Source organism: Variovorax sp. LG9.2, assembly GCF_035018885.1.
GTDB lineage: Bacteria > Pseudomonadota > Gammaproteobacteria > Burkholderiales > Burkholderiaceae_C > Variovorax.
Genome location: NZ_JASJXB010000012.1, coordinates 1 through 115,343 on the forward strand (window position 1 = coordinate 1; position 115,343 = coordinate 115,343).

A 115,343-nucleotide genomic window follows, 5' to 3' on the forward strand; every position below is an offset into this window, starting at 1 on the left:
TTGCCGTGGTCGACGTGACCGATGGTGCCCACGTTCACGTGGGGCTTGGTACGGGCGAATTTTCCTTTTGCCATTTTTCAATCCTTGAAAGAGCAGGCCCGTGTGAGGTTTAACGTCTGCACCATGTTGCTGAATCTCTCGCCACGGGCAACGAGAGGCACACAGTCGCAGACAAATCTATGAATTACCTGGAGATCACTTGGCGCGGGCAGCGACGATTGCTTCGGCCACATTGCGCGGAGCTTCAGCGTAGTGCTTGAACTCCATCGTGTACGTGGCTCGGCCTTGCGACATCGAACGCAGCGTCGTCGAGTAGCCGAACATTTCCGACAAAGGCACTTCAGCCTTGATCGTCTTCCCGCCACCCATCATGTCTTCCATGCCTTGAACCATACCGCGACGCGATGACAGATCACCCATCACGTTGCCGGCGTAGTCTTCAGGCGTTTCGACTTCCACGGCCATCATCGGCTCGAGGATGACCGGCTGGGCCTTGCGGGCGCCTTCCTTGAAACCGAAGATCGCAGCCATCTTGAATGCCATTTCGTTCGAGTCCACATCATGGTAGGAGCCGAAGTGCAGCGTGACCTTGACGTCGACGACCGGATAGCCGGCCAGCACGCCTTGGGTCAGCGCTTCGACAACACCCTTTTCCACTGCTGGAATGTATTCGCGCGGCACGACACCGCCCTTGATCGCATCGACGAATTCGAAGCCCTTGCCCGCTTCTTGCGGCTCGATCTTGAGCACGACATGGCCGTATTGACCCTTGCCGCCGGACTGGCGCACGAACTTGCCTTCGGCATCTTCGACGGTCTTGCGGATCGTCTCGCGGTAAGCAACTTGCGGCTTGCCGACGTTAGCTTCCACGCCGAATTCGCGACGCATGCGGTCAACGATGATTTCCAGGTGCAACTCGCCCATGCCGGCAATGATCGTCTGACCCGATTCTTCGTCCGTCTTCACACGGAACGAAGGGTCTTCCTGAGCGAGGCGCTGCAAGGCGATACCCATCTTTTCCTGGTCCACTTTGGTCTTCGGCTCGACAGCCTGCGAGATCACGGATTCCGGAAAGATCATGCGCTCGAGCGTCAGGATCGCATTCGGATCGCACAGGGTTTCGCCCGTGGTCACTTCCTTCAGGCCGATGCACGCCGCAATGTCGCCGGCGCGAATTTCGCTCACTTCGACGCGGTTGTTGGCGTGCATCTGCACGATCCGGCCAATGCGCTCCTTCTTGCCCCGAATCGGGTTGTAAACGCTGTCACCCTTGGTCAGTACGCCCGAATAAACGCGCACGAAGGTCAGCTGGCCCACGAATGGATCCGTCATCAGCTTGAATGCGAGCGCTGAGAACTTTTCGCTGTCGTCGGCTTTGCGCGTTGTCGGCACTTCGTCTTCGTCCATGCCCTTGACCGGGGGAATGTCGGTCGGCGCAGGCATGTATTCGACGACGGCGTCGAGCATGGCTTGGACGCCCTTGTTCTTGAACGCGGAGCCGCACAACATCGGCTGGATCTCGCCCGCGATCGTGCGCTGGCGAATGCCGGCCTTGATTTCGACTTCGGTCAATTCCTCGCCTTCGAGGTACTTGTTCATCAGCTCTTCGCTCGACTCGGCGGCCGCTTCGACGAGCTTTTCGCGGTATTCCTTACAGACTTCAGCGAGGTTTTCAGGAATCTCGCTGTACGTGAACGTCACGCCCTTGTCGTCATCCCAGATGATGGCCTTCATTTTGACGAGGTCGACGATGCCCTGAAAGCGCTCTTCGGCACCGATGGGGATCTGGATCACGACCGGGTTGGCCTTCAGTCGGTCGACCATCATCTGGCGCACGCGGAGAAAGTCGGCGCCGGTGCGGTCCATCTTGTTGACGAACGCAAGACGCGGAACCTTGTACTTGTTGGCTTGACGCCAGACAGTTTCCGACTGGGGTTGCACGCCGCCGACCGCGTCGTACACCATGACAGCACCGTCTAGCACGCGCATCGAGCGCTCGACTTCGATCGTGAAGTCGACGTGACCGGGGGTGTCGATGATGTTGATGCGGTGTTCTTCGAAAGTACCCGCCATGCCCTTCCAGAAGCAGGTGGTGGCAGCCGAGGTGATCGTGATGCCGCGCTCTTGCTCCTGCTCCATCCAGTCCATCGTCGCAGCGCCGTCGTGCACTTCGCCGATCTTGTGGTTGACGCCCGTGTAGAACAGGATGCGCTCGGTCGTCGTGGTTTTGCCAGCGTCGATGTGCGCAGAGATACCGATATTGCGGTAGCGCTCGATGGGGGTCTTGCGTGCCATGAAAAATTACTCCGTTAACGGATGAAAGCCCGCCCACCAAGCGGTGGGTCGGGCTTCCAGCCAGTCTGATTTGAGGGGACCGTTTAGAAGCGGAAGTGGCTGAAAGCCTTGTTGGCTTCGGCCATGCGGTGCACTTCGTCGCGCTTCTTCATCGCGCCGCCACGGCCTTCCGTGGCTTCCATGAGTTCGTTGGCCAAACGAAGGGCCATCGACTTTTCGCCGCGCTTGCGTGCGGCTTCCTTGATCCAGCGCATCGACAGCGCCAGACGACGGACCGGGCGAACTTCGACCGGCACCTGATAGTTCGCACCGCCCACGCGGCGCGACTTCACTTCAACCATCGGCTTCACGTTGTTGATGGCCATGGTGAAAGCTTCGACCGGATCTTTGCCCGGGTTCTTCTTTTCAATTTGCTCGAGGGCGCCATAAATGATGCGCTCGGCGATCGCTTTTTTGCCGCCTTCCATGATCACGTTCATGAATTTGGACAGCTCGACGTTGCCGAACTTTGGGTCCGGAAGGATTTCACGTTTGGGGACTTCGCGACGACGTGGCATGTTACTAACCTCTTTGCTTCAGTTGGCACCGTTTCCAGCGCCGCGAGAGCCAACAATAACTCTCACTTACTCGGCCCAGAATCGGGCCACTTCGTTCGATGCACCCGCCAAGGCACGTCGAACACCGTTTTTTAACGCAGAAGGCTTAAGCCTTCTTGGGGCGCTTAGCGCCGTACTTGGAACGCGACTGCTTGCGGTCTTTCACGCCTTGCAAGTCGAGCGAACCGCGCACGATGTGATAACGCACGCCCGGCAAGTCTTTGACACGACCGCCGCGAACCAGCACGACACTGTGTTCCTGCAAGTTGTGGCCTTCGCCGCCGATGTACGAGATGACCTCGAAGCCATTCGTCAGGCGCACTTTGGCAACCTTACGCAATGCCGAGTTCGGCTTTTTGGGGGTCGTGGTGTAGACCCGGGTGCAGACACCGCGACGTTGCGGCGAGTTCTGCATGGCAGGGCTTTTCGAATTGATCTTTTCGACCGTTCGACCCTGACGCACCAGTTGATTGATGGTTGGCATGAATGAGTTAGTCCCAAAACGGCATCCCCGGCGAATTCCTCGTCGTGACGCGAGGGACCTGAGATGCAAAAACGTGAAACCCTTCGAAATAGCGCCGAGCGCCGTCGAAGGCACCTCGGGAATTTCCGAAAAGCCCACGAGTATAGCAGCCCAGCCGCCGCCAACCAACTCTCTCGCTTACTTGATCCAGAGCCGTACAGCGTCCCAGGCGCGGCCGAGGATGCCGGCTTGCTCCACCGGCTCCAGTGCAACCAGTGGAATGTCGGCCACCGACTGGTCGCCGAGCGTGACCTTCAGCGATCCGACCGCCTGGAACTTGGTAATCGGCGCCACCAGCGGGTCAGGCCGGGCGAGTTGCGTCTTGATTTTACCGGCCGAGCCCGATGGCACAGCCACCACGATGGCTTCAGGCCGGCCAAGCTTGAGTGTGTTGACCCTGCCCTTCCAGATGGCGGGCGTGGCAACCGGCTGATCCGCATCGAAAAGCAGCACGTCGTCATAGGCGGTGTAGCCCCAGTTCAGCAGCTTTTGCGATTCGTTGGCGCGCGCGGTTTCGCTCGACGCACCGAGGATGATCGACAGCAGCCTGCGACCGCCCGGCAGGTTCGGAAAGTCGCGGTTGGCGGTGGCGATCATGCAAAACCCCGCGGTGTCGGTATGCCCGGTTTTCAGGCCGTCGATCGTCGGATCGCGAAACAACAGCACGTTGCGATTGGTGTCGTTGGTCGATGGAGTGCCAGGGTAGCGGTACTTCTTGATCGCGTAGTACTTTGTTTCTTCGGGAAAGTCGTGGATCAATCGCGTGGCCAGAATGCTCAAGTCGCGCGCCGTCGTGATGTGACCCGGTGCCGGCAATCCTTCGGGATTCTTGTACGTCGTGTTTTTCATGCCGAGCACCTTGGCCTGCTCGTTCATCAATTCAACGAAATGCTCGAGCGTGCCGCCGACGCCTTCAGCAAGCACGTTGGTCGCGTCATTGGCCGACTGAACAATCATTCCTTTGATCAGGTCGTCGACCGGCACCTGCATTTTCGGGTCGATAAACATCCTCGAACCCGGCATTTTCGAGGCACGGAGCGACACCGGCATGGTCTGCGCAAGCGTGATCTTCTTTGCGCGCAACGCGTCGAACACCAGATACGCCGACATCAACTTGGTAAGCGAAGCGGGCTCGACCGGCATGTCGATGTCTTTTTGGGCTAGCAACTGATTTGCCGTGACATCGAGCAGCAAATAACTGCGCGCGGCGACTTCCGGCGGCGCCGGAACCTGCGCGGTCGCGATCAGGCTGAACGATGCGACAGCCGCCAGCATCAGCGCGCGAAACGCGATGAAGAAACGATTCATTGGGGGGTTGGAAAAAGACGAGAAACTAATCCACGCGTAGGTGGCGGGCGACAAGCTGCTTGAGCAACGGCAATTGTCCGTGAAAGAAATGACCGCCCCCGGGAACTACCGTGACAGGAAGTGACTGCGGGCGCGCCCAGTCCAGCACGGCTGCCAGCGGAACGGTGTCGTCCTGTTCTCCGTGCACGACCAGCGTGCGTTCGTGCGCCGCCTCTGGCAACGGTCCCGGTGGCACCCGTGCAACGCTGGCACCAACCAGTGCCACGCGCTGAATATCGCGCACCGCCCACAGCGCACTCAGCGCATTCATCGCCACAAAGGCGCCGAACGAAAAGCCCGCGATGGCCAGCGCCCCATGCGGTGCGACTTGCTCGATCACGGCACGCATATCGTCTGCCTCGCCACGTCCTTCGTCATGCACGCCTTCGCTGGCGCCGACGCCGCGAAAATTGAATCGGACTGCCGTCCAGCCCGACGCGATGAAGGCGCGGGCCAGTGTCTGCACGACCTTGTTGTCCATAGTGCCGCCGAAGAGCGGATGCGGATGCGCAATGACCACTACACCGCGCGCCTGCGTGCCCGCCGCGGCGGCGTCGCGCTCCGCCTCAATCGCGCCCGCGCCGCCGTGCAAGCTGAGCTTTTCGGTTTGCGAATTCACGGCTCAACGGCCCACGTCAGGCGGGAGCAACAGGCGATCGACGACCCGGCCATTCTTGAGATGCGAATCGACGATCTCGTCGATGTCTTCGTTGTCGACAAATGTGTACCAGACCGCCTCGGGATACACGACCGCCACCGGGCCGCCGGCACAACGGTCGAGGCAGCCCGACTTGTTCACGCGCACTTTGCCAACACCGGACAACCCGGCCTCCTTGACCTTCGCCTTGCAGCGATCAAAGCCTTGTTGGGCATCGTGCATGGCGCATGAATCCTCTCCGTTCTTGCGTTCGTTGAGGCAGAAGAAGATGTGGCGCTCGTAGTAGCCGCCAACAGCGGGTGGCGTAGATGAAAAACTGGACATCTGCAGATTCTAGGATTGCCGCGGCCGTCGAGACAGCACCAGCAGCACGTAACCCAGCGTCACGAAAGGCCAGAGCCAACCGAGCCACTGCGACAGTCCGTGAAAGCGGATGAAGCGCCCCTGCTCCCACGTTGCCAGCGTCTGCGCGAAGTACGCGCTCTCCGGCGCCTGGTTCAGCAAGCTCAAGTGCAGCACCAGCGCAATCAGGAGCAGCGCGGCCAGAAAGCGACGCGGCGCCGCGAGCAGCAGGGCACCGGCGAAAACCGCCGCGGCAATGCCGATTTGCACCGGCAAACTCAACCAGGCCCACGCGTGCTCAGGGCCATAGCTCAGCGCCGCCGACAACGCGGTAGTCGCCATCCCCATGCCGAGAGTCAATGGCAGCAACATGGCGCGTCGCACCACCGAGCGCGTCACCACGAAGGCCAGCAGGCACGGCACCAATGCGCCGAGCATCACGCACAGCAGCTCGACGCCGGGCACCAGCGGTTCGAGTTCGAACTGGCGAACCGGCATCCAGTCGATGAACGGCGTGTCTTGCAGCCAATCGGCAATGCCCGTCTCCATGCGCTCGAACACCTGGCCCAACCCGAACGTCACAGCTGCCGGGAACAGCAGCGCAGCCGGCCACAACGCAAGCAACACCAGTGCGCCACGCGAGTCTTCGACAAACCAAGCGGAGCGGGCACGGCTCCAGTGCGCCACCGCGCCGAAGCGCTCCAGCCCTGCGGCCAAGGTTGCGCCCACGAGCGCGCCTATGGTGTTGAGTCCGAAGTCGACGTTCGAAGGGATGCGCGCAGGCAGGTAGCTCTGCAATGTTTCCATGGCGAAAGAGATCGCGCCACCCGCCAGCGTGGCGCGCAGCACGGCATTGAAACCGCCGATGTCGGAGCGCGCACGCATCACGGCCACCGCCATCAGGAAGCCAAGCGGCGCGTAGCCAATCACGTTGATGCCCAAATCGAAGCCGGTCCAGTACTTCGGCCACGGCGCCGTCAGGTACGCCCACGGCGCGATGCCCTGGTCTCGCCAATCTGCGAACGGATAAAGACTGGCGTAGACGATCAGCGCCGCGTAGGCCAGGGAAAGCGGTAGCGCGGCGGTCTTGTGCGAAGCCGCCACGTTCAAAAGGGTTTGACGACGACGAGGATCACGATGGCCGTCAGCAGCAAAACCGGTGCTTCGTTGAACCAGCGGTACCACTTGTGGGTATGCCGCGCTGTGCCCGCATCGATGCGACGCAGCAGTACGCCGCAAGCATAGTGATAGCCGATGGTGGCGAGCACCAGCACCAGCTTGGCATGCATCCATCCGTTGCCTGGTCCGAGACCGATACCGTAGCCCAGCCAAAGCCAGAGTCCGAAGGCGAGCGCCGGAACAGCGAGAAGCGTTGTGAAACGCAATAACTTGCGGGCCATCAGCAACAACCGGGCTCGTTCTGCGACCGATTCCGGCGGAACCATCGCCAGGTTCACGAAAATCCGCGGGAGATAGAACAAGCCGGCGAACCAGCTGGCGATGAACACGATGTGCAGCGATTTGACCCAGAGCATCGCAGCAGTTTAGTGGCGCAAGCCGGGCAATTGACTGACCGAGGATTTGCCCGACACCGCAGGCAAAAAAAAAGCCCGGCGTCAAAACGCCGGGCTGGGAAGCCTTTTTGCTGTCACACATCGAGGCACCCGCTCAGGGAGGAAAAGCGGGGAGCGGCAAGCCGCCCGACACGGAATTTAACAAAGCGCAAACAACCTATCAAGCTTTGAGTTAACTATTTTTTGACGTTTGGTGCGGGAAAGCCAATACGAAAGCCCTCAAATCTGCGGTTTTACAGACCGAATAGTCGCCCAAACGACAATCGTTGCAATCTTTCAGATCGGGCAAAATTTCCCGCATGACTTCTCACGCTTCTTCATTTGCCGCATTTCCCGCCGGTCGGCCACGCAGGTTGCGCCGCGACGGCTTCTCGAGGAATCTAGTTCGTGAGCATGCGCTCACATCCCACGATCTGATCTATCCCGTCTTTGTGCAGGAAGGAACGCAGCGCCGGGATGCAGTGGCTTCGATGCCGGGCGTCGAACGCCTGAGCCTCGATCTGTTGCTCCCGGTGGCCGAGCAGTGCATCGCCCTAGGCATTCCGGTGATGGCGCTGTTCCCGGTCATCGACGCCAAGCTCAAAACGCCCACCGGTGACGAAGCTTTCAATCCAGACGGACTTATCCCGCGCGTGGTGTCGGCGCTGAAAGCACGCTTTCCGGAACTGGGTGTAATGACCGATGTGGCGCTCGACCCCTACACCAGCCACGGCCAGGATGGCTTGCTCGACGATACCGGCTACATCCTCAACGATTCCACCGTCGCAGTGCTGGTCAAGCAGGCCCTCACGCAATCGCAAGCCGGCGTCGATATCGTTGCACCTAGCGACATGATGGACGGTCGCATCGGTGCCATCCGCTCCGCACTGGAAGCGCGAGGCGATATTCACACGCGAATCATGGCCTACAGCGCCAAGTACGCCAGCGCCTTCTACGGGCCGTTCCGCGACGCCGTCGGCTCCGCGGCAAACTTGGGCAAGAGCAACAAGAAGGTCTATCAGATGGACCCCGGCAACAGTGACGAAGCGCTGCGCGAAGTGGCCATCGACATCGCCGAAGGCGCCGACATGGTGATGGTCAAGCCGGGCATGCCGTATCTGGACATCGTGCGCCGCGTGAAGGAAGAGTTCCGCGTGCCGACCTTCGCCTACCAAGTGAGTGGCGAATACGCGATGCTGAAGGCAGCGGCGCAAAACGGCTGGCTCGACCACGACGCTGTCGTGCTCGAAAGCTTGCTCGCGTTCAAACGCGCCGGCGCCGATGGCGTGCTGACGTATTTCGCGCTAGACGCTGCCCGCTTATTGCAAAAAAAATAGCGCGATGCGCATCTTCAAGATCACCGGCTCGCGGGTCGACGAGCACGACGCACTGGCGCCACTGGCCGCGCCTGGCGCCTGTGGGGACGACAGCTATTTGTGGCTATCGCTTACGCGCGATGAATTCCGTGCGGCGCTCGTCGCGGTACAGGGCATCCTGCAGACGGTGTGCGGCACTCAGCTGGTCGATCTGCATGTCGCGGATCTGCTGAACGATCAGTTGCCCTCGCACTACGACTACACCTCGCTGTACGACGTGCTCGTGTTTCGTCGGCTGGCCGCACGCGACGGCGCGATGCCCGGCGCAGCGAACCAGGCTGACGTAGAACGCGCGCGCGCATCCGCGCCCGCAACGCGCGGCGGACCTCCGGTGCTGCGGCGCATCGACACGCGACCGGTCGGGTTCGCGGTGTTCGACCGCGTCCTGCTGTCGGTGCATCCGTTCGATGCAGCTATGCGCGACGCCTATGCGGCCAAGCTGCTGGCCGCTGCATCCGACGGCATCAATGGGTCGACCGCACAGCACAACGCCGACCCCGCGCTCGATGCCCGCGCCGTCAGTGCACGCATGCCGACCAGCCCCGCTGACCTGATGCTGCGCGTCGTCAACCAGATCGTCGACGGCTATCTCGATCTGCGGCGCGACCTGACCACGCAGCTCGACCATTGGCAAGCCGAACTGATCGAGCCGAAGAGTCGCTTCACCAACTGGGGCGCGCTGATGGAGGCGCGTCAGTCGCTGCGTCACCTCGGCAATATTTGCGAAGACCAGCGCTCGGCGGTTCAAGACTGGATCGACTCGCAAGAGACGCTGCCTGAGCCGGAAACAAAGCCGGCACAACGCGAGCGAGACCTGCTGATGGTGCGCAGCCGGGATGCGCTGGAACACATCGAGCGCGTGGTCAACCATGTGCGGCGGCTCGAGCAGAACATAGAGACGGCGGTCCAGATGCACTTCAGCATCCAGAGCCATCGCACCAACGACATCATGCGAGTGCTGACGGTGCTGACCGCGATATTCCTGCCGCTCAACCTGATCGCCGGCATCTTCGGCATGAACTTCGAATTCATCCCGCTGGTGCACAAGTCAGATGGCTTCTGGCTCGCGATGGGCTCGATGCTGGTCGTGGCGGTGGTGCTCGTGCTCGTGTTCTGGCGGAAACGCTATCTGACGCGCAGCGCCCGCTGATCGTTCGACGCGCGTCTTCTCAGCCCATAAAAAAACGGACCCGAAGGTCCGCTTTTTCAGTCGGTCATGCTGCCGAACCGTCTTGATTACAGCCCGGCTTGACGGGTGAAAGACACCGCAGGCTTGCGGTATTGGGCCGGCACCTGATCGCGATAGAACGCACGGCGGTCGAGGCTCTGCAGCGGGTTATGCGCAGTGGCGACTGCTTCCGAACGAACGACCGAGCGCTCGGCAGTCGAAGCGATCACTTGCACGCCGGAGTTGGCACCTTCCGCATACGGGTTGTCGCTGTGCGCAGCAACGACAGCTTGCGATTGCACTTCGGCGCGGCTGGCGATCGACGTCGGCGCATGCACGCCTTCATAAGTTTCAGCTTGAGCGGCAGCAGCAGCGAACAAAGTGAGCGCGGCAGCGGCGATGATTTTCGAGGTCTTCATTTCAATTTCCTTCAACTGTTTGGATGATTTCGAACCGGTCTTGGGTGGGTGCCGCTTCCTGGTTCGGATGCGACCTCCTCGCTCGGGGCCCTGTTCACCCAGATCAACTTGTGGGCTGGTCTGTGAGATGAAGTTTGAACCGAGAATGGCAGGGAAAACCCGCAGAAAAAGAACCTCGGCGTTCACGCCGTGGAAACAATCACCTCTTTATCGGACCGCCTCGATGGACAGCTTCGACCTCATCAAAACCTTCCATGAAGTGGCTGCGCGCGGCAGCTTTTCCCGCGCCGCAACAGCGCTCGACATGTCGAAAGCGACGGTGAGCAAATACGTGGCCGAGCTCGAAACGCGCTTCGGCGTGCGCTTGCTCAATCGATCGACGCGATCCGTCAGTCTCACCGATGCCGGCCAGCTGCTGCTCGAACGCAGCAAGCCGGTGATGGAGATGGTTGCGCTGACGACTGCCGAGCTGCAGGAGCACGCCAGCAAGCCGCGCGGCAGGCTGCGCGTGTCGGCCCCGCACGGCATGGGCCAGGGCGACCTGCCCAAGCTCATCGGGCAGTTCATGGGCTACTACCCCGATGTGAGCATCAGCCTGCACCTGAGCAATCGGATGGTCGACATGGCGGAGGAAGCCATCGACGTGGCGCTGCGCTTCGGCCCCATCGAAGACGACAACCTGATCGTGCGGCGACTCATGCTGATGAAGCTCGTGCTGTGCGCCTCGCCGCGCTACTGGAAAAAGCACGGCAAGCCGACGCATCCGTCGGAGTTGACGCAGCACGACGCGCTGACGCACTCACGCCTCGGGCTGCATCCGCACTGGCGTTTTCAGGTCGACGGCAAGCCGCTCGATGTGCCGCTCAAGACGCGCATGGACGCGACCGAGGCTGGCCCGCTCATCGAGGTGGCGATGCAGGGCTTCGGCGTGACTTATCTGCCGGCGCTGATCATCCAGCCGCACCTCGACCATGGCGAGCTGGTGCCGGCACTCGAAGAATTCGTTCGGGACGACATGTGGCTGTCAGCCGCCTACCTGCAGCGGCGCCACAACAGCGCGGCGCTGCGGGCGTTTCTGGACTTTCTGGAGACGCGCATCGGCACGCGCAGCACGACCAGAAAGCATTGAGTGCGGCCTTCGCCTCGACTCAGGCCAGGTGCTTGGCAAAGAACGCCAGCGTGCGGTCCTTCGCAAGCTCGGCGGCTTCGGCGTTGTACGACCCGCGCTGCTCGCAGTTGAAGCCATGGCCGCACGCGTAAACGTGCACTTCGACATCGGGATGCGCCTTCTTGAAGGCGTCGACGGTGTCCAGCGGAATCCAATGGTCGTTGTCGCCGAAGTGCGCGAGTACCGGCACCTGCGGCTCCAGCGCACTTTCTTCCGGCGTCGTCATGCCGCCGCCGTAGTAAGGCGCAGCAGCCGAAAGGCCCGACACTTCGGCGGCAGCACGCCAGGTCAGCAAGCCGCCCCAGCAATAACCGACGATGCCGACCTTTCCGGCACGCGCTGCGTAATCGACCGCCGCTTGAATGTCCTGCAACACGCCCGGCTTGGGGAGTGCTTCGGCCGCGGCCTTCAAGGCTGAGCCCGCCTTCATGTCTTCATCCGAGTAGCCCAGCTCGACGCCCGGCTTCGTGCGCTGAAAGGTCGATGGAGCCACGGCCAGATAGCCCTCGGCCGCATAGCCGTCGGCCACCGAACGAATGTGCGAGTTGACGCCGAAAATTTCCTGCAACACCACGACTGCGCCCTTCGGCGTGCCCTTGGGTTCTGCCACGTAGGCGGGAAAGGTAAAACCGTCTTTGGCGGTGAGATCGATGAATTGACCCATGGTCATGCTCCTTGGTTGGATGGATTTTTCAGGCTCAGTGCCCGCTCGACGAAGTCGAGCCGGTCCTGGCCCCAGAAGATTTCGCCGTCGACCACGTAGCTCGGCGCACCGAAGATCCCGATGTCGATCGCCTCCTGCGTGTAGGCCTCGTAGCGTTCCTGCACGGCTTGGCTTTGCGATTGGTCGTTGCGTTGTTCCGCCAGGTCGCATTCAGCGACCAGCTCGGCAAGCACCTTGGGGTCGGCGATGTTGCGCTCTTGCGCCCACACCGCGGCGAACACGGCAGCGCACAGACGCATGGCCGCCTCGGTGCCGTCCTTGATATCGACCGCGATGATGACTTTGGCCGCGTCGTCGCTGGCCACCGGAAAGAACTTGGGCTTGGGATGCAGCGGCACATCGAGATGGTTCGAGTAGCGCGCGAGTTCGAGCAGTCGATAAGTCTGGCGTTGCGGTGCCCGTTTGCCGAGCGGCAAGCCGCCCGACACGGGGTAGACGCTGCCCAGGTCGACCGGCCGCACACGCACCGTGGCGCCGGCTGATTTGGCGATAGCGGCGAAGCGCGCGTGACCGAGATAGGTCCACGGGCTCTGCGGCGCAAAGTAGTAATCGATCGTGCGTGTCAAGGGTGTCTCCTCGTGATGTCGCGGTGATGTAATCAGTTTTTAACTGACGCGCAACTTTTGTGCAGGAGGCAGGATTTGGAACAAGTGCTCTTGATCACCGGTGGCAGTCGCGGCATCGGCGCCGCCACCGCCCTGCTCGCGGCGCGCCGCGGCTATGCCGTCGCCGTCAACTACGCCAGCCAGCCGCTCGCTGCCGACGAGGTGGTGCGCGCCATTCGCGCCGAGGGCGGCACGGCAATCACCGTGCAGGCCGATGTCGGCGACGAAGCGCAGGTCGTGGCAATGTTCGCGAAGGTCGATGCCGAGCTCGGTCGGCTCACCGCGCTGGTCAACAACGCAGGCGTGGTCGACGTGCAGGCGCGCGTCGACCAGATGTCGGTCGCGCGGCTCGAACGCATGCTGCGCATCAACGTGATCGGCAGCTTCGTCTGCGCGCGCGAGGCGGTGCGACGCATGAGCACCCGGCACGGTGGCGCAGGCGGCGTGATCGTCAATTTGTCGAGCGCTGCAGCGCGGCTCGGTGGCCCGGGCCAGTACGTCGACTACGCCGCGAGCAAAGGCGCCATCGACACCTTCACCCTCGGCTTGGCGAAAGAGGTGGCCGACGAAGGCATTCGCGTCAACGCAGTGCGACCGGGCTTGATCGACACAGACATCCACGCCTCCGGTGGGCAGCCCGGCCGCGCCGCAGAACTGGCGCCCGGCGTGCCGATGAAGCGCGTCGGCAGCGCGCAGGAAGTTGCCGAAGCGATCGTGTGGTTGCTGTCGCCCGAGTCGAGCTACACCACCGCGACGGTACTGGACGTCGCGGGAGGACGCTGATGGCCAGCCCGACGATGGATCTCATCAAGCCGATGATCACGCTGCTGGCCATCGTCAACCCGCTCGCCATCGTTCCATTCTTCATTCACTACACGCAGGAGTTCAACGAGGCGCAAAAGCGACGCACGGTCATCGTGGCTTCGTTCAGCGCGTTCGTGGTGATCGCGGTCAGCGCACTGCTCGGGTTGCAACTGCTCGGTTTCTTCGGCATTTCGATCGCCAGCTTTCAAGTCGGCGGCGGTCTGCTGCTGATGATGAGTTCGCTGTCGATGCTCAACGCCAAACCGGCGGAAGACAAGACGACCAACGAGGAAATCCGGGCGACAGAGGTGAAGGCGTCGCTCGGTGCATCGATCGCGGTCGTGCCTTTGACGATCCCGCTGCTGACCGGTCCGGCGACCATGTCGACGGTGGTGATCTATGCCGAGAAGGCGAAGCACCTCTGGGAGCTTTTCGTGCTGGTCGGTTATGGCGCGGTCATCGCACTGGCGACCGCTGCTGCGTTCTCGTTGGCGGAGCCGATTGCCAAGGTGCTGGGCCGCACCGGCATCAACATCATGACGCGGCTGATGGGACTGATCCTCGCGGCTTTGGCTGTCGAAGTGATGGCCGACGGCCTGGGCAAGTTGTTCCCCGTGCTGTTGTCGCGCGGCGCCTAAGGCCGTCGTTCGGCTCTCGGCGGCGGGCTTAACGCGGCAGCTGATCGACCCACGCGACCATCTCTGCAATCGCCGCATCGCTCGCTGCTGCCAGCGCCTTCACGCCGCCTGCGGCATCGCCGGTCGGTGCCGGGCGCTGCGCGTTGAAGCTGCGCTGCCCGAGCACCCTGTCGCCGCCCGCCGTGCTCTGAACCAGCGTCGCGCGGAGCCGCACCAACCCTACGCTCGACGCTTGCGATTCGAAGTACTGGCTGAATTCGTCGAGCGAGATCCGCAGCGTGTCCGGCACCTTGCCGTCGCGACGCGCGATGGTCGCGCTTTCTTCCGGCCCGAGCACAGTGCGACGTGCCGACAGCGCTTCACGCAAACGCTGCCGCAGCAACTGCGTCGGCGCGACGCTCCAGCGCGACTGACCGTACGGCTTGAGTTCATTGGCATCGGCATAGCCCAATCGATAGTTCAGCTGGGTGCCGTCGAGCCTGGTGTTGGCATCGATCTCCGGCAAAGAGATGGGCGGCATCGCGGTGCTCGTCGTGGCCGATGGCGTACCGAGCCCCGGCCCGAAGTCGTAGAGCGCCGCGCGCTGTGGCTTGTCGGGCAATGCGCCGCAACCTGCGATCAAAAGCGCGAGCAGAGCCGGCCCGAAGGCAGACGGCAGTACGAGCCGAGCGACTGAATCGATTGGTTTCATGTGTTCCCCTTCAAGGGCGCGCTGCGCTGTTGGCGGCCGGCAGTGCGGAAGCCGGAGGCAGTGCGAAGCCGGGCTCACCCGGTCCGGCTGCAGCACCGCCGTTGCCGAACAAGAGCGATTGCGGGTTGTCGTTGATGCCGTCGGCCGCGCGGCCGAGCCGGCGTACCGCGCGCGAGGTGTCGTCGGCCACGCGATTGACGCGCGGCAGCGTCGCGGTATTGAAAGAATCCACTGCCTGACCCAGCGCCTGCGTGCCGCTCGCCAATCGGTCGAGCGCACCGTCTTTCTCGTTGACGCGGCTCACCGTCGAATTGAGGTTGTTCGCCACCCGCGAAACATCGGTGGCGGCGGCCTTCACGCGCGTCAACGCATCGGGCATGGCCTTGAGCGCCGGGTCGAGCGACGTCTTGACGGTGTTGTCGAGTCGCTTGGTCAGATCGTTCGCGCTGCCAGCCGCCTGCGCGATGTTTTCGAGCGCGTCGGCAAAGTGCTTTTGATTGGCATCGCTGAGCAAGGTATTGGCACGCTTCGTCACTTCCTCGACTTGGTTGATGATGGCTTCGCCGCGGTCCTGCAACTGCGCGAGGGCCGATTGCTTGAGCGGAAGGCGCGGCGGATCGTCGTTGTTGGGGACCAGCGCCACGGTCGATCCGCCTTTGTCGTCCAGCGCGATAAACGCCAGGCCGGTCACGCCTTGGTAGCTCAGCGTCGCGTAGCTCGATTGCGTGAGCGGCACGCGCTCGTCGACACTGATGCGCACCCGCACGTTGCCCTTGCGCTTGGGGTCGAAGTCGATGAGCGTGACCTTGCCGACCGCGATGCCGCGGTAGCGCACCATGGCCTGCGGCTGCAGACCGCTCACCGCATCGCTGGTCGACAATTCGTAGATATTGCGCACGGTGTTGTCGCGCGTGAACCAGACCACCAGCCCGACGAGCAAGGCGATAAGTCCGAGCACGAAAGCACCGGCGGCAATGGCATGGGCTTTGTTTTCCATGGGCAGTGTTCCCTTTCTTTCTAGCCCGCGTTGGCGGGCCGTTCAATCGGCGGGGCCGCACGTTTTTCGTGCAACGCCTCCATGGCGCGCTGGCCGCGTCCGCCGAGAAAATATTGGTGGATGAAGGGGTGCGGATAGGCGATCACATCGCGCGCTTCGCCAGTCACGATCACCTTATGGTCGGCCAGCACCGCGATGCGCGTGCTGAGGTCGAACAGCGTGTCCAGATCGTGCGTGACCATGACCACGGTGAGGCCGAGTTCGCGGTGCAGGCCCCGCAGCAGATCACAAAGCTCATCTGCGCTCTCCGGGTCCAGGCCGGCCGTCGGTTCGTCCAGCAACAGCAGCGGCGGATCCATGATGAGCGCACGCGCGAGCGCCACCCGCTTGATCATGCCGCCCGACAACTCCGACGGACTGCGGCCTGCGTTCTCGGGCCCCAGGCCGACCATCTGCAACTTGACCATTGCGGCGTCGCGGATGAGTTCGTCGGGCAGCAACTTCAATTCGCGCAACGGAAACGCGATGTTCTCCAGCACGCTGAATGCAGAGAACAGCGCGCCGTGCTGAAACAGCATGCCGACGTTGGCTGCACCCGTCGCGCTGAGCTTGCCGGGTGCCTCGCCCAGCACCTTGACATCGCCCTTCGTCGGTTGCTCGAGCCCGAGCATTTGCCGGAGCAGCACGGTCTTGCCGGTGCCCGACCCGCCGACCAGCGACAGGACCTCGCCCCGCTGGATGACGAGGTCGAGGTCGCGGTGCACCACCTGGTCGCCTTCCGGGCTCTTGAACACCGTCCAGAGCTTGCGGATTTCGACCACGGGCACGCTCGGATCGACGAAGCCTGTCACGACGAAAACCCCACGCCGCGGAACAGTACCGCGAACAATGCATCGACCAGAATCACGATGGTGATGGACGTCACCACCGACGACGTCGTGCCCTTTCCCAGACTTTCGGTGTTGGGCTTGACCTTCATACCGAAGTAGCAGCCGACCAGAGCGATCAGGATGCCGAACACCGCCGATTTGGCGAGCGCGAGGTACAGGTTACCGATGGGCACCGCGCGCGGCAGCGCCGACAAAAAGAAGGCGGGCGAAATATCGAGCGCAGCCTCGGCGGCCAGCATGCCACCCGCCAATGCTGCCATCGACGTCCAGAGGCTGATGAGCGGCATGGCAATGGCCAGTGCCAGCACGCGCGGCATGACAAGCCTGAAGCCATGCGGGATGCCCATCACGCGCATTGCGTCGAGTTCTTCGGTCACCCGCATCACGCCGATCTGCGCGGTGATCGCCGAACCGGAACGCCCCGCGATCAGCACCGCGGCAAGAACAGGCCCGAGTTCACGCACCAGAGAGAGTCCGAGGATGTTGACGATGAAAGTTTCAGCGCCGTACTGCCGAAGTTGCTGCGACGTGAGGTAAGCCAGCACCACGCCGATGAGCAAGCCGACCAGCGCGGTGATCGGCAAAGCAGTAGCGCCGAACTGGTACAGATGCCCGGAAAAGTCGCGCCACGGCCCCCGGTGCGGCGCACGAATGAGCTTGCCGATATCGAGCGCAAGCTGTCCGATCATCCGGGTGAACTCGCCCGCTACGATCATCAGGCGCGGGCCGTTGAGCGCGAAAGCCTTGAGGCGATCGGCCAGCGTCTTGGGCGGCTCGTCGGGTGTGCCGCAGGTGTACCGCGCCACCTGATCGAGCACGGCCTTCTGCTGATCTGACATTTCCAGCGATGCGGGCCACGCGTTGTGCCAGTGGCCCCACAGGAGCTGCGCGCCGATGTGGTCGAGTTGCTCGATCGGGCGCAGATCCCAAGCGGTTTCGTCGCTCGCCGGCGCAGCTCCGAGGCTCTTCGACAGCGCCTCCCAAGTCGACGTTCGCGACATGGCCAGCGCCGTCCAGCGTCCACTCGCGACGTTCAGCCGGTGCCCTTGCTCATCGTGCCGCACGACACGCGGCAAAACGCTTTCGGCGTCGGGCGCAGGGATCGGTGCAGCGGCTGGCGGCATGGGTTCGGTCGGTGCCTGAGGCGGCTCGTTTGAAGGCGGGATTCATCCTAACCGCAGGGTGCGTCAGGGCTGCACGGAAAAGCCCGGCGCAAGCGCGCCACGCAGCCATTCGACGAATGCCGCAACTGCCCGGGGCACATGCGTCGCGTAGGGCCGGATCGCGTAGAGCTGCTCGCCGAACGCACCCACTGGCCGCCACTGCGCCAGCACCTCGACCAGCTTGCCCGACTGCAATGCCGACTGCGCGCTGAAGTCGGGCATGAGCGCGATGCCCAATCCCGAGAGTGCGGCATCGCGCAACGCCTCGCTGTTGTTTGCCGCAAACGGGCCCGACACGGGCACGGTCAGGCGCTGGCCGGCGAGCTTCCCCATCGTCGACACCGTGGCCTTCGCCTCGAAGTGCCACGCCGGTGTGTCCTTCACACGGGGATAGTGCAAGCAGTCGTGCGAGGCGAGGTCATACGGTTCTCGGGGCACGCCACGGCGCCGCAGATAGGCGCGGCTCGCCACAAGCACCGATCGTGTGGCGCAGAGCGTCCAGGCCACGTGTGTGTCGGGTGGCGCAGCGGTGTGGCGGATCGCCAGATCGAAGCCTTCCATCGCCAGCGAACTGAGCCGATCCGACAGGTCGAGCTCGATGCGCACGTCAGGATGCGCCCGCAGAAACTCAGCGATGCGCGGTACCAGTTGCTGCCGCGCAAAGGCGACCGGCGCGGTTACGCGCAGCAGACCGGTCGGTACACCGGCCAGGTCGCGCACGCTGGCGAAGCTGTGCGCGATCTGCTCGAACGGCGTGCGCATGTCGTCGACCAGCCGCTGCCCCGCTTCGGTCAGTCGCACGCTGCGGGTGGTGCGCTGGACCAGTTGCACATTGGCAGCGCGCTCCAGCTCGGCGATGCGCTGGCTCATCGCGGCCTTGCTCACACCGAGCCGTTGCGCCGCCGCCGTGTAGCTGCCCTGCTGCGCCAGCACGGTGAGCCAGTGCAGATGCATCCAGAGCGCTTCGATCTTTTGGGGTTCCATGGATGCATTGTTCACCATAGCGAACAATGCGTTCAGCGTTTACGCCTTGGCGGCCGAGCTTGCGCTGCCTAAACTCCATCATCCCTGTGTGCTCCGCGCACGCTGTCCATCAACCTTTTCCGCCCCAAGCGAGACACCCGATGCAAATCACCAAGACACCGATCGATCACTTCATCAACGGCCGCATGGTCGCCAACGCGTCCGGCCGCAGTCAGGATGTGACCAACCCGGCCACCGGCATGGTGACGGGCGCCACCGGCCTGGCCAGCGCGGTAGAAGTGAATGCCGCCGTGGCCGCGGCGCAAGCCGCGTTCCCCGCCTGGGCCGACACGCCGCCCATTCGCCGCGCTCGCGTGCTCTTCAAGTTCCTGGACCTGCTCAATCAGAACAAGGACGAGCTCGCCCACCTCATCACCGCCGAGCACGGCAAGGTGTTCACCGATGCGCAGGGCGAGGTCTCGCGCGGCATCGACGTCGTCGAGTTCGCCTGCGGCATCCCGCAATTGCTCAAAGGCGACTTCACCGACCAGGTGAGTACCGGCATCGACAACTGGACGCTGCGCCAGCCGCTTGGCGTGGTCGCCGGCATCACGCCTTTCAACTTCCCGGTGATGGTGCCGATGTGGATGTTCCCGGTCGCCATCGCCGCTGGCAACACCTTCATCTTGAAGCCGAGCCCGACCGACCCGAGCGCCTCGCTTCGCATGGCCGAGTTGCTGAAACAAGCCGGCCTGCCCGACGGCGTCTTCAACGTGGTGCAGGGCGACAAGGTCGCGGTCGATGCGCTGCTGGAACATCCGGACGTCAAGGCGATCAGCTTCGTCGGCTCGACCCCCATCGCCAACTACATCTACGAAACCGGCGCCCATCACGGCAAGCGCGTGCAGGCATTGGGCGGTGCCAAGAACCACATGGTCGTGATGCCTGATGCTGACATCGACCAGGCGGTCGACGCGCTCATCGGCGCCGGCTTCGGCTCGGCCGGCGAGCGCTGCATGGCGATCAGCGTGGCGGTGCTGGTGGGCAACGTGGCCGACAAGCTGATGCCCAAGCTGATCGAACGGACCAAGACGCTCAAGGTGCTCGACGGCGAGAACCTCGAAGCCGAGATGGGCCCGATCGTCACGCGCGCCGCGCACGAACGCATCACCGGCTACATCGATCTGGGCGAAAAAGAAGGTGCCAAGCTCGTGATTGACGGCCGCCAATTCGACGGCGCCAAGGCCGGCAAGGGTTGCGACGACGGCTTCTGGATGGGCGGCACGTTGTTCGACCACGTCACGCCCGAGATGCGCATCTACAAGGAAGAGATCTTCGGTCCGGTGCTCTCATGCGTCCGTGTCGGCGATTTGAAAGAAGCGGTAGACCTCATCAACGCGCATGAGTTCGGCAACGGCGTGAGCTGCTTCACCCGCGACGGCAACGTGGCGCGCGAGTTTTCGCGGCGCATCCAGGTCGGCATGGTCGGCATCAACGTGCCGATTCCGGTGCCGATGGCATGGCACGGCTTCGGCGGCTGGAAGAAAAGCCTGTTCGGCGACATGCACGCCTACGGCGAAGAAGGCGTGCGCTTCTATACGAAGCAAAAGAGCATCATGCAGCGCTGGCCGGAGAGCATCGGCAAAGGCGCCGAGTTCGTCATGCCCACGGCAAAGTAAGCTCCGACCACAGCCCGAGGCACGGCACACCGTCCCGGGCTTTTTTGTTTGATCTGGAGACAACGGCTTGAGCAACGACACCACTTTCGACTACATCGTCATCGGCGGCGGCACCGCCGGCGCATTGATGTGCAACCGGCTCACGCGGCAGTCGCAAAAGCGCACCCTGCTGATCGAGGCGGGGCGCAAGGACGATTACCACTGGATTCACATCCCGGTGGGCTATCTGTATTGCATCGGCAATCCGCGCACCGACTGGCTCTACAACACAGAGCCGGATGCCGGCCTCAACGGCCGCACGCTGCGCTATCCGCGCGGCAAGACGCTCGGTGGTTCATCGTCCATCAACGGGATGATCTATATGCGCGGGCAATCACGCGACTACGACCAGTGGGCCACGCTCACCGGCGACGACGCCTGGCGCTGGGAGAACGTGCTGCCCGCTTTCAAACAGCACGAGGACCACTACCTCGGTGCCGACGAGATGCACGGTGCCGGCGGCGAGTGGCGCATCGAAAAGCAGCGGCTGCGGTGGGACATCCTCGATGCTTTTGCACTGGCGGCGCAAGAGGCCGGCATTCCGCACAGCAGCGACTTCAATCGCGGCAGCAACGAAGGCGTCGGCTACTTCCAGGTCAACCAGAAGGACGGCTGGCGCTGGAATACGGCCAAGGCCTTCTTGCGGCCGGTTTGCTACGGGCGGCCCAACTTCGAGATGTGGGTCAGCGCGCAGGTGACCAAGCTCATCGTCGAGAAGCAGCCCGACGGAAGCCAGCGCTGCACCGGCGTGCAGGTGTGGGACGGGCACGAGATGGTGATCGCCCACGCCACGCAAGAAGTGGTGCTGTGCGGCGGCGCCATCGGCTCGCCGCAGATCCTGCAGCTCTCGGGCATCGGACCCGCGGCGCTATCGCAGGAACATGGGATTCCGGTCGTGGCCGACCTGCCCGGCGTCGGCGGCAACTTGCAAGACCACTTGCAGATTCGCGCGGTGTTCAAGATCGAAGGCGCACCGACACTCAACGTGCTGGCCTCGTCGCTCTTCGGCAAAGCGAAGATCGGCCTCGAATACGTGATGAAGCGCAGCGGCCCGATGAGCATGGCGCCGTCGCAGCTCGGCGCCTTCACGCGCAGTTCGCCCGAGCACGAATGGCCGAATCTCGAGTACCACGTGCAGCCATTGTCGCTCGATGCTTTCGGCGAGCCGCTGCACAGCTTCCCGGCCTTCACCGCGAGCGTGTGCAACCTGAACCCGACCAGTCGGGGCACCGTGCGCATCAAGAGCCCGCGCTACCAGGACGCGCCGGCGATTTCGCCCAACTACCTGAGCACCGACGAAGACCGCAAGGTCGCGGCCGATTCGCTGCGCGTCACGCGTCGCATCGCGGCCCAACCGGCGCTGGCAAAGTACAAGCCCGAAGAGTGGAAGCCCGGCGTGCAGTACCAGACCGACGACGAGCTCGCACGGCTGGCGGGCGACATCGCAACCACCATTTTCCATCCGGTCGGCACCGCCAAGATGGGCGCCGACAGCGATTCGATGGCCGTGCTCGACTCCCGCATGCGCGTGCGCGATGGGCGCGGCAATTTGATCCATGGCCTGCGGGTGGTCGACGCCAGTGCCATGCCCACGATCACCAGCGGCAACACCAATAGCCCGACGCTGATGATGGCGGAGAAGGCCGCAGGCTGGATGCACGAAGAGGCCGTGGCCGGCGCCAAGTCGAGGAGCGCCGCAATTTAGCTGGGGCTCACCGCAATCCACCCACATAGCGCGGGGCGCCTTTCGAGATCACCGGCGCCAGCGGCGCCATCGCAAATTCGAGCCCCGTGGCGATGGCCGCCAGATCGAGATCGCTCGTCGCCGTGGCGTGCGCCCGCGCAATGCGCACTATCGCTGTCGCGTACTCGACGTTGACGGACATCCACTCCGTGTCGGTCACGCGGCCGGTCTTCCGGCGCAGCGCCACGTGCAGTCGAGCCGCTGCGGCTATGCGATCCTCTTCGGTCATGTCGTTGTGATCCTTCAGGTGCCGATGCGCTCGCGCTGCTGGCCGAGGTCGAGGCCCACCGCTTCGGTCTCGTCGCTGACGCGCAGGCCGACCACGATGTGGACCACCAGAAGCACCAGCCCCGTGCCGATGGCGCTGTACAGCGCGACCGCGCCGATGGCAAGCGCCTGTACGCCCAGGTGGCCGGTTCCGCCGGAGATGCGGCTGTCTGCGAAGACCCCCGTCAACAGCGCGCCGACGATGCCACCGATGCCATGCACGCCGAAGACGTCGAGCGAATCGTCGGCCTGCAGCACGCGCTTGAGCGCGGTTGCACCCCAGTAGCAGGCCAGCCCGGCGATCAGACCGATGGCCACTGCTGCGGGCGGCGTCACGAAGCCCGCAGCCGGCGTGATCGCCACCAGGCCTGCCACCAGGCCAGAACACAAGCCTAGTAACGACGGGCTGCGCCGTGTCGTCCACTCGCCGATCATCCAGCTCAGCGCGCCCGCCGCCGCGGCAAGGTGCGTCACCAGCATCGCAAGCCCGGCTCGGCCATCGGCCGCCACGGCAGATCCAGCGTTGAATCCGAACCAGCCCACCCACAACAGGCCGGCACCGACCATCGTCAACGCCAGGCTGTAGGGCTCGAAAGACTCGCGCCCGTAGCCGCGGCGCGGGCCGACCGCATAGGCACACACCAGGCCCGCCACGCCCGCGTTCACGTGCACCACCGAGCCGCCGGCGAAGTCGAGCACCCCCATTTGGGCGAGCCAGCCACCCGGCTCCCAGACCCAGTGCGCGATCGGCGCATAGACGAGGACGCTCCAGAGCAGGGCGAACCAGAGCACCGCCGACAGCCGCATGCGCTCCACGAATGAGCCAACGACGAGCGCACAGGTGATGATGGCAAAGGTCAGCTGGAACATCGCATACACCGACTCGGGGACATTCGGCGCGACATGGCTCACCGCAACGGTGCCCGCTTCTTTCAGATAGTCGAAGCCGGCAAACCAGAAGCGGCTCGTGCCGCCGAGCCATGACGAGCCCGCAGTAAACGCCAGCGAGTAGCCCATCGCAAACCAGGTGATCGACACGACGGCAGCGACGACCAGCACACTGGCCATCGTGTTCAGCACGCTCTTGCGCCGCACCATGCCCGCATAGAAAAGCGCGATGCCGGGCAGCGTCATGAGCAGGACCAGCGCGGTCGATGTCATAAGCCAGGCGGTGTCGGCGCCATTGAGGGACGCTTGGGGAACCAGTGCCATCGGAAAGAGCCAATCGGGAATTTGGGACGCTCTTTGCCTGCACGAGTCGTGCCATTTGTTAACTTCCAGAAACAAACTCACGTCGCCAACGTGACGCCGCGCACGCTTTAGAGCGGGTTACTCCTAATGCACTACCTCGGTGCGACAACCTAAAGTCTCGCCACTCGCAAGCGGGCACGTCCCGGCTGTCGAGGGTCTGAGGAGACAAAGCTTCCGACTGTTGAACAATAAATATTCAAGGCATCCATTCGAGATGCCTGAATACCTTTTCGAAGCGCCGCTGGTCGGCGCTTTTTTTTGCGCGCTTCACAGACGCTTGCATGGCGGCATATAGCTACCGCAGGTCCTGGCCAGATGGTCAGCACTCACCAACAAACGGCCTTCTAACTTTCCGACGGTGCTAGACCATCTGCCGCCGAGGCCGCGGCGATGGTTCCACCATCCGGCGGATGTGGACGGCAAGACGGCTTCCTAGACTGAAATCCCCCACTCACAGGAGATTTCGTCATGCCGATTCATCTGACCAAACCGCTCGCCTGGAAAAAGGCCGACTCGGACGAGCTCAAGTTGCTGCAGGCCCTGCAGGGCAACATCCTCAAGGGCCACGGGCGAGAGTCGACTGCCGATATCTTCTTCAAGTTCGGCCCGGCAGCAAAAGACTCGAAACGCATGCTGCGCGACCTCGCGAACTTTCATGTCGTCAGCGCCCATCGGCAATTGCTCGACGCGGAAAAATTCAAGGCGAGCAAGAAGTGCGACGGCGGCGGTCCGTTCGTGCACCTGGCGCTGAGCTTTACCGGCTACCAGGCACTCGGCCTTGCCGCGAGCGCCCCAACCGACACAGATTTCCGCGGCGGCATGAAGGCTGCCGACAGCATTTCAGCGCTTGCCGACCCGGCCGTCACCGCTTGGGAAACGCCGTTCCAGAGCGATATCCATGGCATGGTGCTCGCAGCCGACGAAACGGAGGGCAAGACGGCCGCACTGGCCGCAAAGGTCAAAGAGCTCATCGAAGACGCGGGCGGCACCATCGTCCACGTCCAGCATGGTCGGGCCTTGAAGAACGCGCGCGGCGACGGCATTGAAAACTTCGGCTACGTCGACGGCCGCAGCCAGCCCCTGATGCTGCAGGAAGACATCGACGCCGAGACCTCCGCCACAGGCTCGTCGCGCTGGGACCCGGGCTTTCCGCTCAAGCTGGCGCTGGTCGACGACCCCGGCGTGACCGACACGTTCTCCTTCGGCAGCTTCTTCGTGTTCCGCAAACTCGAACAGGACGTGCGCGGATTCAAGACGCGAGAGCAGGAGATTGCGGACGTGCTTGAGCTCGAAGGCGAGGACCGCGAACTCGCCGGCGCGATGATCGTCGGCCGCTTCGAAGACGGCACGCCAGTGACGCTCTCCAAAGACGCACGGGACGACGATCCACCGAATAACTTCAACTACGACGGCGATGCCGGCACGCGTTGCCCGTTTCATGGCCACATCCGCAAGACCAACCCGCGCGGCAGCGGCAACGCCGAGACGCCGGCGCTCGAACGCATGCACCTGATGGCGCGACGCGGCATTCCGTACGAAGACGTCAAACGCGATGTGCATCCGTCGGAGCTGCCCGACTCCGGCAGCCTGGCCGAGTTCACCGCCGACGTGGCGCCCTCGTTGCCGACAGGTGGCGTGGGCCTCCTTTTCATGGCCTACAACCACAAGATTGGCGACCAGTTCAAATTCACCCAGCAAACCTGGGTCAACCTCACGCAGTTTCCGCTGCAGCCCGGCAGCCCGCACGGCATCGATCCGGTCATCGGCCAAGGGCCCAACAATCCGGGCGACCAAAAGCTGCCCAAGACCTGGGACGACACAGCGGAAGGCTTTGCCAACAATGCGCCGTTCGCAGGTTTCGTGAAGATGAAAGGCGGCGAGTACTTCTTTTCGCCCAGCCTGACCTTCCTGAAGAATCTCTAGGCGGTCGTCTGGGTGCGTGTCAGGGAGCCGTGGATCAAGGCGCAGTCGCCGGCGTCGCGGCCACCGTCGGCCAGGCGACTTCGCTGGCGACGCGTGGCTTGCCCATAGGCGCCGCTGCCTTGCCGGTCTTGATGGCTTCCATGTCGGCTTCGCTCGGGTACTGGTCCATCAACCAGTAGTCGAACACCCGGCGCGCGATGGGGGCTGCGGCACCGGCGCCCCAACCTGCGTTTTCGACCACCACCGCCACCGCGATTTTCGGGTCATTGGCCGGCGCGAACGCCATGAACAAAGCGTGGTCGCGCTGGTGCTCTTCGAGGGACTTGGCGTTGTACTTCGTGTTTTGTGCCTGCGTCACGGCCTGCGCGGTGCCGGTCTTGCCTGCTGCAATGTAGCCTGCGCCGGCGAACACACTGCGCGCCGTGCCGGCCGAGATCACTGCCATCAATCCGTCGCGCACCACCGACACGTTGGCAGCGCTGAAGCCGAGGTTGATGGCCGGCGGCTGCACCACCGACGTCATCTGGCCGGTGACCGTGTCACGCGTACCCAGCACGAGATGCGGCTGGTGCTTGATACCGCCTTCGGCAACGATCGAGGTGGCCTGCGCCAGCTGCAGCATCGTGAAGCTGTTGTAGCCCTGGCCGATACCGAGCGAAATCGTTTCACCGGCGTACCACTTCTTGGCCTCGGGCCGCTTGTAGGCGTTGCGCTTCCACTCCTGACTCGGCAGCACGCCGCGCAATTCGCCACTCAGATCGATGCCGGTGATCTGCCCGAAGCCGAGCGGCTTCATGAAGTCGTGAATCAGGTCGACGCCCATCTCGTTGGCGAGCGAATAGAAATAGATGTTGCTCGACAGCTGGATGGCGCGCCGCATGTCGACGCCGCCCAGGTTGCCTTCGGGGCTGCCGAAGCGGTGCCCGGCAAAGTTGTAGTAGCCGGGGTCGTTCACGATCACGTTCGGCCCGCGCTTGCCGGTCTGCAGGGCGGCCAGTGCCATGAAGGGCTTGTAGGTCGAGCCGGGCGGGTAGGTGCCGCGCAGCGCACGGTTCAGCAGCGGCTTGTCGAGCGACTCGCTCAGTTCTTTCCAGCTCTCGGTGTCGATGCCTTCGACGAACAGGTTGGGGTCGAAGGTCGGCTTGCTGACGAAGGCCAGAACTTCGCCGGTCTTGGGGTCGATCGCCACCAGCGCGCCGCGCCGGTCACCGAACATGTCTTCGACCATCTTCTGCAGCTTGATGTCGAGCGCCAGCATGACGGTGTTGCCTGGCGTCGCCGGATGGCCCGCCAGTCGCCGCACAGCGCGACCACCAGCCGAGGTTTCCATTTGCTCGACGCCCGTCAGGCCGTGCAACTCTTTCTCGTAGCTTTGCTCGACGCCGAGCTTGCCGATGTATTCGGTGCCTTTGTAGTTGGCGAAGTCCTCATCTTCCCAATCTTCCATCGCCGCTTTTTCGGTCTGGTTGATGCGGCCGATATAGCCGAGCACATGGCTCGCGATCTCGCCGTTGGGGTAGTTTCGAAAGAGCCGTGCCTTGATCTCGACACCCGGAAAGCGATAGCGCTGTGCCGCGAATCGCGCCACTTCTTCGTCGCTCAGGCGTGTGCGAATCGGCACCGAATCGAAGCTGCGCGAGTCTTCGCGCAGGCGCTTGAAGCGGCGTCGGTCGCGCGGCGTGACATCGACCACGTCGGCCAGGCCATCGATCGTCGCGTCGACATCGACAGCCTTCGACGGCGTGATCTCCAGGGTGTAGGCCGAGTAGTTCGACGCCAGGATGATGCCGTTGCGGTCGAGGATGAGGCCCCGGTTGGGCACCACCGGCACAACGGCCGTGCGGTTATTTTCAGCCTGTTCGGCCAGGTCTTCGTGCCGCACGACTTGCAGGTACACGAGCCGCATGCACAGCAGGCCGAAGGCCACCAGCACCGCGAGCCCGGTGACGATGACGCGGCGCTTGAAGCGCGCGACCTCGGCAGCGACGTTGCGTATTTCAGTCATGGGGCGATTAAGCTTAGGTGGGATGCCACGTCAGGGCAAATCGAAGGCAGATCGAACAGGCTCGAGCGTTGCTCACAGCGGACGGTTGGCGTCGGGCTCGGGCGTGCGACGCTGGGGTGCCAGCAACAGCAGGCTCGCCAACGGCCAGAGGATGGTTTCGATGACCGGCGACACCATCAGGTTCCACCCGGGGAACACGCCGCCACCGATCATGCGAATGGCCAGTTCGATGACGTGTGACAGCGCGAAGAGCGGCAGCACTTGCAGCGCCTGCGAGGCCACCGGATACCAGAGCAGCCGCCGATGAATCGCGATCGCGAAGTAGCCCAGCGTGGTGTACGACAACGCATGCTGGCCGAGCATCGCCGATTGATGCACGTCCATCACCAGGCCGAAAGCGAACGCGACGCCGATGCCGATGCGGGTCGGCTGGTGCACGCTCCAGAAGACGATGGCCAGCGCCAGCAGGTCGGGCGTCCACGCCGCGCGCCCGATCGGGATCATGTTGAGCAGCAGCGCCACGAACAGGCTGGTCCACATGAAAAGCGGACTGAGGGGGAGCAGCAACTGCTGCTGGCCGGGTCGCATGATCATGGTTGGCGCTCCTTGGGTTTCGGCTTGGCGGTGGGCTTCTTCTCAGCTGCTTTTTCCGCTGCCTTGTCGGCCTTTTTCTTTGCGGCCGCCGCAGCCGCTGGCGCGGCGGACGGTGCCGGCTTCGGCGGCGTGTTGGCACCGGTCGGCGCCAGCACCAGCACATAGCGCGCCGAGCTCACATGGGCCAGTGGCAGGCAATGGATGCGCGCGAAAGCGGAGTCGGCGCGGCGCTCGATACGGTCGATCTTCGCGACCGGCAAGCCCGCCGGATAGACGCCGTCGACGCCGCTGGTCGACAGCAGATCGCCCTCTTGCAAGTCCGAGTTCGCGGCCATGAAGCGCAGTTCGAGCCCGCCGCCGTGCGCATTGGCATCGCCAAACGCCACGCTGCGCGCGCCGGTGCGGGTGTTTTGTACCGGAATCGCTAGGTCGCGATCGATCACCAGCGTGATCTCGCTGGTGAAGGGCTGCACCTGCGTGACCTGACCCAGCACCCCGTGCTCGTCGATGACCGGCGAGCCCGCGGCAATGCCATGCGTCATGCCCTGGTCGATCACGACTTTGCGGGTGTAAGGGTCGGCTGCGTCATAGAGAACCTCGGCCGCACGCGATGGCGTCGGCGTGCTCGCGCGCAGTTCGAGCAACGACCGCAGCCGCGAGTTTTCTTGCAACAGGGTGTCGGACTGGCTGGCGCGCTCGGACTGCACCGCCAGCGCCTTGCGCGCATCGGATTCGCCGCTCTGCGCCGTTTGCAGATCTTCGAGGTAACGACCGCCGCCGACCATCGCCTGCACCGGTTTCAGTGCCAGCCACTGCACCGGATACAGCACGGCACCGATGGCCGCGCGCAGCGGTTGCACGATGTGGAACCGGGCATCGGCCACCATAAGGAACAGCGCTAGCGCGCTGAAAAAGACCAGCTTGCTGAGTGCCGACGGCCCCTGGTTGAAGAGGGGCGGGGCGGTGCGGTCAAGGGTACCGAGCGGCATGGCGCTTTATGCCACACGAGTGGCTTGTTTCAGGGCTGCCGTGGAGCCGGCTTTGCCGGGACGCTGGCAGCGTCCCCGGCCGGGGGTGGGAGCGCGACACGATCTGCGCGCGACCTGGGCGCGAGCGACCTCACTCCGACGTGAAGATGCTTCCAAGACGGTCCATGCGCTCCAGGGCGATGCCGCAACCGCGCACCACGCAAGTCAACGGGTCTTCGGCCACGAGCACAGGCAGACCGGTTTCCTCGGCGAGCAGGCGATCAAGATCGCGCAGCAGCGCACCACCACCGGTCAACATCATGCCGCGCTCGGCGATGTCAGCGCCCAGTTCGGGCGGGGTCTGTTCCAGCGCGTTCTTCACGGCCGAAACGATGTTGTTGAGCGGATCGGTCAGCGCTTCCAGCACTTCGTTGCTGCTGATGGTGAAGCTGCGCGGCACGCCTTCGGACAGGTTGCGGCCCTTGACTTCCATCTCCTTGACTTCGGAGCCCGGGAAGGCCGACCCGATGGTCTTCTTGATGACTTCGGCCGTCGGCTCGCCGATCAGCATGCCGTAGTTGCGGCGGATGTAATTGATGATGGCCTCGTCGAAGCGGTCGCCACCGACGCGCACGCTGCCCTTGTAGACCATGCCACCCAGCGAAATCACACCGACTTCGGTGGTGCCGCCGCCGATGTCGACGACCATCGAGCCCGACGCTTCCGACACCGGAAGGCCGGCACCGATCGCCGCGGCCATCGGCTCTTCGATCAGGTAGACCGACGTGGCGCCGGCCGCTTCAGCCGCGTCCTTGATGGCGCGGCGCTCGACCTGGGTCGAACCGCAGGGCACGCAGATGATGATGCGCGGACTCGGCGTGAACAGCGTGCGCGGATGCACCATCTTGATGAACTGCTTGATCATCTGTTCGGTGATCACGAAGTCTGCGATGACGCCGTCTTTCATCGGGCGGATCGCCTCGATGTTGCCCGGCACCTTGCCAAGCATGGCCTTGGCCTCTCGCCCGACCGCTTGGATGACCTTCTTGCCATGCGGGCCGCCTTCGTGGCGGATGGCGACTACCGATGGCTCGTCGAGCACGATGCCCTTGCCGCGCGCGAAGATCAGGGTGTTGGCCGTCCCGAGGTCAATTGCGAGATCGGTAGAAAAATACCGACGGAAAGTACCGAACATGAAGGGGTCCTCTGCGGGCACGGCATGCGCTTCGGCATGGCATCGCCCTTGTTTTGACAGGTGAAATTGAGGGCTTTTGCGGCAAATGCCGGCGCGTTCGCGGGGGTTGCGGCAAAGGCGGGATAATAACCGAATCCCCTGTCTTTTTCACGTTTGCACGCCCCCGAAGGGTGCAATGCCACCGGTGCTTTCACCGGACCAAGCCACTCTCCCGATGTCACTTTCCGCTTCCGATATTGCGCGCATCGCTTCGCTGGCGCGCCTGCAACTCGCCCCCGACGAGAGCGAGCGCTTGCAAGGCCAGATCAACGGCTTTTTCGAACTGGTCGAGCGGATGCGCGCCGTCGACACCGCCGGAATCGAGCCCTTGGCGCATCCGGTGGCCGCCATCGAAGACATCACGCTGCGCCTGCGCGACGACGTGGTGAGCGAGCCGAACAACCGCGAAGCCAATCAAAGAAGTGCACCCGCCGTCGAGGCAGGCCTGTTTCTGGTGCCGAAGGTGATCGAATGAGCGGCACGCAGATTCACGAAAAAGGCGTGGCCGAACTAGCCCGTGCATTCGCGTCCCGCGAAGTCTCGGCCGTCGAAGCCGCGCAACACTTTCTCGGCCGCATGAAGGCGCACGAATCGCTCGGCGCCTTCGTCGCGGTCGACCCGGAGGTCACGTTGGCTCAGGCCCGTGCAGCCGATGCATCGATGGCGGCCGGCAACGCACCGGCCCTCGCCGGCGTGCCGATCGCGCACAAAGACATCTTCGTGACGCTCGACTTCCCGACCACCGCGGGCTCACGCATCCTGGCCGGCTACCGATCCCCTTTCGATGCGACCGTGGTGCGAAAGCTGGCCGAGGCCGGCACCGTGACGCTCGGCAAGCTCAGCTGCGACGAGTTCGCCATGGGCTCGGCCAACGAGAACGTCGCCGTGCCTGCGGTCGGCCACGACAAGGCCGTGCCGGTGCAAAACCCGTGGGATCGGGCGCGCATTCCGGGTGGCTCGTCCGGCGGCAGTGCAGCAGCAGTGGCCGCGCGACTGGCACCGGCCGCCACCGGCACCGACACCGGCGGCTCGATCCGCCAACCCGCGTCGTTCTGCGGCGTGACCGGCATCAAGCCGACCTACGGCCGCGCCTCGCGCTACGGCATGGTGGCCTTTGCGTCGAGCCTGGATCAGGCCGGCCCGATGGCCCGCTCGGCTGAAGACTGCGCCTTGCTGCTGTCGGCCCTGTGCGGACCCGATCTCGACCGCGACTCGACATCGATCGACCGCCCAGCCGAGAACTATTCGCGCTCGCTCGATGCTTCGCTCGATGGCCTGCGCATCGGCGTGCCCAAGGAGTTTCTGGGCAATGGCGTGGCGCCCGGCGTGCGCGCTGCGGTCGATGCAGCGCTTGTCGAATACGAGAAGCTGGGTGCCCGCCGCGTCGAGGTGAGCTTGCCGCGCACCGAACTGTCGATTCCGGTCTACTACATCATTGCTGCGGCCGAAGCCTCGAGCAACCTGAGCCGCTTCGACGGCGTCAAGTTCGGCCATCGCGCCAAGCAGTACAGAGACCTGGCCGACATGTACGGCAAGACGCGCGAAGAAGGCTTCGGCGACGAGGTCAAGCGCCGGATCATGATCGGCACCTACGTACTGAGCCACGGCTATTACGATGCTTACTACCTGCAGGCGCAAAAGGTGCGCCGCATGATCGCCGACGACTTCCAGCAGGCCTTTGCGCAATGCGACGTCATCGCCGGCCCGGTGGCACCCACGGTCGCGTGGAAGTTCGGCGAGCATGGCAACGACCCCGTCGCCGACTACCTGGCCGACATCTTCACCCTCCCCGCCTCGCTCGCCGGCCTGCCGGGCATGAGCCTGCCGGCCGGTTTCGATGGGCACATGCCCGTTGGCCTGCAATTGATCGGCAACTATTTCGGCGAAGGGAAATTGCTGAATGCAGCGCATCGTTTTCAACAAGCGACCGATTGGCACATACGTACGCCGGAGGGCTTTTGAGATGAGCCAACCCGTGATGAACTCTTTCGAACAGATGCAGGAAGGCCGACCGACCGGCCCGCTGGTGCGTGGCTACGAAGTCATCATCGGCTTCGAGACGCATGCGCAGTTGTCGACTGCCAGCAAGATCTTCAGCCGTGCCTCGACCGCCTTCGGTGCCGAGCCCAACACGCAGGCCTGCGCGGTCGATCTGGCGCTGCCCGGCACGCTGCCGGTCATGAACCGGGGCGCAGTCGAACGCGCCATCAAGCTCGGCTTGGCGCTCGGCGCGACCATCGCGCCGCGCAGCGTGTTCGCGCGCAAGAACTACTTCTATCCCGACCTGCCCAAGGGCTACCAGATCAGCCAGTTCGAGATCCCGGTGGTGCAAGGCGGCGAGGTGACTTTCTTCGTGGGCGACGAATCGAAAACCGTGCGCCTGGTGCGCGCGCACCTCGAGGAAGACGCGGGCAAGTCGCTGCACGAGAACTTCATCGGCCAGTCGGGCATCGACCTGAACCGTGCCGGTACGCCGCTGCTCGAAATCGTGAGCGAACCCGACATGCGCTCGACCGCCGAGGCCGTGGCGTATGCGAAAGAGCTGCACAAGATCGTGACGTGGATCGGCATCTGCGACGGCAACATGCAGGAAGGCAGCTTCCGTTGCGACGCCAACGTGTCGGTGCGCAAGCCCGGCCAGCCGTTGGGCACGCGACGCGAGATCAAGAACCTGAATAGCTTCAAGTTCATGCAGCAGGCGATCGACTACGAGATTCGCTGGCAGATCGAAGAGATCGAAGATGGCCGCAAGGTACAGCAGGCAACCATTCTTTTCGACCCCGACTCGGGCGAGACGCGCGCCATGCGGACCAAGGAAGACGCGGCCGACTACCGCTACTTTCCCGATCCGGACTTGCCCCCGCTGGCAATTGCGCAAGACTGGATCGACCGCGTCAAGGCTGAGATGCCGGAACTGCCGCGTGCGATGGCGGCCCGTTATGTGAGCACGCATGGCCTGTCCGGGTACGACGCGGCGCAACTTACGCAGAGCACGGCACTGGCGCGCTACTTCGACGACACGGTCGCGGCAGGTGCTGCGCCAAAGCTCGCAAGCAACTGGATCACCGGCGAGATGGCGAGGCGACTCAATTCCCAAGATATCAGCATCGACGCCGCACCTATCTCTGCACAGGTGCTGGCAGCAATTGTTCAACGCATCGCAGACAACAAGATCTCCAACAATGCAGGAAAGCAGGTGATGGATCTGCTGTGGGCCGCCGGCTGCATCGCCGAAGCTCCTGTCGCCGCGACCTACGTCGATCGAGCCATCGACGACTTGGGCCTGAAGCAGATGAGCGATACAGGTGCCCTCGAAGCCATCGTCGACGGCGTGTTGGCGACCAACCAGAAGAACATCGACGAGTACCGCGCCGGCAAAGAGAAAGCCTTCAACGCGCTCGTCGGTCAGGTGATGAAGGCCAGCCAGGGCAAGGCCAACCCGGCGCAGGTCAACGCGCTCTTGAAGTCGAAGTTGAGCTAGCGCAGCAGAGCCGGCGCCCGCGGGAGCGTCGGCTATTTCGCCGTGCCGCCAGCGTCTGATGTCCAGAGTTGGCGCAGCTTGATTCGCTCGTCATCGAAGCGCGAATTCACCCGCTTCTTCTCGTCTTCCTGGTCGCTGACAAAGCGGTTCTGCACCGCCATGCTCTGCACGTTGTCGTCGAGTTTGCGGCGCACGGCACCCGGGGCACGGCCGATGTCGCTTTTGTAGAACTCGAGCTCTTCGTCGATTTTCTTGCGCTCGTCGGACAACTCGGCCAGGCGCTTCTTTGCTGCCTGGGTCACAGCGTCGATCTGCACGAGTGCCTCGGCGCGCTCCCGGTTGTGCGCCGCGGCGTTGGGGTATCGGACCAGCAGCGCGCGTTCCCGTCGCCGCTCTTCGAGCTGGCGCGCCTGAAGCAGCGACTGCTGCCTCGCGCGTTCCTCGCGCACGGCAGATTCTCGTGCGGTGTAAGTCGGCTCGACCGTGCGGCGCGTGGTGCCGCTCGGGTTGAGTTCGCGCTGCTCGCGGTCGATGCAATCGGCGATGGGGCGATCGGCCGTGATGATGCGGCCGCGCGAATCGGTGCAGCTGTAGATGCCGCCGCTCGGACCGCCCGTGTTGGCAGTCGTCTGCGCTTTTGCAGTCCCTCCAACGAGCAACAGGACTGAAGACAAGATCGCGAAAAAATTATGTGTGCGCACCAGAAATCCTGTCTTTCAGCCGGCCGAAAAAGCTCAGGCGCCGTAGCGCTGTCGGTAAGCCATAACTCCCTCGCGATGAATGCCCAGCGAGGGGTCTGTGCGTTCCGAGAGGTACTGTAGCAAGTCGTCCAGCGTGGCGATCGCCACCACCTGCATACCTAGCCGATTACGCACATATTGCACAGCGCTGTGGTCGACATCGATGCCGTTCTCCGTCGCTTTTTCTTGTCGGTCGAGGGCGATCACCACGGCCTGCGGCGTAGCCCCGGCGGCGCGGATCGCTTCGATCGATTCGCGCACAGCGGTGCCCGCCGACATCACGTCGTCGACGATCAGCACACGGCCCTGCAGCGGCGCACCGACCAGTACACCTCCTTCGCCGTGGTCCTTGGCTTCCTTGCGGTTGTAAGCAAACGGCACGTTGCGGCCACGCCGGGCCAGCTCCGCCGCCACCGTCGCCCCCAATGGAATGCCCTTGTAGGCCGGGCCGAAGATCATGTCGAACTCGATGCCGCTTTCAATCAATCGGTCTGCATAGAATTCAGCCAGCCGCATCAGCTTGGCGCCATCGTCGAACAGGCCCGCGTTGAAAAAGTAGGGACTCATGCGACCGGCCTTGGTCTTGAATTCGCCGAAGCGCAGCACCCCGGAATCGATCGCGAACTGCACGAAGTCCAGCGCGACCGAACGGCCAGCCTCATTCAATTCAGTCAACTCAGCCATCGGGAATTCCTTTGTTCAAACTCACAAGCCTCAACCTCAACGGCCTTCGTTCGGCAACGACCAAGGGCGTGGCCAACTGGGTGGCCGAACTGGCGCCGGATTGTATTTGCATGCAGGAAATCCGCGTCCAGGCAAGCGATGTCGAAGGCCGATTCGAAGAAATGGCCAACCTGAAAGGCCACTTCCATTTCGCCGAGAAAAAGGGTTACGCCGGCACCGCCATCTACACGCGCCATGCGCCGAGCGACGTCGTCATCGGCTGGGGCGACGCCGAGTTCGATGCCGAAGGCCGTTACCTCGAGCTGCGCTTCGACACCCCTGCGCGCAAGCTGTCGATCATCAGCTGCTACTTCCCCAGCGGCAGCTCGGGCGAGGAACGGCAGGCCGCCAAGTTCCGTTTCCTCAAGGGCTTCTTTCCGCATCTGACCGCGTTGAAGAAAGAACGGGAGTTCATCCTGTGCGGCGACATCAACATCGCGCACCAGCAGATCGATTTAAAGAACTGGCGCGGCAACCAGAAGAACAGCGGCTTCTTGCCTGAAGAGCGCGCCTGGATGACGCGACTGCTCGATGCCGGCACCGAGGGCGCCGGACTGGTCGACGTCTATCGCATGCTGCAACCCGAGACCACTGACGCGGCCTACACGTGGTGGAGCAACCGTGGTCAGGCCTATGCCAACAACGTGGGTTGGCGTCTCGACTACCACTTGGCGACGCCAGCGCTCGCTCACTTGGCACAGCACGAGTCGATCTTCAAGACCGTCAAGTTCAGCGACCACGCGCCGATCACCGTCGACTACGATTTTTCGCTTTGAAGATGTAAAAAGCCCCGGATTCAGGGGAAAGGTAAGCCGTTTGCATTAACTGCTGGCCGCAATTTTTCTCCCGAAATATTCCGTTGCATTTAGAGTTGGTCGCATGGCCCACCGCTATCACGCCGTTCAGGATCCAGCGCATTTTTGGCGCCAGTTTGGCGTTCAGGCGCCGGCCGTGGCGCCTGAAGTTCGCGTCCACGATCAAGGCGTGTTCGTCTGCCGACCGCGCACCGACGCGGCCCGCGGCGGCAAGCTACCTCGCTTTGAAGCCGCGACCGGCCGCTGGGGTTTGATCCCGCTGTTTTCACCGGACGGTCGTGACCGCCTTACGCATGAAGCAGCCAGCGAAACCGCCGCGACCGAACGCAACTTCTATCAGCCATGGAAACGCTCGCACCGCTGCGTGGTGGTTGCCGATGCGCTGTTCGAAACGACCCACACCGGCAGCGAAATTCGCATCGAGCGATTCGACGGCGCACCGTTTTGCATCGCCGGACTGTGGAACGGCTGGCGCTCGCCACAAGGCGCGTGTGTTGAGAGCTTTGCGCTGCTAACGATCGACGCCACCGAAGACGCGCTCATGCAGCAACTCAGGGGCGAACGTCCGCGGCGCCGCCCTGTGATCCTGCCCGACGGCTGGGTCGACGAGTGGCTCTATGCGCCCATCGAAGAAACATCGGCATTCCTTCGGCCGTATCCGCTGCAGATGTGGGTGACCGAAGTACCGATCGCACTGCCGAAGCAGACAACGTCGGTCGAGGCCGCCAGCTTCGGTTGAGCTTGGGCTCAGGCCAGTTCGAACAGAACGTCCTGGGCACCTTCCCACAGCACTTTGCGGCCGAGCGCCTGAAGTTGATCCTGCCCTTCGACGATCGTCAGGAAGTGATTGCCCGCCAGCGGCCCCATGCGGCTCGCGAAGCTGCACGGTCCATACGCCCAGATGATCTCGGTCTCGCTGTAGCCGCCCGGGTAGAACAGGATGTCGCCGCGTGACGGATGGGCGGTGTGATTCTCGAAGCCGACGCCCAACTGAAAGTCGCCGAGCGGAACCCAGCAGCCCTCGCCGCTCCATCGCACATGAATCAGCTTCTGCCGATACGGCAGCAGCTTGGCAAAAGCAGCCACGGTGAGCGGTGCGTCCGGATGGGTTTCGGCGACGAAGTGAAGGCCGCCGGCGGTGATGTCGAGTCGTGTCATGCGAGATTCAAAGATTGAGATATTGAAAGTGGGTCAGTCGCAGCAGCCGCCGAAGTGCCCGCTGCGATAGAACGGCGCGAGGTCCTCGGACAGCGCCTGTACCGTGCCGCGCCATGAAGCGCTGGCCGCATCGCTGGACACATCGCTGGACAGAGCCGCGCGCATTCGCGCCAACAACTCGGCACGCAAGGCCGTCTCGTCGATGCCGGTCACACGGCCGCCTTCGACCACGCTGCGGCCGCCGATCAACACCTGCGCGATGTGGCTGCCATTGCCGCGCGCCAACAACAGATCGAGCGGATCGATGTCGGAGAACAGCGCATCGTCGTCGAGCGCATCCCAGTCGAGCAGCACGATGTCGGCCGGCGCGCCGGGCTCGATGCGTCCACCACTACGCAAGGCGCCCCCCACGCTGCGCGGACCGTGTCGCGCCGCAAAGCCCCATAGCTGATCGCGCGTCATCGTCGTGTCGAAGCCCCAGCCGCGGTGCAGCGAATAGGCGAGCCGCATCTCGCGCAGCGCATCGTCGTCTTCATCGAACGCCATACCGTCGAGGCCCATCGCCACGCGACAGCCTTGCTTCAGCATCTCGGGCAGTGGCGCTATGCCCGACTTGAGGCCGAGGTTGGAGCTGGTGTTGACTGCGATGGTCACGCCGCGCTCGGCCAGCAGCGCCAGCTCGTCGGCGCGCGCCCAGGTGCAATGCGCCAGCGTGAGACGCGGACTCAACAAGCCGATGCTGTCGAGAAATTGAACGATGCCGCCGGGATGCGCCGCATCGGCCCATGCGCGCTGGTACTTGGTTTCCAGCAGGTGCATGTGCACGGGGCGGCCGGTGTCAGCGGATGCTTGTGCAATCGCTTCGAGCAACGGCGTGCTGCACCACTGCACGGCAGCCGGGCCGTACTGCACGGTGACGTGATCGCCATAACCACCTTCGCTCACCATCGCAGCGACCTCGTCCACCAACGCGAGTTGCTGGGCCGGCGCCATCGGCTTGACCGACAGCCGCTGCGCGACCGCGTTGCGAATGCCCGGCCGCAGTGCCTTCAACACCGTCGCGTCGTCGCAGTAGGCGATGCCGTTGCGGTCGCGCATCGCGATCGCGAAGCCGATGCGCACGCCGACATCACTCGCCGCCCGTGCCACCGCGCGGGCCTCGTCGACATACGGCATGCCGCCCTGCACCCGCGTGTAGTGAACCATCAAATTGGCGACGCCGTGACGCACCGAGCGCGCAAAGGATGTGACGGCGCACAGGTAGGGGTCGACGCCGGGCGCGAGGCCGAGGTAGGGGAGCCAGCTTTCGAGCGGCTGGTTGAAGGCGCCGAGAGTGGCGCTGCGGACGGTGCGGGCGTGGTCGTGGGCGTTGGACAGCGCCGGCAAGGCCAGCAGGCGACGCGCCGTGACTGCGGCGCCCAGTGCCTCCAGCGCATTGATCGATGCCACGCGACCGCCCGAAACTGCCACTCGCACATCGGCCTGCGCAGGCGCAGCGCCGGGGTCGGTCAACAGCCAGGTGCAATCAAAGCTTTGTCGGGTCGGCGTAGCGCCAGGCATCTGGGGTGTCGTCATTTCAGTGCGAATTGTGCGGGTCGAATCGCATGCCACGCCCGGGTTGGCGTTGCGCATCACGGCTTTCAGCCAGCGACCGCGAAGATCGCGGCGACCGGACCAAAGCCCGCTGGCCCCTGGTGCTCGGCACCGCCCGAGACGTAGAGGGCGGTCTGGCCGACCACCGAGGCCAGCACGGCGCCGACCGCCGCGCGGGCATGCCGCGTGGCGTTGATGTCGGAGTCGTTCAGCATGGTGTGACGGGCGCCGCGCACCAGCCCACTTGGGCTGGCCTCGGCCTTGGCCAGCAGGTTGACCAGCCGTGCCGCGATGGCATCGGCATCGCGCTCGGGGTCGAGCCCGAAGGCTTCGCGCAGCAGGCGGCGCACGCTGCTGGCATCGACCGCGTCCTGCATCACCGTGTGCGCGATGCGGTAAGCCGATGCGCTGCCGATGGCCTCGCCCAGCACGATGACGACGTTGCCTTCGAGCTCGATGCCGGCCGAACACGAGGCCCGTGCCGAATACAGCGCGCTGTCTTGCAGGATCGCCGCCTCATCGACTGCGGGCAATTCGCCGAGTGCCAGCCCGACGCCGAGCGCCGAGGCGCCACGCGACCATCCCATCGACTCATAGCTGTCACGCGTGACGGTCACTTCGCCGCGCAGTTGTGCCGCCAGCACCTTGGCGGATGTGAGCAACGGGCACTTGACCTGCACGAAGTGCACGTCGGCCGCATCGTCGATGCCCGCATCGCGCATCGCGGCCTGCACCGCTTCTGCCGTGGCCGCTACCTGCGCCATGCGGCCGATCTCTTCGGGTGCGAAGGCGCGCGTGTGCGCCGTGCCGATCACCAGGCGCTTCTCGCCCGACACGCTCGCGGCATCGCTGACATCGATGAAGCCACGCGTGAACACCGTGAAGTGCGGCGACAGCACGCCCTCGGTGCCGCCCGACATCACGAGCGCCACGCGGTCGTGCACCTGCGCCACCGTGCAGCGGAGATGCGGCGCGAGGAAGTGGCACCAGGCCGTGGCGGCGAAGTCGCGCGTGTGGTCGTTGACGCAGCCGTTGCCTTCGGTCTTGCCCATCACCGCGACGATGTGTGCCGGGTCGAGCCGCCCCGCGTCGATCAGCGCCTGTACGCCCGAAAGGTCCGCCGGACCACTGCATGACACGCGAAATACATCGACCTTCTGCGCCTTGCCAGATGATGTTGACGTGCTCACAGCGTGTACTCCGGCGCGGCCACCAGCGGCAGAGGGTTGAGCGGAATGCTGGGCGGCGTGGCGCCGATGGTGCTGACGAAACTGACATGGTCGGCATGGAGTTGCCATGCGTTGTGCGCGACGGGGCCGAACGACGCCGCTTCGGGCAGCGTCGGCGCCAAATTGGGGCGTGGGGAGCGCGCGGAGGCTTTCATGCTCATCGCCTTGCAGCCGCCGTGCCAATCAGCGCTTCGCCTTGTCGCTTTATCGCAATCTCTGAATCACGCCGTCCCGCAGTTGCCCGGCCATGCGTCGTTCAAGCCATCCTCAGTGCGTGTCGTGGCCGACGCGATCCAACTAAAAAGCCCGCACTTCGCCGCGCGGCACGAAGCGGCCCATACCGGCGCGCCCCAGCCACTGCGGCCCATCGACGATCAGCTGGCCGCGGAGAAATACCTTTTCGACGCGACCGCGCAGCGTGCGTCCCTCCAGCAAGGTGTAGTCGCAATGGCTGTGCAAGTGCTCCGCGTGGATGGTCTGGCTGGCGTTGGGGTCGAACAGCACCACGTCGGCATCGCTGCCGACGGCGATCGTGCCCTTTTTCGGAAACAGGCCGAACAGCTTGGCCGGCGTGGTCGCGGTCAACTCGACGAAGCGATTCAGCGACAGCTTGCCCTGCATCACGCCGATGTCGAACAGGCTGACCAGGCGCGTTTCAATGCCGGGGGCACCGTTCGGAATTTGCGAGAAATCATCCTTGCCGCGCATCTTCTGCAGGCGGTAGCCGAGGTGGCCCTCTTTCATGCAGAAAGGGCAATGGTCGGTGGCGATCACCTGCAAGTCGTCGTAGCGCAACGCCCGCCACAAATGCTTCTGGTTGTCGGCGCTGCGCAGCGGCGGCGTCATCACGTACTTGGCGATTTCCAGGTCGTCGCTTTGGTACACCGAATCATCGAACAACAGGTAGTGCGGACAGGTTTCGGCGAACACCGGGATGCCCTCGGCGCGCGCGGTGACGATGTGCTTGAGCGCCTCGTTGCTCGACACATGGACAAAGTAAATCGGCGCCTGGGCCAGCTCGGCCAGCCGGATGCCGCGGTGCGTCGCCTCGCCTTCCAGAATGGCCGGACGGGTCAGTGCGTGATAGCGCGGCGAGGTGTGGCCCGCCTCCAGCGCCTCCTGGATCAGCAGGTCGATCACCGTGCCGTTTTCCGCGTGCAACGCCACCATGCCGCCGTCCGCACCGACCTGGCGCAGCATCCGAAAGATGGACGCATCGTCGGCCATCATCACGCCGGGGTAGGCCATGAACATCTTGAAGCTGGTCACCCCCTCGTGGTGCATGGCGTGCCGCACGTCTTGCAGCACCTGGGCGTCGACCCGCGTGACGATCACATGCAAGCTGTAGTCGACCGCGACTTGCGACTCGGCACTGCGCTGGGTGCGGGCGATCGCCCCGAGCGGCGAATCGGTCGCGGTTTGCAGGGCGAAGTCGACGACGGTGGTGGTGCCGCCAAATGCCGCGGCCTTGGTGCCGCTGGCAAAGGTGTCGCAGGTCACCGTCGGGCCGATCACGTTTTCCAGATGCACATGGGTGTCGACGCCGCCGGGCAGCACATACAGGCCGGTGGCGTCGATCACCAGCACATCGCCGCCGACTTCCAGCGCGTGACCGATGGTGTGGATCAAGCCGTCTCGCATCAGCACGTCGGCCACGTAGTCGTCGCTGGCGGTGATGACGCGACCATTGCGAATCAGGGTGGCAGAGGAGGTGCTGGGCATAGTGAAGGTGGGTGGTTAAGGGCCCGCTTCAGTTTGCAAAATCCGTACCCGACCTGGTGCCGCAGCACTGGCGTCACCGACAACGCAGAGCGCGATCTAGCGACACTCGCTCAGGTAACGGGTCAGCGAATCCTGCACACGTTGCGGCTCCAGACCGCGCACGATGACGACCAGCCGCGACTGGTGGTCGTCGCTCGGCCAGCGCGCCAGATGCGTCGGCGGATGCACCAACTGCTGCACGCCATGCACCACCACCGGGGCCTCGGCCCCTTCCACATTGAGCAGGCCTTTGACGCGCAGCACCTGGGTGCCGTGGGCATGCAACAGCAGCGACAGCCAGACGCTGAAGACGGTCCAGTCGACGGCCTCGGGCAAGTCCAGGGCAAAGGCCACGATGTCGCGATGCACGTTGGCGTCCGCGGCGGCAGGCCCTCCGGGCGCAGCCAGCGCCAGGTAGTTGCGTTGGCGGCCGGCTTGCAACCAGCTGGCGACTTCTTCGGTCTTGCCCGCAACATCGAAGACGTCAGCGCCCAGGATGGCGCGCGCGTCCAGCTGCGTGGGGTCGAGCGCCAGACACGGCGCGCTCGGGTTGACCTGGGCCAGCTGCAGCTGCAACGCCGGTAGCAACGCGGGGTCAACGATGTCGAGCTTGGTGAGCACCAGGCGGTCGGCCAGCGCCACCTGCTTTTGGCACTCGGGGTACTGCGCCAGATTGCCCGCGCCGTGGACCGCATCCACCGTGGTGATCACATTGCCGACACGGAAGTGGTGCTGCAGCACCCGGTCGTACATCACGGTGGCGAGTACCGGTACCGGATCGGCCAGGCCGGTGGTCTCGATGATGAGCCGCACAAAAGCCGGTATCTCGCCGCGCTCGCGGCGCTCGTACAGGTCCCGCATGGCGCTCGCCAGGTCGCCGCGGATGGTGCAGCAAATGCAGCCCGACTGCAGCAAGACGATGTCGCCCTCGATGCGGTCGACCAGATGGTGGTCGATGCCGATGTCGCCGAACTCGTTGATCAACACGGCGCAGTTATTGAACAACGCGTCGCGCAGCAGTCGGTTCAGCAGGCTGGTCTTGCCTGAGCCCAAAAACCCGGTCAGCACATTGACGGGAATCCGTTCGCTCATCGGCCGAAGCCCATCGTGTCGGGCTGCGCCAGCGGGTCCACGCTGCGCCCGGTGATCTCCTGCACGGCCTGCCAGACATGGGGCAGGCTATCGACCACCTGTTGCTTGCCCGTGGGACCGGCCACCAGATAGAAGCGCCCTTGCCAGTCGCTGACCGTGACGCGGGCAGCGGCCAGCACCTGGTTGATGACCCGGATGCGCTTGGCCCGCTCGGCCCGGCGCGTCGGCGCCGATGCGCCTTGAATGCGGCCCGCGCCGCTGCTCCAGTGTTCCTCGCCGCCGAGCGAGCCGCAGACGCCGCACATGCTGTCAGGGACTCAGGCTTTGACGCGAGGATGGCGCGTCGCAAAGTCGTTGGCCATCTCGTCCATCGTGACAAAGCGCACCCCCGGATGCGACTTGATGTACGCAAACAGACGCTCGAGCATCAGCAGCACCTGGGGCCGCCCGGCCACATCGGGGTGGATGGTGATGGGGAACACCGCGTAGTCCATTTCGCGGTAGACCCAGTCGAACTGGTCGCGCCACATTTGCTCGATGTCGCGCGGGTTAACGAAGCCATGGCTGTTCGGCGACTTCTTGATGAACATCATCGGCGGCAGGTCGTCGAGGTACCAGTTGGCCGGGATTTCAATCAGGTCGCTCTCGACGCCGCGCTGCAGCGGCACCATCCACTCGTCAGGCTTTTTGCCGTAGTCGATCGGCGTCCAGCTGTCGCCCACCCGCACGTAGTAGGGAGAAAAGTCGTTATGCATCAGCGAGTGGTCGTACTTGATGCCCTTTTTCACCAGCAACTCGTTGGTGACTTTGGAGAACTCCCACCACGGCGCCACATAGCCGGTCGGGCGCCGGCCCGACAGCTGCTCGACCAGCGCGATGCACTTGTCCAGCACGGCTTCTTCCTGCCCTGGCGTCATGGCGATCGGATTCTCGTGCGAATAGCCGTGAATACCGATCTCGTGGCCAGCCTCGGCCACCGCCTTCATTTGCGCCGGAAAGGTTTCAATCGAGTGGCCCGGAATGAACCAGGTGGTCTTGATGTCCATGCGCTCAAACAGCTTGAGCAAGCGCGGCGCCCCGACCTCGCCGGCAAACAGGCCGCGAGAAATATCGTCCGGCGAATCTTCCCCACCGTACGACCCGAGCCAACCGGCCACGGCGTCCACGTCGACCCCGAAGCCACACAAAATCTCTTTCGCCATCGTCTTTGCTCCTGAAAAAATCAATCTGAAAGCAGCGCTTGCATCGCGGGACGCCATGCGCCTGTATGGGAATTCAACCGGCTGCGTGCCGCGCCATGTGCACCTGGTGCAGCGTGATCTTTCGCACCTCCGCCTGGCTCGTCTCGATGTGCGCGCGCAACAGCATCGCTGCCTGGTCGCCGCGGTTCGCACGCACGGCTTTCAGGATCTTCGCGTGCTCGTCGTACGTCGCGTCGATGCGCGGCTGCTTGGTGAAGTCGAGGCGCCGGATGATGCGGATGCGGTCGGTTACATCGCGGTGCACGCGGGCCATCTCGGTATTGCCTGCGGCGGCGACCAGCGCGCAATGAAACGCCTCGTCCCACTGCGCGACCTGCGTCGCATCCGTGCTGCGTTGCGCGGCGGGTACCAGCCAGATGGCGACCAGCGTGTCGAGCACGGCGCGGTCGATGTGGCGGTCGGTTTCGCAAAGGCGATGTGCGGCCGTGGTCTCCAGCACCATGCGCAGGTCGTAGAGCTGTTCGAACTGGTCGAAGTCGAAAGGCAGCACGCGCCAGCCGCTCCTGAACAGCACCTCGACGTAGCCTTCCTGCTGCATGCGAAACAGCGCCTGGCGCACAGGCGTCCGCGAGACGCCAAGCCGCTCGCTGATCTCGTTTTCAGTGAAGCGGTCGCCGGGCACCAAACGGAACTCGGCGACGTCGCGCTTCAGCTGCGCGTAGACCTCGTCGGCGCGGGTGCGAAACGGCACCGGAACAGGAACGACGATGGGGTCCGGCGTCGATGCAGCGGCAGCCGCAGCGACCGCAGCAGCGGAGCCGATAGGACGAGCGGCGCGCGTGGCAGGAGTACGGACGGTAGACACCTCGGAATGTTAGTCGCTGGCCGTGCCGCTTAAGGCGGTCAACACCGCGTCGCTCGGTGCGGTCCAGCCCACGATCGCGCCCTGCGCGCGAATCATGTCGATGGTCGCGGTCTTGAATGCGGGGAAGTAGCTCTCGGTGCAGTCTTCGAGCAGCAGCCCGTCGTAGCCGCGGTCGTTGGCTTCGCGCATGCTGGTCTGCACGCACACCTCGGTCGTCACGCCACCGAAGAGCAGGTGCGTGATGCCGCGCGCCTGCAGCGTTTCATGCAGCCCGGTCGCATAGAACATGCCCTTGCCCGGCTTGTCGATGACCAGCTCGCCTTCGACCGGCGCCAGCGCGTCGATGATCTGGTTGCCGGGCTCGCCCTTGACGAGGATGCGGCCCATAGGCCCTGGGTCGCCGATGCGCAGAGTCGGGTTGCCACGGCTCAACTTGGCGGGGGGGCAGTCCGACAGGTCGGCCTCGTGCGACTCGCGTGTATGCACTACAAGACCGCCCGCTTCACGCCAGGCTTTCAACATCGTCTGCGTCGCGGGCACGATGGCTTCGAGCAGCGCAACGTCGTTGCCGAGCGTCTCGCCGAAGCCGCCGGGCTCGATGAAGTCGCGCTGCATGTCGATCAGCACCAGGGCCGTGGTGTCGATGTCGAAGTCGTAGGCAAAGGGGTTGGCTTCCACGCGCATGGTGTGCTTCTCGGTTGGTTAGTGGTGCCCGCCGCCCATGTGCGCGCCGAGCACGTGCCGCTCGGCCGTGGCCGCAGGCGTCTCGAACACGACGCGGCCTTCGCTCATGACCACGATGCGATCGGCCAGCTCCAGCAACTCGTCGAGGTCTTCGCTGATGAGCAGCACCGCGCCGCCCTTCTCGCGCACCTGCACGATGCGCGCGTGGATCTCGGCCACGGCAGCGAAGTCGAGCCCGAACACCGGGTTGGCCGCGATGAGCACGTTGATGTCGCCGGCCAGCTCACGGGCCAGCACGGCGCGTTGCACGTTGCCGCCGGACAGGCTGCGAATAGGAGCGCCCTCGCCTTGCGTCTTGACGCCGTACTCGCCGATCCACTCACGCGCGCGGCTGCGCCACACGGGAAAGTTCAGGATGCCGCCGCGCGCTAACGGAGATTGATCAAAGTCGCGCAGTGCCATGTTCTCGGCCACGCTCAAGTCGGCGACGCAGGCATTGCGCAACGGTTCTTCGGGCAGGCTGCGTACCTTCAGTTCGCGGTTCTCGTCACGCTTGGCGCTGTAGGGCTGGCCCATCACCGTGACCTTGCCCGACAGCCGTGCACGCTGGCCGACCAATGCCTCGACCAGCTCGCGCTGACCGTTGCCCGACACGCCAGCGACACCGAGGATTTCGCCGGCGCGCACCGACAAACTCAGGTCGTGCAACGCCAGCGTGCCGCGGTTGCCCATGGCTTGCAGGTTCTCGACATTCAAGGCGATCGGCGCGTCGCTCGCCAGCACCTTCATCGTGTGGAGTGCGCGGCCGGTCGGCGCGACCGCTTCCAGCTCGGCCGGCGCATCGCCTTCGGGCGGTGGCGCCACGCCTTCGCCCGCCTCGCCCATCATGGCCGCAGCCAATTGCGTCGGGCTGGTTTCGTCGACGCGGCAGTGGTGCACCGCCTTGCCGCGGCGCAGCACCGTCACGCTGTCGGCATAGGCCATCACTTCGCGAAACTTGTGCGTGATGATGAGCACGGTGCACATGCCGCTCCGCGCAAAGTCGCGCACGTGGCCCAGCACTTCATCGGCTTCCTGCGGCGTCAGTACCGAGGTCGGCTCGTCGAGGATCAACAGACGCGGCCGCAAGTACAACTGCTTCAACAGTTCGAGCTTCTGCTTTTCTCCGGCCGCCAACGACGAAGGCGTGACGTCGAGGTCGAGGCTGAAGGGCGTGGTCGCGAGAAATGCCTTGAGGTCGGCGCGCTTGGCTTTCCAGTCGATCAGCGCCGGCGTCTTGCCGCCGGCCAGCAACAGGTTCTCCGCCACCGTCATGCCCGGTGCCAGCGTGAAGTGCTGATACACCATGCCGATGCCCAAAGCGCGCGCGACGATCGGGTTGGCGATGTCTTGTTCCCGGCCGTCGATGAGGATGCCGCCTTCTTCAGCCCGCTGGAAGCCCGCCACGCACTTCACCAGCGTGCTCTTGCCCGCGCCGTTTTCTCCGAGCAGCGCGTGCACCGTGCCGGGCTCCACGTGCATCGTCACCGAGTCCATGGCGGTGAAGGCGCCGAAGCGCTTGGTGAGCCGGTAGGTGTCGAGCATCAGCGCGCCGGTGCCTGCGGGCAATGCGCCGATAGGGTGCGAGCGCGCTGCGATATCGGCGGGTGCACTGAGCTTTGCGGCCATGCGGTCTTTCAGTTGTCGAGCGCGCCGACCGCGTCGATCAACGCCGTCGACGTGGCATGCGCACCGAACACGCCGCCCTGCATCGTGATCATCTTCAAGGCCGCCAGGTGGTTGCCGTGGTCCGTGGCGGCCGTGCAGTCGGACAGCAGCAGGCACTCGAAGCCGCGGTCGTTGGCATCGCGCAGGGTCGTGTGCACGCACACGTCGGTCGTGATGCCGGCGAGGATCAGGTTCTCGATGCCGCGCGTGCGCAGGATCAGTTCCAGGTCGGTCGCATAGAACGAGCCCTTGCCCGGCTTGTCGATGACCACTTCGCCCGGCAGCGGCGCCAGCTCGGGGATCAGCTGCCAACCCGGCTCGCCGCGAATCAATATGCGGCCGCACGGTCCGTCGTCGCCGATGCCGACGCCGTTGGCGCCGATCTGCCGCGAGCGCCAGCGCTTGTTGGCAGGCAGGTCGGCGAGGTCGGGCCGATGCCCTTCGCGCGTGTGAATGATGTGAAAGCCGAGCGGCCGCAACACGGCCAGCAAGCGCGCGATCGGCGCGATGGGTGCCTGCACAAGCGCGAGGTCATAGCCCATCACATCGACATAGCCGCCCTTGCCGCAGAAGTCGGTCTGCATGTCGATGACGATGAGCGCCGTGTTGGCCGGCCGCAGGTCGCCGTTGCAGGGCCATGCGTAAGGCTCGGCCTCAATGTGCAGCGCTGGCAAAGTGGCGCTGTCGGTCATGAATCGAGAGCCCTCCGGTGTGCCGAGTCGGGGTCTTGCGGAATGTCGGGCAGCTCGGCGGGCAGTTGCGGCACGAGCGGATGCGTCTCGTGGCCTTTGTAGGCACGCAGCGGCGCCGCAAAGCCGCACGAGGTGCCGTCGACCACCTGCACCTGATCGCTCCAGGGCAGCTTGTAGTTACCGGCCGCCATGTCCTGCATGTAGGTGTAGGGGCAGTCTTGCGCCCCGCCCTTCACCGCCACGTAGCCACGGTGGTAGAGCTGGTAGATGTTGTTCTCGACGCCCCAGCCGGTGCGGGCTTCGCGCACGAGATCGGGCCGCAGTTCGCAAGTGATGATCTCGTCGACGCGGCTGCCGCCTTCGACCATCACCGTGCCGTCGAAGCTGCAGAACATGCCCTCGCCCATCGAGTCGAAGGAGCCGTCGCTACCGCACAGGCACACGCTCGCGGTGTAGGCCAGGTTGCAGAAGGCGTTGGCCTGGTTCGTGATCTTCCAGGCATGGCGGATCGGTGCGGTGTAGCCCGCAGTGCGCAGGATGATTTCAGCGCCCTTGTACGTGGCCTCGCGCGCCATCTCGGGGAACATGCCGTCGTGGCAGATGATGAGCGCGAGCTTGCTGCCGTTGGGGCCGTCGCACACCGGCACGCCGACGTTGCCGGGCTCCCACGGTTCGACCGGCACCCACGGATGGAGCTTGCGGTAGTAGAGCCGTATCGCACCCATGTCGTCGACGATGAGCCCCGTGTTGTACGGGTTACCGCCGGGGTTGGCTTCCATGATGGAGAAGCAGGCCCAGATGGTGTTGTCGACGCACGCTTGCCGCAGCGCCTTCACCTCGGGGCCATCGAGCTCGCACATGATCTCGGGCGAGGTGTCCATCGACAGCCCGTGCAGCGAATACTCCGGGAATACGACGAGATCCATCGTGCCCTGGTTGCGCCGCGCCTTGCCGACCATGTCGCAGACACGCTGCGTCTGCGCCGTGAGGTCGGCCTTGGTTTTGACCGTTGGCAACTGCAGTTGCACCAGACCGATGACGACGCCGTTCGCCGACTTGTTGAGACCACCGAAGCCGCTCATTTCAATGATTCCTATAAGGGTTGGCGCGCCGAACGATCAGCGCGTCGAAGACAACTCGCCCGGGCTGCCGATCGCGACACTGCCAGGCTTGCAGGTAAACACCAGTATCACCAGCGTGAGTACGTAGGGCACCGTGTTGAAGAGGTGGTAGCCCCAGCCCACGCCGACCGATTGCAGCGCCGGCCCGATGGCTCCCGCACCGCCGAAGAGGAAGGCTGCGCCGACACACCGCAGCGGGCTCCAGCGCGCGAAGATGACCAGTGCCACTGCGATCAAGCCCTGCCCGCTGGAGATGCCTTCGTTCCAGCTGCCCGGATAGAACAGCGTGAGCGACGCACCGCCGAGCCCGGCGATGAAGCCGCCCGCCGTGGTGGCCGCGATGCGAATGCCCGACACCGAGTAGCCGAGCGCCCGCGTGGCGTTGGCCGAATCGCCCGCCATGCGCACCAGCAGGCCGGCGCGTGTGCGTGCGAAGCCCCACCAGAGGAACAACGCGAGCAAGAGGCCGATCGGCACCAGCGCGTTCAGCTGCAGCGCCGAGCGAACGACCGGGTTGTCGCTCCAGTCGCCGAGCGGGATCGCCGGGATCTGCGGCGCTTGCGGCTGGATCAGCGGCTTGCCGAGATAGAACGCGAGGCCGGTGCCGAAGAGCATCAACGCGATGCCGGTCGCGACGTCGTTGACGCCGTCAAGCGAGCACAACAAGCCGTGCAGCAAGGCGAGCGCCGCGCCGGCGCAGGCGCCGATCAACACGCCGAGCCAGGGTGAGCCGGTGAGATACGCACCGCCGAAAGCCGCCATCGCCGACAGCACCAGCACGCCCTCGAGGCCCAGGTTGATACGGCCCGATTTCTCGGTCAGGCATTCACCCAAACTGACGAAAAGGAATGGTGCGCCAACGCGCAAAGCTCCGCCGACGATGCCTGCGACAAGCGCCACCCACTGGTCGGCGGTCATGTTGAACGGGCAGCGGTCATGCAGCCTCCACGGTGTTGGTCTTCTTCGCCGAGGCCGCACCGAGCGTCTTCGCGCTCAGCTTCTTCCAGTCGATCATCCGGAGCCCTTCGCTCGCCAGGATCAGGACGAAAGCGATGCCCTGCAGCACCAGCACCGACGCATCGGGCAAGCCGAGCCGCCGTTGCAGCAGGCTGCCGGCCGCGCCGAAGCCGCCGAACAGGATGGCGACCGGAATGACCGCGATCGGGTTGTGCCGCGCGATGAACGACACCAGGATGCCGGCATAGCCATAGCCCGCGATGAGCGACGCGTTGGCGTTGGTGTGCACCGCAGCGACTTCGACCGCACCGGCCACGCCGGCACACGCACCGCCGACCCCGCACGCAGCGAGGATCAGCTTCGTCGCAGGCAGCCCGACCAGCTGCGCGGTGCGCGGGTTGCCGCCGACCACGCGAATCGCAAAACCCGACGCGGTGATGCGCAGCCAGAGCCCGAGCCCGATGCAGGCCACGATGCCGATGACCAGACCCCAGTGAATGTCCGAGCCGCCGATGCCGCCGATGCGCAAGGCTTCGGGCAGCGGATAGGTCGACGGCTTGTTCAGGCTGGCCGGGTCGCGCAGCACGCCTTCGACCAGGTGCTTGAAGATGCCGATGGCGATGTAGGCCAGCAGCAGGCTGCTGATGGTTTCGTTGATGCCGCGGTACTGTCGCAACCAGCCCGCCAGCATGATCCACAGCCCCCCGGCGATGGCGCCGGCGATGCACACCAGCACGGTGCCGATGACGTTGGCAGGCAACGGGACGGCATGGGCCAATGCCGCGCAGGCGAGTCCGCCCAGCACCAACGCCCCTTCGCCGCCGATGATGACTAGCCCGGCCCGCGCCGGGATGGCCACGCACAGCGCGGTGAGCATGAGCGGCGCCGCCCGCTGCAACGTGTTCTGCCATGAGAACCAGTCGCCGAACGCGCCCTTGAAGAGCACGACCCACACCTCCACCGGATCGACCCCGGCAAAGGCGACCAGCAGGCCGAAGAGCAACAGCGCCGCCACGATGGCGAACACCGGCAGGGCGATCTCGCGGAGGGCGTTGCGCATCGTCGAGCCTTTAGAAGCTGCCGTTCACGCCCTCGACCAGGTAGTTCATCTTTTCGAGTTCGATGTCGGTCTGCTTTTGCGTCTTGCCAGCCGCCAGCACTTCCTTGCCCTTGTTGTCCTTGAGCGGGCCTTTGAAGATGTCGAAGGTACCGGCGATCATCTTGGCCTTGACGTCGTCGGCCTGCTTCTTGGCGGCGTCGGTCACGGCCGGGCCGTAAGCCGACATCTTCACGTAGCCGTCCTTCAGGCCGCCACGCAAAAAGTTGGGGTGCGGCTTGCCGGTTTGCGCGGCTTCGATGATGGTCTTGTAGGCGGTGAGCCAGTTCCATTCGGCGCCGGTGAGGTAGGCCTGCGGTGCCAGCTTGGCCTGGCTTGCGTGGTAGCCGCAAACCATCTTGCCGCGCTTGGCGGCGGTCTCGACCACCACCTTGGGGCCATCGACGTGCATCGTGAACACGTCGCAGCCCTGGTCGGCCAGGCTGTTGGTGGCTTCGGCTTCTTTCACCGGCATCGACCATTCACCCGTGAAGATGACACTGCAGGTGATGCCGGGCTTGACCGAGCGCGCACCCAGCGTGAAGGCGTTGATGTTGCGCAACACCTGCGGGATCGGCTTGGCCGCCACGAAGCCGATCTTGCCGCTCTTGCTCATGTGGCCGGCAATCACGCCGTTCAGGAACTGGCACTCGTCGATGTAGCCGAAGAAACTGCCGACATTCTTGGGCATGCTCTCGGTCCACAGGCCGCCGCAATGCGAAAAGCGTACATCGGGGTCCTTGGGGGCGAGCGCCAGGATGTGCGGGTCGAAGTAGCCGTAAGAAGTCGGGAACAGCAGCTTGGCGCCGTCCTGCGAAATCATGCCGGTCATGGTCTTTTGCACCGCTGCGGTCTCAGGCACGTTCTCTTCTTCGACCACCTTGATGCCAGGCATTTTCTTGATCTCGGCCGCGGCCTGGGCGTGTGCCTGGTTGTAGCCGTAGTCGTCGCGCGGGCCGACGTAGATGACGCCGACGGTGAGTGGCTTTTGTGCGTTGGCGAATGCGCTGAATCCTCCGAGGGTGCCTGCTGCGCCCAGCGCGGCGAGTGACTTAAGGGAATCGCGACGGTTGAATTGACTCTTCATGGCTCTCTCCGGTTTTGGGACGGCTTGCGGGTTGATCCTCCAATGCATCCTGGACTGGCGCATCTTGGATACAAGAAGGTATGCACGAAGTGTGCCGAGATGAAGCGCACCGAAACCAGCGTCGATTTCAGAGCAGGCTCACATGCGCCGACACCACGCGCCAGCCCTCTGGTGTGCGCATCCAGGTCTGGCTCTGGCGGCCGGTGCGCTCGCTGCCGGCACGGCGAAATTCGCAGTTGGCGGTCGCGAAGTCGTGCCCATAAGTGGTGATGACGGTGCGCAGCAATTCGCGCGCGAGCCCCACGGCGGGGCGCCCGGCCCGGAACGCCTGGATCGCTTCATGGCCATAGAGGTTTTCGCCGGCGCCGTAGCGCAGCGTGAGCGGGCTGTCCCAGAACAGTTCGTCGAGCACCCCGACGTTGTTGGTGACAAGCGCGTCTTCGTAGCGCTCGAACGCAGCAACGACTTCGGCGACGACGTCGGGCAGGTTGATAGCAGGTTGCAGGGACATGAGGATGCTTCTTCGGTTCAACTCAAAGAGGCCACCGGCGCGTGCACCACGTCGGCGGCTTCGAGTGCCGCGGCCACACGCAGCACCAGGTCTTCGCGCCAGGGTGCGCCGATCACCTGCACGCCGATCGGCAAGGTCGCGTGGGCGCCCCACACCGGCACTGCGCACACCGGCAGCCCCACGCATGAAATGGGTTGCGTGAGCAGCCCCATGTTCGGCCGCACCGGCAGGCGTTGTCCGTTGATCTCGAACCACTCCGCGCCGATGGGCGTGGCAGCCGAAGGCGTTGCCGCGGCCAGCAGGATGTCGTAGCGCTCGAACACGCGCGCCACCGCCTCGGCGTAGGCGCGGCGCACGCGCTGGGCGCGCGCAACCCACGCGGCCGGCAGCAACGCACCGGCTAAAAATCGGTCGCGCGACAGCGGCTCGAAGTCATGCGGCCGCTTGCGCAAATCGTTCAGGTGCAATGCCGCACCTTCGGAGTTGGTGATGAGAAACGCCGCCGCGCGGCCTGCATCGACCATCGGCAACATCACCGTGCTGACCGCGCCCAGCGCGTCGGCCACGCGGTCGACCGCGACCAGCGCTTCCGGCCCTGCGTGCTCTCGAAAGTAGCCGCCGAGCACGCCGATGCGCAGCCCTTGCGCGCCGAGGTCGAGATCTTTGACGACGGCCTCGACATCGCGCTGCGCACAACCGGGATCGCGATGGCCGAAGCCCTCCGGCCCCTGCATCGCGTCGTAGGCCAGCGCCAGGTCACGGGTCGACCGCGCGAACGGGCCGAGGTGGTCGAGGCTCGAAATGAAGGGATAGCTGCCGGTGCGCGGCAGGCGGCCGAAGGTCGGCTTGAGCCCGAACACACCGCACAGCGATGCCGGCACGCGGATCGATCCGTTGGTGTCCGAGCCGAGCGTCAGCGGCACCTGCCCCGCCGCCACCGCAGCACCCGAACCGCCCGACGAGCCGCCCGCGATGCGGGTGCGATCGTGCGGGTTGCGCACCGGGCCGGCGTGGCTGTTCTCGGTGGTGAAGCCGTAGGCGTACTCATCCATGTTGAGCGCACCGACCAGCACCGCGCCAGCGCTCTCGAGGCGCCGCACCAGTGCCGCATCGCTGCGGGCGGGCGCACTCTCGCGCTCGATCTTCGAGCCGGCCAACGTGGCGATGCCGGCGATATCGAACAGGTTCTTGACGGCGAACGGCACGCCCAGCAGCGGCAGCTCGCGCGTGCGATCGCCGTTGGCCGAAGCCAGCGATGCATCGACCTGCGACGCGCGCCGCAGCGCCCGCGCCTGCAGCACTTCGGTGAACGCGTTGATGCGGCTGTCGGTCGCGGCGATGCGCTCCAGGCTGGCCTGCACCAGCGCCACCGCGCTGACCTCGTTGGCCCGCACCGCATCGGCCATCGACGACGCATCGCTGGCCAGAAACGCTTCGGGGTTCATCGCTCTTGCTCCGTCGGGCTCACGGGCACGAACGTCACCGCGGGCTCGTGCGAAGGCGCCAACGGCACCGCCTCGACGATGTCGGCAAAGCCTGCTGCCAGCGTGAAGTAGCCGAGGACGCCCGCCCGGTGCTCCGGCCAAAGCCGCAGCCCCAGCGCGGCCGCTGCCGCATCCACATAGGTTTCGATCTGCACAGGCGTCATGGCAACCTCATCGTCTGACTTCGCGCTGGAAGATTTCGAGGCTTAGCTTTTTCATGGCTACGAAGCTCGGCTCGCTCAGCGTCTCGAGGGTGCGGGGCCGTGCATCGCCGTAACGCAAGATTTCGGCCACCCTGGTCGGGCGCTTGGTCAGGAGCAGCACCTGGTCGGCCAGGTACACCGCTTCTTCGAGGTCGTGCGACACCAGCAACATGGTGGTGCCGGTCTTCATGAAGACCTCTTGCAGCTTCTCGCGGATGAACAGTGTCATCTCGAAGTCGAGCGCCGAGAACGGCTCGTCGAGGAACAGCACCTCCGGGTTGGGCGCCAGCGCCCGCATGATCGACGCCGTTTGTTGCTGCCCGCCAGAGAGCTCGTAGGGGTAGCGCTTCAGGTCGAACTTGACGTCGAACGACGCCACCAGCTCGGCCATGCGGCGGTCGACTTCCGCTTTGCTCTTGCCTTCCAGCTTGAGCGGATAGGCGATGTTGTCGATGGTGCGCATCCACGGAAACATCGCCTCGCGGTAGTTCTGGAACACGTAGCCGATCTTGGTGTCCTTGCGCTGCTTGCCGTCGAACAGGATCTCGCCGGCATCGATCGGGACCAACCCGGCGATCATGTTGATGAGGGTCGACTTGCCGCAGCCGTTGGGCCCGAACACCGAGACGATCGCGTGCTTGGGAATGTCGAGGTTGAAGTTCTCGTACAGCGGCCAGCCGGCGAAGTACTTGGTCAGGCCGCGGATCGTGATGTGCGTGCCGGCCGGGCCGGGCTGGAACTTGGGTTGCGGCACGTCGGCAAAAACAGGGCCGTTCAAGACTGCGCTCATGGTGATTTACCTCCCCGACCAATGGACGATGCGGCGCTCGGCCACCAGGAAAAGAATGTTGAGCGCATAGCCCAGCGCGCCGGCCGCCAGGATGGCCGCGTACATGCTCTTGACGTTGAGCACCTGCTGCGCATCGATGATGCGGTGGCCGAGGCCGCTGTCGGAGCCGATGAACATCTCGGCCACGATCACGATCACCAGCGCCATCGATACGGCGGAACGCAAGCCGACGAATGAGGGTTGCAGGCTCTCCCAGATCAGCACATCCTTGAACACCTGCCAGCGCGATGCGCCCATCACTTTGGCTGCCATCACGCGTTGCTTGCGCGCATTGATGACGCCGTAGGCACTGTTGAAGATCACGATGAGGAAGGCTCCGAAGGCGGCGATCGCCACCTTGTTGACGTCTGACACGCCGAAGATCAGCAGGAACAACGGGATCAGTGCTGACGAGGGCGTCGAGCGAAAGAAGTCGATCAGGAACTCGACGCTGCGGTAGGCCTTCTCGTTGCTGCCGAGCAGCACGCCGAGCGGCACGCCGACGACGGCCGCGATCACGAAAGCCTGCAACGTGCGCCATACCGTGACCGCGAAGTCGAGCAGCAGCGGGCCGCCAGCCAGGCCGGTCGCGAGCGCATGCAGCGTGTCGATGGGGGTCGGCAACAGGATCTGCTTGATGAAGCCGAAACGCACCACCAGGTCCCACAGGATGAACAGCGCGATCGGCCCAATGAAGGGCAGGAAGCGGTCCCAGGCGGGTGCCGTGGAAACCGAGACGGCGGCAGCGCCGGCCGGCGGCGTCCACGGTACGCCCGTGGTTGTGGTCGTGGTGGCATCGGCCATGGTCATGCCTTGTAGATGAGCGGCTCGACCGGCACCTTCTTCTCGAAGATGCCTTTGTCGCTGAACAGGTCGTAGAACTTCTGGAAGTACGCGATGTCGCTCGGCTTGAATTCGTTGTAGAGCATGTAGGAGGCCAGCGGCACCTCGGCGGTGAGCGGCCCCTCGATGGCCGTGTAGCCCTTCATGAACTGGCGCGCTTCATCGGGTTTGGTGCGCACGAGTTCGACGCCGCGTGCATAGGCCGCGATGAACTTCTTCGAGACTTCGGGGTTCTTCTTGATGAACTCGGTCGTGAGGCTGCCCGCGCCGCCGTGCCATGGCGCCATCGGATCGCCCAGGATGTACTTGGCGACGACACCCGCTTCGATGACGCGGGTGGTGCCGTTCATGCGGCCGATGGTGCCGGTCGGCTCCAGCGTGTAGCAGGCGTCGACCTGGCCCGCCACCAGCGAGGCGACGTGCTGGCCGATGGGCAGCTCCGTCACCGTGGCGCCGGTTGCGCCGGCGCGCTCCAGCATGGTCTTGCACAGCGTCGTATTCTGGATGCCGGGCCCGGAGGCGACCCGCTTGCCCTTCAGGTCGGCCATCGTCTTGATGGCGCTGTCCTTGCCCGTGATGAACTCGTCGAGCACGTACTTCACGTTGCTCGGGTTGGTGCAGAAGATCTTGAACAGGCCGGGCTGCGCGATCTCGCCGATGGCGAGGTTGGCCGTACCGGTGCCGTTGGCACTGCCATCTCCGCGGCCCGAGAGCATGGCTTCCATCACCTGCTGCGCGCCCGCGAACTTGAGCGGTTCGACATCGAGGCCGGCTTCTTTGAAGTAGCCTTTTTCAAGGGCGGCAAAAAACGGCAGACCGGCCGCAACGGGCCAGAAGCCGATGCGGATTTTCGGACCTGTCTGGGCGCGCACGATGGCCGGTGCTGCCAGCACGGCGACCCCCGCGGCGCCCGCCTGCAAAAGCTGCCGGCGCGATGCGCGATGAAACTGTTCGGGGTTGCTCATGGACTCGGGCTCCTCGTTGAATGGGACGGTAGAGAAAAGGACAAGGGAAAAGGCGGGAGAAGAAGGCGAAGGCGAAGAAGGGCAGGCGTCATGAGCGCGAAGCGATGTACCTGCGCCAGCCACCGTGATGCGAGATGTCTTCGGCACCGTCGAGCGCCAGCGCTTCGCAGACGAAGCCCTGCACGCTGCTGCCATTGGCCAGTGCCAGCGTGCCGATGCCGAGGGGCGCAGGAATGAGCGCAACGAAGCTGCCGTATTGCGCCATCGGCATCTCCCACACTTCGAGTTCGAGCGCGACGCCTTCGCCCGGCGCGACGCGGACCATGCCGGGCTTGGGCGGCACGGTGCCGGGCAAGGCGTAGAGGCGGTAGCTCGGTGCGCTTTGCGTCTTGGCGACCAGCGTCGCGCCGCGGTCGGCAAGTTGGCTGTTGAGCGGCATGCCCGACAGATGAGCGCCGACGACGGCGACGCGCGCCATGGCAGGCGCTGATGTTGCCGGGGCCGTCGATGCGTTCGCGAACACGTCGACGGGCGCGGGCAGCGGCTCGCCAGTCGCGCCTTGCGTGAGCCCGCTTGCGTGGTGATAGCGCTGGCCCAGCTCCGCCAGTTGCAAGTCGCTGCCGCACAGGCCGATCAACGTGATACCGAACGGCATGCCGTCGGGCCGCAAGCTGCTCGGCACAGAGATCGCGGCGTAGTCGAGCAGGTTGACGAAGTTGGTATAGGCGCCGAGGTTGCGGTTGAGCACGACCGGGTCGGCCTGCATCGCTTCGATCGTGTAGTGCGTCGGCGCGGTCGGCACCAGCAGCAGGTCGATGTCGTTCCACATTGGGGCGACGCGCTGGGCCAGTGTGCGCAGCTTGATTTGTGCCTCGACCAGATCGGCCGCGCTGTAACCACGACCGGCAGCGAGGATGCCGCGCACCGGCTCGATCACCTCGGCCTCGTGCGCGTCGAAGAACTCGCGCACCGCGGCGTAGCGCTCGGCGACCAGTGCGCTGTCGTAGAGCAGCGCGGCGATCTCCGCGAGAGGTGCGTAGTCGATGGCGACCTGGATGCCTCCCATGTTCTCCAGCTGCGCGACGGCATCTGCGAACGCGGCCTCCGAGGCGTGGTCACCGAAGAAGGCCAGCGTCGACGGCACACCGAATCTAAAGCGCTTCGGGTACGGTACGTTCGTCAGTTCGAGTGCTCGCGCGTACGGGTCCGCCGCGTCGAAGCCCTTTGCCGCGTGCAGCACCTTGAGCGCCAGCCCCACGGTGCGCGCGAAGATCGAAACGCAATCGACACTCTGCGCCGCCGGCACCACGCCGCGTGCGCTGATGAGCCCGCGCGACGGCTTGATGCCGACGATGTTGTTGAGCCCGGCCGGCACGCGGCCGGAGCCTGCGGTGTCGGTGCCGAGCGAGAAGTCGACTTGCCCGGTCGCGACAACGTAAGCAGAGCCTGAGCTCGATCCGCCCGAGACATAGCGCGCATCGAAGCTGTTGGGGACCGCTCCGTAGGGCGAACGCGTGCCGTTGAGGCCGCAGGCAAACTGGTCGAGATTGGTTTTTCCGACGCAACTCGCACCGGCATCGAGCAGGCGCTGCACCACACGCGCATGCGAAGTTGGCGTTGCGCGGAAGTCAGCGAACGCGGCGCAGCCTGCGCTGCTGGCGATGCTGGCCACGTCGATGTTGTCTTTGGCGGCGAAGCGCAGGCCGGCCAGTGCGCCCGTCGTGCCCGACCCGGCGCTTGCGCTTGCGCTTGCGCTTGCAACCGGAGTGTCGAACCGCTTGATCCAGGCGGTCGCGGTCGCGTCGATTTTCGTATGCACCATCGTCAGGCATCCCGTCTTGTGTACAAGATGACACGCAAGCGACGTGCCAGCGCATTTTCACGGCGGGCGGAAGGCGGCGCGAGCGAACGATCAGTCGAGCTTGACGGAAAACAGCACCGTTCCGCTGACGCCCGGATCGAGCGGCCCGGTCAAGCTCCAGCGCAGGGGTCCGGTGCCGCCGGTCGACTGCACGGTGGCGCACGGCACGGTCGGCTGTGGCGCAGGGTTGCCCGGCGTGCGCTTGGCGCAGGCGGTCATTGCCGCTGGCGTGGAGCCTGCGGTCGCCGCGACAAAGGTGGTGTAGCTGGGCGTCACGTCGTTGACGTCGAGCCCCGTGATGGGCGCCGGCCCATTGTTGGTGTAGGTGATGCGGTACTCCAGCGTTTCACCCGACTTGGCCAGGTTGTCGAAGCCGAAGACGCCGTTCTGCGTCAGGTTGCGAACTTCCTTTTTTAGGTCGAGCGCGCCGCCCGAAACGGTAGTGAGGTCGTTCAGCGTGTAAGTGGCCGTCAATGCGGACATCGCGCCGGTGTAGCTGAAGCTCGCCTGGACCAAAGCGTTGTCGGTGTAGCCGGCGGGCGCGGTCGCCGGCACGAAGACCTGCACCAGGATGCACACCGGCTGGCCCGCCGTGACAACCATCGATACCGAGGGCGGATAGAGCATGGCGGCGCCGGCTTGCAGCGTACCGGTGCAGCCCGGGTCGGCAATGATCTTCTCGTTCCAGCCGCTCAGCGGCGGCGACCTGACCGACGAGGCAATCGCAAACCCGACCGAGCCGCCGCTGCGTGCAGAGAAGCTGTGCGGATAGCTCACGGTGTTGCCTGCGATGCCGCTCTTGACCTCCCCCGTCGCGAAGGTGTTGGGCGGTACGTCGCCGAAGTTCAAGTCGGCGTGACCGCTGCCGTTCCATGCGAAAGCGATGACATCCAGCGGCACCGCGCGGGTGTAGGTGTAGCCGGTACCTCCTGTCGTGACGAGCGAGCCCGCGGGCAACGCGACGGAGCCGACCGACGCACCGGTCGAGAGCCAAGTGCCGGGCGTCGTCTCTTGCACGCACAGGTTGTTGCCGGCCGCGGTGGCGAACGGCACCGCCAGCGAGTAACGGCCCGCGCCGTCGGTGACGGCCGTGGCGATCAGGCTCGAACTGCCGCAATCGAGCAGCTTCAGCGTCACGCCCGACACGCCGGCTTCGGCGCCGTTCAGCACGCCGTCGTTGGCGATGCCTGCGCCGGCACCGCTGTCGGTGAAGACACGGCCGGTCACGCTGAAGGCGTAGGCGTTCACGAAGGTGCAGGTAAAGGCTGCGCCATTGACCATGTTGGCTGCCGGAATGGTCAGCAACGCGCCCGACAGCGTTCCGATGGCGCCGGCAGGGTTGCCGCTGACGCCGGCGTTGCCGTCGACGCAACTCGCGCTTTGCGGGTTGGCTGGCCAACCGGCGGGCGCCGTCTCGCGAAGCGTCGCCACGACGCCGCTGGTGCCGGTGAGGTTGGCAGCGCCATTGCCCGACGCCGCGCCCACCACCGTCACGCTGTCGGTCGGCGCGGAGAGGCCGCTCAACGCAAAGCCGAACAGGTTGCTGCCCGACCCGCTGGCAACCGTCTTGACGATCTGCACTGTCGGGTTGCTGGCGACCACCGCAATCGCCGCGGTCTTGGCATCGCACGCCTCGCCTGCCGCCGAGGTGCAAGACGGGTCGCCACCGCCACTCAGGTTGACGGTGTTGGTGCCACCCCCAGCGCCGACGGCAGTGCCAGCGACGTTGATCGGTATGCGGATCGAGAACGTCCCCGGCGCCACGCCACTGGCAACGCTGCAGCCGGTGAGGTTGTTGCCGCTGGTGGGGCAGCCGCTCAGGACACCCGTGGTGGTGCCCGCGACCAAGGTGGGCGTGCCGCTGAGCGTGATGCCGTTCGGCAACGTGTCGGCTGCCGTGATGGCGGCCGTCGTGGTCAAGGCGCCGACGGTGACGTTCACCGAGTAATAGAGACCTGTCGCGCCGACCAGGAACGGGCTCGTACTGGCCGTCTTGGTCGCGCTGATCGACGGTGCCTTGTTGTTGGTAAAGGTGCACACGTACCTGGCCCCTGCCGGCATGTTGTTGACCGGGATCGTGAGGGTGTTGGAAGAAGCGGTAAGCGCAGTTGAGTTGCCGGTCGTCGCAGCATTGGTATCGGCGCAACTGACGGAGGTGGTGTAGCCGGCTGCGGCGGTCTGCGTGACCGTTGCAGACGTGCTGACCGATCCGCGGTGCACGGTGGCAGAGGTGACCGTTGTGCCCGATGTGGCGGTGGTAACGCTATCGGTCGTGTTCGTGACGCCGCTCAGCGTGAATCCGAAAGTCCCGGTGCCGCCAACTGACCGCGTGGCCACGGTCAAGGTGGGAAGCACCGTGTTGGTTATCGTGCAGGTCAGCTTTTCGGTGCCGCCGCTGCTGCTTGCTGGCGGGGCAGTCACCGTAAAGTTGCCGCCGTAGCCGCCGGACGGATAAATCGAGAAGTGATCGTCCCGGCAGGCGAACGTTGAAAGGTAATTGGCAAAAACGGTGCCACTGGCGACGGTCTCCCCGATGGTGAGGGCACCGCCCGCGTTTACGCCGATGTTGGAGATGGTGGCACCGTCGCCTGCGGCGAGCAGCGGGTTTGCCGTTCCATCGACGCCCAACGCGACGCCGCCGACCGTCAGGTTGAACAGCCCGTTGTCTGGCGGCGTGCCCAGGATCTGATTGATAACCTTGATGGTAGGCCTGAGGTTGTTAAACGTGCAGGTGATGTTGGCATTGCCCCGCATCACGGCAGCTGGCAGCGTGATCGTGGTGCCAGCCAGCGTGGCCAGATTGCTGGTCGAGTTCAAGTTGCCATCAGCCGGTGCATTCGAATCCAAACAGACGACCGTGTCTAACGATGTGCGCCAGCCCGCGGGGATGCTCGACTCGTTAATAGTTGCTGCCACACCAGCCGTGCCGGTCAGCGTCAGCGCCGAACGCACCAATGCGTTACCCGTTACAACGATGCTGTCAGCAGAAGCAGACAAGCCGGTCATGGTGAAGCCGAAGGTCGATGCACCCGCGCTGGCGGTCGCGGTGTTGGTGAAGAGATTGATGGTCGGCAGTCCAGCAATCGGCGTGTTGTCAGTGGTGCTGTCGCAAAAATCCGCAGCCGTCGTACAGCTTGCATCGCCACCGCCGGCAATGTTGACCGTGTTGGTACCGCTTGTTGCCGTCGCTGCGACGTTTATCGGTATCTTGATGCTCAAGTAACCGGCGGCCATTCCGGTCGCGATGGTGCAACCGGTGGTGCTGTTCCCGCTAGTCGGACAACCCGACAACGTGCCGGTGCTTGAGCCTGGTATCAGTGTCGGCACACCGCCAAGCGTGATGCCCGTCGGCAAGTTGTCGTTCACCAATATGGGGCCCGTCGTGGTTGCATTGGTGAAAATGTTGACCGTGTACGACTGTCCGCTGGCACCGACGATGAGCGGGTTGGCGCTCGGTGTTTTCGTTGACGACAGGTTCGGCGGCGGGTAGAGCGTGTTGTAGAAAGTGCAGTTGAAAGCGGCGCCGCTTTTCATGGCGGGCGCTGCGATGCTTGCCACGTTGGCTGCCAACGTCGCATAGTTGGCGCCCACGACGTTGCCTGATACCGACGCGTTGTTGTCTACGCAGAAAACAGAGGCCGGGTTGCTCGGCCAGAAGGCCGGCACAGAGCTCTCCTTCACCGTCGTAAGCGTGTTGGCCAACGAGACGGTTTGATCCGGCCCCGATGCCGCAACGTTGGGGCTAGTGGTCGTGATGCTGCCACCGGTAATGCCGTTGGTTCCTGTAAAACTGAAAGTGCCGACACCGCTGCTTCCGCCGCCATTGCTGACCTTGGTGATCTTGACCGTCGGCACCTTGTTATTGGTGAAGGTGCAAACGTACGACGCGCTCAACTTCACGTTCGCGGCGGGAATCGTGATGCTGTTGGTGCTTGACACGAACGGCGTGGTGTTGCCCGTGATCGAGCTGTTCCCATCGGCGCAACTGGCGCTTGTGGTGTAGCCGGGTGCGGCCGTCTGGGAGACCGTGATCGCAGTGCCGACAGTGCCAACATGCTGAACGCCCGACACGATCGTGGCCGACGGATTTACCGTGGTCACGCTGTCGCTGGTGTTGCTTGCGCCGCTCAACGTGAAGTTGAAAGTACCGGTACTGCCTACACTTTGTGCGCCCACCAACACTCCAGGGGCTGGCGTATTGGTGATGGTGCAGTTCACGCCCTTGAGACCAGCGCCGTTGGCTGAAGCCGGCGGCGCAGTCACCGTGAAACTGCCACCGGAGCCGCCGACACCGGTCGTATAGGTCGCCCCAGCGTAATTAACGCATGCGATGCTGGAGAAATAGCGCGCCAGATTGGTTCCGGTGCCTGCGGATTCGACCAAAGTCAACGCACTGCCGACATCGACGCCAACAACTGCGGTAGTCCCGTAGTTGCCAACGTCGTACACGGGGTTACCGGCCGATAGCAGGTTCGCACCGCCGACAGTCAAATTGAACAAAGCCGAATCGGGTGCGATACCCGCGATCTGCTTCTTTAGAACAACGGTCGGGCGCGCGTTGACCAGGGTGCAGGTGAACAAGGCCCCGGCTCGCATTGCCGAGCCCGGCAGCGTGACGGTATTGCCGACTAGAGTAGCAAAATTAGTGCTGCTCGAGCCATTGCCATCGGCAGCAGCATTGGCGTCTTTACAGGTCACGCTGTCCAGATTTGTCGGCCAACCCGCTGGAATGCCGGATGCCACGATCGTGACAGTGGTTCCCGCTGTGCCGTAGATGCCTGCGGCGTTTTGCGACGACGCCGTCTGGCCCACACCGACCGTCGCGATCGAATCGCTGCTGATTGACAGGCCGGTGAGGGAGTAGCCGAAAGTCGAGGAGATTGGCGCGGCGTTATTTGTCTGCGCCGTCAGCTGCATCAGCGGCGGGTTGTAGACGGATGTGGCCGGCGTCGTGGCGTCGCACGCATCTGGCAGGACCGCGGTGCAGTTGGGATCTCCGCCGCCCGAAAGGTTCGCAGAGTTGGTGCCGGTGGTCGCCGTGGTTGCGACGCTCACCGGAAAACGGATGGAAAAGCTGCCGACCGCTGCGCCGGCAGCGACCGTGCAACCTCCCGTCGCGCCGCCGGAGGAGGGACAACCGGACAGCACGGCAGTGCCCGCCACGATCGTCGGTGTGCCGCTCAGCACGATGTTGGCGGGCAACGTGTCGGCGATGCTGATCGGCGCCGTGGTCGGTGCGGTGCCCACGTTCACCACCAGCGTGTAGTACTGCCCCGATACGCCGCCGAGCAGCGGGTTGGCACTCGCTGTCATGCTCGATGTGACGACTGACGGCAAGTTGTACTGGATCACCACCAAGCCGTTGCCGCCCGCGGATGCTTGTGCACCGCCCGCACCCACGCCGGCCGAGTAGACGCTGTCGCCCGTGTTGCCGGCCACGCTGCCGGCCCCTGCCGTGGTCGAAGCCCCTGTCAGGACACCCGTGTAGCTGGAGCCGCCGCCGCCCGCGGTCTGCGAGCCACAGTTGAAATTAGAGTCGCCGTTGCCGCCACCACCGCCGTAGTAGCCGCCACCGCCACCGCCACCTCCGCTGTTTCCGGTGGAGGACGCAAAAGGTACGCCGTTGCCGCCTGCGCCGCCCTGTCTCGCGGTGCCGGCCAAGCCGTTTCGAGCCGTTTCGACGCTGACGCCTCCAGCCCCGCCAGAGCCCGAGCTTCCGCCCTGCCCACCGGAGCCGCCTGCAGCCCCGCAGCCGGCAGGTGCGTAGTTGCTGCCCGCCAGTCCGGTCGTCCCGCCACCCGCTCCCGCGACTGGAAACGTGTCGTACGCCTGATCGACCACGGCGCCGCCACCGCCACCCGCAGTCAGCCTCTCGGTGCCACTCAGCACCATCGCGCTGCGACCACCACCGCCGCCGCCGACGTGCGGTGTGCCGCCGGTGGCGCTGCCGCCCGCGCCGCCACCGCCGTAGGCTGAATTGCCGGCAACCGCCGAAAGTGCGGCAGCCGATCCGCCGCCACCGACCACCACCGTCAGGCTGCTGCCAGCCGCAACGGCGAGGTTGCCGGTCGCATAGCCGCCGCCGGCCGAACCGTTGCCGTACGTGTTGGAGATGGAGCCTCCGCCGCCCGCACCCCAGGCCTTGAAGTTCAGCGTCGTGATGCCGGCAGGCACGGTGAACGTCTGATCGACACCGCTGTAGCTGAATTGGGTGCACGCGGTAAAGCCAGCTTGGGGGGTGCAAGCGGTCTGGGCACCCTGCGCGCCGAAGCTCGCCAGCACAGCCAGGCATGCAAGCACTGCGCCGCGCCACGGCACCGGCTGCCACTCGGCCTTGGCGAATGACCGCGCAAAACCGATCAGCAAGAACACATATGAATCCTGACCCCCGTGCAGAAGTTCCGGGATTGGAGCGACTCTAGTGGCGGCCGCGCCCCTCAACCGAAAAATCTCGACTACCGCCTCGTCACGCCGCTTCACCGATTGCAATACTGTTTTGTCGAAAGTGCAACTCGCGCCCACGATCTGTTCCGCATGAAGCCGGCCCGGACATGGCTGTGCGGCACCTTACGACTTGATTCAAAGACACGGGTTTTGCCTCTGGCACGCGTCCGCTCGACGCAGGAACCTGTCGCCGGGATCCCCCGTGCACGGAGACATCCGATGACTGACCTGTCGACTCATCCGACCCAGGCTGCCAGCGCCTGGTTCGCGGACTTTTCGTCCGCCCTGGAACGCGAAGACATCGACGCCGCGGTCGAGCTCTTCGAGCCGGACTGCTACTGGCGCGACCTCGTCTCTTTCACCTGGAATATCTGCACGCAGGAAGGCCCGGCAGCCATCCGCGCGATGCTGCAGGCGCGCCTCGCCGACACCAAGCCGAGCGGCTTTGCCGTCGAAGGCCAGGCCACCGAGGCCGATGGCGTGGTCGATGCGTGGTTCACCTTCGAGACGACAGTGGCGCGTGGCCGCGGCCACCTGCGCTTGCGCCATGGCAAGGCCTGGACGCTGCTGACCACCATGACCGAGCTGAAAGGCTTCGAGGAGAAGACCGGCGCGCGGCGCGTCAAGGGTGCGGAGCACGGTGCGCGACGCGGGCGCCAGAGCTGGCTGGAACGGCGACAGGAAGAAGAGGCCGCGCTCGGCTACGACGAGCAGCCTTATGTGCTGATCGTCGGCGGCGGCCAGGGCGGTATCGCACTGGGAGCGCGGCTGCGGCGACTCGGCGTGCCGGCCATCGTCGTCGACCGCAACGCGCGGGCTGGCGACGCCTGGCGCAATCGCTACAAGTCGCTCTGTCTGCACGACCCGGTGTGGTACGACCACCTGCCGTACATGCCGTTCCCGGACGACTGGCCGGTGTTCGCGCCGAAGGACAAGATCGGCGATTGGCTCGAGATGTACACCCGCGTGATGGAGCTCAACTACTGGCACTCGACCGTCGCAAAAAAGGCGCACTTCGACGCAGCCACCCAGGCGTGGGAAGTGGTGGTCGAACGCGAAGGCAAGGAGGTCGTGCTCAGGCCGCAGCAGCTGGTGTTCGCGATGGGCGTTTCGGGCTACCCGAATACGCCGGAGATCGCCGGTGCCGCCGACTTTCAGGGTGAGCAACATCATTCGAGCAAGCATTCCGGACCGGAGGCTTACGAGGGCAAGAAATGCGTGGTGCTGGGCTCCAACAATTCAGCCCACGACATCTGCGCGGCACTGTGGGAACACGGCGCCGACGTCACCATGGTGCAGCGCAGCTCGACCCACATCGCGCCATCCGATTCACTGATGGAGCTGGCGCTGGGCGGGTTGTATTCCGATGCCGCGGTGAAGGCGGGCATGACCACCGACAAGGCCGACCTGACCTTCGCCTCGGTGCCCTACAAGATCATGGCGCCGATGCAGGTGCCGATCTACGACGCCATGAAGGTGCGCGACGCCGATCTGTATGCGCGCTTGGAGAAGGCCGGCTTCATGCTCGACTTCGGCGTCGACGGATCGGGCCTGTTCATGAAATACCTGCGCCGCGGCTCGGGCTACTACATCGACGTCGGCGCATCGGAGCTGGTGGCCAACGGCAGTGTCAAGCTCAGGAGCGGCGTCGGCATCGAGCGCATCAACCCTCGTTCGGTCACCCTGAGCGACGGCACCGAGTTGCCGGCCGATCTGTTGGTCTACGCGACCGGCTACGGTTCGATGAATGGCTGGCTGGCCGACATGATTTCACCGGAGGTCGCTGACCAGGTCGGCAAGTGCTGGGGCCTGGGCTCCGCGACGCCCAAAGACCCCGGCCCGTGGGAAGGCGAGTTGCGCAACATGTGGAAGCCGACGCAGGTCGCCCAGCTGTGGATTCACGGCGGTAACCTGCACCAATCGCGCCACTACTCGCAGTTTCTGGCGCTGCAGCTCAAGGCGCGCATGGAAGGCATTCCGACGCCGGTGTACCAACTGGCGCCCACGTACCACCGGCGCTGACGGCGCCCCGCGGGCAAGGCCGGGGCGACCGCAGGCATAAGGGAATAATAGGAGAGCCCCACCCTATTGCCCTCATGTCCGCACCCTCGGCTGCCGAAGCCACCCCCGCCCTGCCCTGGCGCGACGCGCTCAAGGTCTACCTCGAACCTGCCACGCTGCGCATGCTGGCCCTCGGCTTCTCTGCGGGGTTGCCGCTGCTGCTGGTGCTGGGCACGCTGAGCTTTCGGCTGCGCGAAGCCGGAATCGACCGCGCGACCATCGGCTTCCTGAGCTGGGTCGGCCTGGCCTACGGCTTCAAGTGGGTGTGGGCACCGCTGGTCGACCGGCTGCCGTTACCGCCACTCACCACGCTGCTCGGACGACGGCGCGGCTGGCTGCTGCTGGCGCAAATGGTCGTGATCGTCGGGCTGGTCGGCATGGCGGTGAACGACCCGAGCGCCGGCTTGCGTCCGATGATCTGGTGCGCGTTGCTGGTTGCCTTCGGTTCGGCCACGCAAGACATCGCGCTGGACGCCTTTCGCATCGAGTCGGCCGAAACCCGCAAGCAAGCTGCGCTGGCGGCCGCCTACCAGACGGGCTACCGCCTGGCGATGATCTGGGCCGGCGCTGGCGTGTTGTGGGTGGCCGCATGGGCCGAGGTGAGTGGTGCGTCGGGCTACCAGAACGGCGCCTGGAAAACGGCGTACCTGGTGATGGCCGGTTCGATGGCGGTCGGCGTGCTGACGGTGCTGCTGTCGCCCGAGCCCATCCGTCGCGTGTTGCCACAGCCCAAGAATGCGGCCGAGTGGCTGCAGAGCGTGCTGGTCGAACCCTTCGCCGATTTCATCCGCCGCTACAAATGGCAGGCGGCGCTCATCCTGTCGCTGATCGCGATCTATCGCATCAGCGACGTGGTGATGGGCATCATGGCGAATCCGTTCTACGTCGACATGGGCTTCACCAAGGAAGAGGTGGCCAACGTCAGCAAGGTGTTCGGCGTCATCATGACGCTGGTCGGCGCCTTCGTCGGCGGCGTGCTGTCGATGCGCGTCGGCGTCATGCGGGTGCTGATGCTGGGCGCGGTGCTGAGCGCAGCCAGCAATCTGCTCTTTGCCTGGCTGGCCGGTCGCGGCCACGACCTGCACGCGCTGATCGCGGTGGTGTCGGCCGACAACCTGGCCGGCGGCATCGCGTCGGCGGCGTTCATCGCCTACTTGTCCAGCCTGACCAACGTCAGCTATTCGGCGACGCAGTACGCGCTGTTCAGTTCGCTCATGCTCTTGCTGCCGAAGTTCATCGCCGGTTACTCGGGCGTGTTCGTCGATGCCTACGGCTACAGCACCTTCTTCATCGCTACGGCGGTGCTGGGCGTGCCGGTGCTGGTGCTGGTCGCGTTGGCGTCGCGTGCCGCCAGGGCCCAGCACGCTTCGACCGCTTCGACAGACCCGAACCGCTAGCCCCGCTACGGCTCTGGACTATCGGATTGCGCCGACGTGGCATAGAGCGTGCTGCTGGTAGGCTGTAACGGTTTTCGAGCGGGCCCGCCCGAGAGCTTGCACCTCACCGTGCGCCCGACCCCTGTATTTTTTCTCTCTCCATCACCGTGCCCTCCCGAATTCCCCCTCTGAAGATCAGCGCCTACACCGCGACCTCGGCCGTCGGTACCGGCAAGGAGTCGCTTGCCACCGCGCTCGAATCGTCCCGCAGTGGCCTGCGTCCCAACGACTTCGGCGATGCACCGCTCGACACCTGGATCGGCCGCGTCGAGGGCGTCGAAGAAGTGCGTCTCCCGGAAGCCTTGGCGCACTGGGATTGCCGCAACAACCGCCTCGCCTGGCTCGGCCTGCAGGCCGATGGCTTCGAGCAGGCCGTGGCCGCAGCGCGAGAAAAGTACGGCGCGTCGCGCATTGCGCTGATCCTCGGCACTTCCACGTCGAGCATCGGCGAAACCGAGCTCGCATACACGCAGCTCGATGCCGAAGGCCAATTCCCCGCCGACCAGCGGAGGCCCGAAGTGCACACGCCGCATTCGCTCACGATGTTCGTGCAGGAAGTGCTCGGCCTCGAAGGTCCGTGCGAGACCATTTCGACGGCCTGTTCGTCGAGCGCCAAAGTATTCGCCTCCGCCGAGCGGTTGATCCGCCTCGGCCTTGTCGATGCGGCCGTGGTCGGCGGTGTCGACACGCTGTGCGGCAGCGTGCTGTTCGGCTTCAACTCGCTCGAGCTGGTGTCGAACCAGCCGTGCCGACCGTTCGATGCGGCGCGGGGCGGCATCAGCCTGGGCGAGGCGGCCGGCTTCGCATTGCTCGAACGCGGCGCCGGTGCGCTCGAACTGCTCGGCTACGGTGAAGCCAGCGATGCGCACCACATGTCGACGCCGCACCCCGAAGGCCTCGGCGCTGAAAGGGCGCTGAACGATGCACTGGCCCGCGCGGGCCTCGGCACCGACGCCATCGACTACATCAACATGCACGGCACCGCCAGCATGAAGAACGACGAAGTCGAAGGCGCGCTGGTCGGACGCCGCTTTCCGGAGACCACGCACGCGAGCTCGACCAAGGGGTTCACCGGGCACACGCTCGGGGCAGCGGGCATCGTGGAAGCCGTCGTCAGCCTGCTCGCCATCGAGCGCGGGCTGAAGCCGGGCACTGTGAACACCACTGACATCGATCCGGACTTCGGACCGCAGATCCGGCTGAAACCGGCGCACGGCGAGGTGCGCTACGTGCTGTCCAACTCTTTTGGCTTCGGCGGCAACAACTGCTCGCTGGTGTTCGGCAAGGGAGCCGCGGCATGAGCACCAACCACATTCCGAAGCCACCGACGCTCTACATCGAAGGCCCGGCCTTCTGGGCCCCGAGCCTGCCGGGCTGGGACAACGCCCGCGCCGCGTTTCGTGGCGAAGGCAACGTGACCGAGCCGCCCGCCAAGCGCCCCGCGCCGATGGTGCTGGCCCCGGCCGAGCGCCGCCGCGCGCCCGACACCGTGGCGCTGGCACTGGAAGTTGCGGCCGCCTCCATCGCCGCTTCCGGCCGCCACGCGCCCGACCTGCCGTGCGTATTCGTCTCGGCGCACGGCGACCTGGCGATCAACGACTACATGTGCACGGTGCTCGCCAGCGATCCATCGGTGCTGTCACCGACCAAGTTCCACAACTCGGTGCACAACGCCGCCGTGGGCTACTGGACCATCGGCACCGGCTGCATGGCGGCCAGCAATTCGATCTCGGCTTTCGAGAGCAGCTTTGCCGCCGGCATGCTCGAAGCCGCCGCGCAGTGTGCCGCCGACCAGACGCCGGTGCTGCTCGTGGGATACGACATTCCGTCGGTCGGTGCGTTGTCGTCGGTCACTACCAGCCGGGGCCTGCTGGCAGTCGGCATGGTGATCGCGCCGGAGCGCACCGAGCGCACGGTGGCATCGTTCGACTGGTCGCTGGTCAGCGGCGAAGCGCACGCCATTCCACCGCGCAGCGACATATCGCAAGCGCTCACCGCCAACGCCATGGCCGACGCGCTGCCGCTGTTCGAATTGCTTGCACTGGGCGAGGCGGGCACGCTGGCGCTCCCGCTGTCACCCAAACTGTCGCTTCAAATGCGGCTCGAGCAGGCCTGATGTCCATCAAAGCCGTTGCGGCGGCCGCCGCCAACACAGCATCCGATGATGCCAATGTGAGCGCGCACGATGTCGTGATCATGGGCGGCGGGCTGGCCGGGCTCACGCTGGCGCTGCAGCTGAAAAAGCGCTTCGACCCCATCGACGTGCTGGTGCTCGAGCGTCGCTCGCATCCGGTGCCGCACGCCGCGCACAAGGTCGGCGAATCCTCGGTCGAGATCGGCGCGCACTACTTTGACACGGTACTGGGCCTGAAGCCGCACCTGCAAGGTGAACAGCTGCGCAAGTTCGGCTTTCGCTTTTTCTTCAGCGAAGGGCGGCGCGATATCGATCAGGTGACCGAGATCGGCGCCAGCCGCTACCTGTCGGTGCCGAGCTACCAGATCGATCGCGGCATCTTCGAGAACTACCTGGCCGAAGAAGCTGCGCGTTGCGGCGTCCGCTTCGTCGACAACGCGCTGGTCAAGCAGATCGACCTGGCCGAAGACGCTCGCCAGCCGCATCGCCTGCGCTGGACGCAAGACGGCGAGTCGCACGAGATCCATGCGCGCTGGGTGATCGACGCCTGCGGCCGTGCGGGCATGTTGAAGCGCAAGCTCGGCCTGGCCGAGCCCAACTCGCACGAGTGCAATGCGGTGTGGTTTCGCATCGGCGACCGCATCACCATCGACCACTGGAGCGACAACGCCGAATGGCGCGAGCGCTGCGAGCCGCAAGCACGCTGGTTGTCGACCAATCACCTGGTCGGCGCGGGCTATTGGGTGTGGCTGATTCCGCTGGCATCGGGTTCGCACTCGATCGGCATCGTGGCCGACCCGCGCATTCACCCGCTCGACCGTTTCGACACTTTCGACAAGGCGATGGACTGGTTCAAGACCTGGCAGCCTGCGCTCTACGACGAGCTCGACGGCAAGCGCCATCTCTTGCAGGACTTCGCCTTCTTCAAGAATTTTTCGTACGGCTGCAAGCAGGTTTTCTCGGGCAAGCGCTGGGCGCTGACCGGTGAAGCAGGGCTCTTTCTCGACCCCTTCTATTCGCCCGGCAGCGACTTCATCGCGATGGGCAACACCTACATCACCGACCTCATCGCGCACGACCGCGCCGGGCACTCGGTGGAAGCACGCGCGCAGCTCTACGACCAGATCTATCACTCGTTCTACGAGAGCACGCTCGCGCTCTATCAGGACCAGTACGCGCTTTTCGGCGACCCCGAGGTGCTGCCGATCAAGGTGATCTGGGACTACACCTACTACTGGGGCGTGCTCTCGCAGATCTTCTTTCAGGATCGGCTCACCGACCTGGCGCTGCTGGGCAGCCTCAAGGAAGAACTGCAGCACTGCCAGAAGCTCAACGTCGCCGTGCAGCATTTTTTGCGCGCGTGGTCTGGCGTGACGACCAAGCGCAATCCGGCGGTGATGCTCGACCAGGCGGCGCTACCCTGGTTTGCCGACCTCAATCGGAGCCTGAAAGACGATCTCGACGACAGCGCGTTTCGCGATCGCATGCGCGCATCGGCCGCACAACTACGGCAGTTGGCCGCTGAGATTCTGGTGCGCGCATCGACGGAACACCCCGGTATCGAAGCGACCGAATTGCGCATGTTGCTCAAAGAAAAAATGGCGATGGTGCCAGCCCATTCCGGTCAAGGGACCATGCTGTTCGCCGCTTGAGGCACATCCCGACGTTTACCCCAACTTTACGCAGCGTTCAACGCGGGTTGCTCGCCGCCCTTCACCATGAAGCTCATGAGCACCCCCCAACTTTTGATGATCGAAGACGACACCCGCCTTGCGCAGATGGTGGGCGAGTACCTGACGCAGTCGGGCTTCGGTTTCAACCACGCAGCCGACGGTGCGAGCGGACTGGCGCAGTTGCAGGAGCACGCACCCGACCTCGTCATCCTCGACCTGATGCTGCCCGACACCGACGGGCTCGAAGTGTGCCGCCGCATCCGCGCACTGCCGGGTGGCCTTGCGAAGGTGTCGGTGCTGATGCTCACGGCCAAGGGCGACCCGATGGACCGCATCATCGGCCTTGAAATCGGGGCCGACGACTATCTGCCCAAGCCCTTCGAGCCGCGTGAATTGCTGGCCCGCATTCGCGCCGTGCTGCGCCGTCGCGGCGAGACGACGAGCGAAGCCGCAGCGTCGACCATGATGCGATTCGGCACCCTGGAGATCGACCGCAACGCCCGCACCGTGACCGTCGCGGCCGCACTGGCCGACCTCACCTCGTACCAGTTCGACCTGCTGGTCGCGATGGCAGAGCGCGCGGGTCGCGTCCTCACACGCGACCAGATCATGGAAGCGGTGCGCGGCCGCGAGCTCGAAGCCTTCGACCGCTCGATCGACGTGCACATGGGTCGCATCCGTGCCGCCATCGAGATCGACGCGAAGAACCCGAAGCGCATCCTTACGGTGCGCGGCGTCGGCTACGTTTTTGCCAAGCAACAAGACTGATCGGCTCAAATCGATTGACCGATTGACCGACCGATGCTGAGCCTCTACTCGCGCCACCTCTACGTTCGCATCTGGCTGGCGGTGGTAGCGGGTGTCGTGGTGCTCACGCTGACGGCTGGCTGGCTGGTGCGCATCTCCGCCGAGAGCGAGCGCGACCGCATCAACGCCCTGCCGCGCGAGGTGATCGTGCGCGACACCGAGAACAACGTCATCGGCACCGGCCAGGCGACGCGTGCGCGCGGCCAAGGCCTGGAGTTCGACCTGACGCTCAGCGACGGCCGCGCCCTGTCGCTCGAAGTGAATCGGCGCGAGCCGGGCACCATCGCCAGCGAAGGCCGGCCACCACCGCCGCCGTGGCGCACGCCGTTCGGCTTCGTCTGGATGATCGTGCTGGTCGGCGTCTCGGTAGCGCTCGGCGTGTACCCGATCGTGCGGCGGCTCACCAAGCGGCTGGAGTCGTTGCAGCGCAGCGTGCAGCGTTGGGGCGAGGGTGACTTGTCGGTGCGCGTGGCCGAAGAAGGGCAAGACGAGGTCAGCGACCTGGCGCGACGCTTCAATGCGGCGGCGGTGCGGATCGAACAACTGGTGCGCTCGCACAAGTCGCTGCTTGCCAACGCGTCGCACGAATTGCGCTCGCCGCTCACGCGCATCCGCATGGGGTTGGAGCTGATGGGCGACACACCGAACCCGAAGTCGCGGCAGGAAATCGCCCGCAACATCGGTGAGCTCGACCAATTGATCGACGAGATTTTGTTGTCGAGCCGGCTCGACGCCAGCGAAGCCGACATGGGCACGATCGAAACCGTCGACCTGATGGGGTTGGCTGCCGAAGAGTGCGCTCAGGTCGGCGCAGAACTCGACGTGGCCGAAGGCACAGACAGCAATGCGCTCACGGTGCGTGGCGTGCCGCGGCTGCTGCGACGCGCGATCCGCAATCTGCTCGAGAACGCACGGCGCTATGGCGCCGGCGAGATTTCGGTGGAGCTGGCAACCGCTTCCGGCGCCGGCGGCTTTGCCATCGTGCGCGTGAACGACCGCGGGCCGGGCGTGCCGGCCGCCTTGCGCGACCGCATCTTCGAGCCGTTCTATCGGCTGCCCGGCGCCAGCGAGCGGGAAGGCGGTGTGGGCCTGGGGCTGGCGCTGGTGAAATCGATCGTGGAACGCCACGGCGGCACGGTGCGCTGCGAAGACCGTGCCGGCGGCGGCGCCAGTTTCGTCATCGCGCTGCCTAACGGAGCTTGAGCCTCGAGGCGAGGCGGTGAAGTCAGGTGGCCACCCGGAGGCCGCACCTAGAATCGCCGCCACCATGCAGAGATCGACGATTGCCCGCCCCGCCGCCATGTTCTGGGGGCTCGCAGTCTTCGCACCGGTGGGCGTCAACTACCTTGCCGCCGTACTGATGTTCGCGACGCTCTTTATCGCGGGCAATTTGCAGGAACGCGCGGCGCGCATTCGTGCCAATCCGCTGTGGTGGCCGGTGGTCGCTTACGTTGCGTGGACGCTTGTCGTGCTCGCATTCAGGCCGCATTACCCGCAGACACCATCGAACCTCTGGCATGGTTTCCGTATCGCAGCGACCATCGTGATGGCGATGGCGCTCACCCGCGACGAAGCGCTGTGGGCGCTGCGCGGCTTCTTCGTCATCGCCTTCACCAGCGTGTTGATGGTGCTGCTCTATCGCACTGTCGGCTTTCCGATGGCCGAGTTGTGGCGCGCCACGCTGGTGCTGGTCGGCAACAAGTCGATCAACGATGCGCTGCTGTTCACGGTGCTCGGTGTGAGTGCGGTGGTATTCGGGCTGGCCCATATCCACGACAAGAAGGGGCACTGGGCGCTGCCCGCTTTCGCGCTCACCGGCTTTGTCGCGGTGATCATCACGCTGTGGTTGCCATCTCGGACTTCGCTGCTCGGGCTGCTGGTTGCGGGCGTTGCAGTGTGCGTGCATCAGTGGCGCAAGCAACTGCGGGTGCTGGCGGTGGTGCTGGTGATCGCGGTTGGTGCGGCGTCGGTACTGGTGTGGCAGTCGCCGGTGGTGCAACGCACCTTCGCGCTGGGCGCGCAGGAAATCGAAGCAGCGCAGGCCGGTGCGGTGTCGGAAGGCAGCTGGGTCGTGCGCTTCTACATGTACCGCGACACCGCACGCATGATCATCGACAAACCGCTCGCAGGCTGGGGCATCGGCGGCTGGACCGAGCAATGGCACCTGCGCGGGCCCAAGCTGCTGGCCGACTACAACATGCCCCACAACGATTTCCTGTGGATGGGCGCGCAGGCCGGGGTGCCGGGACTGCTGACGCTGCTGGTCATCATGCTGGTCGGCGTGTGGCAGGGCTGGCGCCGGAACGACATCACCGGACGCTGCGGCTTTGCAGCCATGCTGGTGATGCTGATCGCGACCAGCGTGAACTCTGCGCTGCGCGATGCGCAGATCGGACTCAGCCTGCTGTGGATCGCGATGGTCTACCTGCGGCTGGTGCAGGAGCCGGGCCAGCCGTGGCGCGAGATGCTGCCCTTGCGGCTACAGGAGCTGATGCGGCTGCAACCGCCACGTTCAGCTTCGGTTAACCCCTGATTTTGAGAATCGCAGCGTCGTGCCTTCAATAATCCGCAACCGAACTGCCCTTGACGGTGGTCGACGTCTCGGTCGGGAGGTTTTGCCATGCGCTATGTGAACTACGGATTGTTCGAATGGATGGCGGGAGGTTTCCATCCCACGCCCTGGCTGTTGGCGGCGGCTTGCTGGATCGCCGTGTACGGCGCCTGGGCTGCAGGCCTGACAGTGCTCTACAGCGGCTTTCGCCAGCCATCTCAGCGCCTGTATCTGGTCCTCTTGCTGCTGCTGGCATGCATCACGTCCGTGCTGTCTCAAGCCATCTCGAGCGCCCTGGACATGCCTCGCCCCTTCGCGATAGGCATGAGCCCGAATTACCTCCAGCACGGTGGACGAGGCGCCATGCCGAGTACGCACATGTCGGTGATGTCGTTGGTCGCGCTGGGTTGCCTGGTGCGTCCGGGCCTGCATACCGCGGGTGCCGTGTTGCTGGCACTGGCCTTTGCCACTGCATGGGGCCGCATCTACGCAGGCGCGCATTTTCCGGCGGATGTCGGTGCCGGGCTGCTGCTGGGCGCGGTCGTTCTCGCGGTCTATACCGGCCTGCGCAGCGGTGTGCAGTGGTGGATGCGCCGGCGATACACCGGCCCTGACGCGTGAGCCTGCAAGATTCGACCGGCGCGCTCAGGCCAATGCAGTGGCCGCGATGCGCGCTGCGGCTGCAATGACGTCGTTGCGCATCGGCGCCACTTTGACGGTCTGGGTGAAGTAGATCGCCATGACGATCGGCGCACCCGCTGGCGGCCATGCGACGCCGATATCGTTCGCCGTTCCATAGTCGCCCGAGCCGGTCTTGTCGGCGACGCGCCAGTCGGCAGGCACCGCTGCACGGATGCGCGTGGCACCGGTGGTGTTGCCGAGCATCCATGCGACGAGTTGATCGCGCTGTCGCGTGGGCAATGCGTTGCCCGTCAGCAGCACTTGCAGATTGCGCGCCATGGCGCGAGGCGTGCACGTGTCGCGGGGATCGCCGGGCAGCGCTGTGTTCAGTTCCGTCTCGCGGCGGTCGAGTCGGAAAGCCGTGTCGCCGATCGATCGCGCAAAGGCAGTGACCACTGGCGGACCACCGAGTGCGTCGAGCAGCATGTTGGCGGCCGAGTTGTCGCTGTGTTGCAGCGCGGCGGCGCAAAGTTCGCCGATGGTCATGCCGTCCTGCACATGCCTCTCAGTGATGGGCGAATAGGTCACAAGGTCGCTGGTGGCATAGCGCACGCGACGCTGCAACAGATCGATTTCGATCGCACTGCGCTGAAGAATGGCGGAGGCGGCCAGCACCTTGAACGTACTGCACATCGGAAAGCGTTCATCGGCGCGATGCTGCACCGCAGAACGCGCGCCAACATCGCCACTGCTGCCGGCATCGGTCCGGAAGGCCACGATGCCGAGGCGTCCGCCCGCGGATGCTTCGAGTTTGTCCAGCGCCTGCAGCGCAGCCGCCGATGCGCCGGGGTCATGCGACAAGGGAGCGCATGCACCGACGAACGGTGCGGAAAACGCGCCGAGCAACAACGCTCGACGGGGGACAGAAAGCTTGTTGATCGTCTTGTCCTTATCGCTTGGCGCAGGTCAGTGGCTCAGTGCCGATGCACTGCCGACTCACCCGCCTTCAGGCGGTACACCGTGCCGCAATACGGGCACTTGGCTTCTCCCGTGCGTGCCACGTCGAGGTAGACCTTGGGGTGCGCGCTCCAGAGCTTCATGTCGGCCAGCGGGCTCGGGCAGTGGACGCCGCCCTGGTGATTGAGTTCTTTGGCGAGCAGTTCGATGACGGCGGTGGTCGACATGGTGATAGGGGTCTTCAGACTTTAGTTAGCCAATGGGCGTATTTGGGATTTTTGCCGTTCACGATGTCGAAGAACGCGCTCTGGATTTTTTCGGTTATCGGGCCGCGGGAACCGCCGTCGCCACGGTTGCCGATCTCGATGCGGTCGAGTTCGCGAATCGGCGTCACTTCAGCCGCGGTGCCAGTGAAGAAGGCTTCGTCGGCGATGTAGACCTCGTCGCGCGTGATGCGTTTTTGCACGAGCTCCAGCCCCAAGTCCTTGCAGATATGCAGGATGGTGTTGCGAGTGATGCCGTTGAGCGCACCGGCCGACAGGTCGGGCGTGTAGACCACGTCGCCCTTCACCACGAAGATGTTTTCACCGGCGCCTTCGGAGACGAAGCCGCTGGCGTCGAGCAGCAGCGCCTCGTCGTAGCCGTCGTCGAGCGCTTCCATGTTGGCGAGGATCGAGTTGGTGTAGTTGCTCACCGCCTTGGCCTGCGTCATGGTGATGTTGACGTGGTGCCGCGTGTAGCTCGACGTCTTCACGCGGATGCCGCGGCGCATGCCTTCTTCACCGAGGTACGCGCCCCAGGCCCAGGCCGCAACCATCGCGTGGATCTTGTTGCCCCTGGGGCTGACACCGAGCTTCTCGGAGCCGATCCAGATCAGCGGGCGCAGGTAGCAGCTTGCGAGCTTGTTCTCGCGCACGACCTGCTTTTGCGCCGCCATCACTTCTTCCTGCGAAAAAGGGATCTTCATGCGCAGGATCTTGGCGCTGTTGAAGAGGCGCTCGGTGTGCTCGGCAAGACGAAAGATCGCAGTGCCATCGACCGTGTCGTAGGCCCGAACACCTTCGAAGGCGCCGCAGCCGTAGTGCAGCGTGTGGCTCAGGACGTGGACCGTGGCATTGCGCCAGTCGACCAGTTCACCGTCCATCCAGATCTTGCCGTCGCGGTCGTCTAGGGAAGCGGGAGGCGGTACGAGGGCGCTCATGTCTTGGTCCTTTGGGGGCGTGTGGAAATGCTGTCGCAAAAGCTTCCGATTTTACGGCGCCGGCGCGTATCGGTATTGCCACGGGCCGGCGCAACGAGAGGCCCACAATGGACGGCTCTGCCAATCACTCGGAAAAGGGTTTCAGTGTCCGTCTTCAAGAACGTCATCGTCTATCGCATCGAACCATCGTGGTCGCAAACATCGACCCAGGCTGAAGAGGCCCTGGGCGCCAACCGCTTCGTGGCCTGCGGCCCGTCGCAAGAAAAGTCCGCCGGCTGGACCGAGCCCCGCGGTGAAGAAAACGGGCCGCTGGTCGAATCCATCGGCGGCCAGTGGCTGCTCGAGTACATGATCGAGAGCAAGGCGCTGCCGGCCTCGGTGATCCGGCGCAAAGTAGAGGAACGCGCCGCGCAAATCGAGGCCACCACCGGCCGCAAGCCGGGCAAGAAAGAAAAGCGCGACCTGAAGGAAGACGTTACGCACGAGCTGCTGCCGCTGGCCTTCACCAAACATGCACGCATCATGGTGTGGATCGACCCAGCCGAGCGCCGCCTGGTGGTGAACGCCAGCAACGTGTCGCGCGCCGACGAAGTCGTGACCAGCCTGGTGCAGTGCCTCGAAGGTTTTTCGGTGGCACTGCTGCAAACGCAAATGGAGCCGGCCGCCGCGATGTCGGAGTGGCTCTCCAGCCAGGAACCGCCGGCCGGCTTCACGATCGACCGCGAATGCGAACTGCGCGCCAGCGACGAATCGAAATCCGTCGTGCGTTACGCCAAGCACGCGCTCGACATCGAAGAGGTCCGCCAGCACATCGCCGATGGCAAGCGGCCGACGCGCCTTGCGATGACCTGGGACGACCGCGTGTCGTTCGAGCTGACCGACGCGATGGTGATCCGCAAGATCGTGTTCCTCGAGGGCACCGACAGTGCAGTCGCAAACAAGGGCGGCAAGGAAGACAACTTCGATGCGGATGCGGCGATCGCGACAGGCGAGCTGGGCCAGCTGGTGCCTGAATTGCTCGAGGCGCTTGGCGGTGAGATGCAGCTGGGTGCATCTGCGGCCGATGCTGCGAACGACACCGTCGCGAAGCTGAAGGCGCAAGGTGGCAAGTCGCCCGGAACCTCGGCCAACGGCCCCACGGCCAAAGAACTCGCGGACGAATCCGCGCCGTTCTAGCGCGCCAAGGTAGACGGGCCGGTGGGAGTGTCTTCCGCCGGCACGTCGGGCCGCGTCAACGCCCATTCCTTCAACTTGCCGCCGACGAAGGTCGCGTCGACCCACGAGTTGCCGTTGTCGGTCCAGCGGTACAGCTCGGGCTGCGTGCCTTCTTGCGACTTCGGCTCTCCGAGCGCGCGCGTCATCGCGACCACGTGCATCAGCGTCGAGCCCGGCTTGAGCTTGGCGTTGAGCATGACGGCGCTGTCGACGTAGCCCACAGGCCGCTCGGCGGCGCGTTGCAGCACCTTCATCGCGCGGTTGAAGTGCAGCAGCAAAAACATGACGATGGCGCCGCCGACGAGCGCGACGCCCTGCCAGCCGTAGCTTCGATAGGCTAGCCCTAGCAGCACGATACCGACCAGCGGCACGAGGATCTTCCGGAAATTCATGAACCGATTGTCGCCGGGGCGCGGCTGGCGTTACCCGCGGGAGCGCCCAGCGCTACTCGACCCAAATTCCCGGCGCTTCGCTGACCGTGTCGACGACATTGCGTTCACGGGCATCTGCCCGGGCCACCGAAAAGTGTATGAAGCTCTTGCCTTCGCGCTTGTCTTTTTCTGTTGTTCGTCTTTCCCTCGCCGGCGCATTCGCGGCCGCCGCTTTGAGCGGCTGCTACATCGTGCCGTTGCAAACGCCACCGCCGCAGGTGCCGTCCCAGCAGTTGTTTCCGGTCGCAACGATGCCGATGGCTTCGCCGCAAACGATGGTGACGCCGCTTCCGATGGTGGCGCCGACCTTCACCGCACGCCTCTACCCGGCCAACGCCGAAGCAGTCATGTACGGAACGATCACCGGCACCGTCACGAACGACATGAACGGTCGCGGCTACTTCAACGCGACGATCGCCGGCGAGCAATTCCAGGGTGAGTCGACGCGGCAAGCGGGCAGTTCGCAGCGCAGCGGCATCGCCAATGCCAGCGACACGCGCGGCGGCATGCTGAGTTGCCGCTACACGATGAATTCGGCAACGCTCGGCAGCGGCACCTGCGTGCTGAACAACGGTCCGGCCTTCACGATGCACATCGGCTGACCAAGGCTTGGCCGGCGCGCAGCTACTGAAGCTGCCGCACCACGTCCATCGCTTCTTCGATGCGCTCGACCGGATGAATGGTCAGCCCTTCGATTTCCTTCGCGCCCTTTCTGGGCGCGTTGGCTTTTGGGACGACCGCCACGCTGAAGCCCAGCTTGGCGGCTTCTCGCAGACGCTCCTGGCCGCGCGGCGCCGGCCGCACTTCGCCGGCCAGGCCGACTTCGCCGAACGCGATAAAGCCCTTGGGCAAGGGCTTGCCGCGCAGGCTCGAAGTGATGGCCAGCATCACGGCCAAGTCGGCCGCCGGCTCGCTGATGCGCACGCCGCCGACCGCATTGACGAACACGTCCTGGTCCATGCAGGCGATGCCCGCATGACGGTGCAGCACCGCCAGCAGCATGGCGAGGCGGTCGCGGTCCAGGCCGACCGACAACCGCCTCGGACTCGGCCCGCCGTTGTCGACCAGCGCCTGGATTTCGACCAGCATCGGCCGCGTGCCTTCGAGCGTGACCAGCACCACGCTGCCGGGCACCGGCTCCGCGTGCTGACTCAGAAAGATCGCGCTCGGGTTGGTCACGCCCTTCAGCCCGCGCTCGGTCATGGCGAAGACACCGATCTCGTTGACCGCGCCGAAGCGGTTCTTGATGGCACGCACCAGCCGGAAGCTCGAGTGCGTGTCGCCCTCGAAGTACAGCACCGTGTCGACCATGTGCTCCAGCACGCGCGGGCCGGCCAGCGCGCCTTCTTTGGTGACGTGGCCGACCAGCACCACTGCAGTGCCGCTGGCCTTGGCAAAGCGCGTCAGGTGCGCCGCGCACTCGCGCACCTGCGCGACGGAGCCGGGCGCCGACGTGAGTTGATCCGAGTAGACGGTCTGGATCGAATCGATGACCGCGATCGCCGGCCGCGTGGCGTCGAGCGTGGCCAGGATTTTTTCGAGCTGGATCTCGGCCAGAACCTGCACCTGCGAGTGATCGAGTCCGAGCCGCTTGGAGCGCAGCGCTACCTGTGCGCCGCTTTCTTCGCCGGTGACGTAGATCGCGTTTTGCCCGGCGCGCTGGAGCGCATCGACAGCCTGCAGCAGCAGCGTCGACTTGCCGATCCCCGGATCGCCGCCAATGAGAGTGACGCCGCCCGACACGATGCCGCCGCCGAGCACGCGGTCCAGCTCGTCGAGCCCGGTCGGCGTGCGCGCCATGTCGGTGGCTTCGATGTCCGACAGGGTGGCGAGTTCGGCAGCGCCGGCCAGAGCGGTGAACACCGGAGCGCCGAAGCGGTTGTTGGCGCTGCCGGGTTGCACCGCAGCAGCCTGTTCGACCAGGGTATTCCATGCATCGCAGCTCGGGCATTTGCCGAGCCATTTCGCGCTCGTGCCTCCGCATTCGGTGCAAACGTAGATGCTTCTGTCTTTGGCCATGGGCCTGCGACTATAAAGGTGGTCGCCGCCGCTCACCCCGCACACACAGGGACATCGCGCCATGCCGCACCTTCGCATCGAATACACCGCCAACCTCGAAGACGAACTTCGCATCGACGAACTTTGCGAACACCTGCGCGCGACGCTCGTCGGCACGCTCGACGACAGCGGCGCGCCGGTCTTTCCAATCACCGGAACTCGCGTGCTGGCCTGGCCGGCGCAACAGTTCGCGGTGGCCGACGGCGCGCCCGATCGTGCATTCGTCTGGCTGCAACTGCGCATCACGCCAGGCCGCAGCGATGCGCTCAAGAAGAAAGTCGGCGACACGCTGATGGCCGCCATCGAGATGCATTTCGCGCCCATTGCCGCCGGCCGTGCGCTCGGGCTCACCTTGCAGATCGACGAGGGTGCCGAGGTCTACGCCGGCAAACTCAACAACCTCGCCCAGTACCTCTGAGCCATCTTCAAGACCTTTCGACACCTCTGACATCATGAAAATCTGCATCTACGGTGCCGGCGCAATCGGCGGATGGATCGGCGTCGCCCTTGCCCAAGCTGGTGAACGGATCAACGTCGTGGCACGCGGCGCGACGCTCGATGCCTTGCAACGGAACGGCCTGTCGCTCGTGCGTGGCGACGAGCGGCTGCACGTGCCGGTCAACGCAGTCGCGAGCCCGGCCGAGCACGGGCCGCAAGACCTGGTGGTGGTCGCAGTAAAGGCGCCGGCGCTGGCGGGCGTGGCTGCGCAGATCGCACCATTGATCGGTCCCGACACCATCGTGTTGACCGCGATGAACGGCGTGCCCTGGTGGTTTCTCGAAGGCGGCTTCGGCGGCACGCTGGCCGGCTCGCGGCTGGCAGCGGTCGATCCCGACGGCGCCATCGCCGCCGCCATTCCGGCGTCACATGTGATCGGCGGCGTGGTGCATGCGAGCTGCTCGCTCGACGCGCCCGGCGTGGTGCGGCACCACTTCGGCAACCGGCTCATCATCGGCGAGCCGGCCGGTGGCGCCTCACCTCGCGTGACCGAATTGGCGGCGCTGCTGACCCGTGCCGGCATCGAATGCAGCCTGTCGCCGCAGATCCAAAAAGACATCTGGTTCAAGCTGTGGGGCAACATGACCGTCAACCCCATCAGCGCACTGACCGGCGCCACCACCGACAAGATCATGTCCGACGATCTGGTGCTCGGCTTCATCTCGGCCGTGATGCTGGAGGCCAAGGAGATCGGCGCACGCATCGGGATCGCGATCACCGACAGCCCGGAAGACCGGCACGCCGTCACGCGCAAGCTCGGCGCGTTCAAGACCTCGATGCTGCAGGATGTGGAGGCGCATCGCGCCATCGAGCTCGATGCGCTGGTGAGCGTGGTGCGCGAACTCGGGCAGCTGACAAAGGTGCCGACACCGTTCACCGATGCGTTGCTCGGGCTGGCACGGCTCATGGGTCGGGAGCTCGGGCTTTATTGAGTCTGCGCTGAGTCGCTCGCGAAGTCGGCCCGCTCAGTCGACCGCGAACGGAACCCGCGGCGCCACCGCGCACATCAGCTCATAGCCGACCGTGCCTGCCGCGCGCGCAACTTCGTCGATCGGCAGCAGCGTGCCGTTGGCGGCGCGGCCCCACAGCGTGACGTCGCTGTCGAAACCTGCGTCCGGCACGGGCGTGAGGTCGACCGTGATCATGTCCATGCTGACGCGCCCGACCATGCGCGTGCGCACCCCGTTCACCAGCACCGGCGTGCCGGTGGTGCAGTGCCGGGGATAGCCGTCGGCATAACCCACCGCCGCCACGCCGATGCGCAGCGGCCCTTCGGCGGTGAAGCTGGAGCCGTAGCCGACGGTGTCGCCGGCCTGCAGCGTCTGCAACGCGATCAGCCGCGTGGAGAGCGTCATGCCGGGCTGCAGTTGCCAGTGTGACGCGTCGTGCTCCGGGAAATCCGGCGCGCTGCCATACAGCACGATGCCGGGCCGCACCCAATCGCCGCGGGCCAGTGCCGGGTGCCGCAGCGTGGCGGCACTGTTTGCGATCGAGCGCTCGCCGGGTAAGTCGCGCGTGGCGTCTTCGAACACTTCGAGCTGATGCGCGATGCCACGCGCGCCGTCGGCGTCGCTGAAGTGCGTCATGAGCGAAATCTCGTCGACCTGCGGCAACGCGTTGAGTCGCGTCCAGGCCGACCTGAAACGCGACGGTGCAAAACCGAGCCGGTTCATGCCGGAGTTCATTTTCAGGAAAACGCGTTGCGGTGCCTGCGTCTTGTGCGCGGCGAGCATGTCGATTTGCGCGTCACAATGCACGGTGTGCCAGAGGTCGAGGCGGGAACAAAGTTCGAGGTCGCGCGGCTCGAACACGCCTTCGAGCAGCAGCACCGGACCGCGCCAGCCGAGCGCGCGGACCCGCTCGGCTTCGGCCAGGTCGAGCAGCGCGAAACCGTCGGCGCCGCGAAAGCTGTCGAACACGCGTTCAATGCCATGGCCGTAAGCGTTGGCCTTGACCACCGCCCACACGCGCGAATCGAGCGCGGCACGACGCGCGCGCTCGAGGTTGTGGTGCAGTGCGTCGGCGTGAACGGTGGCAAGAATCGGACGGGGCATCTCGGACTCGTTTTTGAATGTGCAAAAGAATGTGCGAAAAAAGGCGCAATGCCCACAGAAAACACGGGTGGTAGTGCTCATTTTGGCATCGCAACCCCATGCTATAACCGCCCATCCGCCTGTAGCGGAAGCCTTTTTTCACTATTGCCAGCAGCCCCCTCTCTGGCCATTCAGCCCCTCGATGAAGCGCGGTTTTTACACGATCATGTCGGCCCAGTTCTTTTCGTCACTGGCCGACCAAGCGCTTTTCGTGGCCGCCGTCGAACTGATGAGAAGTGCCGGCGCACCCGAATGGCAGCGCGCCGCGCTGGTGCCGATCTTCGCGGTCTTCTATGTGGTGCTGGCACCGCTGGTCGGTGCCTTCGCAGACGCTTTGCCCAAGGGCAAAGTGATGTTCATCAGCAATGCGATCAAGGTGGTCGGGTGTCTGATGATGTTGTTCGGCTCGCATCCCTTGCTGTCGTATGCCATCGTCGGGCTCGGCGCGGCGGCGTACTCACCGGCCAAGTACGGCATCCTGACCGAGCTGTTGCCGGCATCGCAACTGGTCAAGGCCAACGGCTGGATCGAAGGGCTGACGATCGCATCGATCCTGCTGGGCATCGTGCTCGGCGGCACGCTGGTCGGGCACACGGTGTCGAGCCATCTGCTGCGGTTCGATCTGCCGTTCATCGACACCGGCGTCGACACGCCGCCGGCCGCCGCGATCAGCGTGCTGATCTTCGTCTACGCATTGGCGGCCTGGTTCAACACGCGCATCCCGCACACGGGCGTGGAGATGCGGTCGCTGCGCAGCAACAAGCAGCATGGCCTGGTGCGCAACATCGCATCGTTGTTGCCCGACTTCTGGCACTGCAATGCACGCCTCTGGCGCGACAAGCTCGGCCAGATTTCGCTCGCGACCACCACGCTTTTCTGGGGCGCTGGCGGCAACTTGAAGTACATCGTCATCGCCTGGGGTTCGGTGGCACTCGGCTACAACACGACGCAGGCGTCCTGGCTGACCGGCGTGGTCACCATCGGCATGGCGGTCGGCGCTGTAGCGGCGTCGATGCGCATGCGGCTCGACACCGCTACGCAGGTCATTCCGATGGGCATCGGCATGGGCGTGCTGGTGATCTGCATGATCTTTATCGGCAACGTGTGGCTTGCTGTGCCGTTCCTGATTTTGTTGGGCGGATGCGGCGGATTTCTGGTGGTGCCGATGAACGCGCTGCTGCAGCATCGCGGCCACAACCTGATGGGCGCTGGCCGTTCGATCGCCGTACAAAACTTCAACGAGCAAGCCTGCATTTTGCTGCTCGGTGGTTTTTACAGCGCGTGCACCGGCCTCGGCCTGTCGGCCAACGCCGCCATCACCGCTTTCGGCGGACTGGTCGCCGGTTTCATGTGGCTCATTCGCCGCTGGCATCTGAGCAACTTGCGGAAATACCCGGAAGAGGTGCAGCATCTGCTTGCCATCGCGCGCAGCGACAAACACCACTGACCCAGGAAGACACACCACATGACCACCGTCTACGATTTCGACGCAACCCAGATCGATGGCAAGAGCGTGCAGCTTTCAAGCTATCGCGGAAAGGTCTTGCTCATCGTCAACACCGCGAGCAAATGCGGGTTTACGCCGCAGTTCGAGGGGCTCGAAAAACTGCATGAAAAGTACGCTGCGCAAGGCCTGACGGTGCTTGGCTTTCCGTCGAACCAGTTCGGCTCGCAAGACCCCGGCAGCAACGAAGAGATCGGCGCGTTCTGCACCAAAAACTACGGCGTCAGCTTTCCGATGATGGAGAAGATCGACGTCAACGGCAGCGGCGCTGCACCGCTGTACCAGTGGCTCAGCAAGGAGAAGCCTGGCTTGCTCGGCAGCACGGCCATCAAGTGGAACTTCACCAAGTTTTTGTTGGCGCGCGACGGCAGCGTGTTGAAGCGCTATGCGCCGCTCGACACGCCGTCATCGATGGAGCGCGACATTGAGAAGGCGCTGGCTACGGCCTGACAGACACGGCGCCCGCGCAAGGCGGCGCCAGCTCACGTCAGATCAAAAGCGGAAGTCGACCGACTTCGACCCGCCACCCACGGTGACCGCCTGCTTCTTGGAAGCGCTGCCAGCATCGGCGTTGACGACGTACTTTCCGGCAGGGAGATCGATCAGGCATACCGGCCCGTTGGCGCGAAACGCCAACGCGGTCACGTTGTTTTCGTTCTGAATGCTGACCGCGACGTCGGCCTCGTAAGCGCCGTCGGCACGCGCGAACAACAGTGCCAGCGGATGCTCCTTCATGGCGGCGCGAAAGGCTGTCGATTCGTCGGAGCCGATGCCGCCGCAGACGTAGCGCGCGGCGCCCTCGCCACGCATGGCCGGCATAGCGGATTGCGCCGCAGCGATTGTTGTGACGCCGGGCAACACCAGGCAGGCTGCGGCGACAAAAGCGATCCGGGTTTTATTGAACATGGTCAGACATTCCTTGAATCAGGGAAATCAAGCGTCGCCGCAACTGCCGGCGTTCAGGGTCGGACCGGAGCGCCAGACCAGGTCAGGGAAACAGCAGTTCCTTGGTGATGCTGACACAGCCGTTGCCGGCCGTAGGCATCAGGTAGATGTGATGCGTCGGGCTGATCGGGACGACGCCAATCGACTTGCCCACGACATCGAGCGGCTTGGCGTAGCCGAGGTCCTGCACCGCAACTTGCGCGCACGGCTTGCCCCACACGTCGATCATGTCGTAGCCCACGTCGCACCCGCCACGCCCGGTCGGTGCGAACACCGCGCTGACGAAGCGCGTGCCCGTCGGCTCGGCGCGCTCGACCGACGCTGCAAACGCGGAGGCATCGGGCGCTACCGGGTTGGTCATCAGCATGGCGGCGAAAGCGCCTTCGGGCCCGGTCAGGGCCGGTGCGACGCGATGCATCGTGCTCATGCATGTACCGATGCCGGCTTGCGCGGTCAATTGCTCCAGCGCATTGCGCGACGGCGGGGCTGGTGCAACCGGCTGAGCCTGCTGAACCTGTGCCGACACCAGCGTGGAACAGACCAGCAAACTGCACAGGAGCGAGGCACGAATGCGGCCGCCGCGACGCGACTCAGCTGGCGCGCCCCGCGCTGTCATTGCTGCCCCGCGACTTCGATATCGACGCGGCGGTTCGGTTGCAAGCAAGCCACCAGTTCGGGCGTGACCCGCTCGCCGGCGCATTGCGTCACTGGCTGCGTTTCTCCGGCACCGTAGGCACGCACCAGCTTGCCGTCAAGGCCCTTGCCGATGAGGTAGTTGCGCACGGTGCTGGCACGCGCTTGCGACAACGTCACGTTGGACGCGTCGGAACCGATGCGGTCCGTGTGGCCGGTGATGATGATCGAGCTGAGCACGACGCCGTCGCGACGCAGTTCCAACGCCAGTGCTTCGAGCCGGCCGCGACCTGCAGGCAGCAGATCGTTGAAACCGGACTTGGCGAACTTGAACAGACCATCGGCGCCCAATGTCAGGCGGCGCGTGGTGGGCACGGGTGCCGGCGCCGGTGCGGCCATCACCACCGGAACGGCTTGCGCCATCACCACCGGATTCAGATAGCGTTCGCAGGCAACGCCTTTCCAGTGCGTGCTGGCCGCGCGATAGACATCGTCGACCAGATCGAACTTCACCTTGAATTGGCAGGTGATGTACTCATTGCCCTTGCCCGTGTAGAAGTTGAAGGCGTAGTCCCATTCGCGGACACCGAAGAGGCCTTCGCTGTACTGCGGATTGCCGAGTTCGAGCCGCACTTGGTCCTTGCTCAAACCGGGCGTGATGCGCCGCACATGGTCGGGGCCGACGAACGATCCGGTCTTGAGATACGAGCTGTCGAGCGACGGAAAGTTGACCTCGCCTGCGGCCGCGGCGGACGCCGCAGGTTGCGCTTGCTGCGCCGAAGCCACGAGGCCGGCACACGTGAGCACCACCAGGCCGAAGGTGGCGCGAACGAAACGAAAAGATGAGTGCGATGACATGGTGTCTATCTCCGGAAAAGTGGGATGAAGGAGGAGTTGGATGCGAATGAAGTGGTGGTCGCTCTCATCCCGTCAGTCCCATATCCCCGACACGCCCGCACGCACCGCCACGCCACCTGCGCTCGCCGACACGCCACCCGTCACGCTCCATCGGCCGTTGTCCGCCGTGCGGCGCAACGCGATGCCGACCGCACCCTGGCTCTGGTAGTAACCCATGCCAGCCGCATAGGTCGTCTTGCCCGCGATGTACGGGGCGCTTTCCAGTGCCATCGCCGACGCCACGCCGGCGTAGGCTTTCCGGGCCACACCGTCGATGTTCCCTTGCAGCCCGTTGACGCGCGCATCTGTGTACGCATTAGCAGACGCCACGCCCGCGTTCAGCTGCTGCACGTTCACCGCATCGTTCGGTGCTACGCCGTTGGCCACGTTGCCCAGCGTCACCGGCCCGGTCGAGTTGCTGTTGCCCAGGTTGACCGAGTTGTAGTTGGTCGTGCCGGCGGTAGTGGTGTCGTACTTGACCGCGTTGTTGTCGAGCGTGGTGACGGAGGTCTGCACCGCCTTCAACTGACTCACGTTAACCGCGTCGCTGTCGACCGAGCCTGCGGCCACGCCGTTGATCTGGCGCAGCTGACCCGAGGCCGCATTGCCAACCGACACACCTGCCAACGTGCTGGTGGTGGCATTGACCGCTGCGGTCTGTGCCACGCTGGCGCCGGTGGGGACGTAGCCCTTGGCGCCTGCCGCCGTGCTGGCGATCGAGCCGGCACCCAATGCCACGCCGCCTGCCACGTTGACAATGCTGCCGGCACCCAACGCAATGCCCTGCACCGCTGCGGCCGACGCATTGGTACCCATGGCAATCGAGTCGGCCAACTGCGTGTTGGCACCTTGACCGATCGCGATGCTCCCCGGTGCCGAAATCTGCACCGTCGCCCCATTGCCGATGCCGATCGCGTTGTTGCCGTTGACCACCGTTTGCGGACCGACCGCCACCGATTCATTACCGACGGCCAGCGAGTCCGCCGCCGCGGAATTGGCGTGGAAGTACTTGGTCGGCGTGACCGCGAAAGACTGCAACGCACCGGTCAACTGACGCACCGTGACCGCGTCTTGCGACTGCGTGCCGTCGGCCACGTTGGTGATCTGACGGTAGCTCGTGGCGTTGCCGACCGACACGGCGCCGAGCAGGGTGCGGTCGGTGGTGTTGTAGGGGACCATGAAATTGCCGGCCGCGAGGATGCCGGTGCTGGGCACGAGGGCTCGGTCGGAAACGGAAGCGGAGCCGAGCGCGACGCCGCCTGCGACTGCTGCGTTCGCACCATTGCCGATCGCCGTGGTTTGACCGCCCGATGCCAAGGCACCCACGCCGGCAGCCAAGGCATTTGTACCGGTCGCGCCGTCGTTGGCATAGTTGGAGCCAGCGGTTTGATCTGCGGAATTGACGCTGTAGTAATGCGTAGCGCCGGCCGCAACCGTGGACGTCAGCGCGTCGGCCACCGCATACAGCTGGCTGCCATTGATCGCGTCGGTGCTCAATGCAGTGATCCGCCCTGCCCCGACGTTCGTGATCTGCCTTTCACCACCGGCAACGCCGGTGCCCACGCTGACCACGCTGGTCGGTGCGCTGCCGGCGAATGGTCCGTACGTATGGCCGTTGACTGTCGCGCTGTTGGTGGGATTGGGTGCTGCCGTGACCGAACCGGAACCCAGCGCCACGTCGTCTACAGATGCGTTGGCGATACTTCCGTAGCCAATGGCAATTGCTCCGGCGGTCTGCGCTGAAGCAAAGCGGCCAAAGGCCAATGCACCTCCCGCATTTGCGTTGGAGAAGGTACCTAGAGCGATGGTGTCAGCGGCCGCTGCGCGCGCAAAATTTCCGATCGCGATCGTGTCGTGTTCATTGGCCACGCTGGCAACCGCTTGATTGCCGATAGCAATCGAATTGGTCCCGCCAAAATCAGTAGTGTTCGCTCCCGCTCTGGCACCGCTGCCGATGGCAATCTGAGACAGGTTCGTTGCTTGTGCAGTTCCGAAGGGCGTCGCACCCGCAATAGCGCCCGCGCCAACTGCGACCGAACCATTGGTCGCGAAGGTGTTGCCACCGACCGCCACGGCGCCGCTGCCGGCCGCGTTGGCCTTGGAGCCCAGAGCAACCGCCGCCACGAAAACGCCGCCGGAAGAGCTGAAGCCATAGTTGGCTGCCGCCGAGTCGGCCCCGATCGCAATGTCGCCAGCCACGGTTTGCGGTGTCACCACCGTTTTGACGCGTGCATTGCGTCCAATGGCGATGCTGTCGGCACGGTTGGCGTTCGCGCCCTCACCGAGGGCGGTGGCACCCGCCGCACCTGCGGTTGCGCTGGCACCCACAGCCAGCGAGTTCACACCCGTCGCCGAGGTGGCGTACGGGCCGGCATTGCCAGACCGAATTGGGAAGTCGATGGCGGCCGTCTGAGCTGCTACAGCATTCAACTGACTCCCATTGACAGCATCCGTGCTGGTCGAATTGATAAGGCCGGCCGCGACGTTCTGGATGCGTCGTTCGGCGCCTGGACCACCGACGGAAACTACACCGATTGGCGTACCGCCCGCGTAGTTGAAGGTCTTGCCGGCAATGACGCTGCTGTTGTAGGCCGTCGTCCCCGCAGTCGTTACGCTGGCAGTAGCGCTGTCGAATGCATTCGCTCCCAATGCGACCGAGTTGTCGACCGTGTTGACGGCGTTCAGGCCCAGTGCGATGCCGGTGCTGCCACTCGATGCGGCGCCCACGCCGATGGCCGTGGTCAGATTGCCGGTCGCAGCAGCGCCGGACCCCAGTGCAATGCCTGCCGAGCCCGTCACCGACGCACCTTCGCCGATCGCGGTGGCGTTGGTGACGTTGGTCGCAGAAGCCCCGTAACCGAAGACCGAGTTGGTATTGCCGGTGCTTACCGCGCCCGCGCCCACGACCGTGCTGAAAGCGGCGTTGGTCGCCGAGGCGCCCTCACCGATGACTGTGGACTGGGTCGAAAGAATGTCGGATTTGGCACCGATTCCGATCACAGTTTGCTGAGTGCCTGCAGCGAGGCTGTTAGCACCGAGCGCCATGCTGTTCTGGCCCGCTGCGTTGGCGTTGTAGCCGAGTGCAGTCGAGAACGAATACGCACGACTGGCCTCGCCCACGGCCGTACCGTTGCCGCTGGTGGCCGCTGCAGTCGAGCCGACGGCGAGACTGTCCTTACCCGTCGCCGAAGTCGTAAAGGGACCGGTATTGCCAGACCGAATCGGGAAGTCGATCGCAGATGCCGCTGCACTGACCGCCTTGAGTTGGCTCACATTGACGGCGTCCGTAGGGGCCCCGCCCGCAGCCACATTGGTAATGCGCCGCTCGCCACCTGCGCTGCCCACGCTGACAACGTTGCTACCGATAGCCGTGCCGCTTACAGTGCCCGCGCCTGGGTTGTACGAAGCCACGGTCGATGCCGTCACTGTGCTGTTGTTGCCAATGCCGACGGCGCCATCGAGGCCCGCGGCAACGGTCACGTTGTTGCCCAGCACAACGGCGTTGTTCGACGCAACTGTGTTGCCTGTTCCAACCGCCGCCGAGTTGTTTCCGCTCACCGTGTTGTACGAGCCGACTCCGGTGCTAGAAGAGCCGCTGACAAGGTTTCCAGCCCCCAAGGCCGTGGCAAGGTAATTGGTCGCTTGGCTACCGGTTCCGACAGCCGTGGCGTAAAAATCAGTTGCGAGTGCATCGCTGCCGATGGCAATCGCCTGCTGCGCAGAGGCATTGGCCCGCAGTCCGATGGCCACCGCCTGCTTGCCCGCGCTGACCGCGTCTGAGCCCAATGCAACCGTAGTGTCGCCCACCGCTTTTGCGTCCACACCGATGGCGATGGCATCCAGGCCAATGGCACTGAGGTTGTCTGCATTGGTCCCGCCCACGGAGTTGACGCTGAAGTATTTGATTTTGCCGGCGGCAACGACCTGACTCAACGAAGTCAACTGACTTACGTTAACGGCATCGGTCGCCACCGAACCCGCCGCCACATTGGTGATGCGGCGTTCGGCACCGGCTGCACCAACGGACACTTCACCCACTGGCGTCGTGCCCGCGAGCGTTCCGGTGGCAGGGTTGTAAGCGGTATTCGCTGTGAGTGCGGCAAGCGTCGCGCTGGTGTTGGAACCCGACCCCAGTGCCACGCTGTTGGCATAGGCCGCATTGGCGTTCGCGCCGACGGCCACGGCCCCCACACCGGTCGATGAACCCGCATTGGCACTGGAATTGGCGCCGACAGCAACCGATCCATCGCCGATGGCGGTGTTGGTGTCGCCCGAAGCCACCGCCCCGTTGCCGGTCGCCGTGTTGTTGCGCCCAAAAGCCACCGCACCGTTGCCGGTCGCGGTGTTCGGGTCGCCAATCGCGACAGCGCCGTCGCCGACGGCAGTCTGACCCCGCCCGATGGCAACCGCGCCACCGGTGGCGCTGCCCGAATTGGCGTTGGTGGTCGCGCCGATGGCGACGTTCTGGCCTGTGGCGCCGGTGGTGGCCGTGTCGCCGATGGCGACCGAGGAGATACTGCCGGCCTTGGTTCCGATACCAATGGCGGTGGCGCGGTCGAACGCCGTGCCGACGCCTGTGCCGATGGCGATGGCGCTGACGCCCGACGCCGAGGTGGAGGTAAAGAGCGATCCGCCGCCGATGGCAATGGCGCCGTTGCCCGTGGCCTTGCTGAAGGTGCCGACCGCCGTCGCACCGGTGCCGCTAGCGTTGCTGGAAGCACCCAGGGCCGTGGAAGCCGTGCCGACGGCCGAGCTGAACCCGCCGACCGAGGTCGCGTAGCCGTCGCCCAGGATCGAGTCACCGGCACCGGTGGCCTGTGCCCGGTAGCCCAGTGCCGTGTTGTAGGAGCCGCCAGTGGTTTTCGCGTAGCCGCCGAAAGCCGATCCGCCCTGGTGGTCGTTGATGAAGCCGTTGGAGTCGGTGGCCAGTGCCGAACTGCCGAAGCCGACAGCAGTACCCATTTTTCCGGCGGTGTTGGGGGCGGCAGGCTGGTCGGAACCACCAATCGCGATGGCGCCGTTGCTGCCGGAAGCGTTGGCGTTAAGTCCGATCGCAATGCCGGATGTGTTGGCCGCGGCGCCGTTGCCGACAGCGACGCTGTTGGCACCCGCCGCCACAGCGAGCGGTCCGATGGCGACACTCTCGGCACCGATGGCGCCTGAATTTGTCAAGGTCGAATTGCCAACCACGTTTGAATTGGCATGAACGTACGGCACCTCGCTATTGGAAATCCATTGGGCGCCGTTCCACGTGTACAAGCCCGGGCTGACACCGTTCGCGCCGGTGGTTGTGGCCGTGTTGTAGACCTGCATGCCGGCGGTCATGGTGTTGCCGGTCAGGCCGAAAACATTTGCGGCCGTCAAAGGCAGGCGGGCTGTCAAAAACCCCTGCGCAGAGCCGCCCGCTTGACCGATCTCGGCTACAGCACTTGCATCGCCGCCGCTGTTGATACCGGAGTTTACGATGAGAGTCTGCGCAGCCGCAGGCACGGCCAACAAGGCCATCGTGACCGACAACGCAACGAGGCCAGAGGTTGCACCACTGCGACTCTTTTTCCCGCGCCCTCCAACAACTTCCGACACCGCGACCCACGCACCTTGCGCTTCGCTCCAGATGCTCTTAAATGACCGGTTCATCGTCGCTTCCCCTGATTGATGCCGCGGTCAAAAAGTGCCTTGGCAGTGGGGCGCGAGTATCTGGTCGCATTCTCGCGAGACGTGGGTACTAAGTCGCGGTCTCAGGTGGAGCTGCAACTCTCTTTAACGATGCGTGAAGCATTTAACAATTGCGCTCGCCGCAAGTGTCACCTCAATGTTTCCGAAAAGAAATTAAATGTTAAGAAACGCCACGGAAGACGCTTCTTTGACTCTTCTCTAACTACCGGGTCAATCCGCAGAAATCGCAGCGTCGAGCAACTCGATCCAATGCCTCACCGGCACGCCGCTGCCGCTCTGCAAATGCGTGATGCAGCCGATATTCGCCGAGGCGATGACGCTCGGTTGAAGCTGGTTCAGGTTGCCGAGCTTGCGATCGCGCAGCGGATAAGCGAGCTCGGGCTGCAGCACCGAATACGTCCCGGCCGAGCCGCAGCAAAGATGCGCTTCGTTGAGTGAGACGCGCACATCGAACCCTAGCGCGCGCAAGTTGACTTCGACGCCCCCACGCAGTTTTTGACCGTGCTGCAACGTGCACGGCGGGTGGTAGGCGATAACGCCCTCGGGCGGCTTCACACGCGCCTTGAGCACGGGCACCAGATCGGGCAGCAGCTCGCTCAGATCTTTGGTCAGTTCGCTGATGCGTCGGGCCTTGGCCGCGTATGCCGGATCGTCGCGCAGGATGTGCCCGTATTCGCGTACCGTGACGCCGCAGCCGGATGCGTTCATCACGATGGCTTCGACTTCGTCGCGTTCCACGTGTGGCCACCACGCGTCGATATTGGTGCGCATGTTCGCTTTACCGCCCTCTTGGTCGTTGAGGTGAAACTTCAACGCACCGCAGCAACCGGCCTCTCTGGCGATGACGGTCTGGATGCCCGCAGCATCGAGCACACGCGCGGTGGCGCTGTTGATGTTCGGCATCATCGACGGCTGCACGCAACCGGACAGCATGAGCACCTTTCGCGCGTGCTGGGTCGTCGGCCAGATACCGGCGTCCTGCTTGGCGGGCACCTTGGCTTTCAGCGCGGCGGGCAGCAGTCCGCGCACGGCCTGGCCGACCTTCATGGCCGGTCCAAAGAGCGGCGACGGCAGGCCTTCTTTCAACAGCCAGCGCGTGGCCGATTCCATTGCGGGACGTGGCACTTTTTGGTCGACGATCTTCCGGCCGATGTCGACCAGGTGGCCGTACTGCACACCGCTCGGGCAGGTCGTTTCGCAGTTGCGGCAGGTCAGGCAACGGTCCAGATGCACTTGCGTACTGCGCGTCGGCTGCTTGCCTTCGAGCACCTGCTTGATGAGGTAGATGCGGCCACGCGGGCCGTCGAGTTCGTCGCCCAGCAATTGATAGGTCGGACAAGTGGCGGTGCAGAAGCCGCAGTGCACGCACTTGCGCAGGATGGCTTCAGCCTCTTGTCCGTCTGCGGTGTCACGAAATTCAGCGGCGAGTTCGGTTTGCATGTGGGGTAGTGGCTGGCCTTGATAGCTGGCTGTGTTGGCTAACGTGTTGGCTGACGTGTTGGCTGAAGAAGCGAGACGACTCAAGCTTCCGGCAACAGCCGGCCGCGATTGAAGATGTTGTGCGGGTCGAACTCTTTCATGAGCGCGCGATGAATGCGCGCCAACGGCACGCTCAGCGCATCGAACCTTGCAGCCGGTGCGCTTGCATCGGTCGCTTCGGTACGGCCCCCCGCCCTGAACAGGGTTGCATGACCGCCGACCGCGCGGGCTGCTGCGCGCATGCGCTCAGCTTGCCCTTGCCCGGCCTGGTACCAGCGCTGGCCGCCATGCCATTCGATCCACGGCGAGCCATCGAGCGAGAGCACCGGCGCAGTCTGCGGCACCGACAGGCGCCAGAGGTCATCCGCGTGGGACGCAGCAGGCGCACCATCCGCCGCACGGTCGGAGAACCACGGATGCTGCTGATCGCGCAACGATTGCCAGCCGGCTGCAGCGGGCTCTGTGGTCTGAGGCGCACCGCCCAGATGACGGCACGCCGCGTCGACCGCCGCGACCGCACCGCGCAAGCGCAACGACAACACGCCCGCACCATCGCGCCGTCGCCACAGGCTGGCGTTCAGCGGCAGTGGACGACCGCCCCATTCATTGAGCAGCCGCAATGCATCGGCCTGCTCGCAAGCGAACTCGATCGTCGCTTCGGCCGGCACGACGGGCAGCACCTTCAGGCTCACCTCAGCGATCACGCCGAGCGTGCCGAGGGACCCGGCCAGCACGCGCGAGACGTCATAGCCCGCGACGTTCTTCATGACCGTGCCGCCGAAGTGCAGCACCTCGCCGCGACCATTGATCAGCGTGGCACCGAGCACGTAGTCGCGCACCGCCCCCACGCTGGCGCGCGACGGCCCGCTCAAGCCGGCAGCGACCATGCCGCCGACGGTGCCACCGCGCACGCCGGGGTTGGCCGGATGCGCAAAGCGCGGTGGCTCGAAAGGCAGGCACTGGCCCTGGTCGGCCAACAGCGCCTCCAGTTCGGCGAGTGGCGTGCCGGCACGGACGGTGACGACCAGCTCGCTGGGTTCATAGCTCGTGATGCCGGTGAGCTCGCTGGTCGCGAGCGGCTTGCCCGAAGCCACCTCACCATAAAAATCCTTGGTGCCGCCACCGCGAATGTCGAGCGGCGTGGCGTCGGCCGCAGCAGCGCGCACTCGCTCGACGATGCGCTGGAGTTCAACGGAGTTGGTCATCGTGTCAGTCCTCGAAGAACGCCACCGGCAACCCCGGTGTGTCGACGCGCATCGAGACGACGCAACCCGAGGCCGGTCGCTCTTCGAGTTCCTCTGCGGGACGTCCCTTGCGCACGCTCGTCACGAACAGCGTCTTCAAATCATCGCCGCCGAGGCACGGCATGGTCGGGCACTGCACGGGCGTCGCGATGGCGCCGACCTGCTTGCCATTGGGCGCGAAGCGCAGCAATTGACCGCCCTCGTACATCGCTGCCCAGTAGTGGCCCTCGGCATCGACCGTGGCGCCATCGGGGCGCCCCGCATAGCGCACCGGCGACGATGGTGTCCAGCCCGCCGGCTTGGCCGCGAACTGCTCGAACACGCGCGGCCGCGTCAGCGTATTGGAATCGGCCACCCAGTCCCACGCGCGGATGGCATGCGCCGCCGTGTCCGACCAGTACAGGGTGCCGGCGTCGGGAGAGAACGCGAGGCCGTTGGCGGTCATGGCATCACCGGCCATGCGCTGCAAAGCCGGTGCGCGCCCGTCACGCATGTCGAGGCAATAGAGCTCGGCGTTGGACTTGTCCTTGACCTCGTTCAATGTGCCAGCCCAGAAGCGGCCGAGCGGGTCGCACTTGCCGTCGTTGAAACGCATGGTGCGCGTGTCGTAGTCGACACCGACCAGTTGCGTCAGCGCGCCGCCCCATGTCTTGGCCCGGTAGATGCCATCGCGCAGTGCAATGACCAAACCGCCCCGCCGCGCCGGCGCCATGCAGCCCGGCTCGCTGGGCAGCGCCCATCGCTCGACGGTCGCGCCGGCGGCACCGATGTCCCCACGAGTCCGCAACACAGCACGTCCAGCGATATCCAGCCAGTAAAGAGATCGTTCGCCCGGGTGCCAGAACGGCGATTCACCCAGTTCGCAAAGGCTGTCGTCAAGCGTGGTCCACATGGAGGTAATTGTGCGTCACCGCCGCCCATAAAAAAGGCCACCGGAAGGTGGCCTTTAAATTCCAAAGACACCGCGGATCCTGCTTCGCCGATCCGCTGGTGTCGCCCCCAGCAGGGGGGAGGGCAAAGCGACACGAAGTGCGCAAAGCCCTTGGGGGGTTACCTGTTGTATGCGGTCTCGCCGTGCGAAGAGATGTCGAGGCCTTCGCGCTCTTCTTCTTCCGTCACGCGCAGACCGATCGTCAGGTCGGCGATCTTGTAGGCGATGACCGAAACCACGCCCGACCACACGATGGTCAGCACCACAGCCTTGAGCTGGATCCAGACCTGTGGGCCGATTTCGCTGGTGACGACGCTGGCCGTAACCCAGTCGCCGACGATGCCGGGGCCGCCGAGCGATTGCGTGTTGAACACGCCGGTCAGCAACGCGCCGACGATACCGCCGACACCGTGCACGCCGAAGACGTCGAGCGAGTCGTCCGCACCGAGCAGCTTCTTCAGACCGGTCACGCCCCAGAGGCAAGCGAAGCCAGCGACGAAGCCGATGATGATGGCACCCATGAGGCCGACGTTGCCGGCGGCCGGCGTGATGGCGACGAGGCCGGCGACAGCACCCGAAGCGGCACCCAGCATCGAAGCCTTGCCCTTGTGCAGCGCTTCACCGATACACCATGCGAGCACGGCGGCGGCGGTGGCCGAGAAGGTGTTCATGAAGGCCAGCACGGCGCTGGTGCCGGCTTCGAGGGCCGATCCTGCGTTGAAGCCGAACCAACCCACCCACAGCAGCGAGGCACCGACCATGGTCAGCGTCAGCGAATGCGGCGTGAAGGCTTCCTTGCCGAAGCCGATGCGCTTGCCGATCATGAAGGCACCCACGAGGCCGGCAACGGCTGCGTTGATGTGCACGACAGTACCGCCGGCGAAGTCGAGCGCGCCCCACTGCCAGATCAGGCCGGCTTTGGAGTTCATCGCATCGACGACGTCCTTGCTTGCGTAGGCGTCAGGGCCCATCCAGAACCAGACCATGTGCGCGATGGGCGCATAGCTGAAGGTGAACCACAGCACCATGAACAGCAGGATGCCGCCGAACTTGGCGCGCTCGGCAAAGGCACCGACGATCAGGCAGCAAGTGATGCCGGCGAACGTGGCCTGGAAGGCAGCGAACAGCAGTTCAGGGATGTAGACGCCCTTGCTGAAGGTCGCGCCGGGTGCGAACACGCCGGTGGCCGGATCGAAGATCCCCTTCATGAAGAGCCGGTCGAACCCGCCGACGAAAGCATTGCCTTCCGTGAACGCCAGGCTGTAGCCGTAGATGAGCCACAGCACCACGATCAAGGAGAACGTGACCATGACCTGCATCAGCACCGACAGCATGTTCTTGCTGCGGACCAGGCCGCCGTAGAACAGCGCCAGGCCCGGCACGGTCATCATGATGACGAGCAGCGTGGACACCATCATCCAGCTGACATCGCCCTTGTCGAACTTGATGACAGGGGCGGCAGCGGCAGGCGCTGCAGCAGCGTCGGCTGCCGGAGTCGCAGCAGCTGCTGCGGCAGGGGCCGGAGCCGCTGGCGCAGCGCTGGCCGCAGGCGCAGCCGCTTCGGCGGCCGGCGCCGGGGTCTGCGCTTGCACCGAGGTGACGAACGCAGAGCCAGCGGCAAACACGCTCAGGCCGAGCGCGAGGGAGACGAGCAGTTTTTTCATTTCAGTTGTTCTTTCGTGCCTTGATCTCAGAGCGCTTCAAGGCCCGTTTCGCCGGTGCGGATGCGAACAACCTGCTCGAGGTTGTAGACAAAAATCTTGCCGTCGCCGATTTTTCCGGTGCGGGCGGCACCCTCGACCGCTTCGATCACGCGCTCGACCAGCTCGTCGGAAACGGCTGCCTCGATCTTGACCTTGGGCAGGAAGTCGACGACGTACTCAGCGCCACGGTAGAGCTCGGTGTGGCCCTTCTGGCGACCGAAGCCCTTGACCTCGGTCACGGTAATGCCCTGCACGCCAATGGCCGACAGTGCTTCGCGCACTTCGTCGAGCTTGAATGGTTTGATGATGGCTGTAACCAGCTTCATGATGTTCTCCTTGAGATAAAACCGACGGGCGCGGCGGCGGTCGCCGCGCTTTCTATTTGGAGGGTCAGAACGTCTTGGTCAGCGTGGCGATGAACTGCGCCTTGTTGATCGACTGGGTCTGCGCGCCGATCGGGCCAAAACCCGGTTCCACGACCGCCAGGTAGGCGTCTTTCTTGTTGGCACCGACCACCGCACCGGCCAGCGACAGGCCACCGCCAAAGTCCCACGACGCGCCGACGTTGTAGTCGACATAGCTCTTGTAGCCCGTGTTTTTGCGGATGTCGCTGCTCAGGCGCGTGTAGCCGACAGCAGCCTTCAACGTCAGATGCGGGATGACTTCCTTGGCATACGACAGGTTCAGGTAGCCGCTGTTGCGGCCCTTCAGGCCCGAGCCGTTGGCCGCGCCGGCAAAGCCGAAGTAGTCCTTGGACACCGTGTGCGAGTACTTCGCGGTGAAGGCGCCCAGGGCGTCGTCGCTGTAGGTAGCAGCGCCATAGAGTTCCGTGGTGTTGCCCAGGTGGTTGCCCGGGTACACATAGGTCAGCACGCCGAAGTCGAGGTCGAACACGCCGACCTTCATCTTGTAGCCACCGTAGATGTCCATCTCGATGCTGTTGCCCGAGAGCCAGTTGACGCTGGAATTCCAGTTGCCCACGTAGAAGCCGCTTTCGCCGAATGCGTAGTCGAAGCCGCCCTGCACTGCCGGCTTCACGCCACGCGTCTTGTACAAACCGTTGTGGCCGATGGTGTCCTGGTCCTGGCCGCGGAACTTGTAGTTCGTGGTCAGCGAGATGTTGGCAGTCAGGGGGGACGTCGCCGCAGGTGCCGCAGCCGGATCGGCGGCCGGTGTCGTCTGGGCCAGGACGGCACCCGTCGCGGTCAAAGCGGTGGCCAGGACAACCAGGGTCTTGGCGGCGGTACGGTGCATCATCGGGTAGCTCCTCAGGGGGTTTTGGAATGGGTTGGAGTGATCCTCAAAGCAGGGAGCGTGCCAAAGTTCACGTAAGCGCGGAACCTGAACCGCTAATCCGAATCGCTCGCCGGGCGAAAGTTAATCAAACTGTTTCTGTCAATTGGCTGTCCGCCAACCTGCAGCAACGACCCCACAAAAGTATGGTGCACCATATTGGGGAAAGGGAGTGAAATGAGTTTGTCTTTGGTGCAAAGCCGCGCTTTGCTGGGCCTGGAAGCTGCCAGTGTGACCGTCGAGGTGCATTTAGCGAACGGGTTGCCCAGCTTCGTGCTGGTCGGGCTGGCCGATGTGGAGGTCAAGGAGGCCCGTGAACGGGTTCGCTCCGCGATCCAGAACGCCGGGCTCGACTTCCCGAACAACAAGCGAATCATCGTGAACCTCGCCCCGGCCGACCTGCCGAAGGACTCGGGCCGCCTCGATTTGCCGATCGCGCTCGGCATCCTGGCGGCCAGCGGTCAAATCGACGGTGCGCGGCTGGCAGGCCACGAGTTCGCGGGTGAGTTGTCTTTGTCAGGCCAGTTGAGGCCGGTGCGCGGCGCCCTGGCGATGGCACTCGCGCTGCACAGCTGCGGTGTCGCGACGAAGCTGGTGTTGCCCACCGAAAGTGCGAGGGAAGCCGCACTGGTGCATGGCACCGAGGTTTATGGCGCGGCGCATCTGCTCGATGTGGTGCGTCAATTTTTGCCAGCCGACGCGACTGCACCAATAGATGCTCCAGTCGACGGCTGGGCGCGCATGCTGCCGGCCGCGAGCGCCGCGCCGCCGCATTACGCCGATTTGTCCGACGTCAAAGGCCACGTCGGCGCCAAGCGGGCGCTCGAAATCGCGGCCGCCGGGAATCACTCGCTCCTGATGGTCGGACCGCCCGGTTCGGGCAAGTCAATGCTGGCGCAACGCTTTGCCGGGTTGTTGCCGGCGATGACGGTCGACGAGGCGCTCGAAAGCGCCGCCGTGGCCAGCCTCGGCGGCCGCTTCGCCATCGAGCGCTGGATGCAACGGCCGACCTCGACACCGCACCACACCTCGAGCGCGGTGGCGCTGGTGGGTGGTGGATCGCCACCGCGACCGGGCGAAATTTCGCTGGCGCATCACGGTGTGCTGTTCCTCGACGAATTCCCCGAGTTCGCGCGCTCGGCGCTTGAAGCGCTGCGCGAACCGCTGGAGACCGGCACCATCACGATTGCGCGCGCGGCCCGGCGCGCTGAATTCCCTGCGCGCTTCCAGCTCATCGCCGCGATGAACCCGTGCCCTTGCGGCTACCTCGGCTCCACGCTGAAAGCCTGCCGCTGCACGCCCGACCAGGTTGCGCGCTACCAGGGCAAGCTGAGCGGACCGCTGCTCGACCGCATCGACCTGCATATCGAAGTACCTGCGGTGTCGGCCAAGGAGCTGCTCGATTCACCTGCGGGTGAATCGACCGACAGCATCCGCACGCGAGCCGCCGCTGCGCGAGACCGCGCTGTCGAGCGACAGGGCAAGCCGAACCAGGCGCTGCAAGGTGCAGAGATCGATCGCCACGCCGGCCTCGAACCGGCAGCCCTGAAGTTCATGCACACGGCCGCCGCCAAGCTGGGCTGGAGCGCGCGGTCTACGCATCGCGCGCTCAAGGTCGCGCGCACCATCGCCGACCTGGCATCGTCGCCGCTGGTCGAGGTCGCGCATGTGGCGGAGGCAGTTCAATACAGGCGCGCCCTGCGCGGGACGCTCTGAAGGACGCGCTGAAACGCTAGAGCAATCCGCGTCCCGCAAGATTGCGCATCAACGCGCCAATGCCGAAGTTCCAGCGCGGCGCCTGATCGGCGTGCACCACGCGATTCACGAGCGCGCCGAGTTCCGGCGCCGAGATCGTCACAAGGTCGCCGACCACATGCGTGAAGCCCTGGCCCGGACCGTGCCGGTCTTGCGTCGGTGCGAACATCGTGCCGAGGAACAGCATCAGGCCATCGGGATACGCGTGATGCGGGTTGATCGCCTGGCCCACCAGGTCGAGCGGATCGCGGCTGATCTTCGCGAGCGAACTCGATCCTTCGAGCACGAAGCCTTCAGGGCCGACGACCTTCAACCCGACCGTGATGCGGCGCACATCGTCGATGCCGAAGTGCGCATCGAACAAGCGGATGAACGGGCCGATGGCACATGACGCGTTGTTGTCTTTCGCCTTGCCGAGCAGCAGCGCGCTGCGGCCTTCGAAGTCGCGCAGGTTGACGTCGTTACCGAGCGCCGCACCGAGCGTCTGACCCCGGCTGTTCACCGCCAGCACGACCTCCGGCTCGGGGTTGTTCCAGACCGAGCCCGAATGAATGCCAACCTGCGCACCGGTGCCCACCGCCGCCAGCACCGGCGCCTTGGTGAAGATCTCGGCGTCGGGGCCGATGCCGACTTCGAGATACTGCGACCACGCGCCTTGTGCGATCAGCAAGGCCTTGACCTTCGCGGCCTCGGCCGAGCCCGGCACGATGCCGGCCAGGTTGTCGCCCAGCACACCGCTGAGAGCCGCACGAATCGCGTCGGCCTTGGATGCATCGCCGCGGGACTGTTCCTCGATCACCCGCTCCAGCAGGCTCTCGACGAAGGTGACGCCGCTGGCCTTGATCGCCTGCAGGTCGCATGGCGCGAGCAACCATGGCCGGCCAAAGTCTCGCGCATTGGTCTCGTCGTCTTGCGCCTCGAAGCTGTTGGCGAGCACATCGGCGAGATGCGCGATGCGTGGCGCTTTGCCGGATTGGATGGCTTCGCGCACGGCATCGGCGGGCGGCGCATCGGCTTCGAGCAGGTCGCTCGCGGTCGGCGCGAGGTGCGAGAGGTCGTGGAGTCCGCCTTCGTGCACTGCGACCAGCGTGGGCCCGATGCCGGGTTGCCAGATGCGCCCGATGAGCGTGGCGCGGTCGGTGTCGCGGGGCAGGCTGGTGTCGGGCGAGAGGGTGGTGGTCATCGGGCGTGTCTCCTGGTTCGGCGCTTGAAAGCAGCGTCTGCCGTCGATGGTACGGCGATCAGCGCAAGGCCCGCACGCGTGCGACCTGCGCCGGCAGATCGTTCCATGCCGGCTCCTGTGGTGCGAAGCGCGCGCGCATGTAGCCCGCGAGTTGCGCGACCTGCGCATCGTCGAGTGCATCGCGAAATGCGGGCATGAAGCCGATGTCTTTGGTCGCCGGCGCGCGCACGCCATCGAGGATCGTGCGCAGCAGGTTGTCGGGTCGCGTGCTGGTGAGGTTGCTGTTGAGCGCGAGCGGCGTGTTGACGCCGAGCAGCGTCGGCCCGTCGCCATCGTGATGGCAGACGGCGCAGGCACTGTCGAACATGCGCTGCGCCGAGCCGAGCAGCGGGCCGCGACCGGCGGCGGCGCTGTCGATAGCGCGGGTCGCCGTGGCGGCGTGCGCTTCGGGCAATGCCGATGTCGTCACCGCATTGAACGACGCCAGATAGCTTGCCATCGCGCGTACATCGTCGTCGCTGACCGCGCCGAGTTCACGCACGACCTCGGCCATCGGACCGCCGGCGATGCCATGCCGTTGCGTGTGCCCTTGGCGCAGATAGCGGTACAGCTCATCGGCGTCCCACGGAACGGCCGCCTTCGAAAGCGAGGTGAGTGCGGGCGCTTCCCATCCGTCGGCGATGGCGCCGGAGAAGAGCGCATTGCCGCCCTGCTCCGCGCCGAGCGAATTGCGCGGCGTGTGACACGCCCCGCAATGGCCGAGGCCGTTGACCAGATAGGCGCCACGATTCCACTCGGCTGTCTGCGAGGCGACCGGCTGGTAGGGCGTCGCGTCGTGGAACAGCGCGTTCCATCCCGCCATCAAAGGACGAATGCTGAACGGGAACTTCAACTCGGCAGGCGGCGTTTCGGCGCGGACCGCGGGCAGCGACATGAAGTACGCATAGAGCGATTGAAGATCGTCGTCGCTGGTCCTCGCGAACGCCGTGTACGGGAATGCGGGGTACAGGTGATGGCCATCCCGCGAGACGCCTTCGCGCATCGCACGCTGGAATGCGCTGAACGACCAGCGCCCGAGACCCGTGTCGGCATCGGGCGTGAGGTTGGTTGCGTAGAGCGTGCCGAAGGGCGTCTCCATCGCACGTCCGCCGGCGTTGGGCACGCCGCCTGCAGCGGTGTGGCATACGGCGCAATCGCCGAGCGCTGCGAGCACCCGACCGCGCTCGATGGTCGAGGCGCTGTAGACCGGCGCGCTGAACGACACGGGTGCAATGACCGAGCGCCAGCCGAGCAGCCCGGCGATGACACCGATGCCGCCGATGGCGAGCGCACTCCCCACCGCCCAAATGCTTCTTGTATTGCTCCTTCCCCCTTTGGGAGAAGGCTCGGATGGGGGCACGCGCAGGTCAAGCTGCGCCGGTTTCATGCCCTCACCCATGCCCTCCCGCAGCGGGGGAGGGAGTGAACTGCCGAGCGCAGCACGGATCACTTCGGAGGTGAACGGTGGCGACCGAAACCGCACCCCCGTCGCATCGAAGATTGCATTCGCGATCGCCGCCGTCCCCGGCACCGAAGACGACTCGCCCGCGCCCAGCGGCGGCTCGCCGGGGCGTGCCATCTGGATCACTTCGATGACGGGAACCTGCCGAAAATTGATGATCGGGTAGCTGCCCCATTCGCGGCTCGCGACGACGCCGGACGGCAGCACGCCGGGCAAGCGTTCGCCGGCCTTGTGCTGCGGTGCGAACCGCACCTCCTCCATCAGCGCACGACTCGTGGTCTGGATCACGTTGCCGTGTACCTGGTGTTCGACGCCCGCGGGGTTGATCGTCAGCCCCGCATCGTGGCCGACGACCACGCGCCGCACATGCACCTCGCCGGTCTTGCGATTGACCTCGACGTCGGCTACCCACGCCGCCCAGGCCGCGCCGAAGCCCGGCCATTTGCTGTGCACGTAGCGCGCATACGCGAAGCCTTGGCCGAACAGGATGTCGCCGCCCTCGCCCAGTCCGCCATCGGCGTTTTCCTGCGGCCCGGTACGCATGCGCCAGCCGGCTTTCTGCGCGGTCGCCTGCACCAGCTCGACAGCACGCGGATCGCGCAGATGGCGCAGCCGGAACTGCACCGGATCGACGCCGGCGGCCGTCGCCAGCTCGTCGATGTACGACTCGTGCGCGAACGAGTTCGGCAGCGCCGACACCCCGCGCAACCACGACGCGCGAACCATCGGCGCCATGTCGTTGACCTTGACGCGCAGGTTGTCGACCGCATACGGCGGACGCGCCGTGCGGTCGCCCATTTCATAGGCATGCGCAACAGGTTCGATGGTGCGCGTCAGCAGCAACGCGAGCGTCGGCGATCCGTTGGAGGGGTAGGAGGTTTCGAAGTCATACGCAGCGATGCCGCCATCGGCGAGCAGGCCGCCGTCGATCTCCATCAGCTGCGCCGCGCCCTTCGGCTCCCACGCATGCTCCTGCTCGCGCGTGAGCTGCACCCGCACCGGCGCACCGACCGCACGCGCCAGCAACGCAGCATCGGCGGCTACGTCGTCGGCACCGTTGCGGCCATAGCAACCCGCGGCTTCCATGCGAACGACATCGACCTGCACATTGCTCACGCCCATCAACTTGGCGAGATCTTCGCGCAGCACGTGCGGACTCTGCGAGCCGGCCCAGACGCGCAGTGCGATCTGACCGCCGCCTTCATGCGTGTCAGCACCGGCATCGGCATGCCACTCCGCCAGCGCGCATGAAGGTCCGACCGACGCGTGCATCTGGTACGGCCAGACATACGTCCGCCTCATCGAGCTGCCGGACGCCGCTAGCGCGGCCAGCGCCCCATCGACATCCCCTTCGTCGACCAGCAAGCGCTGCGTCGACGGGTTGTCGCGAATCGCCTGCGCGACGTCGCCGAGGTCAGGCATGCCGGGCCACGGCTTCCATGTCACGCGCAGTTCGCGCAAGGCTTGCTCCGCGTGCTCTTCGCGCTCGGCGACGATGCCGACGAAGTCGCGGATCACCACCACCGCGCGAATGCCGGGGATGTGAGCGATCGATGCTTCATCTACTGACTCGAGCGTGTTGCCGATGAAGTCGCCATGGTCGGCACCGGCATACGGCGGCCGCACCACCCGGCCGTGCAGCATGCCGGGCACGCGCATGTCGTGCACGAAGACGAGTTCGCCCGCCAGCTTGGCCGGGATGTCGACGCGCGGCTGCGAGGTGCCGACGATGCGGTAGTCGTCCGGATGCTTCTGTTCGACGTGATGCGCCAGTTGCAGCACGGTGCGCTGGCCGGCCACGAGGTCGCCGAAAGCGACGCTGCGCTCGGGTGCATCGACGACGTGAACCACGCCGTTGCGAACGACCAGCGCGTCGACCGGCGCATCGAGCCGTGCCGCGGCACGCGCAATTAACCAGGCCCGCGCCTGTGCTGCGGCGAAGCGCAACGGCCTCGCATGGTTCTGGATCGACGCGCTGGCGATCGTTCCGCCCTGATTGGGTGCACGCGCGGTGTCGCCCAGCATCATGCGCACGCACGGCATGCCGAGGTCGAGCTCTTCGGCGACGATCTGCGCCAGTGCGGTCTGCAGGCCGGTGCCCAGATCGACGTGGCCGTTCAACCCCGTCGCGCTCCCGTCGTCCCACACCGCGAGCAGCACCTCGTCGCCTTCGATCGGGTTGCCCGACACGAGCTCAGGTTGGCCCTTGGCAGGCGGCGGTGCCGGCGGTGTCGGACGCACGATGACGAGCACGCCATCGGCATTCAAGAAGTCGGCGCGGGTGCGCGGCTGGTCGGCCCGCCGCGATGTCATTGCGCAGCGCTCATGACGCGGCCTCAGCCAGCCGCAGCGCCGCTAGCTGCACCGCGCGAACGATCTCGACATGCGTGCCGCAACGGCACAGGTTGCCGGACAGCTCGGCGCGGATACGGTCTTCGCTCGGGTTCGGCTCGCGTGCCAAGAGCGCCGCAGCCTGCATCACCATGCCGTTCAGGCAGTAGCCGCACTGCGCCGCCTGCGCGTCTTCGAATGCTTGCTGGACGGGGTGCCAATCGCCACGCGAACCCAGCCCTTCTAGCGTGGTGATCTCGCGCCCTTCGACGCCGTGCGCCGGGATCACGCAGCTGCGCGCCGCCACGCCGTCGACCCACACGGTGCACGCCCCGCATTGGCCAAGTCCGCAACCGTACTTGGGCCCGTTGAGCCCGAGGTCGTTGCGCAGCACGTGCAGCAACGATGCCTCGCGCGACACGGACAGCTGTTGCGCTCGGCCGTTGACGGTCAGGGAAAAGGCCATCAACCGATCAGCTCGGCCGACTGGATGCGCCCGACGCCCTGCGCGGCCATCTGCGCCCAGGCCTTGTCGAGCGAGCCATCGAGATCGATCGCACGCGTCGCGTCTTCGATGACGAACGCGGTGAAGCCGGCGGTGCGCGCATCGAGCGCGGTCCACGCGACGCAGAAGTCGGTCGCCAGTCCGGTCACATAGACGGTGTCGATGCCGCGCGCATGCAGATAGGCGGCCAGGCCGGTCGACGTCTTGCGATCGGCTTCTTCGAAGGCGGAGTAACTGTCGATGCCGGGATGGAAACCCTTGCGGATGATGAGCTGCGCCGTCGGCAGGTGGAGGTCCTTGTGCAGCGCGGCGTCTTCGGTGCCCTGCACGCAATGGACCGGCCACAGCACCTGCTCGCCATACGGCATCGTCGCCATCTCGTAAGGGCTGCGGCCCGCGTGGTTGACAGCGAACGAGGCATGGCCGGGCGGATGCCAGTCCTGCGTGATGACGATGTTCTCGAAGACCGACACGAGGCGGTTGATCACCGGCACGACCTCGGCGCCGCCTTTCACAGGCAGGCCACCGCCGTCGATGAAGCCGTTCTGCACGTCGACCACGATCAGGGCGGTCCTGGCGCGAGAGCGGCCAAGGGAGTTCGCAGCGGAGTCGGGAAAAGAGGCGTTCACAGCTCAGCCCACCGCGGCGACGTTGCCCGACTGGGGACGCTTGACAGCTTTGCGATGCATGGTTGGGTGTCCTTGGCTGGATGGTTGAGATGAAGCGACGAATCAAACGCTGAGATATTGCCGCCGCACATCTTCGTTGGCGGCAAGTTCGGCCATCGACGCGTGATAGCGGATCTGGCCTTTTTCGAGCACGTAGGCACGATCAGACACCAGTTCCGCAAAGTGCATGTTCTGCTCCGACAGCAGGATGCTGACGCCCTGCGACTTGAGCTCCAGGATCATGTTGGCCATCTGTTCGACGATGACCGGCGCGACGCCTTCTGACGGTTCGTCGAGCAGCACCAGATACGGGTTGCCCATCAGCGTGCGCGCGACGGTCAGCATCTGCTGCTCGCCGCCGCTCATACGGCCACCCGGCCGGTTCGGCATTTCGCCGAGATTGGGAAACAGCTTGAAGAGCCGCTCGGGCGTCCAGAGCGGTGCCGCCGTGCCGTCGGTCCAGTGCCGTTCGGGCTGCTTGCCGACCTCGAGGTTTTCCATCACCGTGAGATCGGTGAACACGCGCCGGTCCTCCGGAACGAAGCCGAGTCCGAGGCGCGCCGCCACATGCGGCTCGCTCTTCGAAATGTCGTGCCCCAGGAAGCGCACGGCACCGCGCCGTTTGGTCAGCATGCCGATCAGTGTCTTCAGCGTGGTCGACTTGCCGGCGCCGTTGCGGCCCATCAACGCGACGACTTCACCGCGTCGCACTTCGAGGTCGACGTCGTACAGAATTTGTGCCGCGCCGTACCAGGCGCAGACCGACTTGGCTTCGAGCAGCAGTTCGTGTGCACTCATGCCGAGGCTCCAACAGCAGCATTGACAGCCGCTGCCTTCTCCGCGATCTTCTCGAAGGTCTTGCCGCTGCCGAAGTACACCTCCTGCACTTTCGGGTGGTCGCGGATCTCGAGCGGTTTGCCCTGCGCGATCAGACGTCCGCGCGCCAGCACGATCATGCGATCGGCGTACGCGAACACCACGTCCATGCTGTGCTCGGTAAACAGCACGGCCAAGCCGCGGCTGATCACGAGGTCTTTGGTCAAAGCCATCAACGAGTTGCGCTCCTTCGGTGCCATGCCGGCAGTGGGCTCGTCCATCAGCAGCAGCTTGGGTGCGTTGGCCATCGCGATGGCGAGTTCGACGCGCTTGACGTCACCGTAAGCCAGTTCGCTGCACGGCCGATCGGCCTGCGCCTTCATGCCGACCTGGTCAAGCAACGCAAGTGCTTCGTCGCGCTTGTGCTCGGCGGCGCGGCGCCACATCGAGAACAGCTTGCCGTCGTGCGACAGCATCGCCATCTGCACGTTCTCGACCACCGTCAGCGAAGCGAACGTTTCTGCGATCTGGAAGGTGCGGCCGACACCCAGGCGCCAGATGGCGCGCGGCTTCATGCCCACCAGTTCGTGACCGTCGAACAGGATGGAACCCTGGTCGGCCTTGAGCTGCCCGTTGACCATGTTGAAGGTGGTCGACTTGCCCGCGCCGTTCGGCCCGATCAGCGCCAGCAGTTCGCCGGCCTTCAACTCGAAGTCGATGCCGTCGACCGCCTTCACGCCACCGAAGGATTTGCCGAGGCCGGTGACCTTCAAAAGCGGGACGTCGGTCACGGATGTTGCGATGTCTGCGTTCATGGAAGTTGCTCCTTCCCCTTCCGGGGGAAGGCTGGGATGGGGGCATCCCCCGCCATTACAGTCTTGCGTTTCAGCTTGTCGAACATCTGCTTGGAAAACCCCGCGATGCCCTGCGGGAACAGCAGCACCAAAATCAAAATAATCGCACCCAGCATCGCGCGCCAGTAGTCGGTATTGCGCGCCACCGTGTCGTGCAACCAGCTGAAGGTGACGGCACCGACGACCGGGCCCGCCAGAGTCTGGACACCGCCTAACAACACCATGACGAGCCCGTCGACCGACTTGTCGACGCTCAGGCTCTCTGGCGAAATGCTGCCTTTGGAGAACGCATAGAGCGAGCCCGCGAGACCGGCTGCGGTGCCGGCGATGACGAACGCCGTCCATTGCATGCGCTTGACGTCGATGCCGATGGCGTCGGCACGCAGCACCGAGTCACGCCCGGCGCGCAGCGCGTAGCCGAAGGGCGAGAACAGCACCCGGCGCAGCAGCAGCACGCCGGCCGCCACCAGGATCAGCGTGAGCCAGTAGTACATGCGCTTGTCCGACAGCCATTCCGACGGCCAGACGCCGGTGAGCCCGTTGCTGCCGCCGGTGAACGAATCCCACTGGTAGACGATGGCCCAGGTGATCTGCGCGAAGGCCAGCGTCAGCATCGCCAGATAGACCCCCGACAGCCGCACCGCGAACCAGCCGTAGACGAAAGCGCCGATGGCTGCGACCAGCGGCGCCACGATCAGCGCGAGTTCCATCGGCAGGCCGCTGGCCTTGACCAGCAGCGCAGCGCCGTAGGCACCCAGGCCGAAATACGCGGCGTGGCCGAACGAATGCATGCCGGCCGGACCCATGATGAAGTGCAGGCTGGCAGCGAAGAGCGCGGCGATCAGCAGGTCGATCATCAGCACCGTGGTGTAGGGCGAGTCGACCGTGAGCAGCGGCAGCGCCATCAGCAGCACGCCGAGCACGGCAACGGCCCACAGATAGCCCTTGCTGGCGCGACGCAATGGTTCTTCGGCCATACCGACATAGCGGCTCGGCGCCTGCGGCCGGCCGAACAGGCCCCACGGGCGCCACACCAGCACGATCGCCATCACGATGAAGTCGACCACCAGCGTGAGCTTGGAGAACGAGACGCTGTAGCCGAAGAGTTCCACCACGCCGAGCCAGATGCAGACCGCCTTGATCTCGGAGATGAGCAGCGCGGCGACGTAGGCACCGGGGATCGAGCCCATGCCGCCGACCACCACCACAACAAAGGCGGCACCGATGGTGTTCAAGTCCATCGCCAGCGTGGCCGGCTCGCGCGGCAGTTGCAGCGCGCCACCGAGTCCCGCGAGCATGGCGCCCAGCGCGAACACCGCCGTAAAGAGCCACGCCTGGTTGACGCCCAGCGCACTGACCATCTCGCGGTCTTGCGTGGCGGCACGCACCAGCGTGCCGAAGCGCGTGCGTGTCAACAGCAGCCACATGAGGCCGAGAACGACCGGGCCGACGACGATCAGAAACAGGTCGTAGGTCGGGAACTGCCGCCCGAGGATTTCGACCGCGCCCGACAGGCCCGGCGCGCGAGGGCCGAGCAATTCGTCGGGTCCCCAGAGATAGAGCACCGCGTCCTTGATGACCAGGACGAGTGCGAAGGTGGCCAGCAACTGGAACAGTTCCGGCGACTTGTAGATGCGCCGCAGCAGCACCATTTCGATCAACGCGCCGAGTACGCCGACGGCCAGCGCCGCGATGACGATGGCCGGCCAGAAACCGAGCCCGGTGCCGAGCCGGTCGACCAGCGTGTAGGCAATGTAGATGCCCACCATGAAGAAGGAGCCGTGCGCGAAGTTGACGATGCGCGTGACCCCGAAGATCAACGACAGACCCGCGCCCACGAGGAACAACGAAGAAGCCGATGACAGCCCGGTGAGGAACTGCAGCAGCAGGGACGAGAGGCTCATGAGGCGGGCAGTCGAAAGCTAGCGGTCGAAAAAAAGAACGATCAGTCTGCGGCCCGCGACTTCTTGACGTCGGCGGCGCTCGGCTGGAACTTGGCGCCGTCGAAGTACGTGTAGTCGACCATCACGCCCTTGCCGTTTTCGTTCTTCGTCTTGCCGACGAACGCACCCATCGTCGATTGATGGTCTTCGGCGCGGTAGGTGATCTTGCCGAACGGGGTATCGACCGGCAGGCCCTTGAAGGCGGCGACCAGCTTCAGCGGCTCGGTGCTCTTGGCCTTGGCGATGCCTGCTGCGACCGACTTGATCATGGTGTATCCGACCACCGAGCCGAGGCGCGGGTAGTCGTTGTACTTGGCGTGATAGGCCAGGAAGAAGGCCTTGTGTTCGGGCGTCTGGATGCCGTACCACGGGTAGCCGGTGACGATCCAGCCGTTGGGCGTTTCTTCCTTGAGCGGATCGAGATACTCGGGCTCACCGGTCAGCACGCTGACGACCGCGCGGTCTTTAAAGAGGCCGCGCGTATTGCCTTCGCGCACGAACTTCGACAGGTCGGCGCCGAACAGCACGTTGAAGATGGCGTCGGGCTTGGCATCGGCCAGCGCTTGCGCGACCGCACCGGCGTCGACCTTGCCCAGCGGCGGCGCCTGCTCGGCCACGAACTCGACATCGGGCTGTGCCGCCTTCAGCAGCGTCTTGAACGCAGCGACCGCCGACTGGCCGTATTCGTAGTTGGGGTACACGACGGCCCAGCGCTTCTTGTTGAGCTTGACGGCTTCAGGCACCAGCATCGCGGCCTGCATGTAGGTACCGGGGCGCAGACGGAAGGTGTACTCGTTGCCGCCTTGCCAGGTCATCTTGTCGGTCAGCGGTTCACCGGCCAGAAAGAAGATTTTCTTTTGCTTGGCGAAGTCGGCCACGGCCAGGCCGGTGTTCGACAGGAAGGTGCCGGTCAGCACGTCGATCTTTTCGCGCGCCACCAGTTCTTCGGCCACGCGCACGGCGTCGCCGGGGTTCGCGTTGTCGTCACGCGTGATGAGCTCGACCTTCTTGCCGTTGACGCCGCCCTTGGCGTTGATCTCGTCGACTGCGAGTTCCATCCCCTTCTTGTAGGGCTCGAGGAAGGCGGGCTGCGCCTTGTAGCTGTTGACTTCGCCGATCTTGATCACGCCCTGCGCATGGGCGGGCACGACGGCGATGGCGAACACGGCGAGAGCCGCGGCGCTGAAGACATGACGCAATGGGTTCATCGGGAAACTCCTTGGGGATGGTGACAAGTAACGAATGAGTAGCTCTTCGCCGGGAACACCGCGGAACGGGCTTTGCCCGGAAGCTGGTGTTGCCCCCTGCAAGGGGGTTGGTGAAGCGACACGAAGTGCGCGAAGGCTGGGGGTGTTCTCATGTTCAGCGAAGGCCGTCTTCGCCTTTGATCTCGCTGGCCTTCAAGCCACCGATGCGAGGCAGCGGACGGCCGCTGTCGGTAACGGCCACGGCAACGACGATCTCGTTGGCGCGCGGCGCATCGGACACGCGCGCTTCGATCGCGTCGAAGTGGCTGCGCACGAATGCGGCGTCCTTGTGGCCGAGCGGCACGTCGATGGCGGTGCCGAGCGTGCCGCGCTTCTTGCTCGACGGCACCAGTGCGGCGCCTTTTTCGACCGCGGCACGCAACGGCGCGCCCAGCTTCGGATGCAGGATGGCGGCCGCATGTTCGAGCTCGCCGGCTTCGCCGACGATGGCCGCCTTGCCGTAACTCTCGACGGCGCCGGGCGCAATGCCCAACGCGGCGACGGCCTTTTGCCCGAGCAGTGCGCCGAGTTCTTCGCCGATGGCGATCAGCGCGTCGAGGTTCTCGCTGTAGCGGCCGGCATACGGGTTCTCGATGACAGCGATGGCGACGGCACGGCGCGTCGGCGGATCGATGGTCTGGCCCATTTCCTTGCGGACTTCATCCACCTGGACGACGAGTTTTCTGATGTTGGCGCTCATGAATTTTTCCTTGTCTTTGTATGCTTCGTGGG

The 115,343-nt window shown here is 64.8% G+C and carries 102 protein-coding genes and 1 pseudogene; 29 read left to right on the forward strand and 74 right to left on the reverse strand.

Going from position 1 to position 115,343, the window contains the following annotated elements; translation table 11 throughout:
* From QN413_RS14025 to QN413_RS14065, 9 genes and pseudogenes are all read right to left on the reverse strand, one after another.
* Positions 1–74, reverse strand: a pseudogene (locus QN413_RS14025) (elongation factor Tu); the annotation flags it as partial.
* A 121-nt stretch (positions 75–195) separates the two neighbouring features.
* Complete coding sequence (gene fusA, locus QN413_RS14030) at positions 196–2,295, reverse strand: elongation factor G (protein WP_187053975.1); 2,100 nt, start codon at positions 2,293–2,295, stop codon at positions 196–198.
* 83 nt (positions 2,296–2,378) lie between these two features.
* Positions 2,379–2,852, reverse strand: coding sequence for a 30S ribosomal protein S7 (rpsG, locus tag QN413_RS14035; protein WP_068630557.1), 474 nt, complete (start codon positions 2,850–2,852; stop codon positions 2,379–2,381).
* A gap of 145 nt (positions 2,853–2,997) precedes the next feature.
* The gene (gene rpsL, locus QN413_RS14040; RefSeq protein ID WP_013543948.1) at positions 2,998–3,375 is read right to left on the reverse strand and encodes a 30S ribosomal protein S12; all 378 of its coding nucleotides are present in this window, start codon (positions 3,373–3,375) and stop codon (positions 2,998–3,000) included.
* 177 nt (positions 3,376–3,552) lie between these two features.
* Positions 3,553–4,722 carry a D-alanyl-D-alanine carboxypeptidase family protein gene (locus QN413_RS14045; protein WP_323497210.1) on the reverse strand — a complete coding sequence of 390 codons (1,170 nt, stop codon included), beginning with the start codon at positions 4,720–4,722 and terminating at the stop codon, positions 3,553–3,555.
* Between the two features lie 25 nt (positions 4,723–4,747).
* Positions 4,748–5,380 carry an alpha/beta hydrolase gene (locus QN413_RS14050; RefSeq protein ID WP_323497211.1) on the reverse strand — a complete coding sequence of 211 codons (633 nt, stop codon included), beginning with the start codon at positions 5,378–5,380 and terminating at the stop codon, positions 4,748–4,750.
* Between the two features lie 3 nt (positions 5,381–5,383).
* Complete coding sequence (locus tag QN413_RS14055; protein ID WP_323497212.1) at positions 5,384–5,743, reverse strand: (2Fe-2S) ferredoxin domain-containing protein; 360 nt, start codon at positions 5,741–5,743, stop codon at positions 5,384–5,386.
* A 9-nt stretch (positions 5,744–5,752) separates the two neighbouring features.
* Positions 5,753–6,865 (reverse strand): VanZ family protein, encoded by a 1,113-nt coding sequence (locus QN413_RS14060; RefSeq protein ID WP_323497213.1) that lies wholly within the window; start codon positions 6,863–6,865, stop codon positions 5,753–5,755.
* 2 nt (positions 6,866–6,867) lie between these two features.
* Positions 6,868–7,296 (reverse strand): CopD family protein, encoded by a 429-nt coding sequence (locus QN413_RS14065; RefSeq protein WP_323497214.1) that lies wholly within the window; start codon positions 7,294–7,296, stop codon positions 6,868–6,870.
* A gap of 338 nt (positions 7,297–7,634) precedes the next feature.
* On the opposite strand from QN413_RS14065, the gene hemB reads away from it, so the two are divergent.
* Together hemB and QN413_RS14075 are read left to right on the forward strand one after the other, a co-directional pair.
* The gene (gene hemB / locus QN413_RS14070; protein ID WP_323497215.1) at positions 7,635–8,651 is read left to right on the forward strand and encodes a porphobilinogen synthase; all 1,017 of its coding nucleotides are present in this window, start codon (positions 7,635–7,637) and stop codon (positions 8,649–8,651) included.
* A 4-nt stretch (positions 8,652–8,655) separates the two neighbouring features.
* On the forward strand, positions 8,656–9,840 hold the full coding sequence (locus QN413_RS14075; protein ID WP_323497216.1) for a magnesium transporter CorA family protein: 1,185 nt from the start codon (positions 8,656–8,658) through the stop codon (positions 9,838–9,840).
* Between the two features lie 86 nt (positions 9,841–9,926).
* Here QN413_RS14075 and QN413_RS14080 read toward each other — a convergent pair whose 3' ends face one another.
* Positions 9,927–10,277: an alpha/beta hydrolase gene (locus QN413_RS14080; RefSeq protein ID WP_323497319.1), complete on the reverse strand. Its 351-nt coding sequence runs from the start codon at positions 10,275–10,277 to the stop codon at positions 9,927–9,929.
* A gap of 223 nt (positions 10,278–10,500) precedes the next feature.
* Here QN413_RS14080 and QN413_RS14085 point away from each other — a divergent pair, with 223 nt between their 5' ends.
* Positions 10,501–11,406, forward strand: coding sequence for a LysR family transcriptional regulator (locus QN413_RS14085; protein WP_323497217.1), 906 nt, complete (start codon positions 10,501–10,503; stop codon positions 11,404–11,406).
* 19 nt (positions 11,407–11,425) lie between these two features.
* Here the strand turns inward: QN413_RS14085 and QN413_RS14090 are convergent, their stop codons facing one another.
* Together QN413_RS14090 and QN413_RS14095 are read right to left on the reverse strand one after the other, a co-directional pair.
* On the reverse strand, positions 11,426–12,109 hold the full coding sequence (locus QN413_RS14090) for a dienelactone hydrolase family protein (RefSeq protein WP_323497218.1): 684 nt from the start codon (positions 12,107–12,109) through the stop codon (positions 11,426–11,428).
* Between the two features lie 2 nt (positions 12,110–12,111).
* Positions 12,112–12,735, reverse strand: a complete 624-nt coding sequence (locus QN413_RS14095) for a 2-hydroxychromene-2-carboxylate isomerase (RefSeq protein WP_323497219.1) — start codon at positions 12,733–12,735, stop codon at positions 12,112–12,114.
* Positions 12,736–12,810: 75 nt separating this feature from the next.
* Here QN413_RS14095 and QN413_RS14100 point away from each other — a divergent pair, with 75 nt between their 5' ends.
* Both QN413_RS14100 and QN413_RS14105 read left to right on the forward strand, forming a co-directional pair.
* Entirely contained in the window at positions 12,811–13,557 is a 747-nt protein-coding gene (locus QN413_RS14100) for an SDR family oxidoreductase (protein ID WP_187053963.1), read from the forward strand.
* A gap of 14 nt (positions 13,558–13,571) precedes the next feature.
* On the forward strand, positions 13,572–14,216 hold the full coding sequence (locus QN413_RS14105; protein ID WP_187054834.1) for a MarC family protein: 645 nt from the start codon (positions 13,572–13,574) through the stop codon (positions 14,214–14,216).
* A 28-nt stretch (positions 14,217–14,244) separates the two neighbouring features.
* Here QN413_RS14105 and QN413_RS14110 read toward each other — a convergent pair whose 3' ends face one another.
* The 5 genes from QN413_RS14110 to QN413_RS14130 form a co-directional block, all read right to left on the reverse strand.
* The gene (locus QN413_RS14110; RefSeq protein ID WP_323497220.1) at positions 14,245–14,907 is read right to left on the reverse strand and encodes an ABC-type transport auxiliary lipoprotein family protein; all 663 of its coding nucleotides are present in this window, start codon (positions 14,905–14,907) and stop codon (positions 14,245–14,247) included.
* 10 nt (positions 14,908–14,917) lie between these two features.
* Complete coding sequence (locus QN413_RS14115) at positions 14,918–15,904, reverse strand: MlaD family protein (protein WP_323497221.1); 987 nt, start codon at positions 15,902–15,904, stop codon at positions 14,918–14,920.
* A 20-nt stretch (positions 15,905–15,924) separates the two neighbouring features.
* Positions 15,925–16,755: an ABC transporter ATP-binding protein gene (locus QN413_RS14120; protein ID WP_323497222.1), complete on the reverse strand. Its 831-nt coding sequence runs from the start codon at positions 16,753–16,755 to the stop codon at positions 15,925–15,927.
* A complete protein-coding gene (locus tag QN413_RS14125) occupies positions 16,752–17,918 on the reverse strand; it encodes an ABC transporter permease (RefSeq protein WP_323497223.1) in 1,167 nt (388 codons plus the stop codon). Before QN413_RS14125 ends, QN413_RS14120 begins: the two co-directional genes overlap by 4 nt.
* A gap of 63 nt (positions 17,919–17,981) precedes the next feature.
* Complete coding sequence (locus QN413_RS14130) at positions 17,982–18,941, reverse strand: LysR family transcriptional regulator (RefSeq protein WP_323497224.1); 960 nt, start codon at positions 18,939–18,941, stop codon at positions 17,982–17,984.
* A gap of 140 nt (positions 18,942–19,081) precedes the next feature.
* Here QN413_RS14130 and QN413_RS14135 point away from each other — a divergent pair, with 140 nt between their 5' ends.
* Positions 19,082–20,599, forward strand: a complete 1,518-nt coding sequence (locus tag QN413_RS14135) for a CoA-acylating methylmalonate-semialdehyde dehydrogenase (protein ID WP_323497225.1) — start codon at positions 19,082–19,084, stop codon at positions 20,597–20,599.
* A gap of 67 nt (positions 20,600–20,666) precedes the next feature.
* Positions 20,667–22,343 (forward strand): GMC family oxidoreductase, encoded by a 1,677-nt coding sequence (locus QN413_RS14140; RefSeq protein ID WP_323497226.1) that lies wholly within the window; start codon positions 20,667–20,669, stop codon positions 22,341–22,343.
* A gap of 7 nt (positions 22,344–22,350) precedes the next feature.
* Here QN413_RS14140 and QN413_RS14145 read toward each other — a convergent pair whose 3' ends face one another.
* Together QN413_RS14145 and QN413_RS14150 are read right to left on the reverse strand one after the other, a co-directional pair.
* Complete coding sequence (locus QN413_RS14145; RefSeq protein ID WP_187053956.1) at positions 22,351–22,611, reverse strand: hypothetical protein; 261 nt, start codon at positions 22,609–22,611, stop codon at positions 22,351–22,353.
* Positions 22,612–22,625: 14 nt separating this feature from the next.
* On the reverse strand, positions 22,626–23,861 hold the full coding sequence (locus QN413_RS14150) for an ammonium transporter (RefSeq protein ID WP_323497227.1): 1,236 nt from the start codon (positions 23,859–23,861) through the stop codon (positions 22,626–22,628).
* A gap of 507 nt (positions 23,862–24,368) precedes the next feature.
* Here QN413_RS14150 and QN413_RS14155 point away from each other — a divergent pair.
* The gene (locus tag QN413_RS14155) at positions 24,369–25,823 is read left to right on the forward strand and encodes a hypothetical protein (protein ID WP_323497228.1); all 1,455 of its coding nucleotides are present in this window, start codon (positions 24,369–24,371) and stop codon (positions 25,821–25,823) included.
* 34 nt (positions 25,824–25,857) lie between these two features.
* On the opposite strand, the gene mrdA is transcribed toward QN413_RS14155, so the two are convergent.
* The 4 genes from mrdA to QN413_RS14175 all read right to left on the reverse strand — a co-directional run bounded on the left by mrdA (position 25,858) and on the right by QN413_RS14175 (position 30,585).
* The gene (gene mrdA / locus QN413_RS14160) at positions 25,858–27,828 is read right to left on the reverse strand and encodes a penicillin-binding protein 2 (RefSeq protein WP_323497229.1); all 1,971 of its coding nucleotides are present in this window, start codon (positions 27,826–27,828) and stop codon (positions 25,858–25,860) included.
* Between the two features lie 72 nt (positions 27,829–27,900).
* Entirely contained in the window at positions 27,901–28,422 is a 522-nt protein-coding gene (gene mreD / locus QN413_RS14165; RefSeq protein ID WP_323497230.1) for a rod shape-determining protein MreD, read from the reverse strand.
* Positions 28,419–29,411, reverse strand: a complete 993-nt coding sequence (gene mreC / locus QN413_RS14170) for a rod shape-determining protein MreC (protein ID WP_323497231.1) — start codon at positions 29,409–29,411, stop codon at positions 28,419–28,421. The genes mreD and mreC overlap by 4 nt, the downstream gene beginning before the upstream one ends.
* 130 nt (positions 29,412–29,541) lie before the next feature.
* Positions 29,542–30,585, reverse strand: a complete 1,044-nt coding sequence (locus QN413_RS14175) for a rod shape-determining protein (protein ID WP_187053950.1) — start codon at positions 30,583–30,585, stop codon at positions 29,542–29,544.
* 214 nt (positions 30,586–30,799) lie between these two features.
* On the opposite strand from QN413_RS14175, the gene gatC reads away from it, so the two are divergent.
* From gatC to gatB, 3 genes are read left to right on the forward strand one after another with little or no spacing between them, the layout of a single operon-like run.
* A complete protein-coding gene (gene gatC, locus QN413_RS14180; RefSeq protein ID WP_187053949.1) occupies positions 30,800–31,099 on the forward strand; it encodes an Asp-tRNA(Asn)/Glu-tRNA(Gln) amidotransferase subunit GatC in 300 nt (99 codons plus the stop codon).
* Positions 31,096–32,586, forward strand: a complete 1,491-nt coding sequence (gene gatA, locus QN413_RS14185; protein ID WP_323497232.1) for an Asp-tRNA(Asn)/Glu-tRNA(Gln) amidotransferase subunit GatA — start codon at positions 31,096–31,098, stop codon at positions 32,584–32,586. Before gatC ends, gatA begins: the two co-directional genes overlap by 4 nt.
* Before the next feature lies 1 nt (position 32,587).
* Entirely contained in the window at positions 32,588–34,105 is a 1,518-nt protein-coding gene (gene gatB, locus QN413_RS14190; protein ID WP_323497233.1) for an Asp-tRNA(Asn)/Glu-tRNA(Gln) amidotransferase subunit GatB, read from the forward strand.
* A 32-nt stretch (positions 34,106–34,137) separates the two neighbouring features.
* Here gatB and QN413_RS14195 read toward each other — a convergent pair whose 3' ends face one another.
* Both QN413_RS14195 and pyrE read right to left on the reverse strand, forming a co-directional pair.
* On the reverse strand, positions 34,138–34,779 hold the full coding sequence (locus QN413_RS14195) for a DUF4124 domain-containing protein (protein WP_416352184.1): 642 nt from the start codon (positions 34,777–34,779) through the stop codon (positions 34,138–34,140).
* Positions 34,780–34,839: 60 nt separating this feature from the next.
* Positions 34,840–35,529 (reverse strand): orotate phosphoribosyltransferase, encoded by a 690-nt coding sequence (gene pyrE / locus QN413_RS14200; protein WP_323497234.1) that lies wholly within the window; start codon positions 35,527–35,529, stop codon positions 34,840–34,842.
* An 11-nt stretch (positions 35,530–35,540) separates the two neighbouring features.
* On the opposite strand from pyrE, the gene QN413_RS14205 reads away from it, so the two are divergent.
* Positions 35,541–36,344 (forward strand): exodeoxyribonuclease III, encoded by an 804-nt coding sequence (locus QN413_RS14205; RefSeq protein ID WP_187053944.1) that lies wholly within the window; start codon positions 35,541–35,543, stop codon positions 36,342–36,344.
* Positions 36,345–36,447: 103 nt separating this feature from the next.
* The gene (locus QN413_RS14210; RefSeq protein WP_323497235.1) at positions 36,448–37,122 is read left to right on the forward strand and encodes an SOS response-associated peptidase family protein; all 675 of its coding nucleotides are present in this window, start codon (positions 36,448–36,450) and stop codon (positions 37,120–37,122) included.
* An 8-nt stretch (positions 37,123–37,130) separates the two neighbouring features.
* Here the strand turns inward: QN413_RS14210 and QN413_RS14215 are convergent, their stop codons facing one another.
* From QN413_RS14215 to QN413_RS14330, 24 genes are all read right to left on the reverse strand, one after another.
* The gene (locus QN413_RS14215) at positions 37,131–37,541 is read right to left on the reverse strand and encodes a DUF3830 family protein (protein ID WP_187053942.1); all 411 of its coding nucleotides are present in this window, start codon (positions 37,539–37,541) and stop codon (positions 37,131–37,133) included.
* A 33-nt stretch (positions 37,542–37,574) separates the two neighbouring features.
* Entirely contained in the window at positions 37,575–39,116 is a 1,542-nt protein-coding gene (locus QN413_RS14220; protein ID WP_323497236.1) for an amidohydrolase family protein, read from the reverse strand.
* 65 nt (positions 39,117–39,181) lie between these two features.
* On the reverse strand, positions 39,182–40,324 hold the full coding sequence (locus tag QN413_RS14225; RefSeq protein ID WP_323497237.1) for a ring-opening amidohydrolase: 1,143 nt from the start codon (positions 40,322–40,324) through the stop codon (positions 39,182–39,184).
* Positions 40,321–40,518, reverse strand: coding sequence for a hypothetical protein (locus QN413_RS14230; protein WP_323497238.1), 198 nt, complete (start codon positions 40,516–40,518; stop codon positions 40,321–40,323). The genes QN413_RS14225 and QN413_RS14230 overlap by 4 nt, the downstream gene beginning before the upstream one ends.
* A 142-nt stretch (positions 40,519–40,660) precedes the next feature.
* Entirely contained in the window at positions 40,661–42,085 is a 1,425-nt protein-coding gene (gene hydA / locus QN413_RS14235) for a dihydropyrimidinase (protein WP_323497239.1), read from the reverse strand.
* A 96-nt stretch (positions 42,086–42,181) separates the two neighbouring features.
* Positions 42,182–43,216 (reverse strand): GTP-binding protein, encoded by a 1,035-nt coding sequence (locus tag QN413_RS14240; RefSeq protein WP_323497240.1) that lies wholly within the window; start codon positions 43,214–43,216, stop codon positions 42,182–42,184.
* Entirely contained in the window at positions 43,213–43,521 is a 309-nt protein-coding gene (locus tag QN413_RS14245; RefSeq protein WP_323497241.1) for a hypothetical protein, read from the reverse strand. The genes QN413_RS14240 and QN413_RS14245 overlap by 4 nt, the downstream gene beginning before the upstream one ends.
* A gap of 12 nt (positions 43,522–43,533) precedes the next feature.
* Positions 43,534–44,418, reverse strand: a complete 885-nt coding sequence (locus tag QN413_RS14250; RefSeq protein ID WP_323497242.1) for a polysaccharide deacetylase — start codon at positions 44,416–44,418, stop codon at positions 43,534–43,536.
* A 73-nt stretch (positions 44,419–44,491) separates the two neighbouring features.
* Positions 44,492–45,187 (reverse strand): GntR family transcriptional regulator, encoded by a 696-nt coding sequence (locus QN413_RS14255; RefSeq protein ID WP_323497321.1) that lies wholly within the window; start codon positions 45,185–45,187, stop codon positions 44,492–44,494.
* A gap of 105 nt (positions 45,188–45,292) precedes the next feature.
* Positions 45,293–45,967 carry a cysteine hydrolase gene (locus QN413_RS14260; protein WP_323497243.1) on the reverse strand — a complete coding sequence of 225 codons (675 nt, stop codon included), beginning with the start codon at positions 45,965–45,967 and terminating at the stop codon, positions 45,293–45,295.
* An 18-nt stretch (positions 45,968–45,985) separates the two neighbouring features.
* The gene (locus tag QN413_RS14265; protein WP_323497244.1) at positions 45,986–47,635 is read right to left on the reverse strand and encodes an ABC transporter ATP-binding protein; all 1,650 of its coding nucleotides are present in this window, start codon (positions 47,633–47,635) and stop codon (positions 45,986–45,988) included.
* An 8-nt stretch (positions 47,636–47,643) separates the two neighbouring features.
* Positions 47,644–48,366 (reverse strand): isochorismatase family cysteine hydrolase, encoded by a 723-nt coding sequence (locus QN413_RS14270; RefSeq protein WP_323497245.1) that lies wholly within the window; start codon positions 48,364–48,366, stop codon positions 47,644–47,646.
* Complete coding sequence (locus QN413_RS14275) at positions 48,363–49,448, reverse strand: formamidase (RefSeq protein ID WP_323497246.1); 1,086 nt, start codon at positions 49,446–49,448, stop codon at positions 48,363–48,365. Before QN413_RS14275 ends, QN413_RS14270 begins: the two co-directional genes overlap by 4 nt.
* Positions 49,449–49,484: 36 nt before the next feature.
* Positions 49,485–50,405 (reverse strand): ABC transporter permease, encoded by a 921-nt coding sequence (locus tag QN413_RS14280; protein ID WP_323497247.1) that lies wholly within the window; start codon positions 50,403–50,405, stop codon positions 49,485–49,487.
* Between the two features lie 16 nt (positions 50,406–50,421).
* A complete protein-coding gene (locus tag QN413_RS14285) occupies positions 50,422–51,504 on the reverse strand; it encodes an ABC transporter permease (RefSeq protein ID WP_323497248.1) in 1,083 nt (360 codons plus the stop codon).
* Between the two features lie 10 nt (positions 51,505–51,514).
* Positions 51,515–52,627, reverse strand: a complete 1,113-nt coding sequence (locus QN413_RS14290) for a BMP family ABC transporter substrate-binding protein (RefSeq protein WP_323497249.1) — start codon at positions 52,625–52,627, stop codon at positions 51,515–51,517.
* 127 nt (positions 52,628–52,754) lie between these two features.
* Positions 52,755–53,138: an oxalurate catabolism protein HpxZ gene (hpxZ, locus tag QN413_RS14295; protein WP_323497250.1), complete on the reverse strand. Its 384-nt coding sequence runs from the start codon at positions 53,136–53,138 to the stop codon at positions 52,755–52,757.
* 17 nt (positions 53,139–53,155) lie between these two features.
* Complete coding sequence (locus QN413_RS14300) at positions 53,156–54,583, reverse strand: AtzE family amidohydrolase (RefSeq protein ID WP_323497251.1); 1,428 nt, start codon at positions 54,581–54,583, stop codon at positions 53,156–53,158.
* On the reverse strand, positions 54,580–54,786 hold the full coding sequence (locus QN413_RS14305; RefSeq protein ID WP_323497252.1) for a DUF4089 domain-containing protein: 207 nt from the start codon (positions 54,784–54,786) through the stop codon (positions 54,580–54,582). Before QN413_RS14305 ends, QN413_RS14300 begins: the two co-directional genes overlap by 4 nt.
* Before the next feature lie 7 nt (positions 54,787–54,793).
* On the reverse strand, positions 54,794–55,615 hold the full coding sequence (locus tag QN413_RS14310; protein ID WP_323497253.1) for an ABC transporter ATP-binding protein: 822 nt from the start codon (positions 55,613–55,615) through the stop codon (positions 54,794–54,796).
* 6 nt (positions 55,616–55,621) lie between these two features.
* Complete coding sequence (locus QN413_RS14315) at positions 55,622–56,458, reverse strand: ABC transporter permease (protein ID WP_323497254.1); 837 nt, start codon at positions 56,456–56,458, stop codon at positions 55,622–55,624.
* Between the two features lie 2 nt (positions 56,459–56,460).
* On the reverse strand, positions 56,461–57,462 hold the full coding sequence (locus QN413_RS14320; RefSeq protein WP_323497255.1) for an ABC transporter substrate-binding protein: 1,002 nt from the start codon (positions 57,460–57,462) through the stop codon (positions 56,461–56,463).
* Between the two features lie 88 nt (positions 57,463–57,550).
* On the reverse strand, positions 57,551–59,284 hold the full coding sequence (gene atzF / locus QN413_RS14325) for an allophanate hydrolase (RefSeq protein ID WP_323497256.1): 1,734 nt from the start codon (positions 59,282–59,284) through the stop codon (positions 57,551–57,553).
* 90 nt (positions 59,285–59,374) lie between these two features.
* Positions 59,375–65,695, reverse strand: coding sequence for a hypothetical protein (locus tag QN413_RS14330; RefSeq protein WP_323497257.1), 6,321 nt, complete (start codon positions 65,693–65,695; stop codon positions 59,375–59,377).
* Between the two features lie 291 nt (positions 65,696–65,986).
* Between QN413_RS14330 and QN413_RS14335 the strand changes: the two genes are divergently transcribed.
* From QN413_RS14335 to QN413_RS14375, 9 genes are all read left to right on the forward strand, one after another.
* Positions 65,987–67,789: an NAD(P)/FAD-dependent oxidoreductase gene (locus tag QN413_RS14335; RefSeq protein WP_323497258.1), complete on the forward strand. Its 1,803-nt coding sequence runs from the start codon at positions 65,987–65,989 to the stop codon at positions 67,787–67,789.
* Between the two features lie 74 nt (positions 67,790–67,863).
* Complete coding sequence (locus QN413_RS14340) at positions 67,864–69,225, forward strand: AmpG family muropeptide MFS transporter (RefSeq protein ID WP_323497259.1); 1,362 nt, start codon at positions 67,864–67,866, stop codon at positions 69,223–69,225.
* A 146-nt stretch (positions 69,226–69,371) separates the two neighbouring features.
* Complete coding sequence (locus QN413_RS14345; protein WP_323497260.1) at positions 69,372–70,565, forward strand: beta-ketoacyl-[acyl-carrier-protein] synthase family protein; 1,194 nt, start codon at positions 69,372–69,374, stop codon at positions 70,563–70,565.
* Positions 70,562–71,380, forward strand: coding sequence for a beta-ketoacyl synthase chain length factor (locus QN413_RS14350; protein WP_323497261.1), 819 nt, complete (start codon positions 70,562–70,564; stop codon positions 71,378–71,380). Before QN413_RS14345 ends, QN413_RS14350 begins: the two co-directional genes overlap by 4 nt.
* The gene (locus tag QN413_RS14355; RefSeq protein WP_323497262.1) at positions 71,380–73,050 is read left to right on the forward strand and encodes an NAD(P)/FAD-dependent oxidoreductase; all 1,671 of its coding nucleotides are present in this window, start codon (positions 71,380–71,382) and stop codon (positions 73,048–73,050) included. Before QN413_RS14350 ends, QN413_RS14355 begins: the two co-directional genes overlap by 1 nt.
* A 66-nt stretch (positions 73,051–73,116) precedes the next feature.
* Positions 73,117–73,839 carry a response regulator transcription factor gene (locus tag QN413_RS14360; RefSeq protein ID WP_323497263.1) on the forward strand — a complete coding sequence of 241 codons (723 nt, stop codon included), beginning with the start codon at positions 73,117–73,119 and terminating at the stop codon, positions 73,837–73,839.
* A gap of 33 nt (positions 73,840–73,872) precedes the next feature.
* A complete protein-coding gene (locus QN413_RS14365; protein WP_323497264.1) occupies positions 73,873–75,081 on the forward strand; it encodes an ATP-binding protein in 1,209 nt (402 codons plus the stop codon).
* Positions 75,082–75,145: 64 nt separating this feature from the next.
* Positions 75,146–76,411, forward strand: a complete 1,266-nt coding sequence (locus tag QN413_RS14370) for an O-antigen ligase family protein (RefSeq protein ID WP_323497265.1) — start codon at positions 75,146–75,148, stop codon at positions 76,409–76,411.
* Positions 76,412–76,498: 87 nt separating this feature from the next.
* A complete protein-coding gene (locus QN413_RS14375) occupies positions 76,499–77,050 on the forward strand; it encodes a phosphatase PAP2 family protein (protein ID WP_323497266.1) in 552 nt (183 codons plus the stop codon).
* A gap of 24 nt (positions 77,051–77,074) precedes the next feature.
* Here the strand turns inward: QN413_RS14375 and bla are convergent, their stop codons facing one another.
* Genes bla through QN413_RS14390 form a run of 3 tightly spaced genes read right to left on the reverse strand, consistent with a single transcriptional unit; the run spans position 77,075 to position 79,208 of the window.
* Positions 77,075–77,989, reverse strand: coding sequence for a class A beta-lactamase (gene bla, locus QN413_RS14380; RefSeq protein WP_323497322.1), 915 nt, complete (start codon positions 77,987–77,989; stop codon positions 77,075–77,077).
* Between the two features lie 35 nt (positions 77,990–78,024).
* A complete protein-coding gene (locus QN413_RS14385) occupies positions 78,025–78,234 on the reverse strand; it encodes a zinc-finger domain-containing protein (RefSeq protein ID WP_187053914.1) in 210 nt (69 codons plus the stop codon).
* A 14-nt stretch (positions 78,235–78,248) separates the two neighbouring features.
* Positions 78,249–79,208 carry a branched-chain amino acid transaminase gene (locus QN413_RS14390; protein WP_187053913.1) on the reverse strand — a complete coding sequence of 320 codons (960 nt, stop codon included), beginning with the start codon at positions 79,206–79,208 and terminating at the stop codon, positions 78,249–78,251.
* A 144-nt stretch (positions 79,209–79,352) separates the two neighbouring features.
* On the opposite strand from QN413_RS14390, the gene QN413_RS14395 reads away from it, so the two are divergent.
* Complete coding sequence (locus QN413_RS14395) at positions 79,353–80,384, forward strand: recombination-associated protein RdgC (protein WP_323497267.1); 1,032 nt, start codon at positions 79,353–79,355, stop codon at positions 80,382–80,384.
* Here the strand turns inward: QN413_RS14395 and QN413_RS14400 are convergent.
* Entirely contained in the window at positions 80,381–80,815 is a 435-nt protein-coding gene (locus QN413_RS14400; RefSeq protein ID WP_323497268.1) for a glycerate kinase, read from the reverse strand. The genes QN413_RS14395 and QN413_RS14400 overlap by 4 nt on opposite strands.
* A gap of 137 nt (positions 80,816–80,952) precedes the next feature.
* Here QN413_RS14400 and QN413_RS14405 point away from each other — a divergent pair, with 137 nt between their 5' ends.
* Entirely contained in the window at positions 80,953–81,456 is a 504-nt protein-coding gene (locus QN413_RS14405; protein ID WP_323497269.1) for a hypothetical protein, read from the forward strand.
* A 22-nt stretch (positions 81,457–81,478) separates the two neighbouring features.
* Here the strand turns inward: QN413_RS14405 and radA are convergent, their stop codons facing one another.
* Entirely contained in the window at positions 81,479–82,873 is a 1,395-nt protein-coding gene (gene radA, locus QN413_RS14410) for a DNA repair protein RadA (protein ID WP_187053909.1), read from the reverse strand.
* A 61-nt stretch (positions 82,874–82,934) separates the two neighbouring features.
* Here radA and QN413_RS14415 point away from each other — a divergent pair, with 61 nt between their 5' ends.
* The gene (locus QN413_RS14415; RefSeq protein WP_323497270.1) at positions 82,935–83,330 is read left to right on the forward strand and encodes a 5-carboxymethyl-2-hydroxymuconate isomerase; all 396 of its coding nucleotides are present in this window, start codon (positions 82,935–82,937) and stop codon (positions 83,328–83,330) included.
* Between the two features lie 34 nt (positions 83,331–83,364).
* A complete protein-coding gene (locus tag QN413_RS14420) occupies positions 83,365–84,342 on the forward strand; it encodes a 2-dehydropantoate 2-reductase (protein WP_323497271.1) in 978 nt (325 codons plus the stop codon).
* Positions 84,343–84,375: 33 nt separating this feature from the next.
* Here QN413_RS14420 and alr read toward each other — a convergent pair whose 3' ends face one another.
* Positions 84,376–85,464, reverse strand: a complete 1,089-nt coding sequence (gene alr, locus QN413_RS14425; RefSeq protein WP_323497272.1) for an alanine racemase — start codon at positions 85,462–85,464, stop codon at positions 84,376–84,378.
* A 181-nt stretch (positions 85,465–85,645) separates the two neighbouring features.
* Here alr and lplT point away from each other — a divergent pair, with 181 nt between their 5' ends.
* Together lplT and QN413_RS14435 are read left to right on the forward strand one after the other, a co-directional pair.
* Positions 85,646–86,950 (forward strand): lysophospholipid transporter LplT, encoded by a 1,305-nt coding sequence (lplT, locus tag QN413_RS14430; protein ID WP_323497273.1) that lies wholly within the window; start codon positions 85,646–85,648, stop codon positions 86,948–86,950.
* Positions 86,951–86,968: 18 nt separating this feature from the next.
* On the forward strand, positions 86,969–87,457 hold the full coding sequence (locus QN413_RS14435) for a glutathione peroxidase (RefSeq protein WP_323497274.1): 489 nt from the start codon (positions 86,969–86,971) through the stop codon (positions 87,455–87,457).
* 42 nt (positions 87,458–87,499) lie between these two features.
* Here QN413_RS14435 and QN413_RS14440 read toward each other — a convergent pair whose 3' ends face one another.
* From QN413_RS14440 to QN413_RS14485, 10 genes are all read right to left on the reverse strand, one after another.
* The gene (locus QN413_RS14440; RefSeq protein ID WP_323497275.1) at positions 87,500–87,913 is read right to left on the reverse strand and encodes a carboxypeptidase regulatory-like domain-containing protein; all 414 of its coding nucleotides are present in this window, start codon (positions 87,911–87,913) and stop codon (positions 87,500–87,502) included.
* Between the two features lie 82 nt (positions 87,914–87,995).
* Positions 87,996–88,568, reverse strand: coding sequence for a hypothetical protein (locus QN413_RS14445; protein ID WP_323497276.1), 573 nt, complete (start codon positions 88,566–88,568; stop codon positions 87,996–87,998).
* The gene (locus QN413_RS14450; protein ID WP_323497277.1) at positions 88,565–89,443 is read right to left on the reverse strand and encodes an OmpA family protein; all 879 of its coding nucleotides are present in this window, start codon (positions 89,441–89,443) and stop codon (positions 88,565–88,567) included. The genes QN413_RS14445 and QN413_RS14450 overlap by 4 nt, the downstream gene beginning before the upstream one ends.
* A gap of 72 nt (positions 89,444–89,515) precedes the next feature.
* On the reverse strand, positions 89,516–95,119 hold the full coding sequence (locus tag QN413_RS14455) for an ESPR-type extended signal peptide-containing protein (protein WP_323497278.1): 5,604 nt from the start codon (positions 95,117–95,119) through the stop codon (positions 89,516–89,518).
* A gap of 249 nt (positions 95,120–95,368) precedes the next feature.
* The gene (glcF, locus tag QN413_RS14460) at positions 95,369–96,598 is read right to left on the reverse strand and encodes a glycolate oxidase subunit GlcF (protein ID WP_323497279.1); all 1,230 of its coding nucleotides are present in this window, start codon (positions 96,596–96,598) and stop codon (positions 95,369–95,371) included.
* An 80-nt stretch (positions 96,599–96,678) separates the two neighbouring features.
* Complete coding sequence (gene glcE, locus QN413_RS14465; RefSeq protein WP_323497280.1) at positions 96,679–97,842, reverse strand: glycolate oxidase subunit GlcE; 1,164 nt, start codon at positions 97,840–97,842, stop codon at positions 96,679–96,681.
* Positions 97,843–97,846: 4 nt separating this feature from the next.
* Positions 97,847–98,773 (reverse strand): SMP-30/gluconolactonase/LRE family protein, encoded by a 927-nt coding sequence (locus QN413_RS14470; protein ID WP_323497281.1) that lies wholly within the window; start codon positions 98,771–98,773, stop codon positions 97,847–97,849.
* Between the two features lie 158 nt (positions 98,774–98,931).
* Positions 98,932–100,476, reverse strand: a complete 1,545-nt coding sequence (locus QN413_RS14475) for an ammonium transporter (RefSeq protein ID WP_323497282.1) — start codon at positions 100,474–100,476, stop codon at positions 98,932–98,934.
* 26 nt (positions 100,477–100,502) lie between these two features.
* Positions 100,503–100,841 (reverse strand): P-II family nitrogen regulator, encoded by a 339-nt coding sequence (gene glnK, locus QN413_RS14480; RefSeq protein WP_323497283.1) that lies wholly within the window; start codon positions 100,839–100,841, stop codon positions 100,503–100,505.
* Between the two features lie 64 nt (positions 100,842–100,905).
* Positions 100,906–101,769 carry a TorF family putative porin gene (locus QN413_RS14485; RefSeq protein ID WP_416352185.1) on the reverse strand — a complete coding sequence of 288 codons (864 nt, stop codon included), beginning with the start codon at positions 101,767–101,769 and terminating at the stop codon, positions 100,906–100,908.
* 216 nt (positions 101,770–101,985) lie between these two features.
* On the opposite strand from QN413_RS14485, the gene QN413_RS14490 reads away from it, so the two are divergent.
* The gene (locus QN413_RS14490; protein ID WP_323497285.1) at positions 101,986–103,524 is read left to right on the forward strand and encodes a YifB family Mg chelatase-like AAA ATPase; all 1,539 of its coding nucleotides are present in this window, start codon (positions 101,986–101,988) and stop codon (positions 103,522–103,524) included.
* Positions 103,525–103,540: 16 nt separating this feature from the next.
* Here QN413_RS14490 and QN413_RS14495 read toward each other — a convergent pair whose 3' ends face one another.
* The 9 genes from QN413_RS14495 to QN413_RS14535 form a co-directional block, all read right to left on the reverse strand.
* On the reverse strand, positions 103,541–104,746 hold the full coding sequence (locus QN413_RS14495) for a fumarylacetoacetate hydrolase family protein (RefSeq protein ID WP_323497286.1): 1,206 nt from the start codon (positions 104,744–104,746) through the stop codon (positions 103,541–103,543).
* Positions 104,747–104,804: 58 nt separating this feature from the next.
* Entirely contained in the window at positions 104,805–108,560 is a 3,756-nt protein-coding gene (locus QN413_RS14500) for a molybdopterin cofactor-binding domain-containing protein (RefSeq protein ID WP_323497287.1), read from the reverse strand.
* Positions 108,561–108,570: 10 nt separating this feature from the next.
* Entirely contained in the window at positions 108,571–109,044 is a 474-nt protein-coding gene (locus QN413_RS14505; protein ID WP_323497288.1) for a (2Fe-2S)-binding protein, read from the reverse strand.
* Entirely contained in the window at positions 109,044–109,712 is a 669-nt protein-coding gene (gene pncA, locus QN413_RS14510; RefSeq protein ID WP_323497289.1) for a bifunctional nicotinamidase/pyrazinamidase, read from the reverse strand. The genes QN413_RS14505 and pncA overlap by 1 nt, the downstream gene beginning before the upstream one ends.
* Positions 109,713–109,814: 102 nt before the next feature.
* Positions 109,815–110,549: an ABC transporter ATP-binding protein gene (locus QN413_RS14515; RefSeq protein WP_323497290.1), complete on the reverse strand. Its 735-nt coding sequence runs from the start codon at positions 110,547–110,549 to the stop codon at positions 109,815–109,817.
* Positions 110,546–111,382, reverse strand: coding sequence for an ABC transporter ATP-binding protein (locus QN413_RS14520; protein ID WP_323497291.1), 837 nt, complete (start codon positions 111,380–111,382; stop codon positions 110,546–110,548). The genes QN413_RS14515 and QN413_RS14520 overlap by 4 nt, the downstream gene beginning before the upstream one ends.
* The gene (locus tag QN413_RS14525; RefSeq protein ID WP_323497292.1) at positions 111,379–113,325 is read right to left on the reverse strand and encodes an ABC transporter permease; all 1,947 of its coding nucleotides are present in this window, start codon (positions 113,323–113,325) and stop codon (positions 111,379–111,381) included. The genes QN413_RS14520 and QN413_RS14525 overlap by 4 nt, the downstream gene beginning before the upstream one ends.
* A 41-nt stretch (positions 113,326–113,366) precedes the next feature.
* Positions 113,367–114,572 carry an ABC transporter substrate-binding protein gene (locus tag QN413_RS14530; RefSeq protein WP_323497293.1) on the reverse strand — a complete coding sequence of 402 codons (1,206 nt, stop codon included), beginning with the start codon at positions 114,570–114,572 and terminating at the stop codon, positions 113,367–113,369.
* 154 nt (positions 114,573–114,726) lie between these two features.
* Positions 114,727–115,311, reverse strand: a complete 585-nt coding sequence (locus QN413_RS14535) for an amino acid synthesis family protein (RefSeq protein ID WP_323497294.1) — start codon at positions 115,309–115,311, stop codon at positions 114,727–114,729.
* Positions 115,312–115,343 lie beyond the last annotated feature (32 nt).

Coding starts and splice junctions, on each gene's coding strand:
- QN413_RS14270 (WP_323497245.1), bottom strand. CDS start 48,366: ATGACCGACAGCGCCACTTTGCCAGCGCTGCACATTGAGGCCGAGCCT.
- QN413_RS14495 (WP_323497286.1), bottom strand. CDS start 104,746: ATGACCACCACCCTCTCGCCCGACACCAGCCTGCCCCGCGACACCGAC.
- QN413_RS14280 (WP_323497247.1), bottom strand. CDS start 50,405: ATGACCGCCGACCAGTGGGTGGCGCTTGTCGCAGGCATCGTCGGCGGA.
- QN413_RS14490 (WP_323497285.1), top strand. CDS start 101,986: ATGAGTTTGTCTTTGGTGCAAAGCCGCGCTTTGCTGGGCCTGGAAGCT.
- pyrE (WP_323497234.1), bottom strand. CDS start 35,529: ATGGCTGAGTTGACTGAATTGAATGAGGCTGGCCGTTCGGTCGCGCTG.
- QN413_RS14125 (WP_323497223.1), bottom strand. CDS start 17,918: ATGCCGCCAGCCGCTGCACCGATCCCTGCGCCCGACGCCGAAAGCGTT.
- QN413_RS14405 (WP_323497269.1), top strand. CDS start 80,953: ATGAAGCTCTTGCCTTCGCGCTTGTCTTTTTCTGTTGTTCGTCTTTCC.
- QN413_RS14335 (WP_323497258.1), top strand. CDS start 65,987: ATGACTGACCTGTCGACTCATCCGACCCAGGCTGCCAGCGCCTGGTTC.
- QN413_RS14110 (WP_323497220.1), bottom strand. CDS start 14,907: ATGAAACCAATCGATTCAGTCGCTCGGCTCGTACTGCCGTCTGCCTTC.
- QN413_RS14090 (WP_323497218.1), bottom strand. CDS start 12,109: ATGGGTCAATTCATCGATCTCACCGCCAAAGACGGTTTTACCTTTCCC.
- rpsG (WP_068630557.1), bottom strand. CDS start 2,852: ATGCCACGTCGTCGCGAAGTCCCCAAACGTGAAATCCTTCCGGACCCA.
- QN413_RS14420 (WP_323497271.1), top strand. CDS start 83,365: ATGAAAATCTGCATCTACGGTGCCGGCGCAATCGGCGGATGGATCGGC.
- QN413_RS14435 (WP_323497274.1), top strand. CDS start 86,969: ATGACCACCGTCTACGATTTCGACGCAACCCAGATCGATGGCAAGAGC.
- QN413_RS14275 (WP_323497246.1), bottom strand. CDS start 49,448: ATGAGCGGCTTCGGTGGTCTCAACAAGTCGGCGAACGGCGTCGTCATC.
- QN413_RS14520 (WP_323497291.1), bottom strand. CDS start 111,382: ATGAACGCAGACATCGCAACATCCGTGACCGACGTCCCGCTTTTGAAG.
- QN413_RS14290 (WP_323497249.1), bottom strand. CDS start 52,627: ATGAAGAGTCAATTCAACCGTCGCGATTCCCTTAAGTCACTCGCCGCG.
- hydA (WP_323497239.1), bottom strand. CDS start 42,085: ATGCCCAGCACCTCCTCTGCCACCCTGATTCGCAATGGTCGCGTCATC.
- QN413_RS14350 (WP_323497261.1), top strand. CDS start 70,562: ATGAGCACCAACCACATTCCGAAGCCACCGACGCTCTACATCGAAGGC.
- QN413_RS14320 (WP_323497255.1), bottom strand. CDS start 57,462: ATGAGCAACCCCGAACAGTTTCATCGCGCATCGCGCCGGCAGCTTTTG.
- QN413_RS14400 (WP_323497268.1), bottom strand. CDS start 80,815: ATGAATTTCCGGAAGATCCTCGTGCCGCTGGTCGGTATCGTGCTGCTA.
- QN413_RS14305 (WP_323497252.1), bottom strand. CDS start 54,786: ATGACGCCTGTGCAGATCGAAACCTATGTGGATGCGGCAGCGGCCGCG.
- QN413_RS14245 (WP_323497241.1), bottom strand. CDS start 43,521: ATGTGCGGCGTCTGCGGCTCGCTCGGCGGCGAGGAACACTGGAGCAGC.
- QN413_RS14260 (WP_323497243.1), bottom strand. CDS start 45,967: ATGCGCGTGGAAGCCAACCCCTTTGCCTACGACTTCGACATCGACACC.
- QN413_RS14065 (WP_323497214.1), bottom strand. CDS start 7,296: ATGCTCTGGGTCAAATCGCTGCACATCGTGTTCATCGCCAGCTGGTTC.
- QN413_RS14175 (WP_187053950.1), bottom strand. CDS start 30,585: ATGTTCGGTACTTTCCGTCGGTATTTTTCTACCGATCTCGCAATTGAC.
- QN413_RS14130 (WP_323497224.1), bottom strand. CDS start 18,941: ATGGAACCCCAAAAGATCGAAGCGCTCTGGATGCATCTGCACTGGCTC.
- QN413_RS14385 (WP_187053914.1), bottom strand. CDS start 78,234: ATGTCGACCACCGCCGTCATCGAACTGCTCGCCAAAGAACTCAATCAC.
- QN413_RS14415 (WP_323497270.1), top strand. CDS start 82,935: ATGCCGCACCTTCGCATCGAATACACCGCCAACCTCGAAGACGAACTT.
- QN413_RS14210 (WP_323497235.1), top strand. CDS start 36,448: ATGGCCCACCGCTATCACGCCGTTCAGGATCCAGCGCATTTTTGGCGC.
- hpxZ (WP_323497250.1), bottom strand. CDS start 53,138: ATGTCCCTGCAACCTGCTATCAACCTGCCCGACGTCGTCGCCGAAGTC.
- mreD (WP_323497230.1), bottom strand. CDS start 28,422: ATGATCATGCGACCCGGCCAGCAGCAGTTGCTGCTCCCCCTCAGTCCG.
- QN413_RS14355 (WP_323497262.1), top strand. CDS start 71,380: ATGTCCATCAAAGCCGTTGCGGCGGCCGCCGCCAACACAGCATCCGAT.
- QN413_RS14055 (WP_323497212.1), bottom strand. CDS start 5,743: ATGTCCAGTTTTTCATCTACGCCACCCGCTGTTGGCGGCTACTACGAG.
- QN413_RS14045 (WP_323497210.1), bottom strand. CDS start 4,722: ATGAATCGTTTCTTCATCGCGTTTCGCGCGCTGATGCTGGCGGCTGTC.
- gatB (WP_323497233.1), top strand. CDS start 32,588: ATGAGCCAACCCGTGATGAACTCTTTCGAACAGATGCAGGAAGGCCGA.
- glcF (WP_323497279.1), bottom strand. CDS start 96,598: ATGCAAACCGAACTCGCCGCTGAATTTCGTGACACCGCAGACGGACAA.
- QN413_RS14445 (WP_323497276.1), bottom strand. CDS start 88,568: ATGACAGCGCGGGGCGCGCCAGCTGAGTCGCGTCGCGGCGGCCGCATT.
- QN413_RS14150 (WP_323497227.1), bottom strand. CDS start 23,861: ATGGCACTGGTTCCCCAAGCGTCCCTCAATGGCGCCGACACCGCCTGG.
- QN413_RS14085 (WP_323497217.1), top strand. CDS start 10,501: ATGGACAGCTTCGACCTCATCAAAACCTTCCATGAAGTGGCTGCGCGC.
- mrdA (WP_323497229.1), bottom strand. CDS start 27,828: ATGACTGAAATACGCAACGTCGCTGCCGAGGTCGCGCGCTTCAAGCGC.
- QN413_RS14215 (WP_187053942.1), bottom strand. CDS start 37,541: ATGACACGACTCGACATCACCGCCGGCGGCCTTCACTTCGTCGCCGAA.
- QN413_RS14315 (WP_323497254.1), bottom strand. CDS start 56,458: ATGGCCGATGCCACCACGACCACAACCACGGGCGTACCGTGGACGCCG.
- gatC (WP_187053949.1), top strand. CDS start 30,800: ATGTCACTTTCCGCTTCCGATATTGCGCGCATCGCTTCGCTGGCGCGC.
- alr (WP_323497272.1), bottom strand. CDS start 85,464: ATGCCCCGTCCGATTCTTGCCACCGTTCACGCCGACGCACTGCACCAC.
- atzF (WP_323497256.1), bottom strand. CDS start 59,284: ATGGTGCATACGAAAATCGACGCGACCGCGACCGCCTGGATCAAGCGG.
- QN413_RS14440 (WP_323497275.1), bottom strand. CDS start 87,913: ATGTTCAATAAAACCCGGATCGCTTTTGTCGCCGCAGCCTGCCTGGTG.
- QN413_RS14450 (WP_323497277.1), bottom strand. CDS start 89,443: ATGTCATCGCACTCATCTTTTCGTTTCGTTCGCGCCACCTTCGGCCTG.
- glcE (WP_323497280.1), bottom strand. CDS start 97,842: ATGACCAACTCCGTTGAACTCCAGCGCATCGTCGAGCGAGTGCGCGCT.
- QN413_RS14135 (WP_323497225.1), top strand. CDS start 19,082: ATGCAAATCACCAAGACACCGATCGATCACTTCATCAACGGCCGCATG.
- QN413_RS14365 (WP_323497264.1), top strand. CDS start 73,873: ATGCTGAGCCTCTACTCGCGCCACCTCTACGTTCGCATCTGGCTGGCG.
- QN413_RS14240 (WP_323497240.1), bottom strand. CDS start 43,216: ATGAGCGAACGGATTCCCGTCAATGTGCTGACCGGGTTTTTGGGCTCA.
- QN413_RS14470 (WP_323497281.1), bottom strand. CDS start 98,773: ATGTGGACCACGCTTGACGACAGCCTTTGCGAACTGGGTGAATCGCCG.
- QN413_RS14230 (WP_323497238.1), bottom strand. CDS start 40,518: ATGAAAGCCTCCGCGCGCTCCCCACGCCCCAATTTGGCGCCGACGCTG.
- QN413_RS14515 (WP_323497290.1), bottom strand. CDS start 110,549: ATGAGTGCACACGAACTGCTGCTCGAAGCCAAGTCGGTCTGCGCCTGG.
- QN413_RS14525 (WP_323497292.1), bottom strand. CDS start 113,325: ATGAGCCTCTCGTCCCTGCTGCTGCAGTTCCTCACCGGGCTGTCATCG.
- radA (WP_187053909.1), bottom strand. CDS start 82,873: ATGGCCAAAGACAGAAGCATCTACGTTTGCACCGAATGCGGAGGCACG.
- QN413_RS14340 (WP_323497259.1), top strand. CDS start 67,864: ATGTCCGCACCCTCGGCTGCCGAAGCCACCCCCGCCCTGCCCTGGCGC.
- QN413_RS14155 (WP_323497228.1), top strand. CDS start 24,369: ATGCCGATTCATCTGACCAAACCGCTCGCCTGGAAAAAGGCCGACTCG.
- QN413_RS14075 (WP_323497216.1), top strand. CDS start 8,656: ATGCGCATCTTCAAGATCACCGGCTCGCGGGTCGACGAGCACGACGCA.
- QN413_RS14390 (WP_187053913.1), bottom strand. CDS start 79,208: ATGAGCGCCCTCGTACCGCCTCCCGCTTCCCTAGACGACCGCGACGGC.
- QN413_RS14530 (WP_323497293.1), bottom strand. CDS start 114,572: ATGAACCCATTGCGTCATGTCTTCAGCGCCGCGGCTCTCGCCGTGTTC.
- QN413_RS14300 (WP_323497251.1), bottom strand. CDS start 54,583: ATGAACCCCGAAGCGTTTCTGGCCAGCGATGCGTCGTCGATGGCCGAT.
- lplT (WP_323497273.1), top strand. CDS start 85,646: ATGAAGCGCGGTTTTTACACGATCATGTCGGCCCAGTTCTTTTCGTCA.
- QN413_RS14265 (WP_323497244.1), bottom strand. CDS start 47,635: ATGGCCGCAAAGCTCAGTGCACCCGCCGATATCGCAGCGCGCTCGCAC.
- QN413_RS14500 (WP_323497287.1), bottom strand. CDS start 108,560: ATGACATCGCGGCGGGCCGACCAGCCGCGCACCCGCGCCGACTTCTTG.
- QN413_RS14370 (WP_323497265.1), top strand. CDS start 75,146: ATGCAGAGATCGACGATTGCCCGCCCCGCCGCCATGTTCTGGGGGCTC.
- QN413_RS14285 (WP_323497248.1), bottom strand. CDS start 51,504: ATGCGCAACGCCCTCCGCGAGATCGCCCTGCCGGTGTTCGCCATCGTG.
- QN413_RS14455 (WP_323497278.1), bottom strand. CDS start 95,119: ATGAACCGGTCATTTAAGAGCATCTGGAGCGAAGCGCAAGGTGCGTGG.
- QN413_RS14360 (WP_323497263.1), top strand. CDS start 73,117: ATGAAGCTCATGAGCACCCCCCAACTTTTGATGATCGAAGACGACACC.
- QN413_RS14115 (WP_323497221.1), bottom strand. CDS start 15,904: ATGGAAAACAAAGCCCATGCCATTGCCGCCGGTGCTTTCGTGCTCGGA.
- QN413_RS14535 (WP_323497294.1), bottom strand. CDS start 115,311: ATGAGCGCCAACATCAGAAAACTCGTCGTCCAGGTGGATGAAGTCCGC.
- QN413_RS14145 (WP_187053956.1), bottom strand. CDS start 22,611: ATGACCGAAGAGGATCGCATAGCCGCAGCGGCTCGACTGCACGTGGCG.
- gatA (WP_323497232.1), top strand. CDS start 31,096: ATGAGCGGCACGCAGATTCACGAAAAAGGCGTGGCCGAACTAGCCCGT.
- rpsL (WP_013543948.1), bottom strand. CDS start 3,375: ATGCCAACCATCAATCAACTGGTGCGTCAGGGTCGAACGGTCGAAAAG.
- glnK (WP_323497283.1), bottom strand. CDS start 100,841: ATGAAGCTGGTTACAGCCATCATCAAACCATTCAAGCTCGACGAAGTG.
- mreC (WP_323497231.1), bottom strand. CDS start 29,411: ATGCCGCTCGGTACCCTTGACCGCACCGCCCCGCCCCTCTTCAACCAG.
- QN413_RS14220 (WP_323497236.1), bottom strand. CDS start 39,116: ATGACGACACCCCAGATGCCTGGCGCTACGCCGACCCGACAAAGCTTT.
- QN413_RS14485 (WP_416352185.1), bottom strand. CDS start 101,769: ATGCACCGTACCGCCGCCAAGACCCTGGTTGTCCTGGCCACCGCTTTG.
- QN413_RS14250 (WP_323497242.1), bottom strand. CDS start 44,418: ATGGCGAAAGAGATTTTGTGTGGCTTCGGGGTCGACGTGGACGCCGTG.
- QN413_RS14475 (WP_323497282.1), bottom strand. CDS start 100,476: ATGAAAAAACTGCTCGTCTCCCTCGCGCTCGGCCTGAGCGTGTTTGCC.
- QN413_RS14505 (WP_323497288.1), bottom strand. CDS start 109,044: ATGGCCTTTTCCCTGACCGTCAACGGCCGAGCGCAACAGCTGTCCGTG.
- hemB (WP_323497215.1), top strand. CDS start 7,635: ATGACTTCTCACGCTTCTTCATTTGCCGCATTTCCCGCCGGTCGGCCA.
- QN413_RS14375 (WP_323497266.1), top strand. CDS start 76,499: ATGCGCTATGTGAACTACGGATTGTTCGAATGGATGGCGGGAGGTTTC.
- QN413_RS14105 (WP_187054834.1), top strand. CDS start 13,572: ATGGATCTCATCAAGCCGATGATCACGCTGCTGGCCATCGTCAACCCG.
- QN413_RS14080 (WP_323497319.1), bottom strand. CDS start 10,277: ATGAAGACCTCGAAAATCATCGCCGCTGCCGCGCTCACTTTGTTCGCT.
- fusA (WP_187053975.1), bottom strand. CDS start 2,295: ATGGCACGCAAGACCCCCATCGAGCGCTACCGCAATATCGGTATCTCT.
- QN413_RS14310 (WP_323497253.1), bottom strand. CDS start 55,615: ATGAGCGCAGTCTTGAACGGCCCTGTTTTTGCCGACGTGCCGCAACCC.